Here is a 110,880-nt window from a genome sequence, read left to right as displayed (position 1 = left end):
GTCCGGCTGACGGGCGCTACCGCCCCAGGAACGCCGCGACCGCGTGGGTCACGCCGTCACCTCCTGCGGCGCGACGGTGGCGTCGGCGGCGCGGCGGCGCACCGGCCGCCCGCGGTCCCGGTCGAGCAGGCGCGCGAACGCCCACCATACGAGCGCGGCGAATGCCGCCCCGCCCAGCACCCCGGCCACCGTGTCGGTGAGCCAGTGCGCGTTGACGAGCGTGCGCTGCCAGATCATGCCGACGCTCAGGAGCGCCGCGACGCCCCACCACCAGCGCCGGTACGCGAGCGGCAGGAGCGCGGCGACCGCGACCACGAACGCGCCCATGGTGACCGAGTGGCCCGAGGGGAACGAGCCGTGATCCGTGTGGAACAGCGGGCCGTAGAGCCCGGCGGCCTCGTCCGCCGCGGGGCGCTCGCGATCGACCAGGTGCTTGACTACCTGGGAGACCAGGATGTTCGCCCCCATCATCACGGCGAGCCAGAACAGCGCGCTGCGCCAGCGCCGGACCACCAGCAGCGCGACGGGGACCAGCACCAGGTGGACCAGGAAGCCCGGGCCCTCGCCGAAGTGCTGGAAGAACATGGGCAGCGGACCCTGGACGTCGGCGACGTCGGAGGCGCCGACCAGGGCGCGCCACGCATCGTCCACCCCCTGGGAGAAGGCGGCGGGCACGGTCGCGGCCATCGCCGCGACCACGAGGGCGAAGAGTCCGAGGCCTCCCGCACCGAGCAGCAGCGCGAGGCGGGGACGGGTGGGTGTCGTCATTGACATTCCTTCGGTGGGGAGCGAACGGCGGGACGATGCGCGGCTTGCGGCGCGCATCGTCCCGCCGAGGGGTTGCGGTTAGGAGGCGTCCATCGCCGTGGACCTGGCGACGGTGGCGAGGATGGTGCGGACACGGTCGCGGAGATCCGCGCCCAGGCCCACCGGGTCGGCGTCCACGGCCTTCTTGAGCGTGCCCTCGCTCGCGGTCGGCAGCACGGCGAGCATCCAGTCGTTGCCCGCGCGGGCGGCGTCCTCGGGGTTCATCCAGCCGCCGAGCACGGCGTCGGTGGTGACGAAGCCGTCGAAGCCCCACTCGTCACGGAGCACGCCCTGAAGCAGATCGGCGTTGCCGCCCGCCCAGCTGCCGCCGATGTTGATGAACGAGCTCATCGCACCGGACGGGTCCGCGTCCTTGGCGGCGATCTCGAAGGGCTCGAGGTAGAGCTCGCGCAGCGCCTGCTCGGACGCGAACACGTTGATGCCGGTGCGCGCGTTGACCTCCTGGTCGTTGAGCACGAAGTGCTTGATGGTGGTCAGCACGCCGTTGTCCTCGGAGCCGGAGACCATCGCGGCGGCCATCTTGCCCGTGAGCAGCGGGTCCTCCGAGAAGTACTCGAAGTCGCGGCCGCCCATGGCGGTGCGGTGGAGGTTCATGCCCGGCGCGTACCAGACGTCGACGCCGTAGGCCTTGGCCTCGGCCGCGACGGACTCGCCGAGCGCGTACGCGAGCGCGTCGTTCCACGTCGCGCCCACGACCGCCTCGTTCGGGTACGCCGCGGAGTCGAGCGGCGAGAACAGCGAGTTGAGGCCCGCGGGGCTGTCGAGCAGCGTGATCGACGGGATGCCCAGGCGGTCGATCGCGAGGGATGAGTAGGCACCCTGCGAGAACAGCGCGATCTGCTCGTCGAGCGTGAGCTGGTCGAGGAACGCGTCCCACTGCGGGTCGTCGAGGTCGATGCCCACCATGTCGGACAGCTGCAGGCCGTTGTCGGCGCCGTAGGTCGGCGCCTCGCCCTCGGCCGGCTCGTACGTCGGGTCCATGAGCGCGAGGACCTCGTCCGACGCGGTCTCGGTGCCGTCGGGAGCGGTCGGATACGTGCCCTCCCAGTCGGCGCGCGACAGGAACGTGAGGTCGCCCTCGACGTAGTCGAATCGGCTCTCGTAGGCGGTGCCCGTGTCGGGGTCGGCGTCGATCACGACGTCGTCGGCGACGCTGACCGTGGACGAGGCGACGGCCGTGTGCACGTCCGTGCGCGCCGAGATCGCGTAGTCGCCCGCCTCGAGGAGGTAGCGGCCGCCCGCCGTGTCCCACGAGGCCATGTCCTCGATCGCGAACTCGACGGTGACGGTCTCGGACGCGCCGGGCGCGAGCTCCGAGGTCTTGGCGTAGCCCGCGAGCTCGATCGAGGACTTCTCGATGGCACCCGTGTACGGCGCCGAGAAGTACACCTCGACCACGTCCTTGCCCGCGACGTCGCCGTCGTTGGTGACGGTCACGTCGACGCTGATCGCGTTGTCGGAGACCACGGCCTCCGCGACGTCCCACGAGAAGTCCGTGTAGCTGAGGCCGTAGCCGAACGGGAACTGCACCGTGTCGAGGTAGCCGTCCTCATCGCCCTCGAAGCGCGTCTCGTAGTAGCGGTAGCCGACGTAGATGCCCTCCTCGTAGTCGAGGAACGATCGCTTCACGTTCGTGTAGTCGTGGTCGCCGAGGTTCTCGGCGCCCGGCGCCGTGCTCACGTCGTAGGCGTACGTGTCGACGAGGCGGCCCGAGGGGTTCACCTCACCGGTCAGCACCTTCGCGAGCGACGTCGCGCCCTGGGGTCCGGGGGTCCCGATCCACAGCGCCGCGTCGATCTCCGGGTACTCGTCCAGGAAGCCGAGCTCCATCTGGTTGCCCGAGTTCACCACCACGATGACGTGGTCCTGCACCGCGGTGACCTTGTCCAGCAGCGCGCGCTGCTCGGCGGACAGCTGCAGGTCCTCCTGCGTGAGGTCGGAGGCTTCGGTGCCCGAGGCGCCCACGACCACGATGGCCGTGTCGGAGAAGGCCTGCGCCTGCGCCAGGACGTCGTCCGTGAGGTAGTCGGGGGCGGGCTCGCCCTCGTCCCCACCCAGGAACGTGCTCGCCATCTGCGCCACGAAGTTGCCCGAGGCCGCCTCGTGCTTGGCGCCGGCGTCGCGCGTCGCCGCGTCGAGGTCGGTGTTGTAGTCGACGCCCTGGGCTTCGAGCGCCTCGAACAGGGTGGGCGTCTCGGAGCCGCTCGCGCCGCCGGAGCCGCTGCCGCCGAGGATGAGGTTGTACGCGGCGAACGAGAAGACGTTGACGCCGCCGTCCAGCGGCAGCAGGTCCGCATCGTTCTTCAGCAGGACGATGCCCTCGTCGGAGATGCTCTCCGCGACGCCGGCCGCCGCCTCGCGCGCGGCGACCGCCTCGGGGGTCTCGTCCGTGAACGTCAGGGACGCGATGGTGGAGATGTCGCCCACGTACGGCGCAGCGAGCGCGCCGAGGCCGATGACCGCCGCACCCGTGACGCCCCAGCCGATCGCGCGCCGGGGACGGTGCTTGACCTTGCGGTAGACGCGCTCGCGACGCTTGAGCTCGCGACGCTGCGCGCGGTTGAGCGTGGGGCGGACCTCGGCGCGCTCGGCCTTCGCCGCGGCCTGGGCCGCGCGCGCCGCCGTCTTGTCGGCGGCCTTGGCGGCGGTGCGCTCGTCGGGCGTCATCGCCTCGAGCTCGGCCTTGCGCGCCTGGCGTGCCGCACGCTCGTCCTTGACGCGCGCGACGGCCTCCTGCTTGATCTCTTTACGAGTAGCCATGTCTTCCTCAGTTCTTCCTTGCGACACGCTCGCTCCTTCGCCGAGCGCGCCAGGCGCCTCCCACGCGGCCGAGGCCACGCCAGAAGCGACGGTTGACCATGAGCAGCAGGCCGTCGAGCATCGCGTCGTCGACCCTCCCGCCGCTCATCCGCGCGACCGACCGGAACGGCAGGTCGAGCGCAAATCTCGTGTTGTTCGCCGCGAGCGGCTTGCCGAGCGCCATGAGGACGGCACCCGTGGCGTCGATGAGCCGGTAGAGGAGCCCGCCGAAGCCGCCCCGTCCCTGGCACTGCGCGATGATGTCGGCGCGCGTGAGCGCGCGGTCGCGGTCCCACGCGGCGGGCGGCAGCGGCCGGCCGAGCAGGGCCTCGAACTCCGCCGGGCCCACCTCGGCGACGCGGCCGCTCGCGTACGTGGGCAGGTGTGCCGCCAGCGTCACGGCGGACGGCTCCGCGTCGACCGTGACGGCGCCTCGCAGCCGGATGTCGCGGGACGATGCGCCCACGAGGACGCCGTACGCGCCGCCGACGGTGCGCCACCGGTGCGCGGCCGCGTCGTAGACGTCGAACGCGTGCTCGGCGTAGGGGATCTCGAGCGTGGCGCTCTCCCCCGGCGCGAGCGCGACCTTGGCGAATCCGCGCAGCTCGCGAGGCGCGCGGAACTCGCCCTCCGCGGCGCCCGGCGCCTCGACGTAGAGCTGGACCGTCTCGACCCCGGCGCGCATGCCGGTGTTGGTCACGGTGACACGGGCCGACGTGGCGCCGGCCTCGAGAGCCGTGTAGGCGAAGTCCGTGTACGCGAGGCCATGGCCGAACGGGAAGCGCACGGGCAGCCCGACCTTGTCGGCGTAGCGGTAGCCCAGGTAGATGCTCTCGCGGTGCTCCGAGCTCGCCTCGGTGCGCCCGAAGGACGCGTGCGAGGGCACGTCGGCGTACGTCACCGGGTAGGTCTCCGCGAGGCGTCCCGCGGGATTCGCGCGGCCCGTGAGGACGTCGGCGATCGCACGCCCTCCGCCCTGACCGGCGAGGTAGCCGTGCAGGATCGCGTCCACGTCCTCCGCGAACGGCAGCTCGACCGGCGCGCCGCCGGCGAGCACCACCACCACGGTCTTGCCCAGACGCGTCACCGCGCGGGCGAGCGCGAGCTGGTTCTCCGCAAGGCGCATGTGCGCGCGGTCGACGCCCTCGGCCTCCGCCGACTCGTCGAGGCCCAGGAACAGCAGCACCGTGTCGGCGCGCGCGGCGAGCGCGAGCGCGCGATCGTGGAGGCGGCGCGAGGGCCGGTCCCGCCGCGCGAAGCCGCGCTCGTAGCCGACGATGTCGAGGCCCGTCGCGCGGAGCGCCTCGAGCGGGACGTCCACGCGGGTGGGGTTGACCAGCGAGCTGCCCGCGCCCTGGAAGCGCGGGGTCGCCGCGAAGTCGCCGAGCACGGCGACGCGACCCGCATCGGGCCCGAGCGGGAGGGCCGCGTGCTCGTTGCGCAGCAGGACCAGCGACCGCGTCGCCGCCTCGACGGCGAGCTCGTGGTGGGCGTCGTGATCGGCCGCCGGCGCATCGTCCTCCCGCACCGCGGCGGTGCGCTCGACGAGAGCGAGCAGCTCGTCGACGCGGGAGTCGAGGACGGCCTCGTCGAGGACGCCGGACTCGACCGCGCGGACGATCTCGAGGTCGGTGACGCCGTCGGTCGACGGCATCTCGAGCGCGTTGCCGGCGATCAGGCCCGCGACCCGGTCGTTGTTGCCGCCCCAGTCGGTCACCACCAGGCCGTCGAAGCCCCAGTCGCGGCGCAGCGTGGCATCGAGCAGCTCGCGGTGCTCGTTCGCATAGGTCCCGTTGACCTTGTTGTAGGAGCTCATGACGGTCCACGGGCGGCCGTCGCGGAGGGCGATGCGGAAGCCCTCGAGGTAGAGCTCGTGGAGCGCGCGCTCGTCGACGACCTCGTCGATCGACATGCGGTGCGTCTCCTGGCTGTTGACCGCGAAGTGCTTGGCGCACGCCGCGACCCCGCGGGACTGGATGCCGCGGATGAGCGCGGCGGCGAGGGTGCCCGACAGCAGCGGGTCCTCGGAGAGGTACTCGAAGCTGCGGCCCGCGAGCGGGTTGCGCTTGATGTTGAGGCCCGGGCCCAGGAGGACGCTCACGCGCTCCGCCGCGGCCTCGGCGCCCAGCGCCTCCCCCACGCGCTCGAGCAGGGCGGGGTCCCAGCTGTTCGCGAGGGTCGCGGCGGGCGGGAAGCACGTCGCGGGGAGCGAGGCGTTGAGTCCGAGGTGGTCCGCCGCACCGCCCTGCTTGCGCAGGCCGTGCGGGCCGTCCGTGAGCATGATGCCGGGCACGCCGAGGCGCTCCAGCGGCTTCGTGTTCCAGAAGTTCGCGCCGGACATGAGCGACGCCTTCTCGGCGAGGGTCATCTCGCTCCGCAAGCGTCGTCGGTTGTCGGTAGTGGTCATGCGTCATTACCCTTGGTCAAGTTCCACCGAGTGGTGGATGTCCGAGGAGACGATAGCAAGTTCCACCACGTGGTGGAAATCTGCGCCGACGACCGGCCCGAGACGAGGAGGTTCGCGATGCCCGACGGCTACGCCACCGGCCGCGCGACCAAGCAGTCGATCGTGGAGAACGCCGCGGCGGCATTCGCCCAGAAGGGCTTCTACGGCACGTCGCTGCGCTCGATCGCGCGCGAGGCGGGCGTCGACCACTCGACGCTGCTCCACCACTTCGGCAACAAGACCGCGCTGCTGCTCGCCGTGATCGAATGGCACGACACCCAGGGCATGCCCGCGGACCTTCCCTCCGAGATCACGCCGGAGTACGTCGCCGAGGGCTTCCGCCGGACCGCCGAGCGCAACCGCGAGACGCCGGGCCTCATCCAGCTGCTCACGGTGCTCATGGCCGAGGCGGGCGCGGAGGACCACCCGGCCCGGGCGACGCTCCAGCAGCGGCACGCGATGGTCACCACGGTGATGGCGTGGATGATCCGTCAGCGGCGCGCGGCGGACGACGCGCTCGTCGACCACCTCGGCCCCGAGGATCGCGCGGCGGTCATCGTCGCCACGTGGGACGGGCTGCAGATGTACGACGCGCTCCACCCGGGTCAGCTCGACGTGCCCGACCTGGTCGGGCGCATGCTACGCGAGGCGTTCGGGGTGTCGGAGGGCTGACGAGCCCGGGCTCAGCTCGAGAGCTCGCGCACCACCTCGCCCATGCCCTCCAGCGCGGCGAGATGGTCGGGGTCCGTGGTCGCCACGAGGAACCCGTCGCCCTTGACGATCGCCGCGGTCGCATCCGCGGCCTCGACGTTGGCAAGGTCCGACTCGAGCGCGTCGCCCGACGAGTAGACCGACAGCGAGCTCTCCGGCAGGCCGTCGCCGTCGACGTCGCATGTGTACGCCCAGCCGGCGAGGACGCCCTCGCCGGCGACCTTGCCGCCCGCCCAGGTCTCGCAGCCGGTCGCGGTGCGGACCGAGTCGACGATGCCGGAGACGTCGGGCACCGACTCCTCCGTGGCGGCGGCCGCCGCGCCGGCGCTCGCCTCGTCATCGGGGTCCGAGCTGCACGCCGCGAGGAGCGTGCCGGCGACGGCGACGACCAGCGCCACCCGCGTTCCGTGGTTGATGCGCATCTCACGTCCTCCCGACGGGGCTCGACGGCGGCCCACCTCATCCATTGGACGCCCTGAGCGCGCGATGCGCGAGAGGAACCGGCCCCGGACGCGCCGCGGCAGCCGCTACTCGGCGGCGGGCAGCTCGCGGACCGTCTCGGCGCCCAGGTTCGCGACGCTCGCGAGGTGGCTCGCGTCCGTGGTGGTGACCAGGTAGCCCTCGCCGCGCAGGATCGCGGTGTCGGCGGTCGCCGCCTCGCGGTTGGCGAGGTCGCTCTCGAGCGCATCGGCGGTCTCGTAGATCGCGACGGTGGTCTCGACCACGCCGTCACCCTCGACGTCGCACGTGAACTCCCAGCCCGCGAGCACGCCTTCGCCCGCGACGCGACCGCCGGCCCACGAGCCGCCGAAGGTGTCGCACCCGGTCGCGGTGTTCACCTGCTCGGCGATGGCGGCGACGTCGGGCGCCGCCGAGGCGGCGCTCGCGCTGGGGCTCGCGTCGGTGTCCGCGTCCGAGCTGCACGCCGCGAGGAGCATCCCCGCGGTGGTGGCGAGGAGCGCGGCCTTGACGCCGTTGTTGATGCGCATGGGCATCCCTTCTGTCAGGGGGACCGAATGGGGAACCGCATCATCGTAGACCGCTTTACAACGTTGTATCGACCGCTTCGCCACCGTGGCCCGGCGCGCGCTCAGCTCGGCGAGGGCGGCATCGCGACCTCGCCCTCGGGACCGGCGTCGCGATGCACCGGTGCCGTGCGCACCGCTCCCACGCCGGCGAGCGTGACGAGCACGATGCCGAGCGCCACCGTCCACGTGAGCGCCTGCCCGAGCACCACGAGCCCCGTGAGCGCCGCCACCGCCGGCGCGAGCGCCATGAGCACCGCGAAGGTCTCCGCGCGCAGCCGGCGCAGCGCGGCGAGCTCGATCGCGTACGGGATCGCGGAGGACAGCACCGCGACCGCGAAGCCGAGCGCGAGCACACCCGGCGACAGCAGCACCGTCCCCACGGTCGCGAAGGCGAGCGGCACCGTGAGGACCGCACCCAGCGAGGTGGCGATCGCGATCCCTGTGAGCCCGGGCAGGGCGGCGCCCGCGGAGCGCGCCATGAGGATGTAGGCGGCCCACAGAGCGCCCGCGCCGGCCGCGAAGGCGACGCCGACCAGGTCGAGGCCGTGCGCCGTCCCGCCCAGCAGCACGACGCCCACGGCGGCCATGCCCGCCCAGAGGACGCCGCGCATCGTCCTGCTCTCGACCACGCTCAGCGTGAGCGGGCCCAGCACCTCGATGGTGACCGCGATGCCGAGCGGGATGCGCTCGAGCGCGAGGTAGAACAGCACGTTCATGACGCCGAGCGAGAGCCCGTATCCGAGCATGATCCGCCAATGGCGCAGCTCGACGTCCCGCAGGGCTCGCGCCGCGATCGCGAGCAGCACCGCCGCGGAGAAGAACAGCCGCAGCGCGACCATCCCGACCGGGCCCACGCGCGGGAACAACAGGACCGCGATCGAGGCGCCCACCTCCTGGCACGCGAGCCCGAGCAGCACGAGCAGCGGGGCCGCGGCGGCGGCCCGGGAGCGTGACGTCATGGGTCAAGCATGCCGTCGCGCGGGCCGGGGACGATGCACCGCCCCCGGCCCGCGCGCCGGGTCACACCGCGGGGCCGGAGGTGAGGGTGACCGTCGCGGTGTGCGTCGCGCCGGTCCCGTCGATCCAGGTGAGCGCGACGGCGTCGCCGGGCTCGTGGCCGGCGAGCGCCTCGGCGAGGTCGCTCGCGCCCGTGACCGCGGCGCCGTCGACGGCCGTCACCACGTCACCCGCCGCGAGCCCCGCCTCCGCCGCCGGGGTGCCGGAGTAGACCGCGCCGATGATCGCGCCCTCGGCGGACGCGGCGGTCCCGGTGCGCGTGCCGCGCAGGAGGCCCAGCTCGAGGCCGCTCGCGAGCGACACCCCCAGGAAGGCCGGGTAGCCGAGCACCACGCCGTCGGACTCGTCGCCCGCCTGGATCTGCGCGACGATCGCCAGCGCGTCCTCGATCGGGACCGCGTACGCGACGGTGTCGATGTAGCCGGTCGACCCCGCCGTGGTCATGCCGACCACCTCGCCGTCGCCGTCGAGGAGCGCGCCGCCGGAGTCGCCTGCGACCACGTCGGCGGAGAACTCGATCATGCCGTCGAGGGTCTCGCCCGCGACGCTGTACTCGGCCTGGGTGGTGACGGAGGACTCGAGCGACGTCACCGAGCCGTCCGCCGCCATGAGCACGCCCCCGCCGTCGGCGTTGCCCACCGCGGTGACCGCGTCGCCGGCCGCGACGCCGTCCTGGTCGAGCGCGACCGTGGTCAGGCCCGAGGCGCCGTCGAGCTGCAGCAGCGCCACGTCGTCCTCGGGATCGGTGCCCAGCACCGTCGCGGTGTACGTCTCCCCCGTCGCCGCGACCGTCACCGTGATCGCGGTGGAGCCCTCGACCACGTGGTTGTTCGTGAGGATGAGCCCGTCGCCCGTGAGCACCATCCCGGTGCCGGCCGCCTCGGCCCCCTGGTACGCGAGCTCGGTGTCGATGAGCACGATCCCGGTCGACTCGGCATCCGAGGCCTCGGCCGCCTCCTCCTGGGTCGAGGACGCACCGCCGGACGATGCGGCGGCGCCGTCGCCGGGCCAGGTCGCGCCGCCTCTCGGCAGCGCGGGGGCCGCGCCCGTGCCGGCGAGAGCGGGAGACGTGCCGGTCGCATCGTCCTGCACGGCGCTCACCGCGGTCACCGCCGGGTCGGCCGCGGTCACCGACGTCGCGGCGACGATGCCGCCGAGCGCGAGGACCGAGGCCCCGGCGACCAGCGCGGCGCGGCGGCCGGAGGGCCGCCACCGGTGACGCCCCCCGCCGGCCGTCACGGGGACCGCCTGCTCGGCGGGTACCAGGATCTCGTCGCTCATCGTCGTCTCCTCACGATCGTCCTTCGCCCCTCACTCCACTCCCCGGGTCGGGGAGCAGGCTGGGAGGAATCCGTGAGAATGCCGAGAGTCGCGCGGTTCAGCCGCCCGCGGAGGTCGAGGACGCCCGCACCACGAGCTCCGGCTCGTACACCACGTGCCGCGGGGCCGCATCCGCGGGCCGCGACGCCTCCTCGAGGAGCAGCTCGACGGCCGTGGCCCCGATGAGCTCGCGGGGCTGACGCACCGAGGTGATCGGCACCACCGCGGACGCCGCGAAGGAGATGTCGTCGTAGCCCACCAGCGCGACCTCGTCGGGCACGCGGACCGGGTCGGGACCGAAGAGCAGGGCCCGCTCGATGCCGATCGCCAGCAGGTCGTTCGCGGCCACGACCCCGTCGATGCCGGTCTCCCTGACCAGCACCCGCAGGGCCTCGCCGACGCGCCGGCCCTCGTCGAGCGACATCTCGTCGGTCCCGAACAGCTGGATCGTGGCGCCGCCGTGGTCGGCGACCGCCGCGGAGGCGCCCTGGAAGCGGTCCGCCACCTGGCCGATGCGGAGCGGGCCTCCCACGAACGCCAGCCTGCGCCGGCCCTGGTCGAGGAGGTGGCGCGCCGCGAGCGCACCTCCCGCGACATCGTCGACCGAGACGGACGCGAACCTCGCCTGGTCCGCACCACGGTCGACGAGCACCACCGGGATCCCGTGCTTGCGCAGCTCCTCGAGCCTCGAGTAGTCGCCGTCGACCGGCGAGATCAGCACTCCCCCGACGCGTTGCCGCTCGAACACGTCGAGATGGCTCGCCTGGCGCTCCGGCGATTCGTCCGAGTTGGCGAGGAGCACCGTGAGCCCCTCGTCGGCGGCCCGGGCCTCGGCGCCGCGGGCGACGTCGGTGAAGAACGGGTTGCCGACGTCGAGGACCAGCAGCGCGAGGCTCTGGCTGCGGCCCGCGCGCAGCTGGCGTGCGGCGGCGTTGGGGACGTAGCCGAGCGCCTCGATCGCCGCGCGCACGCGATCGACGGTCTCGGGCCGCACATGGTCGGGTCGGTTGAGCACGTTCGAGACGGTCCCCACGGAGACGCCGGCTCGCGCCGCCACCTCACGCACGCTCACCACCATGACCCGCCTCCTCCGCACCGTCGCTGGGGCCAGCATAGTGAAACCTTCCAGCCGCACCTGCGGGCGCGACGCGCATCGGCCGGAACCTGGCGTGCGGCGCGAGGGACCGAGGTCCTGACCACGGGATTCGTTACCGGTTCGTGACCTTCCCGCGTTGACGACCGCCGGGAGCCGACACTACCGTCGCAAGCGTGTGAATCGTTTCACGATGGCGTGAGGCGACACCCGAGCGAACAGGTCGACGATGACAGCTCCTCCAGCCGCCTCCCCCGCGGCACCCACGCTCGTCCTCGACGGCGTGGCCAAGTCCTTCGGTCCGGTGGTCGCGCTGCGGTCCGGCAGCCTCACCCTGGCGCCGGGCTCGGTGCACGCGTTGATCGGCGAGAACGGCGCCGGCAAGTCCACCCTGGTGAAGATCATCGCCGGGCTGTACCAGCGCGACGCGGGCTCCTTCGAGTACCTCGGCGAGCCCGTCGACTTCGCGACGACGGCCGAGTCGAAGGCCGCCGGGATCGCCGTGATCTACCAGGAGCCCACGCTCTTCCCCGATCTCAGCGTGACGGAGAACGTGTTCATGGGCCGGCAGCCGACGCTGTCGTTCGGGCGCATCGACAAGAAGGCGATGCGCGACGAGGTGGTCGCGCTGTTCGGCCAGCTGGGCGTGGACGTGGATCCGGACCGGCCCACGCGGGGCCTGTCGATCGCGGATCAGCAGCTGGTCGAGATCGCCAAGGCGATGTCCCTCGACGCGCGCGTGCTCGTCATGGACGAGCCCACCGCGGCGCTGTCGGGCGTCGAGGTCGAGCGGCTGTTCACCGTCGCACGCGCGCTGCGCGACGAGGGACGGGCCATCCTCTTCATCTCCCACCGCTTCGACGAGGTGTTCGACCTGTGCGACACCGTCACCGTGATGCGGGACGGCGAGTACATCGCGACGAGCGCGATCGCCGACACCACCGTCGACGCCCTCGTGCGCCAGATGGTCGGCCGCGACGTGACGGACCTGTTCCCCAAGGTCGTCGCGCCGGTGGGCGACGTGCTGCTCCGGGTCGAGGGCCTCACGCGCACCGGCGTATTCCACGACGTCAGCTTCGAGGTGCGCGCCGGGGAGATCGTCGCGCTCGCCGGGCTGGTGGGCGCCGGCCGCTCCGAGATCGCGCGGGCGGCGTTCGGCGTCGACCCCTACGACTCCGGGACCGTCGCCGTCGCCGGTCAGGTCCTCAAGGGCGGCGATCCGACGGCCGCGATGCGTCACGGGCTCGCGCTCATCCCGGAGGACCGCCGGCGCCAGGGCGCCGTGCTCGACTCGGGGATCGCGCGGAACATCACGCTCACCATCCGCGACCGCCTCGCGCGCCGGGGCCTCCTCACCAGCCGTGCGGAGAACGATGCGGCGCGCACCTGGGCCGCCCGCTTCGAGGTCCGCGCACCGTCGCTCGACACGCTCGCAGGCACGCTGTCAGGAGGCAACCAGCAGAAGGTGGTGCTCGCCAAGTGGCTCGCCACCGAACCGCGGGTGCTCATCGTCGACGAGCCGACGCGCGGGATCGACGTCGGCACCAAATCGGAGGTGCACCGCCTCCTGTCCGACCTCGCCGGCGAGGGCCTCGCGATCGTCATGATCTCGTCGGAGCTCCCCGAGGTGCTCGGCATGGCCGACCGCGTGCTCGTGGTCCACGAGGGCCGCATCACCGCGGAGCTCGCCCGCGACGAGGCCACGCCCGAGGCCGTCATGCACGCCGCGACCCACAGCCTGGAGGGTGCCCGATGATGCTCACGGACGCCCAGCCAGGCGGGGACCGCGCGACGGTCGGGAGCCGCGCGCTCGGCCTGCTCAAGCAGCGCGAGGTGGGCGTGCTCGCCGCCTTCGTGCTCGTCGTGGCGGCCACCACCATGAAGAACCCGAACTTCCTCTTCTCCAACGACGGCTTCCGCGACCTGCTCCTCACGCCGTCGCTGCTCATGCTGCTCGCCGTCGGGCAGGCGATGGTGATCATCACGCGCAACGTCGACCTGTCCGTCGGCTCGGTCATGGGCCTCACCGCCTACCTGATCGGCACGGTCTTCATCGACATGCCGTGGATCCCGTGGCCCCTGGTGTTCCTCATCGGCCTCGCGTTCGGAGGCCTCCTCGGGCTCGTCAACGGGCTCGTCGTCGCCTACGCGAAGGTGCCGAGCCTGGTGGTGACGCTCGGCACGCTCTACGCGTTCCGCGGCATCAACGTCATGTGGACGGGCTCCGACCGGATCAACGCCTCGGACATGCCGCGGGGCTTCCTCGACCTGGGCACCGAGGCCGTGTGGCGCATCCCCGTCATCACGATCATCGCGCTCGCGGTCCTCGCGGCCGCCGGCTGGTACATGACCACGCAACGCGGCGGACGCGAGTACTACGCCATGGGCTCCGACCCCGACGCGGCGACCCTGTACGGGCTTCAGGTGCGCAGGCGCCTCATCACCGCGTTCATCGTCTCGGGGGCGCTCGCGGGCCTCGCCGGGGTCCTGTACGCGGCGCGCTACGGCACGGTGAACTCGCAGGTGGGCGCGGGCTACGAGCTGCAGTCGGTGGGCGCCGCGGTCATCGGCGGTGTCGCGATCTTCGGCGGCAGCGGCACGGTGTTCGGCGCGGCGATCGGCGCCTTCCTGCTCATGACCATCAACCGCGCGCTCCCGGTGCTCGGGGTCCAGGACTTCTGGCAGCAGGCCGTCGTGGGCGCCCTCATCATCGGCGCGATCGTGCTCGACCGCTTCGCGGCGACGCGCCAGGAACGCAGGCTCGCGAGAGAGAGGGAGTCGGCCCGTGTCTAGCGCCACCCTGGCACCGCCCACCGAGCGGACCTACCGCGACTTCCAGCGCCCGTGGTGGAAGCGCGTCCTCCTGACGCGCGAGATGGCCGTGCTCGGCGCGCTCGTCGTGGTCATCGCGTATGCGAGCGCCACCGTCCGCAACTTCGGCGCACCCATCACCTACACGTATCTGTTCCTCGACATCGCGACGATCCTGCTCATCGCGCTTCCGATGACGCTCATCGTCATCACCGGCGAGATCGACCTCTCGGTGGCCTCCGTGGTCGGCCTGTCCTCGGTGCTCGCGGGCACCCTCCACCAGGCGGGGCTGCCGTTCGCCCTGGCCGCGCTGCTCGCGATCGTCGCGGGCGCGGTGGCCGGGGCCGTCAACGGCTTCCTCGTCACGGTGGTCGGCCTGCCCTCGCTCGCGGTCACCATCGGCACCCTCGCGCTGTTCCGCGGGCTCGCGGTTGGCATCCTCGGCACCACCGCGATCACCGACTTCCCCGAGTCCTGGCGCGACCTCGCCACCTCGAAGATCCCGGGCACCCCGCTCCCGAGCGTGGTGATCCTCATCGTGGTCCTGGCGCTCGTGTTCGCATGGCTGCTCCACCTCACGCCGTTCGGCCGTGGGATCTTCGCGATCGGGCAGTCCAAGGAGGCCGCGCACTTCTCGGGCGTGCGCGTCGAGCGGACCAAGCTCATCCTGTTCGTGCTCAGCGGGGCCGTCGCGGCCCTCGCCGGCATCTTCTACACGCTGCGCTACGGAAGCGCACGCGGCGACAACGCGACCGGCCTCGAGCTGAGCGTGGTCGCGGCCGTGCTGCTGGGCGGCGTGAGCATCTTCGGAGGCCGCGGAGCGATCCACGGACCCATCGCGGGCGCGCTGCTCATCGGCGTGATGGCGAGCGCGCTGCGGCTCGCGAGCGTGACCTCCGACGTCATCAACGTGATCACGGGCACCTTGCTGATCCTGTCCGTGGTCACGCCGAGCCTCCTCGCCTGGGGGCAGTCCCGACGGGCACGCAGGCGAGGCCGCATGAAGGGCGAGGCGTCCGCACCCGCGGACGCGGACCCACGGACAGCACCCTCGAGCTGACGCCCGAGGACCCACGACAAGGGGAGGTAGGACAATGAGGTTCTCTATCGACAAGGCGCGCGGCGGCGCGCTGGCCATGGTGGCCGCCGTCGCGCTGACGGTCGCGGGCTGCTCCTCGGACGGCTCGTCCGAGGGCTCCTCCGGCGGCTCGTCGACCGGCTCGGACGGGGGCGGGGGCGGCGACGCCAACCTCGCGATCACGTTCCTGCCCAAGAACCTGGGCAACGCCTACTTCGACACGTCGGACGCCGGCGGCGAGAAGGCGATCATGGAGTTCGGCGGCACCTACGAGGAGGTCGGCCCCGCGGAGGCGGGCCCCGACGCCCAGGTGAGCTACATCAACACCCTCACGCAGCAGGGCGTGGGCGGGATCGTGGTCTCGGCCAACGACCCGGCCGCGATCTGCGACGCGCTGAACGAGGCCCGCGACACCGGCGTCAAGGTGGTCACGTTCGACTCCGACACCAACCCGGAGTGCCGCGACCTGTTCATCAACCAGGCCACCGCCGACGGCATCGCCAAGGTCGAGGTCGACATGATCGCGGAGCAGATCGGGGACGAGGGCCAGATCGCGATCCTGTCCGCGACCGCCAACGCGACCAACCAGAACGCCTGGATCGAGATCATGAAGACGGAGCTCGCGGACTCCCACCCGAACATCGAGCTCGTCGACGTCGTGTACGGCGACGACGACGACCAGACGTCGTTCGACAAGACCGCGGCGCTGCTCCAGACCTACCCCGACCTCAAGGGGATCATCTCCCCCACGACCGTCGGCATCTCGGCCGCGGCCCGCTACCTGTCCACCTCCGACTACAAGGGCAAGGTCGCGCTGACCGGCCTGGGCACGCCCAACCAGATGCGCGAGTACGTCGAGGACGGCACCGTCACCGAGTTCGCGCTGTGGAACCCCGCCGACCTGGGCTACCTCGCCGCGTACGCCGCGAAGGCGCTCGTCGAGGGCGAGATCACCGGTGCGGAGGGCGACTCCTTCGAGGCGGGCGATCTCGGCTCGTACGACGTCGGCGCGGACGGCACGGTGCTCCTGGGCGACCCGTACCGGTTCAACGCGGACAACATCGGCGACTTCGACTTCTAGGAGCCGCCACCCCAGGGCCCGGTCCGATGCGTGCATGCACCGGGCCGGGCCCTGGGCCGTCGGCCGACTTGACCGCCGCATCGTCCACCCGCTACTTTTGAATCGTTTCAACACGCCCGCACGGCACGGTCGCCACCGACCGACGCACGCCGGGGACCGATCTCGAAGGAGAGACCCATGGCCTTCACCAGCCACGTCGCGAGCCGTCTCGAGGAGCAGGCCATCGAGCTGCCCTCGTGGGCCTTCGGCAACTCCGGCACCCGCTTCCGGGTGTTCGGCACACCGGGCACGCCGCGCGACCCGTTCGAGAAGATCGCGGACGCCGCGCAGGTGCACAAGCACACGGGCCTCTCCCCCTCGGTCGCGCTGCACATCCCGTGGGACAAGGTCGACGACTACGCGGAGCTGCGCCGCCACGCCGAGGAGCACGGCGTCGCGCTCGGCACCATCAACTCGAACACGTTCCAGGACGAGGACTACAAGCTGGGCTCGCTCGCCCACCGCGACAACCGCATCCGTCGCAAGGCGATCGACCACCACCTCGAGTGCATCGACATCATGGATGAGACCGGCTCGCGCGATCTCAAGATCTGGCTCGCGGACGGCACCAACTACGCCGGTCAGGACGACATGCGCGGCCGTCAGGACCGCATGGCCGAGTCGCTCCAGGAGATCTACGCGCGGATCGGCGAGCGCCAGCGCCTGGTCCTCGAGTACAAGATCTTCGAGCCCGCGTTCTATCACATGGACGTGCCGGACTGGGGCACCTCGTACGCCCAGGTGGCGGCGCTCGGCGAGCGCGCGACCGTGTGCCTCGACACCGGCCACCACGCCCCCAGCACCAACATCGAGTTCATCGTCATGCAGCTCCTGCGCCTGGGCAAGCTCGGCTCGTTCGACTTCAACTCGCGCAACTACGCGGACGACGACCTCATCGTGGGCGCGGCGGACCCGTTCCAGCTGTTCCGCATCATCGTCGAGGTGATCCGCGGAGGCGGCTACGGCAAGGACGGCGACACCGCGTTCATGCTCGACCAGTGCCACAACATCGAGGACAAGATCCCGGGCCAGATCCGCTCCGTGCTCAACGTCCAGGAGATGACGGCCCGCGCGCTGCTGCTCGATCGGGAGGCGCTCACCTCCGCGCAGATCGAGGGCGACGTGCTGACCGCGAACGGCATCCTCATGGACGCGTTCTACACGGACGTGCGCGCCGACCTCGCGGCGTACCGCGAGGAGCGCGGCCTGCCCGCCGACCCGATGGCCGCGTTCGCCGATTCCGGCTACCTCGCGACCATCGCCGAGGAGCGCGTGGGCGGCGTCCAGGCAGGCTGGGGCGCCTGAGCCATGCCGCGCGTGTGCTTCACGCTCCAGGTGGATCCCGCCCGCCTGGACGAGTACGTCGACGCGCATCGTGCCGTCTGGCCCGACATGCTCGAGGCCATCCGGGACGCAGGGCGGCGGGACTACTCGCTGTTCCTGCGCCCCGACGGCCTGCTCGTCGGGTACTACGAGACGGATGACGATGCGGCCTCGGCCGCGGCGCTCGCCGCGGACCCGCGCACCGAGCGCTGGGAGCGGACCATGGCGCCGTTCTTCGTCTCTCTGCCTGGCGCGCGCGCGGACCAGAGTGCTCCCCACCTGACCGAGGTCTTCAACCTCGCGGACCAGCTCGCCGCCCAGGGCCTCCCCACCTGACCTCCCCCGGCCCCGCGCCGGCACCCCTTCTTCCCCGGAAAGGACCTCTCCCTCATGACGAACCCCACCGCCGCGGACCTGATCGCGCGCTCCAACCGACTCGGCTCCGACCCGAGGAACACCAACTACGCGGGCGGCAACACGTCCGCCAAGGGCACCGACCTCGACCCCGCGACGGGCGAGGCGGTCGAGCTCGTCTGGGTCAAGGGCTCCGGCGGCGACCTCGGCACGCTGGGCACGAACGGCCTCGCGGTGCTCCGCCTCGACCGCCTGCGCGGCCTGGTCGACACCTATCCCGGCGTCGAGCGCGAGGACGAGATGGTCGCCGCGTTCGACTACTGCCTCCACGGCCGCGGCGGCGCCGCGCCGTCGATCGACACCGCGATGCACGGCCTCGTGGACGCCGCGCATGTCGACCACCTCCACCCCGACGCGGGCATCGCGATCGCGACCGCGGTGGACGGCGAGGAGCTGACCGCGACCATCTTCGGCGACACCGTCGTGTGGGTGCCGTGGCGCCGCCCCGGCTTCCAGCTGGGCCTCGACATCGCGGAGATCAAGGAGGCCAACCCGCAGGCGATCGGCTGCATCCTCGGCGGTCACGGCATCACCGCATGGGGGGACACCTCGGACGAATGCGAGGCGCGCTCGCTCCAGATCATCGACACCGCCGCGCGTTACATCGCGGAGCACGGCAAGCCGCAGCCCTTCGGGCCCGCGCTCGACGGCTTCGGCGCGCTCGAGGACGATGCGCGTCGGGCCAAGGCGATCGCGCTCGCCCCGGCGATCCGCGGCCTCGCGTCGTTCGACCGCCCGATGGTGGGCCACTTCACCGACGCCGATGTGGTGCTCGACTTCCTGGCCGCGGAGTCGCACCCGCGCCTCGCCGCGCTGGGCACCTCGTGCCCCGACCACTTCCTGCGGACCAAGGTCAAGCCGATGGTGCTCGACCTCCCGGCCGACGCGTCCATCGAGGATTCCATCGCGCGCCTGCGCGAGCTTCACGACGAGTACCGCAAGGACTACCAGGCGTACTACGACGCCCACGCCACGGCGGACTCCCCCGCGATCCGCGGCGCGGACCCGGCCATCGTGCTGGTCCCCGGAGTGGGCATGTTCTCGTTCGGCCCGAACAAGCAGACCGCGCGCGTGGCCGGCGAGTTCTACATCAACGCGATCAACGTGATGCGCGGCGCCGAGTCGCTCTCGACGTACACCCCGATCTCCGACGCCGAGAAGTTCGCGATCGAGTACTGGGCGCTCGAGGAGGCCAAGCTCCAGCGCATGCCCAAGCCGAAGTCGCACGCCACCCGCGTCGCGCTCGTCACCGGCGCCGCGTCCGGCATCGGCAAGGCCATCGCCACCCGCCTCGCGGCTGAAGGCGCGTGCATCGTCATCGCGGACCTCGACCTCGAGAAGGCCCAGGCCGCAGCCGCCGAGCTCGGCAGCACGGATGTCGCCATCGGCGTCGCCGCCAACGTCGCGGACCCCGAGGCCATCGCCGCGGCGATGGGCGAGGCGGTCCTGGCGTTCGGCGGCGTCGACCTTGTGGTCAACAACGCGGGCCTGTCGCTGTCCAAGCCCCTGCTCGAGACCACCGAGAAGGACTGGGACCTGCAGCACGACGTCATGGCGAAGGGATCCTTCCTGGTCTCGCAGGCCGCGGCGCGCGTCATGATCGCACAGCAGATGGGTGGAGACATCGTCTACATCGCCTCCAAGAACTCGGTCTTCGCGGGTCCGAACAACATCGCCTACTCCGCCACCAAGGCCGACCAGGCCCACCAGGTGCGCCTGCTCGCGGTCGAGCTGGGCGAGCACGGCATCAAGGTCAACGGGATCAACCCCGACGGCGTGGTGCGCGGCTCCGGCATCTTCGCCGGCGGCTGGGGCGCGAACCGCGCGAAGACCTACGGGATCGAGGAGGACGACCTGGGCAAGTTCTACGCTCAGCGCACCATCCTGAAGCGCGAGGTGCTCCCCGAGCACGTCGCGAACGCCACGGCCATCATCACGGGCCCCGACATGTCGCACACCACCGGGCTGCACGTGCCCGTGGACGCAGGTGTCGCGGCGGCCTTCCTCCGATGAGCGCGGCGGTCGCCGCGATCGACCTCGGCGCGACCTCCGGTCGCGTGATGGTCGGGCAGGTCGGTCCCGACACGCTCGAGCTGCGCCAGATGGCCCGCTTCCCCAACGGGCCGGTGAAGACGCCGGACGGGCTGCACTGGAACCTCCAGCAGCTCTACGCCCACGTCCTCGACGGGCTGGGCGCAGCGGCGCGCTGGGACGAGCGGATCCAGTCGATCGGCATCGACTCCTGGGCCGTCGACTATGCCCTGCTCCGCGGCGACCGTATCCTGGGCGAGCCGTTCCACTACAGGGACGAGCGCACCGCGCACGGCGTCGAGCTGGTCCACGCGGACGAGCCGTTCTCGCTGCTGTACGCGCGCAACGGCCTGCAGTTCCTGCCGTTCAACACGCTCTACCAGCTCGCCGTCGAGCGCGAGGCGGGCATGCTCGGCGTCGCCGACCGCCTGCTGCTGGTCCCCGACCTCATGGCCTACTACCTCACCGGCGCCACCGTGGCGGAGGCGACCAACGCCTCCACCACGGGCCTGCTCGACGTGGCCACCAAGGAGTGGGACGGCGAGCTGATGGACCGTCTGCGCCTGCCGCGCGGGCTGTTCCCGCGCATCGTCCAGCCGGGCGAGCGCATCGGAGCGATCCTGCCGACCGTGGCGGAGACCACCGGCCTCCTCGCGGAGACACCCGTGGTCGCGGTCGGCTCGCACGACACGGCGTCCGCGATCGTCGCGACCCCCATGACCGAGCCCGGCGGCGCGTACATCTCGTGCGGCACGTGGGGCCTCGTCGGCGTCGAGACCGAGGCGCCCGTGCTCAGCCAGGCCGCGCGCGAGGCGAACTTCACCAACGAGGGCGGCGTGGACGGGCGCACCCGGTTCCTCCACAACGTCATGGGCCTGTGGATCCTGTCGGAGGCCATCCGCGCGTGGGAGCGCGACGGCGAGACCGTCGACCTGCAGCGGCTGCTGGCCGAGGCGGAGGCCGCGGACGCCCCCATCGACATCTTCGACGCGAACGATGCGGTCTTCAGCCCGCCCGGCGACATGCCCGCGCGCATCGCGACGTGGCTGGGCGAGCGCGGCCTCCGCACGCCGCGGTCGCGCGGCGAGTTCGCGCGCTGCATCATCGAGAGCCTCGCGCAGGCCTTCGCCGAGGCGGTCCACCAGGCCGGCTCCCTGTCGAGCCAGGAGATCCGCCGGATCCACATCACCGGCGGCGGCTCGCTCAACGAGCTGCTGTGCCAGCGCACCGCGGACCGCGCCGGCCTGCCGGTGATGGCAGGCCCCGTCGAGGCCACCGCGATCGGCAACGTCCTGATCCAGGGTCGCGCGCTCGGCGCGATCTCGGGCTCGCTCGAATCGCTGCGCGACCTTGTCGCGCGTACGTTCAACCCCAGAGTCTTCACTCCGAAGGGACAGTGACCTGATGAAGATGGAGCGCCGGATCCCCCGGCCGGCGGACCTCGCGCCGCTCATGCGCTTCAAGCCGCTCGAGCTCGACGGGCGCAAGCGCCGTCTCGCGAAGGCGCACACCATCGCGGACCTCCGCGCGATCGCCAAGCGACGCACCCCCAAGGGCGCGTTCGACTACACGGACGGCGCCGCCGAGGAGGAGCTGTCGCTCGCCCGCGCACGCCGCGCGTTCCGCGAGATCGAGTTCCACCCCGCGATCCTGCGCGACGTGTCCCAGGTGGACACGTCCGTCGAGATCTTCGGCGGCCGCTCGGCCATGCCCTTCGGCATCGCACCCACCGGCTTCACCCGGATGATGCAGGCCGAGGGCGAACGCGCCGGCTCCTCCGCCGCGGGCGCCGCGGGCATCCCCTTCTCGCTGTCGACGCTCGGCACCACCTCCCCGGAGGGCGTGCGCGAGGCGAACCCCGACGGCCGCAACTGGTTCCAGCTGTACATGCAGAAGGACCGCGACAAGTCGATGCAGCTGATGCAGCGTGCGGCCGACGCGGGATTCGACACACTGCTGGTGACCGTCGACGTGCCGGCCGCGGGCGCGCGGCTCCGGGACTCGTACAACGGGTTCACGATCCCGCCGCAGCTCACCCCCAGGACGGTGCTCAACGCCATCCCGCGTCCCGAGTGGTGGTGGAACTTCCTCACCACCGAGCCGCTCACCTTCGCCTCGCTCAGCGAGTGGAACGGCACCATCGGCGAGCTGCTCGACAGCCTGTTCGACCCCACCGTCGACTTCGACGACCTCGAGTGGATCCGCGACCAGTGGCCCGGCAAGGTCGCGGTCAAGGGCATCCAGACGCTCGACGATGCGAAGGCCGTGGTCGACCGGGGCGTCGACGGCATCGTGCTGTCGAATCACGGCGGCCGCCAGCTCGACCGCGCACCCATCCCGTTCCGCCTGCTGCCCTCGGTGGCCGCGGAGCTCGGCGGGAAGACCACCATCGTGGTCGACACGGGCATCATGGCCGGCGCCGACATCGTCGCGGCGCTGGCGTGCGGCGCGGACTTCACGCTCGTGGGCCGCGCCTACCTCTACGGCCTCATGGCCGGCGGGCGTGAGGGCGTGGACCGGACGATCGAGATCCTGTCGAAGGAGATCGTGCGGACCATGAAGCTGCTCGGTGTCTCGAGCGTGGCCGAGCTCAACCCCGACCACGTCACCCAGCTGCAGCGGATGGTGCCGGTCGCGCGTCCAGGTGCGGCCGTGGCTCCCCCGGCGGTTTCCACGCCGGCCCCGGCCCCGGCCAAGCGTGCGGCGGCGAAACCGCGCGCCAAAGCCGCGAGCAAGCCCGCCGAGGGCCTGGTCGCGAGCCCGAACCGCACCACGAGCTGACGCGCGTCCGCGCCATGCGCACGGTCCTTTCGCACCGGGACCTTGGACACATCCGGCACGCCCCGCACCATGATTGAATCGTTTCATTCCCGGAAGGGACGGCGCGCCGCAGGGGTCGCGTCACCGACACAGGAGGACACCGTGACCGCCACCGACCAGCCGAAGCCCACGCTCGACGAGATCATCGCCCAGATCGGAGAGGCGGGCGCCCGCATCTGCGACATCGAGGCCTCCGAGGCCGGCGCCGGCAACATCTCGGTCTACATGGGCTGGGACGTCGAGGTCCGCCGTCACTTCCCCCACGCCGAGGAGATCGAGCTTCCGGTCCCCGCCCCGGCGCTCGCCGGCGGCACCGTGCTCGCGACCGGCTCGGGCCGCCGCCTGCGCCAGATCGAGCAGGAGCCCCTCGCCGCGATCGGCGCGGTGAAGATCCACGCCGACGGCCACACCGGAACGCTCTACACCGCCAACGTCCGCAAGTTCGCGCGCCTCACCTCCGAGTTCAACTCGCACCTCGCCGTGCACCAGGACCAGGTCGAGCGTCGCGGCATCGACTTCCAGGCCGTCGTCCATGCGCAGCCGCCGCACCTCACGTACCTCTCCCACATTCCGGCCTACCGCGACACGGCCCGCATGAACGGCGCGATCCTGCGCTGGGAGCCGGAGAGCATCGTCTCGCTGTCGCAGGGCATCGCGGTCCTGCCGTTCTTCATCCCGGGCTCGGAGGAGATGGGCCGGGCGAACGTCGAGGGCCTGCGCGACTTCGAGATCACGCTGTGGTCCAAGCACGGCACCATGTCCCGTTCGGACATCTCCGTCTACCGCGCCGTGGACCGCGTCGAGTACGCCGAGACCGGCGCGAAGTACGAGTACATGGACATCGTGGCCGGCGGCCGCGCCGAGGGCCTCACCAAGCAGGAGATCTCCGACGTCGCGACCACCTTCGCCATCGACTCCCCCTGGCTCGCCTGACCCCCTCCGCACGCGCCGAAGGCTCGCGCTCCCTCGCCGGGGACGCGAGCCTTCGGCGCAAGCCGGACCCCGGCGATCCCTCGGCGAAAGTGGCATCGAATAGTGCTGGCGGAGGCGCTGCTGGACTCCAGTGGCAGCGCCAGGTGCGATCCCGGCACGGAGCCACGGCCGGAGCCCTGCCGGAGCCCTGCCGGAGCCCCGCCGGAGCCCTGCCCGAGCCCTGCCCGAGCCCTGAGTAGCGAACTGCCAGCCTGCGGGCGTCCCCGCGGCACAGCCGTGCCGGCATCGCACCAAGCAATGCCGAGACATCCGTTCCGCAGCTCACGTCGCACTATCCAATGCCACAGCCACAGTTGGGCGCAGGATCTGCGGACACGCCCGCTTGGACGGCCACGCACACGGGCCCCGGCGCCACCTCGCGAGAAGGCGGCATCGGGGCCCGTCTGCCAGGGCGGAAGGCGTCAGCCCACGGTCACACCGAGCAGGGAGCGATAGAGCGTTTCGAACTCCTCGACGGTGGTGTCGCGGGGGTTGCCACCCGCGCACACATCGTCGAAGGCCGCCTGCGCGAGCGCCGGGATGTCCTCGGACCGGGCGCCGATCTCGTCGATGCCGAGCGGGTTGCCCAGGTCGCGCGTGAGCGCCGCGACGGCGTCAACCGCGGCCTCGCGAGCCTCCTCGAGCGGCAGGGCGTACGCGTCGGCCACACCGAAGGCGGCCGCGATGTCACGGTACTTCTCCCCCGTCGCCGGCGCGTTGAACGCCATCACCGGCGCGAGCAGGATGCCGTTCGCGACGCCATGCGGAGCCGAGTAGAAGGCGCCGAGCGGGTGCGCCATCGCATGCACGATGCCCAGACCCACGTTGGAGTAGCCCATGCCCGCGATGTACTGCGCGAGCGCCATGCGCTCCATGGCCTCGGCGTCGCCGTCGGCGGCGGCACGCAGCGAGGCCGCGATGACCTGGATCGCCTTGAGGTGGAACAGGTCGGAGAGCTCCCAGGCCCCCTTGGTGGTGTAGCCCTCGATCGCGTGCGTCAGCGCGTCCAACCCCGTCGCGACCTTGAGCGCGCGCGGCGCTGTCGCCATCATGTCGGCATCCACCACCGCGAGGATCGGGATGTCGTGCGGGTCGACGCACACGAACTTGCGGCTGCGCTCCACGTCGGTGATGACGTAGTTGATGGTGGTCTCGGACGCCGTGCCGGCGGTCGTGGGCACCGCGATGATCGGAACCGCGGGGTTCCGGGTGGGCGCGACCCCTTCGAGCGAGCGCACATCGGCGAACTCGGGGTTGGCGACGATGATGCCGATCGCCTTGCACGTGTCCTGGGGCGAGCCGCCGCCCACGGCGATGAGCACATCCGCGCCGGAGTCCCGGAAGGCGGCCACTCCCGCCTGAACGTTCTCGATGGGCGGGTTGGGAAGCACGTCGCTGTAGACCTCGTACGGGAAGCCTGCCGCGTCGAGCAGTCCGGTGACCTTGGCGGTCACGCCGGTCGCGATGAGCACCGCATCCGAGACCACGAACGCCTTGGCGAAGCCGCGCGAGGCGAGCTCCCCCGGGATCACCTCGATGGACCCCGCCCCGAAGTACGCGGTCTGGTTCCAGATCATCCGATGTGCCACGTTGCACCTCCCGTGCGAGCCCGCGCGCGGCACATCGCCGCTGGAGACGCCGGCCCATCGCGTGAATCGTTTCACTGGGCGGAGGGTCGCGTGAGAGGCTTTGGTCCCGGGGAGCACGCAGCTATGCTCATTCAGTGGAAGTCACTTTCTCTTAGTGAGACGATCCCGCGAAGGAGCGCCATGCGCCTCACCCACCTCGGTCACGCCTGCTTCCTCGTGGAGACGCAAGCCGCGCGCCTGCTGATCGACCCCGGCGTGCTGTCCGCGTTCGAGGGCGTCCGAGAGCTCGACGCGGTCCTGGTGACGCATGAGCACGCGGATCACGTCGACATCGACAGGCTCGGCCCGCTGCTCGCGGCGAACCCGCGCGCCGCGCTCGTGGTGGACGCGGACACGGCACCCGCGGTGGCGACGCTGCCGATGGGCGCGGTAGCGGCCAGGCCCGGCGACCGCCTCTCATTCGGCGGCTCGACGGTCGACGTGCTGGGAGGCCTCCACGCCGCGGTCTACGGCCCCGTGCCGGGCTGCACCAACAACGCCTACCTGGTCGACCACGGCGCGTTCCTGCATCCCGGCGACTCATGGGTGCGCCCCGAGGTCCCGGTCGACATCCTCGCGGTGCCGATCGACGGCCCGTGGCTGAAGCTCGCGGACGCGATCGACTACGTGCGTGACATCGCGCCACGCGTCGCGGTGCCCATGCACGAAGGTGAGACCACCGACCCCGGCAAGTACGGCGGCATGCTCGCAGGACTGAGCCCCGAGGGCGTGGTCCAGCGGCTGGCCCCGGGCGAGGCGACCTCCTTCGACGGCTGACTGGCCCGCCCGACCCACCCCGAACCTGCCCGGCCCACCTGAACCCACCCGACGCCGCCACCGGCATGGGCATCGGCATCGGCATCGGCATCGGCATCGGATGGTGCGATCGCGACACGCCAATGGCGGCATCGGCATGGACTGGTGCGACGTTCTCCACAGAATCGCGATCCGGGCGGCGCGAGGAGTCGAGGACCGGCTACTCCTAAGCCCATGGCCCGCCCCGCTCGTCTCCCCGAAGAGGTGCATCGCGGCGCGCGCACGTACACCTGGCCGGAGCTGGTCGCCCTCGCGAGCGTCCACCAGGTCCGCGCCGCGGTGGCGTCGCAGGAGGTCTCAGCCGTCCTCCCGGGTCGCTACGTGTCGACGCCCCACCTGTGGTCGCTGCGCACGCGCGCGCACGCCGCCACCGCCGCGGGCGCGGGAGTCCTGACGGGCGCGGCCGCGCTCTTCGCGTGGGGCGGTCTCAAGCGCGCGCCGGACCGGGTGCTCGTCACCCGAGCGCGGGGCCACCGCCTTGCGACGCGACCGTGGCTCGAGTCCATCGAGACCCGCGCGACGATCGCGGTCGCAGGGAACTGGGGTCCCGTTCCCGTCGCCTCCCCCGCGGTCGCGTGCGTGCACGAGTGGATGCGCGGCGACCCCGACCGCCGCGCCGGCCGGGTCATCGAGGCGCTGCAGAGGCGCGCCACCACCACCGACGCCATCCGGGAGGTACTCGCCGACACCGCTCGCTTGCGCGACCGCGCGGGACTTATCGAGACGCTCGCTGCGTTCGACGGGGGCGCCCATAGCTTCCTCGAGCTCGAGGCGATGCTTCGGACCTTCTCGGGCGAGGAGTTCGCACGGTTCGTCCGCCAGCATGAGGTTCGCGCACGCGGCCGTCGGTACGTCATCGACATGTATGACGCCGCGACCCGGACGGCGGTCGAACTCGATGGGGACGAGCGTCACGCGTACGGCGAAGACCGCGAGCGCGACCTCGACCGCGACGCGGATCTCGCGACGCTCGGGATCCAGACCATCCGGCTCACGTATCGGCGTGTCATGGACACGCCCGACTGGTGCAGAAGGACCGTGACGGCGGTACTGCAGGCACGGTCGCACTACCGGATGCCATAGTGCCGAACTCGGTCCGCTGGCCACACGATCCGATGCCGGAGGGGGCTGCGGCGGGGGCCGGAGGGGGCCGGACAGCACGATGCCGGCGGGAGGTCCCGCCGGCATCGGCTCCCCCGGCCCCGCGCAGGCGCGGGACGCCCTCAGTCGAACATCGAGCCGCGCGCGCCGGTGATCCACCCGACAACATGGTCGGTATCGGTGTCCTCGGTCGCGACGTCGGCGACCTTGCGCCCCCTGTTGAGCACCACCATGCGGTCGCAGACCGCGGAGGCGAGCTGGAGGTTGTGCGTCACCAGCACGATCGCGATCCCCTGATCGGCCATCCGCCTGACGAGCGCCTGGACCACCTGGGTCTGCTCGTAACCAAGCGCGGCGGTCGGCTCGTCGAGAAGCAGCACGCCGTTGTGCCCACCCGACACGCGGGTCGCGCTGCGCGCGAGGGCGACCACCTGCCGCTGTCCGCCGGAGAGCATCTCGACCGGCCGGGTCATCGCCGCGGTGCGGACGCCGAGCTTGTCCAGCTCCGCCTCCGAGCGCTTGCGCTGCGCCTTGTGGTCCACGAAGCCCAGCAGCCCGAACAGGCCGGGCCGGAGGATCTCGCGCCCGATGTTGAGGTTGGTGGCGATGTCGAGCGCGTCGACCAGCGCGAGGTCCTGGTAGACCATCTGGATGCCCGCGTGGGTGGCGGCGCTCGGCGAGTGCAGCTCGACCTCCTTGCCGTGCACCCGCACGGTGCCGGACGAGGGCCGGTGCGCACCCGACATGATCTTGAGCAGCGTGGACTTGCCGGCGCCGTTGTCGCCGAGGAGCCCGACCACCTCGCCCTGGCCCACGTGGAAGTCGATCGAGTCGAGCGCCCGCACGTACCCGTAGTGCATGTCGATGCCCGCGAGCTCGAGCGCCGGCGCTGTCGTGGTCGTCGCCATCGCGATCACCTCGTTCCTGTGTGGACGGACGCCTGCGCGGTGGCCATGAGCCGCCGCGAGACGGAGGCGGTGACCCACCGCTCGAGCGCGAGCGAGCCGATGAGCAGCACGCCCGTGACGCCCGTGGCCCAGTACGGCTGCACGCCCTTGATGGTGAGGCCGTTCGCGATGGTCGCCAGCACCAGCGCTCCGACGAGCACGCGGGGCAGGCTCCCCCGCCCGCCCACGAGCGAGACGCCCGCGAGGGCGACGGCGGTGAGTGCCGTGAAGATCAGCGCCGGGCTCGCGCTGGGGTTGGCCTCGGTGACGGTCGCCGTGGTGACGAGCCCGCCCAGCGCCGCGCACGTGCTGCTGATGACGAAGGCGAGCACCTTGTAGCGATCGCTGTGGATCCCCGACCGGCGCACCGCCTCGGCGCTGCCCCCGACCGCCATGAGGCGGATGCCGTCGCGCGTCTTGGTGAGGAACACCGTGCCGACGAGGAACACGCCCGCCGTGATCCACACCGGCGCGGGGATCCCGAGGTAGCGCTGCGTGCCCATGAAGTCGAGCTGGGTGAGGCCCGGGAACGTGTACCCGCCCGCGATGATCGAGGCCGCCGCGGAGGTGATCGACAGCATCGCGATGGTCACGATGATCGGGTTGAACCCCCGCAGCGAGATCACGCCGTTGACGAACCCGACCAGCGCGCCCGTGACGATGCCCACCACCAATGCGAGCCACACGGGCAGGCCGGTGGTGATCATCCAGCCCGCGATGCAGCTCGACAACGCGGCGACGCCGGGGATCGACAGGTCGAGCGCGCCGCAGATGATCCCGACCGCGACGCCCGCGGCGAAGATCGCGCTGATGGCGGCCGCGTTGGCGACCAGGATCGCGTTGTTCAGCGTCGCGAAGTACGGGTTCGCCCACACCGCGAACACCGCGATGATGAGGATCCACAGCACGAAGATGCCGCGGTCGCGCAGGAAGATGAGACCGCGCACGCCGGCGCTGTCCTTGGCCGGGGACGCCGAGGCGGCTCCCGGGGGCGGAGCGGCCGGAGCGGCGGCTCCCGGGGTCCCGGGAGTCGCCGTGCCGCCCGCCTCAACAGGGCTGGTCATCGTCATGTCTTTCTGCCAGGCGCCGATCAGGAGGCCGCGTTGGTGACCTTGAGCGGCACGGTCAGCTCGGGACCGACCGCGGTCGGATCCATCTGCATCTCGGCCAGGGTGTCGAAGGACTGGATCATGTCCTCCTCGAACTGGAGGGCCACCGTCGCGTACATCGTGCCCGCCTCGACCAGCCCCAGCACCTCGTCGTTGCCGCCGAAGTCGGTGACGCACGGCAGGTCCTTGCCGGCCGCCTTGAAGGCGCCGATCGCACCCAGCGCGCCCTCGTCGTTGGCGGCCGCCACCACGTCGACCTCAGGGTGGGCCTGGAGGATCGAGCCGACATCGGTCTGCGAGGCCGCACGGTCGGTGATATCCCAGGTCTGCACCACCTCGACGCCGGGCGCGGTCGCCTCGAGGGCCTCGAGGAACGCCGCGTCGGACTCCTCCTTGCCCGCGGTGCCCGCGGGCGAGGCGCCGTAGATGATCGTGGCCTCGCCGCCCAGCTTCTCGTTGATGCACATGCCCGTCTGCTCGCCGAGCGCGGCGCCCCCGGCCTCGTAGTCGATCGTGTCGAACGTGATGCCGGCCTGCGGGCCGTCGAAGCCGTAGTCCGCCGGCACGCCGTTGATGAGAACGGGCACGCCCTTCTCCTGCGCCGCGTGGAGCACGTCGGTCATCGAGGCGGGTGCAATGGCGATGATCCACAGCGCGCCCGCGCGGCCGGACTCGAGGACCTCGGTCACCTGCTGCACCTGGGTCGCCGGGTCGAGCTTGGGGTCCTGGACGATGACCTCCCAGCCCTGGCTGCCGCCGTAGCCGGACACGCCGTCGGACAGGCCCTGCATCGCGGGGATCGACAGCGCGAGGGGCGCGAACACCAGGGTCTTCGGCAGGTCCGAGGCCGGAGCCTCCGACTCCATGGCCGCCGGCTCCGTCGCGCTCGGCTCGGCCGAGGTCGAGGCCTCGCCCGTGCCGTCGGACGAGCTGCACGCCGTGAGGATCACGAGCGTGGTCGCCGCGCCGACGGCGAGCAGCGACCTCTTGAGTGAATGACGAGTCATGCTCACGGGAATCTCCTTTGATGTCCGCGATGGGATGGTGACCTACCAGCTTTCACATTGTGAAAGCGACTTTCGCCAGCGAAACCCATGCTAGGTCCACGACGCGGGATTGTCTACAATCGTGGCGACCGTGACGAAGTCGTGACCTTGGCGGCTCCTGGCCGCACGGTCGGATATCCGGCGTACGCCGCGGCACGCTCCTCCACGAGCGCCGCCCGCGCGGCATGAGCGCCCGCCGTCTCGACGATCTCGCGGTAGTGGGCGGCGCGCTCCTCCAAGGAGATGACGGACGGCGACAGGTCGGTCCACGCGACGCCCGCGCCCTCGAGCCGGCCCCGGGCGCCGCACGTGGCGCACTCGACCTCGGCGCCGCGCAGCACCACCACGTCGAGGCGGCACAGGGGGCATGCCCCGGGCGGCCCGAGGTACTCCGCGTCATCGAGCCCGCGGCCGAGCTGGCTCGCGACGTTGCCCCCGAGCGTCGCCGCGCGCGCGACCGCTTCGGGATCGAGCACCACCGAGCGCGGGGTCCCGGCCCCCTCGACCACCATCTGGTCCACGACGGCGATGCTCATCGAGAAGGTGAGGGTGTGCATCACCGGCAGCGCCAGCGTCTTCCACTGCGTCGTGAGGGAGCCGCCGCACGCGATGAAGCCCGCGACGCGCGGGCGCAGCACACGCTCGTCGACGCGGAACGGCACGGCCGGGTCCTCGCCCCGCAGCCGGGCCGCGAGCAGCCCCTCGATGATCGCGGCGTCCGCGTTGGGTCCGAGCAGGCGGTCGCCGAGCACCTTGAGCCGGCCGGGCACCGTGCGGCTGATGATGGGCGCGCTGATGATCCAGGCGTCGCAGTCGATGAGGCGCTCCCAGAACCACCCCGCGTCGTCGTCCGGCCCGGGATCGAGGCCGAGGTCGTCGAGCCGCACCAGCTCCACGTCCGCGCCGTCCGCCTCGGCGGCGCGCAGCGCCTCGATGAGCAGGATCTCCGCGCTGCCGCCCGGGTTGCCGCACCCGAGCCCGAGCACCCTCGTCCCCATGTCGTTCCTCCCTGTCAGTGCCCGGAACCGCCGGACCAGCTCGACTCGAGCCCGTGCACGAGCGCCACCATCGCGGCGTGCAACGGCGTCGCGACGCCCCGCCGGGCGCCCTCGGCGGCGATCCCGCCGTTGAGCGCGTCGACCTCGGTGGGGCGGCGCGCGACCACGTCCTGGAGCATGGACGGACGATGCCCGTAGGCCTCCTCGATCGCCTCGGCCACCGCGTCGGCCGGGTCGCGAAGGAGCGCGATGCCGGCCGCCTCGCACACGGCGAGCGCCTCGGCGATGAGCGCGTCGACCTGCACCCGCAGCTCGGGGTGAGTGCCGACCTCGCCGACGCTCAGCCCCGTGAGCGCGGCGAGCGGGCTGGTCGCGGCGTTGAACACGACCTTGGTCCACTGCGGGCCGCGCGCATCGTCCATCGCGAACGTGCGCAGGCCGCCCGCGGTGAGCAGCGATGCGAGAGTCCCGATCTGCGCGGACGATGCGGGGCTCGGCTCGAACGGCCCGAGCCACGAGTCTCCCGGCGCGTCGTAGCGGACCACCCCGGGCGCGACGACCGCGCCGGCGGTGACGATGCTGCCGCGGATGACGCGCGGCACCACGGCGGCGATCCGCTCCTCGTTGCCGAGCCCGTTCTGGACGCTCGCGACCGCGGCCTCGCGCAGGGCATGCGCGGCCGCCTCGACGGCCGCCCGCGTGTGGGCGGCCTTGGTCGCGACGATGCCGAGGTCGCACGGCGGCAGCGCCGCGGCGTCGGCGACCGCGTGCACCGACGCGACGAAGTCGCCGGCCCCGGTCACGCGCAGGCCGTCGCGCGCGATCGCCTCCACGTGCTCGCGCCACGGGTCGACGGCCCACACCTCGACGCCCGGGACGCGCGCGAGGTGCGCGGCGTACAGGCTGCCGATGGCGCCGCAGCCGAGGACGGCGACGCGGGTGTCGACGCTCATCGGGCCGCCCCCGCGGCGATCGCGGCGCACGCCTCGGGCTGCGCTCCCCCGACGCCCAGGCCCCCGACCACGCGGCCGTCGACCACGAGTGGGACGCCGCCGGGAGCCGCGAGCACGTCCGTCGGGGCGAGCCCTCGGAGCGCCGCCGCCGCGGACCCGAACACGTCCGCGAGCTCGGCGCTCGGGAGCCCGAAGCGCGCCGCGGCGGCCGCGGTCGCCCGCGCGACCTCGACGCCGCCCACCACCGCATCGTCCATCCGGTCCTCGCGGACGGGGTCGCCGCCGGCGTCGACCACCGCGACGGAGACCCTCACGCCGCGCGCCGCCGCGGCCGCGATGACCGCGTCGCACAGCGCGCTCGCCCAGGCGAGCTCGCGCTGCGCGGTCGCGGCCGGGGCGGGCCGCATGCCGAGCGCCGCCTCGGGTGCGACGGCGAGGTCTCCGAAGCGTGCGGCCCAGCGCGCGCCGTCGTCGCCGTGCTGTCCTACGTAGGGGATGCCGAGCGCGTAGGCGACGAGCAGGTCCTCGGGGTTGGCGGGCTCGCCGTCGGCGCTCACCGCCTCGGGAGCGACGCCGGCCGGCAGGAACGGGCTGACCGTTGCGCCGGAGGCCGCGATCCCGGCGACCACCACACCGTCGACCACCACGGGCATGCCGCCGGCGCCCGGGAAGGCGGCCTCCGGCGAGGCGGCGACGAAGCCCGCGGCGATGGGCGCCGGGAGCGTCGTCATGCGCCGGAGGTGCTCGGCGGTCGGGACCTGCTGGGTGGCCGCGATCCAGGCCTTGGACCGGGCGCGCGCCATCCCGCCGGCGCCGCCCCGGTCGAGCCGCGCGGCGGTCACCAGGCCGCCGCTCGCCCCAACCACCGCGATCCCGCCGCGCAGCCCGAGCTGCTCGGCCTTGTCGACGGCGCGCGCCACCAGCGCGCGCGCCTCGCCGAGCGACAGGTCGCGACGGTGGCCGTTCATACGAGCGTCCGGCCGCCGTCGACGTAGAGGCATTGGCCGGTGATGAAGCGCGCGCGGTCGGAGAGCAGGAAGGTGACGGCGTCCGCCACCTCCGCCGGGTCGCCGAGCCTGCGCGCCGGCACGAGCGCCTCGAGCTCCTCGCGGTGCCCGTCGCGATCGAGATACGCCCGCGTGAGGTCGGTCTCGACGTAGCCGGGCCCGACCGCGTTGACGGTGACGCCGTGCGACGCCCACTCGCGCGCCATCACCCTCATCATCTGGTTGATGCCACCCTTGGTCGCCGCGTACGGCGCGTGGTGCGCGTGGGCGAGGTGCGCGGAGACCGAGGAGACGAAGACCATGCGGCCGCACCCCTCGGCCACCATGCGGCGGCCGACCTCCTGCCCCAGCCACCACGCGGTCGACAGGTTGAGGGTGACGATCGACTCCCAGTCGGCGTCGCCGAGCTCGAGCACGGGCCTCCGGTCGTTGCGCCCCACGGCATGGACGAAGGCACGCGGCGCTCCGACGCGCGCGACGGACTCGGCGACCACCGCGCGGCACGCCTCGGGCGTCGAGATGTCCGCCACGAGCGTCACCAGGGCGTGCCCCGCATCGGCGGCCGCGGTCGCCACGCGATCCAACGCGGCCGTGTCGCGGTCGACCACCACGGTCGCCATGCCCTGCCGCGCGAGGCTCAGCGCGCTGGCGCCTCCCAGCCCGCCCGCGCCGACCACCAGGGCGCCCTTGCCCGTCAAGTCCAGCCAACCCGTCATGCGCCCACTCTTCCTTGAGTTCTCACATCGTGAAAGTCACTTTCACACACGCTAGGGCACGCGCAGGCCGATTGTCCAGGCGGACCCGCCTGGGCCCAGAGGAGGTGGATTCCGCCCGCGGCAGGCGCTAGCATCCGTGTGAAAGTGACTTTCATGAATCGAAAGTCGCCCCCCGAACCGGGGAACGCCACGCACAAAGGAGTGCCGCCGTGACCGCTCGCCACGCCCTGCTCACCCGGGGTCCCGCATCGTGACCGGCAGGCTCTCCGGCAAGGTCGCGCTCGTCACCGGGACGGGCGGCGGCATCGGCCGCGCCACGGCCCTCGCCTTCGCCAGGGAAGGTGCGCACGTCATCGGCTGCGACCTCCATCCGGGCCCGTCCGAGGAGACCGTCGCGCTGGCGCGCGAGGCCGGCGGCCGCATGGACGCGATCGCCCCGGTCGACCTCGCGACGCCCGAGGGCGCCTCCACGTGGGTGGAGGCCGCGGCCGCGCTCGGCGGCGGCGTCGACGTGCTGGTCAACAACGCGTCGGCGATCCGCTTCGGCGCGATCGACGCCCTGTCCTACGAGGACTGGTCCTTCACCATGCGGAACGAGCTGGACATCGTGTTCCTGGTGACCCGCGCGGCCTGGCCGCACCTCGTGGCGCGCGGAGGAGGCTCGATCGTCAACATCGGCTCGATCTCGGCGTCGCGCGGCGCGTGGTTCATGCCGCAGAACGCGCACGGCGCCGCCAAGGGTGGCGTGCTGGCGCTCACCTCGCACCTGGTGGTCGAGGGCGGCCCCCACGGCATCCGGGTCAACGCGGTCTCCCCCGCCATGACCCAGACCCCGCACACCACCCCGATGCTCATGGACCCGGACGGGCCCGCCGAGCAGATCCTCTCCCGCGTCCCGCTGCGTCGGTGGGGGCAGCCCGAGGACGTCGCTCACGCGATCCTGTTCCTCGCGAGCGACGAGTCGCGGCACGTGTCGGGGGCGAACATCCCGGTCGACGGCGGCGCGGCGGTGGTGGGATGAGCGCCCCGGCAGTCCGCGGGCGCCTGACGATGCGCGGCGCGCCCGGCTACGAGGAGGCGCGGGTCGGGCGCGTGTTCAACGCCCGCAAGCCCGAGCGCTACCCCGCCGCGGTGCTCGAGGCCGTCGACGCCGAGGACGTGGCCGCAGGAGTCCGACTCGCGATCGAGAACGGCTGGAACGTGTCGGTCCGTTCCGGCGGCCACTCCTGGGCCGCGTGGAGCGTGCGCGACGACGCGCTGCTCATCGACCTCGGGGCGCTGCGCTCGCTCGACTACGACGAGGAGACGGGCATCGTGGCCGCGGGGCCGGCGACCCGGGGCGGCGAGGATCTCGCGCCCTACCTCGCCGAGCGCGGCCGCGCCTTCCCCGGTGGCCACTGCCCGAGCGTCGGCATCGGCGGCTTCCTGCTCCAGGGCGGGCAGGGCTGGAACGGGCGGCTCAAGGGCTGGGCGTGCGAGAGCGTCGTCGCCGTCGATGTGGTGACAGCGGACGGCGAGCACGTGCGCGCGGACCCCACCCAGCACTCCGACCTCTACTGGGCGGCGCGCGGCGCGGGGCCGGGCTTCCCGGGCATCGTCACCCGCTTCCACCTCCGGACCTACCCGAGGCCGGCAGCGATGTGGCACGACACCTGGACGTTCCACCTCGACGACGCGGAGGCGGTCATCCGCTGGCTGCACACCGTCCTGCCCACGCTCGACCGCCGCGTCGAGCCGGTCATGGCGGCGACGCGGCTGACCGACGTGCCGCTCCACGAGGGCGTCGCGCACCCCGGCGGCACCGTGCTGCTCCTCCATGCGACCTGCATGGCCGGCTCGGACCAGGAGGCCCGCGCGCTGCTCGCGGGCCTCGGCGACTGCCCCGTCGCGGGCCGCGAGCTCGGGCACGTCACGGCGCCCACCTCGATCGCCGAGGAGAGCGCGGCGCAGGCCGGGCAGAACCCCGAGGGCTACCGGTACGCGGTCGACTGCGCCTGGACCGACGCCCCTGCGGACACGCTCGCGCCGCTGCTGCTCGACATCTGGCGCGGCCTCGACACCGAGCACTCGTTCTCGATCTGGTACGGCTGGGCCCCCGAGCGTGCGCTGCCCGACATGGCGTTCTCGGTCGAGGGCAACGTCTACGTGGCGACGTACCTGATCTACGACGACGCGGCGGACGATGCCCGCTACCGGCAGCGCGTCCATGCGCAGACGGCGGCGATCGCCCGGGACGGCGGGGTCGGCGTCTACCTCGGCGACACCGACTTCACCGCGCGCAACGACCGCTTCCTCTCCCCCGCGCACCACGCGCGGCTCGAGGAGATCCGTGCGGCTCGCGACCCGCACGGACGGATCGCGTCGTACCTGACGTCCGACCCGGCGGGGCTGAACGTCCATGCCTGAGCGCGCGCGGCTCGACCACGTGGGCCTCACCGTCGCCGACCTGGTCGCCGCATCGTCCTGGTACCGCGACGCGTTCGGCCTCGACGTGGACTTCACCGGTCGCGTCGACGCGATCGGCCTCGACTTCGTCATGCTGATCGACGGGGACGGGCGACGGTTGGAGCTGCTTCACCGGGAGGGATCGACGCGCGGTCCGCGCGCCGCGGACCCGGCCGAGGCGGCGTTGCGCGAGGGCTTCGGCCACATGGCGTTCGACGTGCGCGGGCTCGACGAGGTGTTCGCGCGTCTGGTCGGCATGGGCGCGCGCGAGGTGATGACGCCCCGGCCGTCGCCTGAGCCGGGCATCCGGATGGCGTTCGTCGCCGATCCCGAGGGCAACCTGATCGAGCTGCTCGAGCGGCGGGCCGACGGGCTCAGCGCGTCCGACGGGCGGTGAACGCGAGCGTCGCCGCCGCGACCACGGCGCATGCGACCATGACGAGCGCCAACGGCGCCGCCGTCGCGCCGCCGCCGATGCTCACGAGCGGCGACACCAGCGCCGCGAGCCCGAACTGCGCCGCACCGAGCACGGCCGACGCGGCGCCCGCGGCCGCGGGGACGGCACCGAGCGCAAGAGCCGTCGCGTTGCCGAGGACGAGGCCCAGGCTCGACACTGCGACGAACAGGGGGATCGCGAGCCAACCGGCGCCCACCCCTGAACCGACCAGCGCGGCGAGCACGAGCGTCGACGCGAGCAACGTCGCGATGCCGACCGTGAGCGGGCCCCGCACGTCGCGGGTCGCCGCCAGCCGCGCGGAGGCGCCGCTCACGACGACCAGGCCGAGCGCGTTGACCCCGAAGGCGAGGCCGTAGCCCGTCGCACCGAGCCCCATCATGTCCTGGTAGACGAAGGGCGAGGCCGAGATGTACGCCATCATCGCGCCGAAGGCGAAGGTGAACGTCACCGTGTAGCCGATGAAGGCGCGCGAACGCAGCGCGCGCAGCGGGGAGCCTGTGGCGGCGCGCTCCGCGCGGTGGACGAGGCGCCGCTCGGCGGGGTAGGTCTCGCGCACCACGACGAGCACGGCGATCAGCATGACGACCGACAACGCGAGCACGACGGCGAGGATGCCGCGCCAGCCGATCGGGTCCACCAGGAGGCCGCCCGCGACGGGCGCGACCACCGGGGCGACGCCGCCGACGATCATCATGAGGCTGAAGGCGCGCGCCGCGGCCCTCCCGGTCGCGAGGTCGGAGATGACCGCGCGACCGATCACCATGCCCGCCGCGCCGCCGAGCCCCTGCGCGAGGCGCGCCGCGATCAGCACCCCGGCGCTCGGCGCGACCACGGTCGCGACCCCCGCCACCACCATGAGCACCGAGCCTGCGATGAGCGGGGGCCTGCGGCCGAACCGGTCGGAGATCGGGCCGAACACCAGCTGCCCGACGGTGACGCCCACCAGGAACGCCGTGAGCGTGAGCTGCACCGCCGTCGCGCCCGTGCCGAAGTCCTGCGCCATGCGCGGGAAGGCCGGCAGGTACAGGTCCGTGGCGAACGGGGCGATGGCGGACAGGAGGCCGAGCACGGAGAGCAGGACGGCGGAGATGCCGGCCGATGCGGGGACGGCGGCATGCGCGCGCGTGGGCGCGGAGGTGGTGGTCACGGGGACTCCTCACAATGGAATGATTATGAAATCATAACTTAATCGTCGATCCGCGGGTACCCTGTCCCCCATGGCCGAGGAACGCCCCTCCGACCGCGACCTCGCGGAGCTGGCCGAGTCCATCCTGCGGATCGCGCGCGAGCTCGACCCGCACGCGGCGGGCATAGGTGTGGTGCCGATCACCGGCACCGAGACCGCCGTCCTCCGCTGGATCCACCACCACCCGGGCGCGACGCCGAGCGCGGTGGCCGCGGCGACCGGGCTGAAGCGGCCGAACCTCTCCGCGGCGCTCCGGGGCCTCGAGGGCAAGGGCTTGGTGCGGCGCACCCCCGACCCCGCCGACCACCGTCAGTCGCGGCTCGAGGCCACGGAGGCGGCCGACGAGGGCGTCGCGCTGCTGCACGCCTACTGGTCGGGGCGGGTGCGAACCGCGCTCGGCGACCAGCTGTCCGACGTGTCGGCGATGGCCGGCGCGCTCGACCGCCTCGAGGCCGGGCTGCGCCCCGACCCGGACGCGTAACCGCCGGGATCAGTCGGCGACGAACTCGGCGGGCCGGCCCGCGGCCTCGGCCTCCGGCAGCGCGCAGGTGAACACGTGACGGCCCGGCCCGACCTCGACCGGCTGCGACCCGTCGGGCAGCTCGATCTCGGCCGCCGTCGACGGCGGGACCGTCACGGCCAGCACGATCGCGGCGCCGTCACGGTCCCACCGCACGCTCGCGGTGCCGTACGGGGTCTCATGCGACGCCTCGGCCCAGTCGAGCTCACGGCTGGGCAGCGGCGCGACGCGGATCCGGCGGTAGCCCGGCGCGGCGGGCGCGAGACCCGCGACACGGCGGTGGAGGAAGTCGGCGACGGAGCCGAACGCGTAGTGGTTGAAGGACGTCATCCCGCCGGGGTTGATGGACCCGTCCGAGAGCATCGAGTTCCACCGCTCCCAGATGGTGGTCGCGCCCATCGAGACGGGGTACAGCCACGACGGGCAGGCCTTCTGGAGCAGCAGGTGCCATGCGGTTGCGCCGTGGCCCGTGTCCGCGAGCGCGTCGCACACCAGCGGCGTGCCCAGGAACCCGCTGCCGATGTGGAAGCCGTCGACCGCGACCTGCTCCGCGAGGAGCGCACCCGCGTGCTCGCGCTGCTCCGGCAGCAGCAGGTCGAACCGGAGGGCGAGCGCGTAGGCGGTCTGGGCCGGGTACGCCGCGCGGCCGGTCGCCGTGAGGTACTCGGCGCGGAAGCGCGCCGCCGTGCGGTCGGAGAGGTCGGCGTACCGGGCGGCCGACGCATCGTCCCCCAGGACCTCCGCGGCCCGCGCGACCACGCGCGCGGACCGGGCGAGGTAGGCGGTCGACACGAGCTGCCACGGCACGCGCGCCTTCCACGGCTGGTCGTCGGGCGCCGAGGCGTCGAGCCAGTCGCCGAACGAGAAGCCGCCCGAGGAGAAGTCGAGCTCCTCCCCCGCCCGCGCGGCGAACGCGTCGACCCACGCGGTCATCGAGGACCACTGCGTGCTCAGGATCCCGGCGTCGCCGGAACGCTCGTAGAGGGTCCACGGCACGAGGGTCGCGGCGTCTCCCCAGCCGGCCTCGGCGCCGAGCGGCGGCATGTGGGGGTCGGTCCCCATGAACGGGACATAGGGCGGGACGTTGCCGTCGGCGGCCTGGTCGGCCGCGAGGTCGGCGAGCCAGCCCGTGAGCATGCCGGCGGTGTCGAACAGGAACGATGCGGTGGGCGCGAAGACCTGGAGGTCGCCGGTCCAGCCGAGCCGCTCGTCGCGCTGCGGGCAGTCGGTGGGCACGTCGACGAAGTTGCCGCGCGTGCTCCACACGACGTTCTCGTGGAGGCGGTCGAGCAGCGGGTCCGAGCATGCGAAGGTGCCCATGCGGCGCATGTCGGTGTGGATCGCCACGGCCTCGAGGTCATCGACGGCGAGCGTCCCGGGCCATCCCGTCACCTCGACGTAGCGGAAGCCGTGCACCGTGAACTGCGGCTCCCACGTGCGCGGGCCCCGGCCGTCCAGGACGATCTCGTCGGCCTGGGCCGCGGCGCGCAGCGGCCGCGTGCCGAGCTCGCCGTGCTCGAGGACCTCGGCGTGACGCAGGCCCACCGTGGTGCCGACAGGCGCGTCCGGGAGGCGGAGCCGCATGCGGCCGACGAGGTTCTGCCCCAGGTCCACGATCGTCTTGCCGGAGGGCGTGGTGAGGATCTCGACGGGGCGCACGGTTCCCGTGCGTCGCACCGCAGGACCGGTCGGCGCCACGAGGCGGGCCATGTCGCACGGGATCGGATCGACGGCCTCCCAGGCGGAGGCGTCGAAGCCCGGGGCGTCCCAGCCGTCGAGCTCGCGGCGGGAGTCGTGCGACTCCCCCTTGTAGAGGTCGGCGCGGGTCACGGGACCGAGGGTCCAGCGCCACGTCTCGTCGGTGCCGACGACCGTTCGGGCGCCGTCGGCGTGGTCGACCTCGAGCTGGAGCAGCACGCCCGTGCGGTCGCCGTAGACGTCGCGCTGCCCCCAGAACCCCAGGTAGCCGCGGTACCAGCCGTCCGCGAGGTGGGCGCCGAGGACGTTCTCCCCCGCCCGCACCAGCTCGGTGACGTCGTAGGTGGCGTAGCGGAGCCGCTTGTCGTAGGTGGTCCAGCCGGGGGTGAGCACGTCCTCGCCGACCACGCGGCCGTTGAGGTGCAGGGTGACGATGCCGTGGGCGGTCGCGCGCAGGCGCGCCCGGACGACGTCGCCCGAGATCGCGACGGACCCGCGCAAGAGCGCGGCCGGCTCGCCCTCGGCGCCGGGCTCAGGCAGGCGAGGGCCGACCATGACGGTCTCCCACTCGCCCGCGTCCAGCAGCCCGGCCTCGAGCGTGGTCGGCTCGCTCCAGTCCGAGGGCTCCTCGCCGTCGGGCCCCCACACCCGCACGCTCACCTCGCGGCGTTCGCGCGATGCGAGCGGGGCGGCGGGCCATGCGACCAGCACCTGGTCGACGGACTCGATGCGGCCCGTGGCGAACGGCCCCGCGACGCCGTCCGGGTCGGTGATGCGCAGCTCGTAGGCGCGCTGACGCCAGCCGGCCTCGGCGGTGCGCGCGACCCACGAGAGGCGAGGTACGGCCTCGCCGATGCCGAGCGGCTCGCGGTGGTGCTCGATGGTGACGGGGTCGAGGTGGAGCGTGGTCATGCGAGCGGATTCCTTGCGGTCGAAGGGGGAAAGGTCAGCGGTGAGCGGCATGGCGGCGGAAGAGCGCCGCCATGTCGCCGAGGACGAGCCCGGTGTCGGGCGCGGTGCAGACGAGCGTGTGCTCCCCCGCCTCCCAGGTGCTCGACTCCGCCCCCAGAGCGGTGCCGAGCAGCGGGGCGCTGTCGCCGAGCGGCCAGACGGCGTCGACCGCGAATCCCGGAGGAAGCGGCAGCTCGTCGAAGCGTCGCCAGAGCCAGGCGCCGAGCGCGCCGCACGAGCCGAGAAGCTCCTCGATCTGCGCGACGCTCCACGCGAACCTCCGGTAGCTCTCGAGCGGGAACTGGCGCACCTCGAGCTCGGGGATGCCCAGCACGAAGGCCGCGGCCTCGGCGTCGGTGTCGCGGTTGTACTCGTCGGCATCCGCCAGCGAGCCCCCGACCCACGCGAGCGTCAGGCGCCCCGCGATGTCGGGTGCAGCCGCGAGGGCCTCCGCGACGTTGGTGAGCGGACCTCCGCACACGAGCGTGAGGGGCAGCGCATCGTCCCTCCGCGCGTGCGCGATGATCGTCCGCGCCGCGGCGGACACCTCCGACCCCGCCGCGACCGCCGCGAGGTCGACGGCTGCGTCCCCGCCGGCGGCGATCTCGGGGCGCGTCGCGCCCCCGATGAGCTCGACCAGCTCGGCCGCGTACGCCGCACCTGTGGCCGCGCCGCCCTCGGGCGGCCCGAACACCGGCGACAGCCGCGAGCTGGTGACCGCGTCGACGCGATGGCCGGGCGACAGCAGGTGATGCGCGAGCGCGACGAGGCCGTCGGGGTCCCCGGCGAAGTCGTTGTCGATGACGACGCGGCAGCGCGTCGCGATGGTGAGCGGCACTGCTGCCTCAGCCCACCGACGCGGACCGGTGCTCGCGCACGATGCCGCCGAGCACGCGGGCGGACGGCTTGACGGTCCGGTCGAACGTCTCACGATCCACGGCGACGAGTCCGAGCTTGGGCCTGTAGCCGAAGATCCACTCGAAGTTGTCGAGCAGCGTCCAGTGGCAGTAGCCCAGCACGGGCGTGCCGGCGGCGATCTGCGCGGCGAGCGCGGCGAGCGCCGCGGGGATGAAGGCCGCGCGCTGCGCGTCGTCGTCGGTCTGCATGCCGTGCTCCGTCACCAGGACGGGCACGCCCGAGACGCGGTGCGCGTACTCCGCGGCGCGCGCGAGCGACGCCGGCTCGATCAGGGTGCCCATGCCGTTGCGCGGGCCCTCGGGCACCACCTCGCCGTCGGGGCCGTGGAAGATCGACTCGTAGTTCTGCACGCCGATGAAATCGTCGTCGCGCGCGACCTCGAGCCAGTGGTCGTAGACCGCCGCGCGCTTGGCGTCGCGGCGCTCCTCGCCTCCCTCGAGCGCGACCTCGTCGATGATCGCGATGGAGACGCCGGTCGGGAGGTCGGGCCGGCGGCCCTTGATGGCGGCGACGGCGGCACGATGCGCGCGCGTGAGCGCGTCGGTGAACTCACCCTCGAGCGCGGCGGGGATGACGTTGGACGCGAAGTAGCGCTCGGTGCCCGCGTCGCGGGCGGCGGCGGCGAGCATCTCGAGCTTGATCTGCTCGGCGATCGGGGGCAGCTTGCCGCTCGCGTGCAGCAGTTGCTCGAGGTTGGGCTCGTTGATGGTGACGGCGACGGCGATCCTGTCGCCGAACCGGGCCATCACCCGGTCGCACTGCGCCGCGAACAGGTCGGCCGCATCGTCCGCGAGCCACGAGCCGGCGGCGGAGAACCAGTGCGGCGACGCGAAGTGGTTGAAGGTGACCACGGGCGCGAGACCGCGCGCGAGGCAGCCGTCGACCACCTGCTCGTAGTGGTCGAGCGCGGCCTCGTCGATCACGCCGCGCTCCGGCTCCACGCGCGCCCACTCGACGGAGAAGCGGAAGGCGGTGAGGCCCAGCTCGGCGGCGATGTCGAGGTCCTCCGTCCAGCGCTCGTACGAGCGGCATGCGGGTCCGCTCGGCTCCGAGAAGAGCGACGGCGTCGTGTGCTCGAGAGTCCAGATGTCGCTGTGGACGTTGTCGCCCTCGCCCTGGTGGCCGGCGGTGGCGACGCCCCAGAGGAAGTCGGAGGGGAACGGGCTGGTCATGGTGGTGGCCTCGAATCTGTGGTGGAGAACGGCGGACGGGGTCGGGCCCGACCCCGGGGTGAGGGCTAGCGGACGCCCTTGATGAGCGGCATGAGAGCGGCACCGGCGACGCAGAGCACCGCGGCGCCGATCCAGAGCAGCGCGTAGTTGTGGCCGGCGCCGATCGCGAGCACCGCGGGGCCGACGGCCGGCACCACGATGTTCGGGATGTTGAGCGCGAGCCCGAAGACGGCCATGTCCTTGCCGGCGTCCTTCGCGTCGGGCAGGACGGACGCGCACAGCGCGAGGTCGACGGTGAGGTACATCGACTGACCGACGGCGAACACGCACCACGCGACCACGAAGCCGCCGAACGTGTGCGACGTCGCGCCGATGACGAGCGCTGCGCCCATGAGGATCGCGGCGACGGCGACGAACGGCTTGCGCCGGCCGATCTTGTCGGAGAGCCAGCCGGAACCGGTGAAGAACACGATCGAGATGGGCGCCGAGATGAGCGTGAGCAGGCCCGCCTTCGCCCCGACCTCGGGCAGCGGCACCTCGAGCACGTCGATCATGAAGTACACGAAGTACGTGAAGAGCGCGGCCATCGCGACGCCCGCGAGCAGGCGCGCCAGCCAGGTCCAACCGAAGCTCGGGTGCTTGCGCGGGTTGACGAACAGCCCTCCGACCAGCGCCTTCACATCGAGCGCCGGGACCTCGGCGCGGCTCTTCACCGGGTCGCGGTAGAGCATCAGCAGCGGCAGCGTCGTGGCGATCGCGAGGGCGACCGGTACGGACAGGATGAGCAGCGGCTGCCCGACCAGGGCGCCTGCGAGGTAGGAGCCGCCCGAGAACGCGAGTGCGCCGAACAGACCCATGATGCCCATGACGCGGGCGCGCATGGTGTCGGGGACGGCCTCGACGGGAATCACCGCGTACGCGTTGAAGGCCGACTGCATCGCGACCACGAGGATCACATAGGCTGCGCCGATGATCGCGACGTTGCTGGTCGCGCCGGCGATCACGCCGGCGACGAGCGCGACGGCGAGTCCGCCCACGATCCACGGGCGGCGACGGCCGAACCTGCTGGTGGTGCGGTCCGAGAGCGCGCCGGCCAGCGGGATGACGACGAGCATGAGCAGGGTGCCGATGGCGACCGTGCGGCTGTAGACGACGTCCTTGGTCTCGGGCGCGACGGCGGCGATGCGCAGCGACAGCGCGGTCGACATGCTCATCGCCATGACGTACATGCCAAGCGCGGCGAGGAGAACGAGTCCGATGGTCCTGCGGGGGGAACCGAACTCGGCGGCGATCTGCGAGGAGTCGTCCATCGACTCCGGCGCACGGACCGCTTCATCTGAGAGGGTCATGAGGCTTCCTTGCCTGAGGGCCGCGAGGGGCGGCCGTCATGGTGTTCTACGCGATGGTCCCGGGGGTGCGATGACTATAGCTGCGAAAATCTTAAGGTGTCAAGATTTTCGCGATCCGGGGTCTCCCGTCCGCGCCGATCAGCGCCGGGACCCGTGGTCGAAAGGTCGTGGCCATCGAGCGATGGCGAGCTCGAGGCAGGACGTATCCGACGTGGTCTCGTCACCGTCGGACCGATGGCCTGCGGCGACGACACCCCAGCGGAACGATGCGGGGTCGGAACAGTCATGAGGTCTCCTTCGGCGCCGCAACGTTGCGGCGGGTGACGCGGGTTCAGGCGGCGCCGGCCTGGAGGTCCTGCTGGGCCTGGATCTCCTTGAGCCGCAGCCGATCGGCACGACGCTGTTCCTGCGCCGCAGGGTCGGGCACGGGCGACGCGAGCAGCAGCCGCTGCGTGTAGGGATGCTCGGGCGCGGAGGTGACGGTGTCCCCGTCACCCCACTCGACGATCTCGCCGTGGTGGAGCACGGCGACCCGGTGCGACATCTCGCGGACCACCGCGAGGTCGTGAGAGATGAAGAGGTACGCGACACCCGTGCGCTCCTGGATCTCGAGGAAGAGCTCGAGCACGCGCGCCTGAGTGGAAAGGTCGAGCGCGGAGACCGGCTCATCGCACACGATGAGCGTCGGGTCCAGCGCGAGCGCGCGGGCGATCGCGACGCGCTGGCGCTGACCTCCGGAGAACTCGCGCGGGTAGCGGTCGGCGGCGTCCGCAGGGAGCGCCACCATGTCGAGCAGCTCCCGCACGCGGGCGCCCGCCTCCTTGGTGGAGATCTTGCGCACGATCATCGGCTCGGTGAGCGAGTCGCCGATGGTGAGCGACGGGTTGAGCGACGAGTAGGGGTCCTGGTAGACCACCTGGATGTCGCGGGTGAGCTCGCGTCGACGCTGCTTGGTCGGGTGCGAGATGTCCTCGCCCCTGAAGGTGAGCGTCCCCGCCGACACGGGCGCGAGGCCCAGCAGCGCGCGCCCGATGGTGGTCTTGCCCGAGCCGGACTCCCCCACCAGGCCCACGGTCTCGCCGGGCCTGATGTCGAAGCTCACACCCTTGACCGCGCGGAACGGCAGAGCGCGGAACCCCCGGCCCGGGTACTCGACCTCGAGTGCATCGACGGTGAGAAGCGGCTCGTGCATGGTTTCCTCCTTCATCGCAGCGCACCCGCGCCGAGGGAGCCGGCGCTCGACACACCCGGCAGCGGCGCGCGCGGCGCGCCTTGCGGGATCGCGGCAAAAAGCGCGCGGGTGTACTCGTGGCGCGGACTCTCGAAGACCGCGCGCGTGGCGCCCGTCTCGACCATCACGCCCTTCTGCATGACCGTCACCCGGTCGCAGATGTCGGCGACCACGCCGAAGTTGTGGGTGACGATGAGGACCGCCATCCCGAGCTCCTCCTGGATGTCCCGCAGCAGGTCGAGCACCTCGGCCTGAACGGTGACGTCGAGCGCCGTGGTGGGTTCGTCGGCGATGAGCAGGTCCGGGTGCGACGCGACCGCGCCGGCGATGAGCACGCGCTGCGCCATCCCGCCGGACAGCTGATGCGGGTAGGAGTCGAACGCGCGCTGCGGCTCCGGGATCCCGACACGTGCGAGCAACGACAGCGCCCTCTCACGCGCCTCGGCCTTCTTCATCCCGAGCACCTTGACGAGCGGCTCCGTGAGCTGGTGGCCCACCGTGAAGGACGGGTCGAGGTTGGACATGGGCTCCTGCGGCACGTAGGCGATGCGCGACCCCCGCAGCGCGTTGAGCTGTGCGTCGGTCCGGCCCACCAGCTCCTCACCGTCGAAGACGATCGAGCCGGCCATCACCTTGCCACCCTTCGGTAGCAGGCCGAGGATCGAGAACGCCGTCTGGGTCTTGCCCGAGCCCGACTCGCCGATGAGGCCGTGAGTCTCCCCGCGACGCACGGACAGGCGTCCACCCTTGACCACCGTGGCATAGCCCGTGCCCGCGGGGTACGCCACGGCAAGATCGCGGACGGTCAGCAGCGCTTCGCCTGCGGGCTCGTCGCCGTGGTCCATCACGGCCGGCACGTCCTCCTCGAGCACCCACGGCTGCGCGGCGCTGTGGCGCTTGTCGGTGGTGCCCTCGAGCTCGTCGCGCAGCGCGGTGCCGAGCAGGGTGAGCGCCACGGTGGTGATGCCGAGCGCGAGCGCCGGCCAGAGGACCAGGTTCGAGGAGCGGTTGATGTTGTAGAAGCCCTCGTTGAGCATCTGGCCCCACGTCGGTGTGGTGGGGTCGCCCAGGCCGAGGAAGTCGAAGCCCGCCTGCATACCGATGCCCGCGGCGATCACGCCCGCCATCAGGAGGATGACGGGGGCGCGCACGGCGAGCAGGACATGGCGGCCGATGATCCGTACGTCGCCCAGACCCGAGGTGCGAGCCGCGTCGACATAGAGCTCGTTCCGCACGGCACGCACCGACGTGTAGACCACGCGGTAGTACACGGGCGAGATGAAGAGCCCGAAGATCGCCATGGTCCACCACATGGACGGACCCATCACGGAGCGCGCGGCGATGAGGACGATGATCGACGGGAGGGACATCGTCAGGGCGGTGAACCAGGCGCCCGTCGCGTCGATGACGCCACCGTAGTAGCCGGCGACGAGGCCGGCCGAGACGCCCACCGCGACCGCGATGGCCATGACGAGCAGGCCGCCGGCGAGCGAGAACGCCGTCGCGACGAGGAGGCGCGACAGGATGTCACGCCCGGCCGAGTCGCCACCCAGCAGATGATCGCCGCCCGGCTCGGCGAAGATCGTCTGCAGGCTGGTCTCGGTCGGGTCGAACGGGGCGATGAACGGACCCAGCGCTCCGACGAGGACCACGACCGCGAGCACCACCATCGAGACGCCGCCCAGCGGGTGACGGAGCAGGCGACGGAGCAGTCCGGGACGGCCCTTGCGGGCGCCAGCGCGGGTCGCGGAGGAACGTGTGGTGGTCATGACAGGCGCACCTTCGGGTTGACCCAGGCCTGGACCACGTCCACCAGGGTGTTGACGAGGACGACGACGACGCCCGTGACGATCACGATGCCCATGACGACGGGGATGTCGCCCTGAGAGGTGCTCGTCAGCGCGAGCGGGCCGAGCCCGGGGATGGAGAAGAGGGTCTCGACGATGACGGCGCCGCCGAGCAGGATGACGAACTGCAGGCCCAGCACGGTCAGCGCCGGACCCGCGGCGTTGCGGAGCACGTGCTGGAGCACCACCGAGCGGCGCGGGAGTCCGCGGCTGCGGAGGGTGCGCACGTAGTCGCGCTCGAACGCGTCGATCATCGAGCCGCGCACCTGCTGCGCGACGCCGCCGATCGATCCGATGGTCAGCGCGACGACAGGAAGCGTGATGGAAAGCAGCCACCCGGGCACGGACTCCGAGGGTCGCGTGTAGCCGGTCGCAGGGAACCAGTCGAGGTTGATCGCGAAGACGAGCACCAGCGCCATGGCCATGAGGAACCCGGGGATCGCCTGGCCGAGCACCGCGAGGAACTGCACGCCACGATCGGACCACCCGCGACGGGTGGCGGCCAAGGCACCCAGCGTGATGCCGAGCAGAGCGGTGAGCACCACGGAGCCCACCGCGAGACTGACGGTGACCGCCATGCGGCTCATCACCGCCTCGGTCACCTCCTGGCCCGAGAACCAGGAGCGGCCCAGGTCACCCGTGAGCGCGGATCCGGCCCAGTCCGCGAACTGGACCTGGACCGGGCGGTCGACGCCGATCCTCTCCTCCACGACCGCGACCGCGTCGGGGCCTGCCTGCTGGCCGGCGATGCGCTGCGCGACATCGCTCACGCCGAACTGGAGGAAGAAGAACGTGAGCACCGCCAGGGTGGCGATGAGGCCCACGCCGGTCGCGAGGCGCCTGCTGACGAAGCTGAGCATGATGTCTCCAGATCGAACCGGTGGGGACGGCCGGGCCGCCCCCACCGGTGAGGGTCAAGCGGTGGCGGTGATGTCCCAGAGGTTGGACACGGCCTGGCCGGACTTCATGGTGATCGCGAAGCCGTCGGCGGTGACGATGGCGCCGATGACGCGGTAGAACGGCGCGAACCACGCCTGGTCGACCACGTACTCGTTGAGCTCCTTCGCGGCGGCCGCACCATCCTCGCCGCCGAGGCGGATGCGGGCAGCGAGCGCCTCGACGGTCTCGTCGGCCTGGTGGTAGACGTTCCATGCCGCTCCGGGCGCGATCGCCTGGTTGTACGTCTGCCACGCGAGCGGCTCCTGGTTGAGGCCGAACGCGAACGCCGACCACGCGCCGCCCAGGAGGTCACCGAAGAAGGACTCGCCCGCCTGCTCGTAGTCGATGAAGATGTTCGACTCGGCGAGCACGCCCTTGATCAGCTCGGGCTCCGAGGCCGGGACGAACGAGGTCTGCGGCATGGTGATGTGGATGCCATCGGGGTAGCCCGCCTCGGCCAGGAGCGCCTTGGCCTTCTCCGGGTCGTAGGGGTAGGCGTCCTCGAGCTCGGCCTCGTAGGCGTCGCCCTCGACGTTGAAGATCTGCGTGGTCGGCTCGCCGTAGCCCGACTCGAGTCCCTGCAGCAGGCCCTCACGGTCGATCGCGTAGTTGATCGCCTGGCGCACCTTGACGTCGGCGAGCGCCTCGTTGTTCGCGCCCCACCGGTCGGCGAGGATGAGACCCTTCCAGTTCACCGGGATCGAGTTGGTGGTGTAGCCCGCCGCCTCGGCGTCGGGGATCTGGGTGAGGGAGTTGAGGTTGGAGATGTCGACCTGGCCGTCGCGCAGGGCGTTCAGAAGCGCCGATGCGTCGGCGTAGTAGTTGATGGTGATCGAGTCGAAGTGCTGGTCCTCGGGGGCCCAGTAGTCCTCGTTCGCCGTGAACGTGTAGGTGGCGCCGATGGTCGAGGAGGCTGCGTCGAGCTCGTACGGGCCCGTGCCGACGGGCGTCGTCTGGGCGTCGGGTGCGTCGAACGTCGACGGCGACGCGATGAGCCCCGCCTGCATGCTGAGGTTGATCTCGAGGGCCGGGTCGGGCGCGGAGAGCGTGATGACCACGGTGTCGTCGTCCGCGGCGGCGACGTCGGTCACGGCGTCGAGCAGTCCCCGGTCGGGCGAGGCACCCTCGCGGAAGCGGTTGAGGTTGTCGACCACGACCTGCGCGTCGAGCGGGGTGCCGTCGGTGAAGGTGACGCCGTCGCGGATGTCGAGCGTGAGCTCGGTGAGGTCGTCGTTGTACTCCCACGCCTCGGCGAGGCCCGGCTGGACCTCGTTCGTCGCGGACGTGCGAAGCAGGCTGTCGTAGACAGCCATGTAGTAGGTGGCCTCGTTGCCCCAGGCGGCGTCGGCGGCCACCCAGGTCGAGATGTCGACGACGGCGCCGATCCGAAGCTCGGGCGCGCGGCCCTCGATCGCGGTGCCCTCCGACCCGCCGGCGGCGGGCGAAGCGGCGTCGTCGGCGCCGGACGATGAGCATGCGGCCAACGCGAGCGTGGCCATGCCCGCCGCGGCGGCGAGCTTGGTGTGTCGAAGCATCGTTGCTTTCCTCCTTGGGGTCACGTCATCGGTGACGTGTCGGCGACGCTAGCACGCAAATTCTTAAGGGTGCAAGATTTTGAAAATGGAGACCTGGTAATCTCGCGCCATGGCAACGCAAAGGGGCGCCTACAAGAAGACGGCGAAGCGACGCGAGGAGATCCTCGACGCGGCCTTCGACGTGTTCTCGCGGCAGGGGTACACGGCGGCATCCGTCAACGAGATCGCCAGGACCGTCGGCATGACGCAGCCCGGCCTCCTCCACCACTTCGGGAGCAAGCTCGCACTCCTCGAGGCCGTCCTCGAGCGCCGCGACCAGCTCGCGCTCGACATCCTGTCAGGCCGGCACGACGTGGAATTCCTCTACGGGCTCCTCGAGATCGCGCGCCGCAACAAGGCTGTACCTGGCCTGTTGCGCCTCTACTCGATCCTCGCAGCGGAATCCTCCACCCCCGACCACCCCGCGCACGCGTTCATCGCCCGACGCCTCGGCAACGTGGTCGGCGGCACCACGCGAGCCTTCGAGGAGATGCAGGCGCGCGGGCTCCTCCGGGACGGCGTCGACCCCCGGACCGCAGCCATCGAGATCACCTCGATGGCGGAGGGCCTGCAGCTGCTGTGGCTGCAGGGCATCGACGTGGACATGGAGCAGATCATCCGCAGCCACTTCGACAGCTACCTGACCGCGCCGCTCGACGCATCCTTCGGAAGGCTCGGCGCGGACGCCTGAATCCCATCAACCTTTCACCCATAAGTCTTTTAAGGGGCATCAGGCGGACACCGTGGCGGCTCGGACCGCCTGCGACCGGACCGGAGGCACCACGCGCCCCGGCGCTGGCCCCCGCACCACCTCGCGGATAGGCTGACCCTCACGATCGGGGCAACGCCGCCCCGGCGCGGAGGGAAGACATGGACGTCTCGGTGCCCACGCTGCGCTACTTCTGCGTGCTCGCCGAGGAGCTGCACTTCGCCCACGCGGCCGCCCGCCTCACCATCACCTCGCCCTCGCTCAGCCAGCAGATCGCCGGCCTGGAGCGCAGCGTCGGCGGCCGCCTCTTCGAGCGCACGTCGCGCTCCGTCACCCTCACCCCGCTCGGCACCGCCCTGCTCCCGCGCGCCCGCCAGGTGGTCGAGGCGCACGACGAGCTCACCGCGTGGATCGCGGAACGGCGCGCGCCGGGCGAGGCCACGCTGCGCCTCGGCGTGGTCGCGGCGGGCGCGGGACCCCTCACCGCGGCGATCATGACCGCGGTCTCCCAGATCCCGAACCTGCGCCTCGAGATGCGCCGCGTGGGCTTCTTCGAGGTCGAGCGGGAGCTGGTCGCACGCCGGGTCGACGCGGTCCTCGCGCCCGCCCCTCTCCCCCATGACCAGGAGGTTCTCTCCACCGCACCCCTGTGGACCGAGCCGCGGGTCCTCATCTTGCGCGCCACCCACCCGCTCGCCGGTCGCCCGTCGATCTCCATCGACGAGGTGCGTGACGAGACGTTCGTGGCGGTCTCCGGCGATCAGTCCGAGGCGATCGCGTGGTGGACGGTCGACCCGCGCCCGGACGGTTCGCACCCGCAGCTGGGGCCGCGCGCGGACGACATCGAGGGCCTCCTCGAGCTGGTCTCCGCGGGCATGGGCGTCAACATCGCGGCCGCCTCGGCCGCCGCCCACTACCCCCGCGCCGACCTCGCCTTCGTGCCCATCGGCGACATCGAGCCCGCGACCATCCTGCTGTGCACGCGCCGCCGGCGCGAGCCCGTGGTCGCCGCCTTCGAGGTGATCGCCCAGGCCGAGGCGCGGCGCGCGCGGGGCGAGGATGCGCACGCCGCCGAGCCCGCGCCTCGCCCATAGGCGTGACCTAACGATCTGTAGGGATCTCGAACTTCCCCCGCGGGACCTTGGTCCCGGATGCTGGTGGCCAGCGGCCCGACGACGAGGTCGGCCGCGGACCAACAAGGAGGTTGGCTCGATGTCTCCGAACGACGCCCCCGCTCTGTCCCCCACCCACGCGGGCATCCTGCCCGGCTCCCCCAAGCCGTTCTACCTCGACAACGGCGAGGGCGAGAAGTCCGTCGTGTTCGACACCCTGTTCACCATCCTGCTCACCGGCGACGAGACCGACGGACAGTACGACGTCTTCAGCTGCGAGGGCAACGCCGGCGACATCATCCCCGCCCACATCCACCCGTTCACGCACGAGATCTTCTTCATCGTCGACGGCGCGGTGCACCTGTGGATGGACGACGAGGACGGCTTCAAGGACGACCGCGTCCTCACCCAGGGCGGCTTCGGGTTCGTCCCCCAGGGCACCATCCACGCGTTCCGCATGGAGGCGCAGTCCAAGATCATGGGAGTGAGCTCGGCCGGGTTCGCGCGCTTCTTCCACGCGATGGGCACCCCGACCGACAAGCCGGGCATCCCCGCACCGAGCGAGTTCTACATCCCCAAGTTCGAGCAGATGAAGGCCGCCGGCGACCTCTACGGCACCGTCTTCCGCCCCGACTACAACTTCCTTGACGACTGAGACGGCGGCGCCCGTGCGCCCGGCCGTGCTCCGCGACCTGGTGTTCGCGGAGCCGGTCGGGTTCCGGCCGCTCAGCCTGGACCTGCACCTGCCCGCGACCACGGGCGCACCCGTCGTGGTGTTCCTCCACGGCGGCGGCTGGCGCGTGGGCAGCCGCCGCACCATGGCGCCCACCATGCCCGGCGACGCGCCCTTCGCGCGCATCACCGCGGCGGGCCTCGCGGTCGCGTCGATCGACTACCGACTGAGCGGCGAGGCGTGCTTCCCCGCGCAGGTGGACGATGCGGCGGTCGCCCTGGACTGGCTGCGCGCCCACGCCGCGGGGCTGGGGGTGGACGCGTCACGCATCGTGCTCTGGGGCGAGTCGGCTGGCGCGACGCTCGCGGCGCTCGTCGCGCTGGGACCCGAGGACGCGCGCACCGGGGTGCGCGGCGTCGTGGACTGGTACGGACCCGCGGACCTGGTGGCGCTGGCCGAGGAGCAGCACGGGCTCGACGATCCGGGGCTGCGGGAGGCGGGCTGGCTGGGCCACGCGGTGGGCGCGGACGTGGAGCGCGCGCACCTCGCAAGCCCTGTGTGGCGGGTCGGCCCCGGAGCGCCGCCGTTCCACATCGCGCACGGCACCTCGGACACCGCGGTGCCGGCCTCGCAGAGCGTCGCGCTCGCGCACGCGCTCCTCGCCGCCGGGGTCGACACCGAGCTCACGCTCGTGCCGGGTGCGGGCCACCTGTGGCAGGGCGACGTCGATCGCGACGCGCTCCTCGACGCCGCGATCGCGTTCGCGTGCCGCGTCACGGCGTGACGGACGCGCCGTGGACCCGTCAGAGCGCGCGCAGCCGCACCGAGATGTCCTCGGCGGTCGCACGCAGCGCGTCGAGCAGCTGACCGCGCAGGTCCTCCACGGGATGCCTGTTGGCGGCGACCGCGATGTTGATGGCCGCGGCCGGCCGCCGGTCGCGTCCCAGCACGGGGACGGAGACGGAGCGCAGCCCCGCCGCCACCTCCTCGTCCTGCAGCGCGTAGCCGTCCGCGCGGATCGCCGTCAGCGCGGGCTCGAGGTCCGCGGCCGAGCGCGCCGCGTTGGGACCGACCGCCCGCGAGAAGTCGTACGCGGCGAGAAGGTCGCGGCGCTCCTGCTCCGGCACGTACGCCAGGAGCAGCTTGCCCATCGACGTGACCGGCGCCGGGAGGGTCGAGCCCACCTGAACGTTCGCGGTCACCAGGTCGGAGTTGCGCAGACGCACCAGGTAGAGCACCTCGTCGCCCAGGAGCACGCCCATGTTGACCGTCTCGCCCGTCGACTCGGCCAGCCTCCTCAGCGGCTGCTCGCTCACCTGGACCAGGCTCGAGCCGCGCAGCGCGGCGGACCCGAGCGTGAGCACAGCCACGCCGGGACGGATGGTGCCGTCCTCGGCACGCTCGAGGAAGCCCGCCTCCTCGAGGGTCGCGACCACGCGGAAGGCGGTCGGCATGGGGATGCCGGTGCGGTCGCTGATCTCCCGCAGCTTCAGCTCGGTGACGGACTCGTCGAACAGGCTCAGGACGTCGAGGCCCTTCGCGAGCGCCTCGATCCTGTAGCGGTTGCCCGCCTTGGTGTCGACATCGGCTTTCATGGTGTGAAACCTAATCCCTTCGTCCGCCCGCTGCCAGCATCACTCGCCCACCCGGAACACCCTCAGCTGGAGCGCGAGCGTCGCGTAGTAGCCCACGAGCGTCGCGAGCTCGAACACGCGCGCGCGCCCAAGCGTGGATGCGGCCGCCGCCCAGCCCTCGTCGTCGAGGTCCCCGTCCAGCAGCGCGAGGGTGCACCGCACGACCGCGGCCTCCTCTCCCGCGAACACGGAGGGGTCCTCGCGCCGCGCCGCGGCGAGCTCCGCATCGGACAGCCCCGACGCGCGCCCGACCGCCTCGTGAGCCTCGCGCTCGAACGCGCTGTCCCAGCGCGCGGCGACCAGCAGGATCGCGATCTCGCGGCACCTGTCGGTGAGCGTTCCGCGGTAGCGGATCGCGGCGCCGAGGTCCTGGAGTGCCCCGCCCAGGCCGGGCTCGAGCAGCATGGCGTTGAAGGGCCCGCGCAGCGAGCCGTCGGCGCGGGTCAGCGCGAAGTGCTGCGGCCCGGACGCGCGCGGCCCGCCCGCGATCGCCTGATACAGCTGCGCCTGCGCGGCATCGAGGGACTCGGGCCTCAGGCCTGGCAACCGGGACATCCCCGCCTCCTCGTGCAGGTCGCGCCGGCGGCGCCGGCCGGGGCCTGCGCGTCGCGGTTGACGCCATCCTTGCCCCGCCGTAGATTCAACCATTGAAACCGCCTTTTGGCTAATGAAAGCGAGATCGACGATGATCACGATCGCGACCGAGGACCTCACGCTCCACGCGGGGGGCCACGAGTTCGGCATCCGGGTCTACCCCGCCCCCCGCCCCGACGGCACGGTGCTCGTGTGGCTGCACGGCGGCGCCTTCATCTTCGGCGACCTCGACGTGCCGGAGGCGGACGCCACGTCGCGCCACCTCGCCGAGCACGGCACGTCCGTGGTCTCGGTCGACTACACGCTCGCCCCGATCGACGCGCTCGACTCGATCCCGCTCCCGCCGCCGCAGGAGGGCATGCCCAGCCCCGAGGAGCTGGTCAAGGCCCTCGACAGCGGCCGCTCGCGCGCGGCGTTCCCGGTCGCGTCGGTGCAGTCCGTCGCCGCGTTCGACTGGGCCGCGGAGCACGCGACCGACCTCGGCGGCCTCGCGCACGCCGTCGCGATCGGAGGCGCGAGTGCGGGAGGTAACCTCGCCGCCAGCGCCACCGCGCGCCTGCGCGACCGCGGCGCGAACGTGCCGAGCGCATCGTGCCTCATCTATCCGGTGCTGCACGCGGACCTGCCCGCGCCTGACGACGCTCTCGCCGCGCGGCTCGCCGCCCTGCCGACGGGCTTCGACTTCACGCCCGAGGCCACCGCCGCGATCAACGCGAACTACCTCGGCGGCGCCTCGCCCCGGGAGGCGTACGCGTTCCCCGGCGGCCACGACCCTCGCGGCCTGGCACCCACGCTCATCGTCAACGCGGACACCGACCGCCTCCGCATGTCCGGGCAGGCCTATGCGGCCGAGCTCGCCGCCGCGGGCGTGGATGTCGAGGTGGCCCTCGTCCACGGCTCCGAGCACGGCTTCCTCAACGGCCTCGAGGACCCGCACCGCGTGGCCGTCCTCGCGCGCATGTCCCGCTTCATCCACGAGCGCGCCGCCGCGGCGCGCCCCTGACCCCACCCGCAGACGCCTCGAAGGAGAGAGCCATGACCCAGATCTTCCCCCGCTTCGCCGGCAAGACCGTGCTGGTGACGGGCGCCGGCACCGGCTTCGGAGCCGAGGTCGCCGTGCGCGCCGCCCAGGAGGGCGCGCGCGTCGCCGTCCACTACCGGTCCTCCAAGGCAGGCGCCGAGCGCACGCTCGAGCGCATCCGCGAGGCCGGCTCCGACGGCATCCTGGTCCAGGCCGACATCATCAGCTGGGACCAGATCAGGCGGATGGCCGACGAGGTGTGGGAGGCGTTCGGCGGCCTCGATGTGCTGGTCAACAACGTCGGCGACGTCTCGAGCGAGCAGATGTCCTGGAAGGAGCTCACCCAGGAGGCGCTCGACGCCGTGGTCGACATCGACGTCAAGGGCACGCTGCTCATGACGCACGAGTTCGGCGCACGCATGCTCGAGCAGGGCCACGGCGCGATCGTCAACGTCGGCTCCACCGTGGTGGTCAAGGGATCGCCGCGGGCGCCCCAGTACGCGGCCGCGAAGTACGCGATCCTCGGCATCACCAAGTCCTACGCGAAGGCCTTCGCCCCCGCCGTGCGCGTCAACACGTTCGCGCCCGGCTTCATGGAGACCGAGCGCCTGCTCGAGCGCGAGGACTGGAAGAACGGCCGCCGCGAGGTGCTCATCTCCCAGACCCCCATGGGCCACATCCCGCCGCCCGAGTTCGTCGCGGGCGCGTGCCTGTGGCTTGCGACCGAGGAGTCGGCGCACCTGACCGGCGGCTACATGCTCGCCGACGGCGGCTTCAACATGGTCGGCGCCTGAGCGTCGGCCGCACCCCCGAACCCCGAGAGACCTAGGAGAAGCAATGAAGCTCATCACCTTCGACGAGGGCCGCGTCGGCCGCCTCGAGCTCGAGGAGGGCGTGGTCATCGAGCTCGACGTGCCGTCCACGCGCGAGTACTTCGAGCGCGGCGGCCAGGTGGGCGAGACCGGCGAGCGGCTCCGCTACGAGGACGTGACGCTACGCGCCCCCATCCGCCCCAAGAAGTTCTTCCACACCGCCGGCAACTTCATCGACCACCACAACGAGCTCACCGCCGTCGACTGGTCGCACCCGGTCCACAAGGGCATCGTGTTCTTCCAGAACCTCGACGCGATCATCGGGCCCGAGGACCCGATCGTGTACCCCGAGGGCCTCACCCGCGAGCTCGACTACGAGCTCGAGCTGGCCATCGTCATCGGCAAGGGCGGCAAGTTCTTCGGCCCCGACGAGGCCGAGGACTACATCGCCGGCTTCACCGTCTTCAACGACATCACCGCGCGCGACATCCAGCGCAAGGAGATGGAGTCCGGCGTGTTCTCGTTCTCCAAGGGCATCGACACGTTCTGCCCCATCGGCCCGTGGATCGTCACCAAGGACGAGGTCCCCGACATGCACAACCTCGCGATGGAGCTGCGCGTCAACGGCGAGGTGCGCCAGAGCGGCAGCACCAGCAAGACGCGCATCACGTGGCCGCACCTGGTGGCGTACCACTCGCCGCAGGTCTACTCACCGGGCGACCTCATCACCACGGGCACCATCTCCGGGGTCGCCGCGGTCCAGAAGAACCCCTTCGACTTCTACCTCAAGCCCGGCGACGTGGTCGAGGCCGAGATCGAGGGCATCGGCACCCTGCGCAACCCGATCATCTCGTGGCAGGACGCGTACGGCGAGCCCGCGCCGCAGCGGGTGGACTGGTGAGGATCGCCACGCTCGGCGGCCGCCTCGTCCTCGTCACCGAGGACGAGCGGGCCGTCGACGTCGCCGAGGCGTCGGGCGGCCGCTTCGGCCCCGACCCCATGACCGCCTTCGCGGACTGGCCGGGCTTCCGCGTCTGGGCGGCCGAGCGGCTGGCGGACGATGCGCCGGGAGCCCGGGCGCTGCCGCTCGACCCGGCGCGGCTCGGCCCGCCCGTGCCGCGTCCTGCGCAGATCTTCGCCATCGGCGTGAACTACCGCGAGCACGCGGACGAGGCGGGCTACCCGCCGGACAGCCTCCCCGTGACGTTCACCAAGTTCGCCTCGAGCCTCGCGGGGAACGAGGCGACCGTCGCCCTGCCGCCCGGGAACGTCGACTGGGAGGTCGAGCTGGTGGTGGCGATCGGCGTCGGGGGGCACGGGATCGCCCGCGAGGACGCGTGGTCGCATGTCGCCGGCGTGACCGTGGGTCAGGACCTGTCCGAGCGCGTCGCGCAGCTCGCGGGCACGATGCCGCAGTTCAGCCTCGCGAAGTCCCACCCGGGCTTCTCCCCCACGGGTCCCTGGCTGGTCACGTCGGACGCGCTACCCGACCGGGACGACCTCGCTCTCGCGTGCGCGATCGACGGCGAGACCATGCAGGACTCGCGCACGTCGCGCATGATCTACGACATCCCCGAGCTGGTCGCGCGACTGTCCGCGGTGGTGACGCTGCTGCCGGGCGACCTGATCTTCACCGGCACGCCATCCGGAATCGGCAACCGTCGCACCCCTCCGCGCTTCCTCCGCGCGGGCGAGGTGCTCACCAGCTCCGTCGAAGGCGTCGGGGAGCTGACCACGCGATTCGCGTGACACCGGCGCCCGCCGCACGCGCGTGAGACCTCGTGCGGCGGGCGCCGTCAGCGCGAGTCAGGGCACGCGAAGGTGTGCGCGCCGCCCCGTACCGCGTGGACGGCACCGTCCGGCAGCCGGATCTCGGCCTCCGTCCCAGCAGGGAGGTCGACGGCGAGCTCGAAGCGCCCGTCCGCGATCCGCCACTCGACCTCGATCGTGCCCCGACGGGTGAGCTGGCGGCTGCGCGCCCACGTGAGCGCCCCGGGCACGGGCTCGATGACGACGCGGTTGTACGCCTCCTCGCCGGGCGCGGGCTCGGCGGGCAGGCGCAGCCCGGCCACGTGCGTGTGAAGGAAGGCGACCACGGCGCCCTTGGAGTAGTGGTTGAGCGAGCCGTGCACGGCGCCGTCCTCCGTGACCGCATCCCACCGCTCCCACATCGCGGTGGCGCCGGCGTCGAGCATCCCGAGCCACGACGGGTGTCCCGTCGACAGCAGGAGCCGATGCGCGAGCGCGGCCTGGCCGTGGTCGGCGAGCGCGGGCAGCAGCTGTCCCGTCGCGAGGAAGCCGGTGCCGAGGTGCCCGCCCGCGCGCTCGATCAGCTCCGCGAGCCGGGCCGCTGAGGCCGCGCGCAACCCCTCCGGCACCAGCCCGAACGCGAGCCCGCGCACGTAGTGCGCCTGCCGTTCCTCGGTGAGCGTCCCGTCGGGCCGCAGGTACTCGGCGCGCCACGCCTCGAGCGCACCGTCCGCGACGGCGCGGCACTCGACGGCCGCATCGTGCTCCCCTACGATTCCCGCGATGAGGGCCGTCAGGTGGGCCGAGCGATGCAGGAACGCGGTGGCGACGATGCCGTGGTCGACGGCCGGGTCGGGGCGCGGCGGGACGTCGGGCTCGAGCCACTCGCCGAAGTGGAAGCCGGTGTCCCACAGGTACCGCTCGTGCGGCGCGGCCTCGGGCCGGGCGGCGGCGCGGTCGGGGTGGCGGCCCGCGGCGGCACGGGCGGCGGCGTACCGCACCCACGCGAGCGCGGCCGGCAGCGCCTCGCGCAGCCCGTCCACGGAGCCGTACGCGCGCCACAGCTCCCACGGCACGATCGCGGCGGCGTCGCCCCAGCCGGCCGAGCCAGCGGACATGTCCTCGAACGCGTCGCCCGAGGGCCGGTCGCCGGGAGGGTTGGGCACCACGGTGGGGATGCGGCCGTCGGCCCACTGGTCGGCCGCGAGGTCGCGCAGCCAGCGCCGCGAGAAGTCCTCGACATCCGCGAGCAGCGCACCGGCGGCCACGAAGATCTGCCAGTCCCCGGTGAAACCCGACCGCTCGCGCTGGGGACAGTCCGTCGGGACGGCGCACGCGTTGCCGCGCAGGCTCCACCGCACCGCCTCGTGGAGGCGCTCGAGGCGCGGGTCGGAGCACGCGAACTCGCCCGTGCGCTCGAGGTCGCTCTCGACCATCACCCCGAGCGCGCCGTCGAGCGACAGCCCGTCGGGAACGCCGTCGACCTGGACGTAGCGGAAGCCGTGCGTGGTGTGCCGCGGCTCGAACACGTCGCCGGGACGGCCCGCCGAGGTCACCTCGTCGACCTGGCCCGCCGGAAGCAGCGCGCGCGTCGCGAAGTTGAAGGCGCGCAGGTGCTCGAGCGTGACGAGCCCGTCCGCGTCGAGCGCTTCTCCGTGCGTGAGCGTCAGGCGTGTGCCCGCGGCGCCCAGCTCCGTCAGGCGCATCCAGCCGTTGATCTCCTGGCCGAGATCGATCACGGCGGTGCCGGGTCGCGGGATGGCGATCGCGACGGGCGCGATCTCCTCGGTGCGGCGCACGCGGGGCCCCTCGGCGGGGACCAGGCGCGCACGGTCGGCGAGCAGCGCATCGTCGGGCTCCACCACGGGCGCCCAACCCTCGCCGCCGCCCGTGAACCACGCATCGTCCCGCAGGCGCAGGTCCACGGCCTGGCCGTCCATGAGGTCGGCGCGCGTGACGTGGCTCGGGCGCGATTCCCAGCCGGCGCCGGTCGCGGCGAGCACCGCATCGTCCCCGACGACGGCCGCGACCAGCGCGGTGGCGCCCCCGAACCCGTCGGCGCGCCGCTGGAAGCCGTGGCGGCCGCGGAACCACCCGTCTGACAGCAGGAACACCAGGGTGTTCTCGCCCTCGCGGACCAGCGACGCGACGTCGTACGTCCGCACCTCGAGACGCTTGCGGTAGGCCGTGAAGCCGGGCTCGAGCTCCTCGTCGCCGACGCGCACACCGTTGAGGAAGGCCTCGTAGACGCCGTGCGCCGTCGCGACCAGGCGCAGCCCGCCGCCGCCAGGCGCGACGGTGAACGATGCGCGCAGCAGGTGGGCGGGGCGCTCGCCCGCCGGTGCGATCACGGGCTCGTGCGGGGCGATCCAGGCGGCGCCCGCGAGCGCGGTCACGCCCTCGCGGCGCGACACGGACGTGCTGACGGTCATCGCGGGTCCTCCTCGACGTGGGCGACGGTCCAGTTCTACCACATGGAACGTGTTGACTTTACAAGTGGTCGGTCGCGTTGTTACGGTCCCCCTCACCGGGCTCGACGGAGAGCCCCTCGATCAGCAAAGGTGCATGACGATGACCCTGCAGCACACCGACGCGGACACCGCGGAGCCCTCCGGCGCCGCCGCGGTCCCCGCGTTCCGCAATCCCGGCTCCGGCTTCCTCATCTCCCTCGGTCTCGCAGCGATCCTCCTGATGGCGTCGCTCCTGTCCGTCGGGATCCTCACGATGCCGCTGCAGGCCAACGCGATCGACGCCGACAACGCGACCACGATCGTCTCCGTCGCGAGCCTGGGCGCCGGCATCGCCGCGCTCATCGCCTTCCCGATCGCGGGCCGCCTGAGCGACCGCACCACGTCGCGGCTCGGCCGCCGCCGTCCGTACCTCATCGCGGGCGCCGTGCTCATGCTCGCCGGTGCGACGCTCGTCCTGATCGCCACCTCGACCCCCGTGCTCACCGCCGGCTGGGTCACCATGAACCTGGGCCAGATCGCGGCGTTCACCGCGCTCGGCGCGTCCGTGCCCGACCAGTTCGCCCCGGAGCGTCGCGGTCCCGCCTCGGCGCTCTTCGGGGTCGCCGGCGCGGCCGGCGTCGTGGTCGGCCTGTGGATCGGTTCCCTGTTCTCGCCCAACCTCGCGCTCATGATCATGGTGCCCGCAGCACTGTGCGCGATCGCGCTGCTCGCCTTCGCCGCCGTTCTGCGCGACCAGCCGATCGACGCGAGCCAGCGCCACCCGCTCGACGCCCGCGAGATCGTCAGCACGTTCTGGGTCAGCCCGCGCCGTCACCCGAGCTATGCGCTCGCCTTCGCGAGCCGCTTCGCGGTGTTCTGCGCGATCGCCGCGGTCAACGCCTACATGGCGCTCTACCTGATCCTCAGCCTGCACATCGACCCCATCGACGTCGCGGGCAAGATGTTCCTCGCGAACCTGCTCTCCGGCGGCCTCGCCTTCATCATCGCGAACATCGCCGGCCGCCTCTCCGACAAGGTCGGGCGCCGCAAGCCGTTCGTCGTGGCCTCGGCGCTCATCTTCACGGTGGGCCTCGGGCTCATCGTCGCCGCGCACTCGTTCGAGAGCTTCCTGTGGGCGCTCGTCGTCATGGGCATCGGCCAGGGCATCTACCTCGCGGTGGACTTCGCGCTCATCACGCAGGTGCTGCCGGACCCCGAGACCGCGGCGAAGGACCTGGGCATCATGAACCTCGCCAACTCGCTGCCGAACATCCTGGTCCCGGCCGTGGCGCCGACGCTCCTGGCGATCGGCGCGAGCGCCGAGAACCCGCAGAACTTCACGGTGTTCTTCCTCGCCGCCGCCGTCGCCGGCGCGATCGGCGCGCTGCTCATCATCCCCATCCGCGGGGTCCGCTGAACCAGGCACGATGCCCGGCAGGCCGCCAGCACGGCGCGTGCCGGGCATCGTCCCCGGGGGCTAATGTGAACGCGAGGAGGTCCCAGATGCCGCTGACCGATGATGTCGAGGTGCGACGCCGCGAGAACCGCCAGGCGACCGCATCCGCGGAGCGTCGCGAGGCGATCCTCGACGCCGCCGTGGAGGCCTTCGGCGACAAGGGGTTCAACGGCACCTCGGTACGCGAGATCGCCGGCCGCGCCGGGTTGTCCCACACAGGCGTGCTGCACCACTTCCCCGACAAGACGGCCCTGCTCGAGGCGGTGCTCGACCGATCGGTGGGACGCGCGGGCGCCGAGTTCAACCTCGACGACCGTGACGGCATGCACTTCATGCTCGGCTTCATCGCGCTCGCCGAGCGCGACGTCGCGCGCGGCGTGGACCACTCCGAGACCCGCATGTTCCGGATGATCACGGCAGAGTCGCTCTCGCCTGCGCACCCGGCGCACGGCTACATGCGCCGCTGGTTCGGCGAGGTGCGTCGCCACGCGATCGCGGCGCTCGAGGACCTCGCCTCGCAGGGTCGGCTGCGGATCCCCCGGGAGCAGATCCCCCACGCGGCGCAGCAGATCGCGGGCCTGCGCGAGGGGCTGGACCCGCAGTGGCTGCTCGACCCCGACGCCGTCGACCTCGTGGGCTCGGTGCGCCTCGAGCTCACCCGCGTCGCCGACCTCGACCTCTAGGCGGCACCGCCCCGGCGCGCCCGCGCCCGCCTCACGCATACGCACGACATCACCCCGCGCTGGCCCGACCGCGCCCTCGGCCGCCGCCCGCCCTACGGACCGGAGGAGACTTATGACCACCACCCACCGCCTCGGCGACATCCCCATGCGCGATCCGTTCATCGTCGAGCCCTCCCCCGGCTCGTACGTGCTCTACGGCACCACGGACGCGAACATCTGGCGCGGCCCGGCGACCGGCTTCGACTGCTACACCAGCGACGACCTCGAGACCTGGCACGGCCCCGTCGCGGCGTTCCGCCCACGCGCCGGCTTCTGGTCGACGTCCCAGTTCTGGGCGCCCGAGGTCCACCGGCATGGCGGCCGCTGGTACCTCATCGCCACCTTCCTGCACGCGATCACGGGCGTGCGCGGCGTCGGCATCCTCGCCGCGGACGCCCCCACGGGACCGTTCGAACCGTGGAGCGACGGGCCCGTCACGCCCCGGGACACCCCGAGCCTCGACGGCACGCTGCACGTCGACGACGCCGGCCTGCCATGGCTGGTCTACAGCCGGGGCGCGGAGACCAACGGCGCCTGCGACGACGACGCGGCCGACGGCGCGATGCACGCGATGCGGCTCACACAGGACCTGCGTGGCCCGGCCGACGCACCGCAGGTGCTGTTCCACGCCTCCGACGCGGCATGGACCCGTCCGGTGCGGTTCGCCGCGGACGGGCCGTCCGCGGCGGAGCTCGGCCTCGCCGAGGATCCCCTCCTCACCGACGGGCCGTTCGTGGTCCGCACCGACGGCATCCTCACGATGCTCTGGTCCAGCTTCGGCGACGACGGCTACTCGCTCGGCCAGGCGACCTCGTCGGGAGGGATCCTCGGACCCTGGGAACAGAGCACCGCGCTCGTGTGGTCGCGCGACGGCGGCCACGGGATGCTGCTCCGTACCTCCGCAGGAGCGGATTACCTGGTGATCCACTCCCCCAACGACACTCCCCAGGAGCGCCCGATCCTCGTGCCGGTCGAGCTGGGCGGCGGCGCGGTCAGGCCGGCCGACGGCGGAGGCGACGGCGCCGCGTAGCCGCTCGACGCGCGGCGGCGGCCGCGCCCGGTCACAGCGCCTCGACCACCACGGCCGAGCCCTGCCCCCCGCCCCCGCAGATCGCGGCGACGCCGAGCGCGCCGGGACCCGACAGCGCCGCGCTGCGCGCCACGGTTCCCACCAGGCGCGTGCCCGAGGCACCGATGGGGTGGCCGAGCGCGATCGCGCCGCCGTGGCGGTTGACGAGGGCGGGATCCACGCCGAGCGCCCTGGTCGACGCGAGCGAGACGGCCGCGAACGCCTCCGACAGCTCGAACGCGGCGACCTCCTCCACCCGCCGTCCCGCCCGCACGAGCGCCGCGCGCGCGGCGTTGGCCGGCTGGGTGTGCAGCGACACGTCCGGGCCTGCGACGAGCGCCCACGACAGCACCCGCGCGAGCGGCGCGGCGACCAGGCCCTCGCGCGCGAGCACGATCGCGGCCGCGCCGTCGGAGATCTGCGACGCGTTGCCCGCGGTGATGGTGCCGCGGCCGCCGAAGGCCGGGCGCAGCGTCGCGAGCGACGCCACGGTCGTGCCGGGCCGGACGCCATCGTCGGCCGCCACCGCATCGTCCGCCCGCGGCGGCGTGAGGGGCGCGATCTCCTCGGCTTGGAACGCGGCGGCTTCGACCAGGCGCCGGTGGGACTCCGCGGCCCACGCGTCCTGCTCCTCCCGCGTGAGCGCATACCGCTCGGAGTGCTCCTCCGTGGAGGCGCCCATCGCACGATGCTCGAACGCGTCCGTGAGGCCGTCGTGCGCCATGGTGTCGAGCATCTCGATCGCGCCGTAGCGCGCGCCCTGGCGTGAGCCGACGTACGCGTGGGGTGCGAGCGACATCGACTCCTGCCCGATCGCGAGCACCACCTCCGCCTCGCCCGCCGCGATGAGGCGCGCGCCCTGCGCCACGGCCTCGGTGCCCGACAGGCAGACGGCGTTGAGCGTGGACGCCGGCACCGTCATCGGCACGCCCGCCGCGACGGCGGTCTGGCGAGCGGGGTTCTGCCCCGCACCCGCCTGGAGCACCTGGCCGGCGACCACCATGTCGACGCGGTCGGCGGCGATCCCGGCGCGCGCGAGCGCCGCCGCCGCGGCGTGGGCGCCCAGCGCGGTCGCGGGGATGCGGGCGAACGCGCCGCAGTACCTCACGAAAGGCGTGCGGGCGTAGCCCGCGATCACGACGCTCATGCCGCCTCCCCGTCCTCGATGCGCACCGGCGCCCCGGTCGCGGCGGCCACCTCGGCGAGCGTGACGCCCGGCGCGAGGCGTCGCAGCACCAGTCCTGCCGCGTCGATGTCGAGCACGCACAGGTCGGTGACGATGCGGTCGACCACCCCGACGCCGGTGAGGGGCAGGCTGCACTCCTCGACGATCTTGGGGGTCCCGTCCTTCGCCACGTGATCGGTGATGACCACCACCCGACGCGTGCCGGCGACCAGGTCCATCGCGCCGCCCATGCCCTTGACCAGCTTGCCCGGCACGGTCCAGTTCGCCAGGTCCCCGTGCTGCGAGACCTGGAGCGCGCCCAGGATGGCGGCGTCGACGTGCCCGCCGCGGATCATCGCAAAGGACGTCGCAGAGTCGAAGAAGCTGCCGCCGGGCATGACGGTCACCGTCTGCTTGCCGGCGTTGATGAGGTCGGCGTCCTCGTCGCCGGCGAGCGGGAACGGCCCCATGCCCAGCATCCCGTTCTCGCTCTGCAGCGTCACGGTGACGCCCGGCGGCAGGTGGTTGGCGACGAGCGTCGGGATCCCGATGCCCAGGTTCACGTACTGCCCGTCCCGCAGCTCCTCGGCGGCCACCGCCGCCATCTCCTCCCGGGTCCACGCCATGTCAGGCCTCCCTCACGGTGCGCTGCTCGATGTCCTTCACCCGCGGCGCGGCGCGCACGATGCGCTGCACGAAGATCCCGGGCGTCTCGACCGTGTCGGGGTCGAGAGGATGCGGGTCCACATGCTCGGCCTCGACCAGCGTGATGCGGCCGCTCATCGCGGCCAGCGGGTTGAAGTTGCGCGCCGTGAACCGGTAGCGCAAGTTCCCGGCGGTGTCCGCGCGGTGCGCCTTCACCAGGGCGACGTCCGCGACGATGCCGCGCTCGAGCACGTAATCGACGCCCTCGAACGTCGCGGTGGGCTTGCCCTCCGCCACCGGCGTCCCCACGCCGGTGCGCGTGTAGAAGCCGGCGATGCCGGCGCCGCCGGCACGCATCCGCTCGGCGAGCGTGCCCTGCGGCGCGAACTCCACCTCGAGCGACCCCGCGAGGTACTGCTCGGCGAACAGCCGGTTCTCCCCGACATAGCTGGCGACCACCTTGCGCACCTGGCCCGCCTCGAGGAGCACGCCCAGCCCCTTGCCGTCCACGCCCATGTTGTTGCTCACGATCGTGAGGTCGCGGGCGCCGGAGTCGCGCACCGCCTCGATCAGACCCGTGGGGTTGCCGCTCAGCCCGAAGCCGCCCACCGCGATGATCTGCCCGTCGCGCACCACGTCCCTCACCGCGTCCGCCGCGCTGGGGTACAGCTTCCCCATGGCTCCTCCGACCTCGTTGTCCGCCCACATCGTGGATATCCGGGACGCTAACGGCACGCGGGAATCACGGTCAACCGACGCGCACGATGTGGCCGTCCGCGGCTAAGGTGTCCACCAAGTGGACGTCAGCGAGGTGATCGTGGCCGAGCAGGGAGCGCAGGTGGTGGCGCGCGTGGGCGCCGTGCTGCGCACCCTGAGCGCCCGCGCAGGCGAGCCCGCGACAACCGCCCGCGTCGCCGAGGCGACCGGCCTCACCCGCCCCACCGCGCATCGTCTGCTCTCCGCCCTCGCCGCCGAGGGCCTTGTCGATCGCGCCGGGGCCGAGGGGTGGGTGCTCGGACCCGAGGCCTACATCCTCGGTGCGGTCGCTGCGGACCGCTACGACATCACGGAGCTCGCGCGCGATGCCGTGCGGGAGGTGGCGCGAGTGACAGGCGAGAGCGCGTTCCTGTCCGCGCGGCGCGGCGACGAGTCGGTGTGCCTGCTGCGCGAGGAGGGCGCCTTCCCGCTGCGCTCGCACGTGCTGTACGAGGGCATCCGCTTCCCGCTCGGGGTCGCCTCCGCCGGGCTGGCGATGCTCGCGATGCTCCCCGACCGCGACCGCGAGGCCTATCTCACGCGCACCGACCTCGCGCCTTCCTGGGGGGCGTCGCACGCCGTCGAGCCGTTGCGCGCGCGCCTGGCCGCGGCGCGCACGGCCGGCTACGTGGTCAACCCCGGGCTGATCGTCGAGGGGTCCTGGGGGATGGCCGCCGCGATCTTCGACGCGGCGGGCCGTCCCGCGTGGGCCCTGTCCGCGACCGGCGTCGAGTCGCGCTTCTCCCCCGCACGCCAGCCCGCGATCGGCCGCGTGCTGCTCGACCAGGCGCACGCCGTCACTCTGCGCGTGCGCGAGCGCTCGCCCGGCCGCGACCGCGCCTGACCTCACCGGGCGACTACCCCTCCGCGATCGCGAGCTCGCAGATCGTGGAGAAGAACCAGTCCTCGTCGAAGAAGTCGTCGAATGCCGCGTCGACATACCGCGTGGTGACGCCGTCCTGGGTGACGTGCCCGGTGAAGGTCGTGTCACCGCCGTACGGCGTCACCATCCTGCCGACCACCATGTAGACGGGCGCGCCGGTCGCCCCCTGGATCTTCCAGTGGACCCCGTCGGCCACGTACGACAGGGTCGAGTCGTCCCCCGGAACGGTGAACTCCTCGGTCCAACGGACGTTGGTGCGGATCGACACGCCCCCAGGACCGGTGGAGGAGGTGCTGTACTCGTCGACGTCGTTCGTGCGGAACCGCCGGTGGTACTCGAGGTTGTCCAGGCCGTAGTAGCGGGTCTGGTAGCGGTCCTCGGTGCGACGGTTGTACACGGGCACGTCGCAACCGGGCTCGTCGTCGAGCGTCCAGTCGCCGTGCAGGTGCCGCTCGCCCTTGCACACGGGACCGCTCGAGGTGAGGTGACATGCCCACGGCACGAACGAGCCGCTGAGGGCGGGGACCAGGGTGGACTCGTCCACCTCGTCGGGCTTGGCGGCCGACGGGGACGCGAGGGCGAGAGGGATGAGGACGGCGATGCCGACCGTGGCGAGCACGCGCATGATGAGCTCCTTCCGCTGGCGGTGCTGGTCCGGCGACCATGCGCGCCCGCGGTATGCATGCGGTATGCGCCGTCGGGCTACCCGAGCCCCTCCGCCGCGAGCGCGTCCACGAGCAGCGCGACCAGCGCGTCGAGCTGCACGTCGGTGGACGAGCCGCCCTCCTCGACCTCGGCGCCGTCGAGCGCCGCCGCGGCGAGCCCCGCCTTGCTGTCGATGAGCTCGGCGATCTTCGCGTCGATGGTCTGCGCCGCGATGATGCGCCACGCGGTCACCGGCTCGGACTGGCCGATGCGGTGGATGCGGTCGATCGCCTGGGTCTGCTCCGCGTCGGTCCACGACAGCTCGGCGAGCACCAGGTTCGACGCGACCTGCAGGTTGAGCCCCACGCCGGCGGCCATGAGCGAGCACACCGCGACCTGGACCTCGGGGTCCTCCTGGAACGCCGTGACGTTGCGGTCGCGCGCGGCACGCGTCTGGTCACCGCGGATCGAGGCGTACCTGATGCCACGGTCGGCGAAGATCTGCTCCGCCTGGTCCATGACGTCGACGTGCTTGGCGAAGAACACCACCTTGCCGACGTTGCGCGCGAGCTGCGCGGTGTAGTCCGCGGCGAGCGACGCCTTCGCCTGACCGATGCGCCGCACCATGGTGAACACGTTGTCGCCGGTCGACTTCTCGCTCGCGTCCTTGAGCTCGGTCGCGGCGATGCGCCGCGCGAGCTCGAGGTCGATGCCCTCGGCGTCCGCCGCATCGTCCTTGCGCGCGGCGATCGCGCGCCGGTAGCTCTCGACCATGCGCGTCGCGAGCGCCGCCTCGGCGGCGCGGATGCTGCGCCCGAGCGGTCCGTCGAGCTCGACGGGGAGGTCCGCGACACGGCGGGCGGGGATGTCCTTGGCGACGTCGGCCTTGCGGCGGCGGACGATGCCCATGTCGATGACCGCCGCCCGCGCCGAGGCGTAGAAGCCGCGATCCGTCGGGATCAACCCCGCGTCCTCGAGCGACTCCATGAGCGCGCCGAGCGGCTTGTCGCCGTCGATCCAGCCCAGCAGCTCCCAGATCGCCCGGAAGTCCTCGATGTCATTGATCAGGGGGGTGCCGGTGAGCGCCATGAGCAACGGCCGCGCGTGGCGGCGTCGGATGCGCTCCGACAGGCTCAGCACGTGCTGCGAGCGCTGCGAGCCCTTGTTCTTGATGAAGTGCGCCTCGTCGACCACCATGCCGCGGAAGCCCAGGTCCCCGAACCAGCCGACGTGGCGGTCGAGGATCTCGTAGTTGACGATCACCACGTCGGCGAACGCGTCGACCTCGTCTCCGTCGCCGTGCACCACCGAGGCCCGACGATGCGGGATCCAGAGGTCGACCTCATGCGCCCAGTTGGTCTTCACCACGTTGGGCGCGACCACGAGCAGGGGGTAGGCCTCGGCGGCCTCGGCCGCGAGCAGCGCCTGGGCGGTCTTGCCCAGGCCCGGCTCGTCGGCGAGGAGGAACGTGCGGTGGCCGCGCGCGGCGGCGGCGACCAGCTGGGCCTGGTGCGGCATGAGCTCGCGGCCGAGCGGGGGCCGGACCCGCGCGGACGCCAGGGCGCCGGGCTCGGGGAGGTCCATGCACGCGCGCACGCCGGTCGTGTCGTGCTCGAAGGACCGGAAGAGCGGCTCGAGCAGCTCCCACCCCGCGAGCCTGCGAGGCCGCACGACGGCGCTGTCGGCCGCGGACGCGAAGTTGGGCGCGAGGAAGGGGTTCGCGAGCTGGTACGAGACCGCGGACTGCGGCACCACCTGCTTCTCCGCACCGGGCGCGGGAGCGGTGGGAGCAGGCGTCTCGGGCTCGTCGGGCACGTCGCGGCCGGCGGCGCCGAGCACCGTCGCCTTGTAGTTCCGTGCGGCGTCGGAGACCCGCGCATCCTCCGCGAGCAGCGCGAGGAGCGACGTGTCGCGCGCGGCGATCTTCGCGAGGATCGTCGCGAGGCCATCGAGGCGCTTGAGCTCCTCGTCGCGCTTCGCGACGGTGAGCTCGGGATCGGCCTTGACGCGGGCGCGCTCCTCGCGCACCAGCAGGCCCACCACCTGGAACTTGGTGCGGGTGGTGCCGCGCGTCGGCGGCTTCTGCACGGCCCGGTCCACCTCGCGAGCGATCCCTGCCAGCAGCGGGATGAGGCCCTGCTCGGTCGGGCGCGACGTGCGGCGACGCTGCGTGGTGCCACCGGTCCGTGCGCGACCGGAACGCTTCTGCCCTGCTCCTGACACTGCGGCTCCTACTCGACTCCGCGCCGCGCAAGCGGCACGCTCCCCTGACAGGGACGCTGACTCCTCGCGCGCCGGGACTCGAGCTCTACACGCGGGTGGCGGACCGTGCTCGCTCGATCGGCGGCAACGCGGTCCGTCGGCGTGGACGGCGGCGGGCACCCGCGACGGCCCTGCATGGTCCCGGGTACGCGTGCATTCTACGGCCCGAGGTCCCGATCGGACGACAGCGACGCACGCGGGTCGCCGTGCGCGCCCTGGACCTCGCCCGAGACCCCCGCCACCTCGCCGACCGCCACCCGGACGCGAGGTTGTCACCCCTGTCGACTTGGCGCATGGGATCTTGAGATCCTGGGCGTCGATCCCGGCCTGGCGCATGGGTTCTTGAGGTCGAGCCTCGACCGGCGGCCCCACCCGGACCGCGCATGTCGCTTCAGCCGCACCAGTTCCTCTTCGGCCTGCCCGCCCCGCCCGCGGGGCGAAATCTCAAGATTCCCTGCACGAGGCCCTGATCTGGACCCACGACCTCAAGATTCCCTGACCTAGGCTCCCCGGGCGCGCGACAGCACGCGGCCCGCGCCCCCGACGAGGGAGGCGCGGGCCGGCGCGAGCGAGGCGCGGCTACGCCGCGACGACGGGCTCCGCCTCGGCTGCGGAGACGCGCCGCGCGCGCAGACCGGACAGCCCGAGCAGCAGCGCGCCGAGCGCCGCCCACCCCGCCAGCACCAGCACCGGCTGCGCGATCGCCGCGCCGTCGAAGAACGCGACGTTGCGCAGGAGCGTGCCCGTCGCGCCCGGCGGCAGCAGCTGGCCGATCACGCCCCACGGCTGCGGGAGCATCTCGGGCGCGGAGGTCAGCCCCGACAGCGGGTTGCCCAGGAACACCACCAGCAGCGCGCCCACCCCGATGCCAGGCCTGCCCAGCAGGCTCTCGAGCCCCAGGACGGTCAGCCCGGTCGCGAGGATGCCGAGCGTCGCCGCGGCGGCCGTGGCCCAGAAGCTTCCCGCGAGAGTGCCGAACCAGAAGTGCAGGATCGAGGTCATGGCGAGACCGCCGACCACGGCGAAGCCGCCGATCGCCGCGAGGCGCCGTCCCGTGCCGCTGATGAGCAGCGTGGTCGCGACGCCCGCGATGAACCCGCCGAGCGCGATCGGCAGCGCGCCCGCGGACAGGCCGATGCCGCGAGGGTCGTCCTCGGTGGTCGGGACCACGTCGCTCACGGTCGCGACGCTCCCCTGCTGTGCGGCAGCCGCCTGTCCGACCTGCGTGAGGAGGGCCGAGACCGTCGGGCTCGCGGCCGAGGCGACGTCGACCTCGAGGCCGTCGGCGCCCAGGATGAAGGCCCCGTAGACCTCGCGCTCGCGGATCATCGCCTCGGCCTCCTCCTGCGACGCCGCGACTGCCACGTCGAAGGCACCCGGCTGGGCTGCCTCGAGCGCGCCGATCATCTGGTCGGCGGTCCCGGCGGGCGCGACCACGGCGATCGGCAGGTCCCGCGGCGCGGAGTTCACGGCGGGCAGCCCGAACGCGACGAGCATCGTGCTGACGAGCAGCGCGAGGCCGAGCGCGAGGCCCACCACGGGCCTCCAGCTCTGGCCGGTATCGGATGTGGCGGACATGTGCGGCCTCCAGGCTCGTCTCGAATTAGATACGATACGTACCGTACCTTATCGCCGCGATAGGGTGCATCGGACGCACCGGCGGCAGAGGGAGGCACGATGACCGGCACCCCCGCTCGCCGCCGCCGCGCCGGCGAGCTCGAGTCCGCCATCCGCGTCGCCGTGCTGGACGAGCTCCACGAGCGCGGCTACCCCGGCCTCACCTTCGAAGGCGTCGCGCGCCGCGCCGGCACCTCCAAGCCGGTCCTCTACCGTCGCTACCCCACGCGCGCCGCGATGGCGATCGACGCCTTCGTCTCGAGCCGCGTCGCCACGCCCCCCGCGGACTTCGCGGGCCCGCTCCGCGAGGACCTCGTCGCGCTGATCTCCGGCATGCTCATGCGTGTCGGCGCCGACGGCGTCGCCACCTTCCGCGGCGTCATCGGCGAGGTGGACGATGCGACGGTCGCCCGGGTGGGCGCGCTCGTCATGTCTCAGGTCGAGGGCTGGCTGGGCGGGATCCTCGACCGGGCGCGCGAGGCCGGCGAGCTGGGGCCGACGCCGGCGCCCGCACGGGTGGTCAGGGCGATCGTCGCCCTCATGCGCAACGAGGTGCTCTTCGTCTTCGGAGCGGGTCAAGCTCCCGACGTCGAGGGCATCGTCGACGACGTGATCGTGCCGCTGCTGCGCGCCACGACGGCCTCGCCGCGCTGACGGACCGTCAGCGCACGACGTCGTACACGAGCTTCTGCACGCCGTTCGCGTACACCTCGTGCTCGACCACGGACAGCTTCACCGCATCGCCGGCGGACTCCCCGAACAGCCGCTTCCCCGCGCCGAGCACGATCGGGAAGACGAGCAGGTGGTACCGGTCGACCAGGCCGGCGTCGGCGAGCGCCTGGGCGAGCTCGAGGCTGCCGTGCACGATGATCGGACCCCCTTCGCCAGCCTTGAGCGCGGCGACCTCGTCGAGCGAGGCGAGCATGGTCGCCGGCCACCGGTCGTCATCGCCGCCGCGAGTGGTCGAGACGACGTAGCGCGGCATCGCGTTGTACCCGGCGAACTCCTCCATCGACGGCCAGACGGGGGCGAACATCTCGTAGGAGCGACGGCCGAGCAGCAGGGCCGCCGCCTCGTCCTGCTCGCGCCCCTTGAGCTCGTAGATCGCGGGATCGAAGTCGACCGCGGTCATCGTCCATCCGGACTTGTCAAAGGTGGGCTCGGGGCCCGGACCCTCGGCGACCCCGTCGGCCGAGGTGAATGCGGTGACGATGAGCTGGCGCATGGTTCTTCCTCCCACAGGACGAGGCGGCGGCCACTCCGTCGACCCCTGTATTAAACCTTACGGTTTAAAACCAAAAGGTGCAATAGGGGCGAGGCCGAGACGCTCACCCGAGGATCTCGGCGATGACGTCGATGAAGGTCTGCCAGCCCGCCAGCACACCCTCGCGCTGCTCCGTGGTGAACCCCGGCGTCTCCTGCGTCATCCGCATCCGCGTGCCCGCCGCGGACGGCTCGAGGGTGATCACCAGGCGCGCCCGCGCCGCCTCCTCGGGGCGATCCGTGAGCGTCATGACCAACCGCGTCGGCCGTTCGACCTCGAGGAACTCCCCCGCCCATGCGATCGCATGGCCGTTCGGCAGCACCATGAGCGCGGACCACGCACGCCCAGCCTCGGCGCGATAGTCGAGCTCATCCAGAGGGACGTCGACCTCCTTGCCGCCGAACCACCGCGCGAACGACTCGCGGGTCACCCACGCGTCGAACACGGCCTCGGGCGGCGCCGCGAAGTCGCGATCGATCTCGATGCCCTCGTCCGTGATGCCGGTCATCGCGCACCCCCGTCGCGCTCGGCAGCGGCCGGCCGCCGGCCGGACACGGCGTGGGCGAGGAAGTCGTCGAGCGCGTCGAAGCTGTCGCCCCAGAAGCGGCTGTAGTCCGAGATCCACGCCGAGGCGGCCTCGAGCGGACGGGCGTCCAGCGTGGCCGGGCGGTACTGCGCGTCACGGCCGCGCGTGACGAGCCCGGCACCCTCGAGCACGCGCAGGTGCTTCGAGACCGCCGCGAAGCTCATGTCGAAGGGCTCCGCGAGGTCGCCGACGTTGGCCGAGCCATCGGCGAGCCGCGCGAGGATCGCGCGCCGGGTCGGATCGGCGAGCGCCGCGAACGTCCTGCTCAGCGCATCGTCCAGCGTCGCGACCATGTCTCCTCCGCCCCGCGCGGCGCCGCCGCGCTCCGTGGTGAACCATCTGGTTCCATACCACGGTAGCAGGGTGGATGGACGATGCGAGGGGTGCGACGGGCGCTACGCCCCGTCGGCGGGCGCCATGGGTCGGTTCTCGTAGAAGGTCTGGAGGACCACCGTGGTGCGGGTGTTCACCGGCACCGCCTGCCGGATCTCACGGATGAGGGCCTCGAGGTCGGGCGGGCTCGGGACGCGGACGAAGAGCATGTAGCTCGCGTCGCCGGCGATCGAATGGCACGCCTCGACGGCGGTAAGGTGCTCGAGCAGCTGCGGAACGTCGTCCGCCTGCGCGGGATCAAGCGGCGTGATCTCGATGAAGGCGGAGAACGGGCGACCCAACGCCTCCGGGCTCACCAACGCCCGGTACCCCGCGATGACGCCGCCGGCCTCGAGCCGCTTCAGCCGCGCCTGGACCGCGGAGGTCGACAGCCCGACGTGGGAGGCGAGCTGAGCGAGGGTGGCGCGCGCGTCGCGGGAGACCTCCGCCACGAGCCTCGAATCGACTGGATCCTGCATGACACGGAACGTACCGCATCGTGCCGGCGCGTGCCGGGACCACGAGCGCCGGGCACAGGCGGAATCATTGCCACACGTCCCTGTGGATGGAATGATTCCCGTATCGGATGCTTCAGAAGGTAAGAATTCCTGCTCGATGATGAGGGAGGTCCCCATGTCCGTCTCCGTCGACCCGCCGCGGCCCGTGGCGCCGGACGCGACGCACCCGTCCGACGTCCGGACCGTCGAGTCGAGCGCCGCGTGGCTCCGGCTCAAGGAGGCCGCGACTGCCCTCCAGCCGCTGCAGGCCAAGGATGGATCCGTGCCGGACCACGAGGACCACGCGGCGGCGCACGGCCTGGTCCAGCGCATCGTCGCCTCGATCGAGGAGCTCGCGCCGCTGTTCCCGCACGACGCGGCCTACCTCCAGGCGCTCCCGCGCGACTTCGCGCGCTGGGCCGACGGCGGCTTCGGCGTGCCCGACTTCTTCGACTCGCTGCTCGAGTTCCAGCCGCAGCAGCACCGGGTCGACGGCATCCGCCACCTCATCGTGTTCCCGATGTACACGCAGAACGGCTCGCCCGATCGCCACGTCGAGGCGCTGCTGGCCGAGGTGATCTGGCCGGACTTCGTCGCAGCGCTCGAGGCCGGGGACTACGGCAACGCGCTCTTCGTCTCGCTGCGCCTCATCGACTTCACGCCGGGCTACGACACCAACGCGGCGGTCCTGTTCCCCGAGACCGTCGCCATGCGCGAGATCCCGCGCTTCACGTGGGGCGCGATCTTCCAGGACCGCGAGGCCGCGCGCTACCGGCGCGTGGTCGCGGCCGCGGCGGACATCACCCATCTGACGATGCCCGCGGAGGCCGCGGCGATGCTCGAGGACCAGGCGCTCGCGGAGCGGACCTTCGTGATGTGGGACCTCATCCACGACCGCACCCACATGCGCGGCGACCTGCCCTTCGACCCGTTCATGATCAAGCAGCGGATGCCGTTCTTCCTCTACACGCTTGAGGAGCTGCGGTGCGACCTCACCGCGTTCCGCGAGGCCGTGGCGATCCAGCGGACGCTCGACGCACGCGTGTCCGCAGGTGAGGAGCTGACGCCGCTCGAGGCCGACACGCGTCGCCACGCCGGGCTGGTGCAGCACGCGATCCTCTTCGACCGCATCTTCCGCTTCCCGATCACAGGGTCCCGTGTGCGCAACTACGACGGCCTGGGCGGCCAGCTGCTGTTCGCCTGGCTCCACCGCAAGCACGTTCTCGAGTGGCGCGACGTCGAGCTCAGCGTGCGCTGGGACCAGGTGGCCGATGCGGTGGTCGAGCTGAGCGATGCGATCAACGCGCTGTACTGGGAGTCGATCGACCGGCCCAAGACGGTCCATTGGCTCAAGGCGTACGAGTTGATCTCCTCCGTGATCGCCCCGCACCCCGCGTCGACGTGGGCGGCCGGGCTCCCGCGCGAGGTGCTCGCCGGCCCACCGAAGGGTTACACCGACCTGGTGATGGACGACGAGTTCCCGCTGTCCATGTTCTTCGAGGCGCTGAACAGGAAGATGGGTCCCGTGATCGCGTCCACCACCGGCATCCGCGCGTCCGCGGCCTGACGATGCCGGACCTCACGCGCCGGACGGTGCTGATCGCGGGCGCGACCAGCGCCGTCGGCGCGGCGGCGACGCGTGCGCTGATCGCCGCGGGCGCGCGGGTGATCGCCACGGGACGCGACGCCGGCCGGCTGGCGCCGCTCGCCGCGCTCGGCGCGAGGACGGAGGTTCTCAACCTCGCGGACGAGGCCCAGGTGGTGCGTCTCGCCGAACGGCTGCACGATGCGGGCGTCGCGCTCGACGGCGTGCTGCACCTGGTGGGCGGCTGGCGCGGCGGCGGCGGGTTGGCAGGTCAGACCGAGGCGGACTTCCGGGCGCTGGAGGCCTCGTTCACGGCGCTGCGCCACGTCTCCCGCGCCTTCGACGCGAACCTGCGTCGCTCCCCCGCCGCCAGACTCGCGATCGTCTCCTCGACGGCGGTCGAGCGCCCCCTCGCGGGCGGCGCCAACTACGTGGCGGTCAAGGCGGCGAGCGAGGCGTGGGTCCGCGCGGTGGCGCAGGGCTACGCCAAGGACGCGCGCGACGCGGGTGAACCGCCGCGCGCGGCCGCGGTCATCGTCCGGGTCGCGAGCCTCGCCGGGCTCGAGGACGCCGTGGCGCGCGCGTACGTCGGGCTGTGGGACGCGAGCGCCGAGGATGCGAACGGCTCGGTCATCGAGGTCGGTGCGGGCCCCGGGCGCTGAGGCCGGGGCCCGCACCGTCGCATCGTCCCGTCCGGGACACGCGTCAGCGGGTGGGGTCGACCATCACCTTGAGCGCCTTGCGGCGGTCCATGGCCTGGTATCCGGCGGGGACGCCATCGAGCCCGACCGTACGGTCGAACACCCGGCCCGGGTCGATCTCGCCGTCCAGGACCTCCCGGATGGCATCCTCGAGGTAAGCGCGCACCGGCGCCGGACCGCCGGCCAGGCGGATGTTCCTGCCGAACAGCGACTCGAATCCGATCGGCGCCTCCTCGTACTGCGGCACTCCGACGCGGGAGATGATCCCGCCCGGCCGGACCGCTCCCACGGCCTGCTCATACGCCGGCATGTGCCCCACCGCCTCGAGGACCGCGTGCGAGCCGAGGCCGCCCGTGAGCTCGAGCACCTTCGCGATGCCCTCCAGTCCGCGCTCTGGGACCACGTCTGTGGCGCCCCACTCGCGGCCCAGGTCGGTGCGGGCCTGGTGGCGGCCCATGAGGATGATCTGGTCCGCGCCCATGCGCTTCGCGGCGAGCACGGCCGAGAGCCCGACCGCGCCGTCGCCGATCACGGTGACCGATTGTCCCTGCTGGATGCCTGCCATGAACGCGGCGTGATACCCCGTGAGGTAGACGTCGGACAGCGCGAGCAGGGACGCGAGGAGCTCCTCCGACGCGGTGTCGGGGTCGACGCCGGGGACCGCGACCAGCGAGCCGTCCGCCTGCGGGATCAGCGCGTGCTCCGCCTGGAGCGCTCCGCGGGCGCCAGGGCCACCGTAGAAGCCGCCATGCGGGCACGCGGTCTGGAACCCGGCCGCGCAGATCTCGCAGGTGTTGTCCGAGTAGGCGAACGGGACCACGACGAAGTCGCCGGGTGCGATGCGGGTGACGGCGGAGCCGACCTCCTCGACCACGCCGATGGCCTCGTGACCCATCGGGCAGCCCCCGGGGATCTCGGGGAGGCCGTGATAGGGGTGCAGGTCGGACCCGCAGATGCAGAACCGGACGGTCCTGATGATCGCATCGGTGGGCTGCTCGATGGTCGGCTTGGGGCGGTCCTCGATGCGGACGTCTCCGACCTGGTGCATGACTGTGGCGCGCATGGTGATGGGTGAGTTCCTTCGGTGAGGTGAGAGCGGGGTGTCGGGGGTCGCGGCGGCCGTCACCGGCCGTGCTCCTCGTCGGTGACGTGAGCGCCGCAGACGGTGGCGGTCGACGGGTCGGCGCCCTCGACGAGGGCGAGGTGCTCCATGAAAGAGTCGGGCGAGGCGGCATGCCAGTGCTCCTCGCCCGGAGGCGTGTAGACGGTCTGCCCGGCCTTGGCCTCGACGATGGTGCCGTCACGGGTGCCGAACAGCGCGGTGCCGTCGGTCACGTGGCAGTACTGGCCATGCGCGTGAGAGTGCCATGCGGTCCGCGCACCGGGCGCGAAGCGCACCTTGGCGAGCACGGCGCGCTGCTCGGGGCCGTGCGGGATCGCGATCAGGTCGACCCAGACGTCGCCGGCGAACTGCTCCGGCGGGTTCTTCATGGTGGGGATGGTGGGCTCGATGTTCATGTCATGCCTCCGTGGAGAAGAGCTTCTGGGCGAGGGTGAGCGCGGAGACGGCGCGGGGCCAGCCGGCGTAGAACGCGACGTGCGTGATCGCCTCCGTGATCTCGTCCTCGGTGAGGCCGTTGGCAAGGCCCATAGGGATGTGCGCGTTCAGCTGCTCGATATTGCCTGCGGTGACGAGGCTCGTGATGGTCACGAGGCTGCGGTCGCGGCTCGACAGCTCGTCCGTGCGAGCCCACACCGTGCCGAAGAGCACGTCGTCGGTGAGCTCCACGAACGTGGGCGCGAAGTCGCCCATCATCCGCTGCATCGGAGTCTGGTCGTGTGGCATGTCCGCCTCCTTGTTCCGGTTACCGGTCCAGGAGAACGCCTCCCGGGGCCGCGCGGGAGGTTCTGCGAGAGGTACCTCTGCCAGAACCCCCCTCGCACGGGCCGCCGCGCCTACCGTGGTGGCATGACCACACGTGACGAGGTGCGCGAGTTCCTGGTCACCCGCCGCGCCCGGGTGACGCCCGACATGGTCGGGCTGCCGCAAGGTGGCAGCCGACGCGTTCCCGGGCTCCGCAGGGGCGAGGTCGCGGTGCTCGCGGGCGTGAGCGTCGAGTACTACACCAAGCTCGAGCGCGGCGACCTCCGTGGGGTCTCCGACGAGGTGCTCGAGGCGATCGCGTCGGCCCTGCGCTTCGACGAGGCCGAGCGCTCCCACCTGTTCGACCTGGCACGCACGGCGAACGTCGGCACGCGCCCCCGTCGCCGGGCCACGTCGCGCATCGGGGTGCGGCCCAGCCTGCTGCACCTGGTCGACGCGATCACCGAGGGCGCGGCGGTGCTGGGCACCCCGCGCGGGGACATCGTCGCCACGAACGCGCTGGGCCGGGCGCTGTATGACCCGGTGTACCGCTCGCAGCCCGAAGCCGTCGGCTATCCGCGCTTCATCTTCCTCGACCCCGCATCGAGGATCTTCTACCCCGACTGGGACGAGATCGCCGACGCCTCCGTCGCATCGATGCGCACCGTCGCGGGCCGCAACCCGTTCGACAGGTCCGTCACCGACCTGGTCGGCGAGCTCTCGACCCGGTCCGAGGAGTTCCGCACCCGCTGGGCGCGGCACGATGTCCGCCACCACATCGAGGGCATCAAGCACGTCGACCACCCGGTGGTGGGGCTGCTCGAGCTCGAGTACAACGTGATGGCGCTTCCCGCCGATGACGGACTCGGGCTGACGGTGTACACGGCCGTGCCGGGATCGGACTCCGCCGAGAAGCTCGCGCTGCTGGCGAGCTGGTGGGCGTCGGAGCAGGCGTCCGAGGCGCGCGAGGCTGCGCTCCCTCGAGAAGGCGGATGAGCTGGCCGATACGCCGGGTTGGCTGCCTGCGCTGCTGGCAGGCAATGAAGAGTAGCGGAATATGCCTACTGCCAGTCACTTTACTAGCGCTTTGTCATATGAGATGTGGCTGCTCGTAGTTGAGTTGCGACCCATGTGCGTCCCGTTGGCTCCGCACCGGTGCATGCGCGGCCCCGGTGACCCTCGCCGCGTCAGGGGGGTCCGCGGGCGCTCTCGCAATACGTTGCGGGCACGCGTGAAGGGTCCCGCGACCCTCTGCCTTCGCCGCCCCGAGGTTTCGCCCGCGACCGACCAACGCCTCGGAGCGTTAGCGATTTGGAGGACCCAACCTGGGCGGCCCGCCTCGTGCTCGACGGGCGGGCCGATTGCAAATTCTCAGGTTCCCTGCGCCAAACCGTTCTAAAAGGTGCAGACTTCACTTGGCGCGGACTTCCCGCACCAATCCGGGAGGGGCAACCATCATGAGGACAACTCGTTTCAGGCTCGCCGCCGCTGTCGTCGGCGCGCTCGCGGCCCTATTCGCATTCACCGCACCCGCCAGCGCAGACGGCAAGCCCGTCCCGCTCCAGCCGGTCCCGTCGGCGGAGAACGTCTATTCGGCCAGCGTGACGCTCACAGGCGGCGTGCCCGTCTCCGCGAACATGGCGTGCCGCACCGGGCCGTCTGACGCCTTTTTTCGCGTGCAGACCTTCGTTCCGAGCGGCGTTACCTCCCTCGTGGTGAAGTTCAAGGCACGCAATGTCCAGGTCACCGCGAACTATGTTTTCGACGAGCCGACAGGCATCACTGTGTCTCGGCTCCTCGGCACGTCCAGCGTCGAGGCAGGTCACTTGTGGGTCTCCATGACGTACGCGGACGGCACGGTCGTCGAGCAGCACTTCAGGACCCCCGCGCTCGATTGCGCATGAGCCCTTGGTCGCCGCCGACCGAATGGCCGCGCTGACAGGACGGTCCCATAGGTCGACATCGACGCGCCCCCGCTCGCCCCCCGGCCAAGCGGGGGCGCTGTCACGTGCTCGCACCTACAGCCCATATGCATCGCGGCACCGTCTGGCCCGCAGCATCCCGCCCGGCAAGCGTTCAAGCCATGGGACCATAAGCGCCGTCGCTGCCTCGATCATCGCGGTCGCGCAAGCCCGCTCGGGCGAGTTGCGGCCTCTGTGCGGCCTGTTGAAGAGCCGGCCACTTGTGAATGACCTGAACATGCAGATAAGACGGCATAGAGGCCAAGCCAAGCGGATGAGCTGGCCGATACGCCGGGTTCTGTCTCTCGCACCCGTTGCCGGGGACGAGGGGCGACCATCCATCTAGGCCCTGGATTGCTCCAGGGCTCAAGCAACCTACCCGCATGCTCGGGCGAGCAGCCCTCGAACGCATGCTGTCTGGTCTTGCTCCGGGTGGGGTTTACCTTGCCGCTCCTGTCGCCAGTCGCGCGGTGAGCTCTTACCTCACCCTTTCACCCTTACCCCCGCGAGCCCGAAGGCCCGCGACGGCGGTCTGCTCTCTGTGGCACTGTCCCGCGGGTCACCCCGGGTGGCCGTTAGCCATCACCCTGCTCTACGGAGCCCGGACGTTCCTCGGGATCCCGAAGGACCACGCGGTCGCCTGGCCAGCTCATCCGCCCACCTAGGGTACCGGTCCGGACCCGACCGGCGCATCGTCCCCACCCGCCCACCGCGCACAGGTCACGGATCCTGGGATGCTCGGCGCCGGATCCCCGTTCAGCGGCGAACCGAGCCTCTCCGAATCCGTGACCTCTGCGGGCGGGACCGAGGCGGCGCACCGCCTACCCTGGTGCCCGTGCTGATCCTGCTCCCGCCCTCCGAGGGCAAGACCGCTCCCCCATCCGGCGACCCCGTCGACCTCACCGCGCTGTCGCACCCGAACCTGGCGGCCGCCCGACAGAAGGTCGGCGACGCCCTCGCGAAGGTGAGCGGCCAGCGCAACGCGATGGACGTGCTCGGCGTCGGCGCCTCCCTCCACCAGGAGGTCGAGCGCAACCGCACCGTATGGGAGAACGCGAGCGCCCGCGCCGCACAGATCTACACCGGCGTCCTCTACGACGCCGCCGGCATGGCCGACTGGGACGCCGCGACGCTCGACAAGGCGGACGCGAGCGTGCGCATCGTCTCCGCGCTGTGGGGCGCCGTCTCCCCCGCCGACCGGATCCCCGCCTACCGCCTCAGCATGGGCACCACGCTGGGACGCCTCGGCGGGCTCGGCACCTACTGGAAGAAGCACCTGCCCGCAGAGCTCGACGCGCTCGCCGCGGGCGGCCTGGTCATCGACTGCCGGAGCGCCTCCTACGTCGCCGCATACAAGCCGACCGACGCCCCCTGGGTCAGCGTGAGCGTCCAGCGCGAGCTGAACGGCAAGCGCGCCGTGGTCAGCCACATGGCCAAGCACACGCGCGGCCTCCTCGCGGCGCACCTGGTGAGGGACGATGCACGGCTGGAGTCCGCACAGGACCTCGCCGACGCGGCGGCCGGGATGATCGGCGACGCCCTCGTCGACGTCACGCTCACCCCCAAGCCCAAGGGGCCGGACGAGCTCACGCTCGTCATCGCGGGATAGCCTCCCCTGCAGGAGGAACCACCATGCAGCTCTCCCAGCGCGCCCGCGAGGTCGAGCCCTTCCACGCGATGGCGTTCGGCGACGTCGCCGCCGCGATCGAGCGCGCGGGCCACCCCGTGGTCCGCCTCAACCTGGGCGAGCCCGACTACGGCGCGCCGGCCGCGGTGCGCCGCGCCATGGCCGAGGAGATGGACGGACGCCCGCTCGCGTACACCTCCGCGCTCGGCACGCCCGCGCTCCGCGAGCGCCTGGCCTGGTTCTACCGCGAGCGCCACGGCGTCGAGGTGGACCCGGCTCGGATCGCCGTGACGATGGGCGGCTCGGCGGCGCTCGACCTCGCGATCGCGGCGACCGTCGACCCGGGCACCGACGTGCTCATGGCGGATCCCTCGTACCCGTGCAACCGGCAGATCGTCGCCACCTTCGGCGGCCGGGCCGTGACCATCCCGACCTCCCCCGCCTCGCGCTTCCAGCTCACCGCGGACCTGGTGCGCGCGTCTTGGACGCCCACCACCCGTGCCGTCATGGTCGCCTCGCCATCGAACCCCACGGGCACCTCGATCCCTGCCGGCGAGCTTGCCGCGATCTGCGCCGTCGCGCGCGAGCGCGGCGCGTGGCGCATCGTCGACGAGATCTACCTCGACCTCGCGGATCCCGATGCGGCCGGCCGCCGCCCGCGCAGCGTCCTCGCGCACGATCGGGACGCGATCGTGGTCAACAGCTTCTCCAAGGCGTTCGGCATGACGGGCTGGCGGCTCGGCTGGTGCGTGCTGCCGGAATCGCTGGTCGCGCCCGTCGAGCGGCTCGCGACCAACCTGTTCCTCAGCCCGTCGGCACCGGTGCAGCACGCCGCGCTCGCGTGCTTCACCCCCAAGTCCCTCGCCGAGGCGGAGGAGCGCCGCCTCGAGCTGCTCGAGCGCCGCGCGCTCATGCTCGACGGCCTCGCGCGCATCGGCCTGCCCCTCGACTGCGTGCCCGACGGCGCGTTCTACGCGTTCGCCGACATCTCCGGCACGGGCCTCGACGCATGGACGCTCGCCGACCGCGCGCTCCGGGAGGCCCACGTGGCCATCACGCCGGGCCGCGACTTCGGCGTCACCCAGGGCGACACCCACGTGCGCCTGTCCTACGCCGCGTCGCGCGAGGCGATCACCGAGGGCATCGTGCGCCTCGGGCGGTTCCTCGACTCGCTCACGTGAGCGAGTAGCCGCCGTCGACAGCGATGGTCTGGCCGGTGATGAAGCCGCTGGTCATGAGGAACAGGTAGGCGCGCGCGACCTCGCGGATGTCCGCGGTGCGCCCGAGCGGGATGCGGGCCTCCATCTCCGCGCGCATCGCGACCACCTCGGCGTCCGAGCGGTGACGCCACAGCGGCGTCTGCGTCCAGGTGGGAGCGACGGCGTTGACCCGTAGCCGCGGCGCGAGCAGCACGGCCTTCTCGCGCGCGAGCTCCCGGATCTCCTCGTTGCCGGCGACCGCGGCCACGCCGTCGTGCTCCCCGGGGCGCCGCGTCGAGCCCGCCGTCAGCACGAAGGACCCGCCGTCGCGCACGCTCCCGGCGAGCGCCTCCATGAGCAGGCGGTTGTCCTCGACCTTGCTGCGCGCGGTCGCCCGCAGGGACTCGTCGTCCTCCGGGGCGCCGTCCGCGAGGCGCCCGCCGAGCGTCGACACCACATGGTCGACCACGCCCACCGCGTCGACCAGGCTCGCGCGGCCTCGCTCGTCCGTGACGTCGATGGCGAGGGCGCTCGCCTTCCCGCGCGCCAGCGCGCCGGCCTCCTGCGAGGTCGCGTGCGCCTTGGCGCTGTCACGGCCGACGACGATGAGGTCGGCGCCCGCGAGCGCGGCGTCGAGCGCGACCTGCCGCCCGAAGCCCGAGGAGCCGCCCACGACCAGCACGCGCTTCCCGTCGAGGGAGTGGCGGGCCACGATCGGGTCCTCGTAGGTGGACGGCGGCTTCAGCGCGGCGGTCATCATCGCTCCTTCGAGTGGGGGTCCTCAGAGGCAACGAATCAGCCGCCGAGGACGATTCCGACCGCCCTCGTGCGGTGCACGAGGGCGGCCGGGACGGTGGCGCCGGCGCGAGCGGAACGCCGGCGCCACCTGCGCGTCAGGAGGCCTGACCGGAGGCGACCTCCTCGGCCGTCCAGTAGCCCGAGTCGACCAGGACCGACTCGAGGTTGTCCGCCGTGACCACCTCGGACTCGAGCAGGAAGGACGGGATGACCTTCACGCCGTTGTCGTACGTCTCGGTGTCGTTCGGCTCGGGGGTCTCGCCCGCGAGGAACGCCTCAGCGGCCTCGATCGCCTTCTCCGCGAGGTTGCGGGTGTCCTTGAAGATGGTCGAGTACTGGACGCCGTCGGCGATGAGCTTCACCGAGCCGATCTCGGCGTCCTGACCGGTGACGATCGGGAAGCCGTCCGCGATGGTCTCCGGGTAGCCGTTGTTGCGGAGGGCCGTGATGATGCCGCGCGCGAGGCCGTCGTTCGGCGCGAGCACACCCTGCACCTTGAGGTCCGTGCCCACGTACGAGCCGGTGAGCAGGTCCTCCATGCGGGTCTGCGCGGTCTCCTGCTGCCAGCCCGGCGTCGCCACCGTGTTGAACTCGGTCTGCTCGGAGGGGATCACCAGGACGCCGGAGTCGACGTACGGCTGAAGCACCGACATCGCGCCGTTGAAGAAGAACCCGGCGTTGTTGTCGTCCGGCGAGCCCGCGAAGAGCTCGACGTTGAACGGGCCCTTCTCGCCGGTCTCCGCCCCCGACTCGTCGAGGATGCCGAGCCCGGTGAGCAGCGACGTGGCCTGCCCGACGCCCACCTTGAAGTTGTCGAAGGTGACGTAGAAGTCGACGTTGTCCGAGTCGCGGATGAGGCGGTCGTACGAGATCACGGGGATGCCCGCGTCCGCCGCCGCCTGAAGCTGGCCGCTCAGCGCGGTGCCGTCGATCGCGGCGATGATGAGCGCCTCGGCGCCGTTCTGCACCATGTTCTCGATCTGCTGCTGCTGCGTCGGGATGTCGTCGTTGGCGAACTGGAGATCCACCTCGAAGCCGGCCTCCTCGAGCCCGGCCTTCACGCCCTCGCCGTCCTGGGTCCAGCGCTCGACGGTCTGGGTCGGCATCGCGACGCCGATGAGGCCGCCGGCGTCCGCCGCGGGCTCGCCGCCCGACGTCGCATCGGCGCTCGATCCGCCCTCGCTGCCCGCACCGCCGCCGGCACAGGCCGCCAGCCCCAGCATCAGCGCCGCGCCCGCACCGGTCGCGACGATCGTCCTGATCCGCATATCTCCTCCTCGAGATGGTCGCCCGCATCGTCGCGAGCCGCGCCCCCATATTGTTGCCTGAGCCAACTAATTGCAATCGCTGCCGGTCACGATTTGATTACAGCCACAACAAACACGAATGCGGCACCTGTCAGCGACGACGCGGCGGCCGCCCTGGACCTCAAGCGCACCTACGATTCGTAGGCGCATACCTACACCCTGTACCCTCGGGGGATGCCGAACGCCCCCCTCTCCCCCGCGGCGGTCGTCGCCGCGGCCGCACGGCTCGCCGATGCCGCGGGCTACGACGCCGTCACCGTCTCGGCGGTCGCGCGCGAGCTCGGCGTGCGGCCGGCCAGCATGTACTCCCACGTCCGGGACCGCGACGCGCTGCTCGCCGGCGTGCACCGCCTCGCCCTCGGCGAGCTCGCGGAGCGCATCGCGGACCAGGTGGCCGGCCGGTCCGGGCACGATGCGCTGGCCGGGCTCGCCCTCGCCCACCGCCGCTACGCGGCGGACCGGCCCGGAGCGTGGACCGCGCTCCAGCGCCCCGCCGCCGACGAGACCGCGGCCTCTCCCGAGGCCGCGCGCGTCGCCTCGCTCCTCGCCGCGGTGATCCGCGGCTACGCGGTGCCGGACGGCGCGACCGTGGACGCGGTCCGCCTGGTCGGCGCGACCATCGCCGGCTTCGTCGCGCTCACCGACGCCCAGGCCTTCGCGCATCGTCCCGACGCGGTGGACGGCTCCTGGGCCGCCGCCGTCGACGCGCTCGACCGCGCCCTCGCCTCATGGCCCCAGGAAGGACCCGCCGCGTGATCTCCGTCCCCCTCGATCCTGCGCTCGTCCGGGGCGTCGCCGAGCTCGAGCCGACCGCCGCCGGCCTGGTGCCACACCGGCTGCCCGCGTGGGCGCGCCACCGGTTCCCCGACCCGCAGCTCATGGCGATGGAGGCCCAGCCCGCGGGCGCTCGCCTCGCCTTCCGCACGACGGCCACGCGCATCGAGCTGGCGACCCGCGCGAGCCGCACGGTGTACCTCGGCGCCGAGCGTCCGCGCGGCCGCATCGACACGTTCGTCGACGGCGCTCGCGTCGCGAGCGACGAGCTCACGGGCGGCGACCGCCTCGAGATCGACCTCGCGACCGGCGCCGCCACCCCCCGACCGGGCGAGGTTCACACCACCGTGCTCGCGGGCCTTCCCGCGCGCGACAAGCTGGTCGAGCTGTGGCTTCCGCACAACGAGGCCACGGCGCTCGTCGGGCTTCGCGCGGACGCGCCCCTCGCGCCCGACGCCGCGGCGCGCCGGGTCTGGGTGCACCACGGCAGTTCGATCAGCCAGGGCTCCTCGGCCGTCGTGCCCGGCGAGACGTGGCCAGCGATCGCGGCTCGCGCCGCGGGGGTCGACCTGAACAACCTCGGTTTCGGCGGCAGCGCGGTGGTCGACCCCTTCGTCGCGCGCGTCATCCGCGACGCTCCCGCGGACGCGATCAGCATCAAGCTCGGCATCAACGTGGTCAACCTCGACGCCATGCGGATGCGCGCCTTCGTGCCCGCGGTCCACGGATTCCTCGACACCATCCGCGACGGGCACCCGGACACGCCGCTCCTCCTCGTCTCGCCGCTCTGGTGCCCGATCCACGAGCGCACGCCCGGCCCGGGTGCCTTCGACCCCGCATCGTTCGGCACCGCGCAGGTGCGCTTCCTCGCGACGGGCGATCCCGCCGACGTCGCGCAGGGGCGGCTCACGCTCGCGACCATCCGTGACGCGCTACGCGACGTGGTCGCCGCACGCGCGGACGATGCGAACCTGACCTACCTCGACGGCACGGCGCTGTTCGGCGAGGCCGACGAGGCGGCCGATCCGCTCCCCGACGCCCTCCATCCCGGCGCGGACGCGCATCGGCTCATCGGCGCGCGGTTCGCGGAGCGGGCGTTCGGCACCGACGGCGCGCTCCGGGGCTGACGCGGGCGGGTCCCGGGTGGGATCCGCCCGGGCGTGGCAGGCTGGGCGCATGAGCGATCAGAGCACGCTGTTCCCTGGTAAGCACTTCATCTCGACGGTGCTCGATGCGCTCGAGACCAAGACCGCGATGAGCGGCGGGCTCGCACGCGTCTACCTCATGCGGGCGGCGATGGCCGGCGTGATCATCGGCCTCATGTACCTCACCAACTTCGCGGTGGTCGCCGCGTTCGCGGGATTCGGGGACGGCAGCCTCGTGGGCATCGGCAAGATCCTCGGCGCTCTCATCTTCGGCTTCGCGCTCGTGTTCATCTACTACTCGAAGTCCGAGCTGCTGACGTCGAACATGATGGTCGTGACCGTGGGCTGGTACCACCGTCGGGTGAACGCGATGCGCGGGCTGCGCATCCTCGCGATGTGCTACCTGGGCAACTTCATCGGCGGGCTCGCGATCGCGCTGCTGGTGCACTTCTCGACCATCCTGGACGGCGCGGCGGGCGAGCAGTTCGACGCGACCATCGAGCACAAGCTCGCCTACCTGTCCGAGGGCGCCGCGGGCTGGGGCGACCTGTTCGTCCGCGCGATCCTGTGCAACTTCATGATCAACCTCGCGATGATCCTGGTTTACAACGGCATGATCAAGGAGGACCTCACCAAGGCGGTCGCCATGATCATGAGCGTGTTCGTGTTCGCGTTCGTGGGCTTCGAGCACTCGGTCGCCAACACCGTCGCGTTCACGGTCGCGGCGCTCCAGGGCGGCCTCGACTGGGCCCCGGCCCTGGGCAACCTGGCCATCGCGCTGGTGGGCAACTTCGTCGGCGGCGGCCTGCTCATCGGCTGGTACTACGCGTACGCGAACGACGACCGCCGCTACCTGCGCAAGCAGCTCGCGCGCGACGCGTGACGCGCCTCAGCGCGTGCGTCGTCGCGGCGCCCTGACGAGCAGCTCGGCCGGGAGGACGGCGGCGCTGAAGCGGTCGACGCTGCCCTCGAGGTCGCCGTCGATCTCGTAGGGCACCTCGCGGTCGAGCTCGACCTCCACGCGGGTGCCCTGGAAGCGGCGCAGGGGCGACTCGCGGCTCTCCCTGCCCAGCGCGCCCAGCAGCCGCACCATCCCCGTCACGCCCCTGCCGGTGGCGACGAGCACATGCAGGAGCCCGTCCGCCGCATCGGCCGCGGGCAGGAGCGCGATGCCGCCCTGCAGGCGCCCGACGTTGCCGACGAGCGTCATCGCCGCCTCACCCTCGTACACCAGCTCGCCGTCGACCTTGACCCGCGCGTGGAAGGGCTCGGCGCCCAGCTGGCGCGCCCCCGCGACCACATAGGCCCCGCCCTTGACCAGGCGCTTGAGGCGCGGATCGGTGTCGCGCATGATCTGCGCGTCGAGCCCGACTCCCGCCATGACGACGAACGATGCGTCGGTGCCGCCCACCGTCCATCGCACCACGTCGACGGGCCGGGTGGACCCGTGCAGCGCCACCTCGAGCGCCTCCGCCTCGTCGAGCGGGATGCCCAGGTTGCGCCCGAGCAGGTTGCCCGTGCCCGCCGGGATGATCGCCGCGGGCACGCCGCTGCCGGCGAGCTCCGCGCACACGGTCCGCACCGTCCCGTCCCCGCCGGCGACCAGCACCAGGTCGACGCCCTTGGCGAGGGCGTCGCGCGCCATCGCGCGGCCCGGATCGTCTCGCTCGGTCTCGATCCACAGCGGGGAGTCCCACCCCGCGCCCACCATCGCCACCGTGACGCGCCGGCGGAACGCGTCGAGCTCGAGCACCTTGGTCGGGTTGTAGATGACAGCCGCGCGTCGACCCGTCGGCTCGGGGATGCGGCGCTGGCGCCACGGACGGGTGATCGAGTCGAGGCCGATCACCCACAGGACGGCGGTGGCGACCACCATCCCGAAGAGCCAGCCGCCGACGAGGTCGGACGGCCGCGACACCCCCAGCACCCACTGGTCGAACGCGGTGAAGACGACGAGGAGGCCGGCCAGCGTGCGCCGGCGCATGCTCGTGCCGAGCCCGCGCCGCTGGGAGTTCGCGATCGCGACCACGATCCACAGCAGGATGGTCACGCCGGACAGGTGGCCCGACGGATACGAGGGGCCCACCGCCGCCAACGAGTCGGCGAACGCGGACTCGGGCCGCGGGCGGTCGATGAGCTGCTGATTCACCGAGCACAGCGGCAGGCCCGCCGCCGCGATGAGAAGCGCCAGCGCGAGCCGTCGCTGCCGTTGCTGGAAGGCGGCGACCACGAGCGACAGCGCCACCACGAGCACGAAGAACGGGGACGTGAAGACGGAGAACGCCTCCGCAAGCTGCCCGAGGTACGAGCGGGGCGAGATCTCCGGGGTGGGAACCCGCGCATCGAGGTTCTCGCCCAGCCACCCGGACATCACGCCCCAGGTCCACAGGCCGTACGAGGCGAGCGCGACACCGAGCACGATGGGCTCGAACACCCGCCGCCGCGATCCCGTCATGCACGCCTCACGCGCCCCAGGCTACGGGAAACCACCTCGTACCGGCGCTCCCGCGGCAACGGGCTACTCGACGGGTACTCCCACGGCGAGCACATGCGTCTCGGCGATCGAGCCGTCGTAGCGCGCTCGCACCTGGAGCACCGTCGTCGACGCCGGGGACGGCCAGATCGCTCCCCACCGGGACGGGTCCATGCCGAGCACCGTGCCGACGATCGACTTGATCGCCACCGCGTGGGACACGAGCGCGATGCCGCGCGGAAGGTCGCGTCCGGCCATGCACGCCGCGGCGTGCTCCTGGGCGAGGCGCCGGACCACGGCGTAGCCGCGCTCGCCGACCTGGTCGATCGACTCACCCTCGGGTGCCGCGAGCTCCGCCTGGCGCCACCGATGGATCGCCTCGCCGTCGCGCTCGACGATCTCGGCGACGGTGAGCCCCTCCCATGCGCCGAAGTCGACCTCCTTGAGGCCCTCCTCCGTCTCGACATGGGCGCCGATGCGCCGGCCGACCGCCGCGGCGGTCTCCTGCGTGCGCACCATCGGCGAGGCGAGCACGCGGGTCACATGCGGCAGCTGCGTCCACGCGCGGCGGCCCATGCCGTAGACCAGGTCGGCTGCGCGAGCGGCCTGCACGCGCCCGGGCGCGCTGAGCGCAGGCCCGGGCACGCCCGAGCCCGACATGCGCCGCGACGTGGTCATCTCGGTGACGCCGTGGCGCACCAGCACGAGCGTGAGGGGCGAGACCAGGTCCTCCTCGTTCGGGGAGAACGGCGACTGGACCCGGGTCTGCAGCGTCGGCGGCTCGGCGGGGGCCTCGGGCTCCGGGTCGGTGCCCTCGGGCAGGCGATGCGGGCGGTGCGGGACCGTCGGCTCGACCTGCGCGTCGCTCACCTCGTCGCGCCCCGCACCAGGATCCGGCCGCACTCCTCGCAGCGCACGATCGCGTCCGCGGGCCGGCCCTCGATCGCGCGCAGGTCTCCCGGGTTGAGCTGCGTGCGGCAGCCGAGGCACTGCCCCTGGGCGAGCGCGGCCGCCCCGATGCCGCCCTGCGCGTCGCGCAGCTTCTCGTAGAGAGCGACGAGGCCCGCGTCGAGGCCCGCCACGGCGGCGTCGCGGTCGTTCGCGATGCCGACCAGCTCCGCGTCGATCTCGTTCCACACCACGTCCCGCTCGCCGTTGAGGTCGGCGACCTGCGCGGAGATCGCGTCGACCTGCTCCTTCGCGGACGCGAGCTCCTTCTCGGCGGTCTCGAGCGCCTCCATCGCCTCGAGCTCGACCTCCTCGAGCGCCTCCTGGCGACGCGCGAGGACCTCGAGCTCGCCCTGGAGCGCCTGCAGGTCCTTGGGGCTGCCCTGACCGGAGGCGAGGCGGGCGTTGTCGCGCGCGGAGCGCTCGCGCACCACCTGGACGTCGTCCTCCGCCTTCTGCACCGCGCGGCGCAGGTCGGTGACCTTGGTGTTGCTCGCGATCCGCGCCTCGTCGAGGTCCGTGAGCCGCGCGGTGAGCTCCGCGATCTGGCTCAGCACCGGGAGGTGGTTGCGGCGGTGTCGCGCCTGCTGCGCGCGCAGGTCGAGGTCCTGCACGTCGAGGAGGCGGATCTGGTCGGCTGCGGGTGCGTCGGGCACGGGTTCTCCTTCGCGCTAGAAGCGCGCGGTCCAGGGGTCGGTGGTGAGGGTCGAGACGAGGGTGTCGATGCCGGTCGCATCCCCGAGGTACTCGGCGGCGGCCTCGAGCCACGTCCACTCGGATGCGTAGTGTGCCACGTCGACGAGGTACGGGCGGCCGTCCCCGAGCAGCGCGGCCTCGCGGGCGTCGGAGGCGGGGTGATGGCGCAGGTCGGCCGTCAGGTAGACGTCGGCCCCGGCCTCGCGCGCGGCGCTCAGGAACGAGTCGCCCGCACCGCCGACCACCGCGACGGTCTGGACCACGCCGTCGAGGTCGCCCGCGACGCGCACGCCGTGCTCGGTGCGCGGCAGCACCGCGGCGGCACGCTCCGCGAAGTCGCGCAACGTGAGCGGGGCGTCGAGGCGGCCGATGCGGCCGGTGCCCTGCTCCGCATCGTCCTTGAGCGGGACCAGCGGGAGCGCGCCCGACACCCCCAGCACCCTCGCGAGCGCCTCGGCGACGCCGGTGCCGGCGTGGTCGGCGTTGGTGTGCGCGTTGTACAGCGCGATGCCGTTCTCGATGAGCGCGTGGATGACGGCGCCCTTGGGGGTGCCGGCGTTGACGGTGGTGACGCCGCGCAGCAGCAGCGGGTGATGGGTGACGATGAGGTCGCACCCGGCCTCGATGGCCTCCTGCACCACCGCCATGGTCGGGTCGACCGCGAACAGCGCACGGGAGACCGACGCGTCCGGACGTCCCACGGTGAGCCCGTTGACATCCCAGTCCTCCGCGAGGTCCGGGGGGAAGCGCCTCTCGAGGGCGTCCATCACATCGGCCACGGAGGTCATGGGGACCAGGCTACTCGGTGCGCCGCTCCCGGGCGCCGGCGTCTCGGGGCGGCTTCGGCGTGAGGTGGGGCAGCCCGGAGGCACCCGGACCGTCGCGGCCGGCGATCTCGTCGATCTTCGCCTCGAGCTGGCCGATGCGGTCGAGCAGCTGGGCGCGCGTGACCTCCTCGCGCGCCTGCTCCCTGGCCTCCTCGCGGGCCTCCTCGGCGCCCTGCGTGAGGCTCACGAACCAGGCGGCGACGGTCGCGGTGACGATACCGATGAGGGCGATGCCGATGAGCATGAGCAGCGTCGCGATCACCCGTCCCTCGACCGTCACGGGCGCGTAGTCGCCGTAGCCCACCGTGGTGACGGTGACGAGCGACCACCAGATCGCGTCGCCGAAGTTCACGATCTGCGCGCCGTCGTGCCCCCGCTCCGCGTCGAGCATCGCGACGGCGGAGATCCACAGCAGCAGGACCACCGCGATGAGCACGGCCTGCGTCGACTTCACCACGCCCTTGCGGCTCGCGAGCATCGTGCCCGACGCGAACACCGAGAGGATCTTGAGCGGACGCGCCGCCGGGATGATGACCGCGACCACGTCGAGCGGGTGGGACAGCAGGAAGCGCCAGCGCTGCTCGTGGAGCGCGACACGGATGAGCAGATCCACCAGGAACACGATCCAGATCACGCTCTGGATGGTGAGCAACGTCGCCCGGACGCTGCCGGGAAGGTCCTCGCGGAACGCGATGCGCGCCGACCACACCACCAGGAAGACGAGCGCCAGCGCCGCCATCAGACCGTCGGCGCGCTTGGCGAAGGCCTCGTACCTCTCGCCCTTCTTCAGCCCGCCCTCGTGCTCGTCGAGCTCGAACGACACTCCCGGCTCCCCTCGTCAGGCCTCCTGCGTGGTTCGAGGCTAGCGCGCCCGGCCTCGCGACCGCGGGGGGACTACGCCGCGGCGACGTGGCCGGGGATCTCCTCGAGGGCGAAGTACACCGGGATGCCGCGCTCGCGCGCGATCGCGACGTCCTGATCGGCGCCCTTCGACTCGCCCGGCAGCCGCAGGACCGCATCGCAGTGCGCGAGCAGTCGCGCGGCGGTCGGGTACATGACGTCGGCCGCGAGCGGATCCGTCGGGCCGCTCGCTCCCGCGCTGCGGAGCACGGGCAGCGCGACCCACTCCCCGATCATCGGGACGTGGCCGGCCGCGAAGACGGGCCACGCCGCCTGCTCGAGGCGCTCGAGGTTGCGCGCCATGAGCGCGGGATCGCCTCCGGTTCCGGAGGCGTAGGGACCGGCGATGAGGATGAGCATCGGTGTGTTCATGGCGGCAGAGTAAGCATAAACATGCAAGAATGGGAAGAACTCGGAAGGAATCGGAATGCTGGCAGCCGCACGGAAGCACCTCCTGCTCGATCGTCTCGCCCGCGACGGGCGCATCGTCGCCAAGGACGTCGCTGCGGAGCTGGGCACGTCCGAGGACACCATCCGCCGCGATCTGCGCGAGCTCGACGCGGAGGGTCTCGCGGTGCGCGTGTACGGCGGGGCGCTCCCCGCGTCGCCGGCGGTGGTCGACTACGCCGCGCGCGCGAGCGTCGCGCCCGACAGCAAGCATCGCGTCGCGGCGACGGCGGCCCGGCTGGTCACGCCCGGCTCGACCGTGATCCTCGACGGCGGGACCACGGCGCTCGCGGTGACCGCGGCGCTCCCCCGCGACCTCGACTGCACGGTCGTCACGCACTCGGTCACGGTCGCCGCGGCGCTGCTCGAGCATCGTGCGGAGGTCATCGTGATCGGCGGACGGCTCTTCAAGCACTCCGCGGTCGCGTGCGGCGCGGGGGCGGCCGAGGCGGCGCTCGGGGTCAGCGCGGACCTCTTCCTCCTGGGGGTCACGGGCGTGCACGCCGAGGCCGGCCTCACCACCGGCGATGCGGACGAGGCGGCCATGAAGCGCACGCTCGCGTCGCGGGCCGCGGACACCTATGTGCTCGCGAGCGAGGAGAAGATCGGCGCCGCCTCGCGGTTCGCGGTGCTGCCGCTCGAGGGAGTCACGGGGATCATCACGGATGCCGCTGCAGGCTCGGCGCCGATGCGCGCGCTCGAGGCCGCGGGCGCGCCGATCGTGCGCGCCTCCTGAGCTAGCGGCCGAGCAGCCCGTCGGGGTCCTCGACCGTGGCGCCGTAGGCCAGCTGCTGCTCGCCGCCGTCCCACGAGATCTCGAGCGTGACCTGAGCCGCCAGCTCGAGCACGTCGGAGAGCCCCGCCGCCGACGGGTCGAGGTGCCGCGTGTCCTCGAAGTCGATCCCCAGCGCGCCGTCCGGCGGCACGTCCGCGCGCGCCGAGCTCTGCGGGTAGATGCCGTCGACGGCCGCGAGCGGGACCGCCACGGCGCCCGTGACGAGGTACGGCATCGTCGCCTCGTCGAGGACCACCGTCACCTGGACGCCGTCGAGCACCTCGTCCGAGGTGTTGACCACCGTGGCGGCGAGGCGCAGTGCCGTGCCGTCGTCCGTGGCGACGATCGTCGACGAGGCGTCCGTGACGTCGAACACGTCCTCGCCCGCATGCGCGTCGCCCGAGCACCCCGCGAGGCCACCGGCGCCCAGCGCGGCCGCCACGACGAGCGGTCCCAAGCGTCCCATCCGTCCGATCATCGCCCCTGCTCCCCCCGCAGATCCGCCGACGCGAACGCGGCCACCAGCGGGCCGGTGACCTCACTGTAGCGACGGCCTGCGGACGCGTCCACGGCGGATCGATGGTGGGCCCTGCCGGACTCGAACCGACGACACCTGCGGTGTAAACGCAGTGCTCTAACCAACTGAGCTAAGGGCCCGCGGACCATTGTGACAGGACGATGCGGCGGTCCGGTCCAGGCGGCGCCGTCGCGTCCCCGTCAGCGCAGCACGGCGAGCATGAGCGCCCCCGCGCCGGCGAGGGCCCAGCTCACGAGCGATCCCACCAGGAACTCCTCCGCGGCGGAACCCCGCCCACGGTCCCCGGAGATCTCCGGGAAGCGGCCGATGCCCTTGGCGGCCATGAGCCCGACCACGACCCCTTCGGCGCCCACGAGGGCCAACGCGACGATGAGCCACCGCTCGAGCGGGCCGATGATGCGCCCGCCGCGCAGGTGCGAGGCCGAGGGCGCCTGCTCGGGTGCGGGCGCATCGTCCTCCGGCAGAGATCGGGCGCGGTCGAGCACGGCGCGGCACACCTCGTTCGCGGTGCGCGACAGCAGCACCGCGATCCCGAGCCCCGCGATGATCGCGGCGGAGCGATCCGGTCCGCCGTCGGCGAGCAGGAGCAGCCCGGCCACGATCACCAGGGCGCCCATCGCGATGTCCGCGCCCGCACGCCAGCGCAGCACCAGCCACCCCGCCGAGCCCGCGCCGAGCGCGACCGCTCCCCATGCCCCCACGTCGCCGGACACGCCCGCGGCGACGAGCGCCATGAGCAGCCACGCACCGGTCGCCGCGACGAGCGTCCGTCCTCGCAGCCACCAGCGCAGCGCCTCGGCGCCCGCGACCATCGCGACCAGGACCGCCGCGGTCATCGGGCGACCCCGTCGAGCGTCACGAGAGCCTCGCGCAGGGCCACCGCTCCGGATCGGTGCGCGGCCTGCGACACCGCGGCCTGGCTGATCGACTCGCGCGCGGCGATGTCGGACTGCCGGTCGCCGCGGATGACGCCGGCGGCGATGCGGCGCTCGCGCGCCTTCATGCGGCCGAGGACATGGTCGCGAAGCAGCAGGACGGAGGACGTCATGCCCGCATCGTCCCCCAGGCCTCCGACACACCACGCGCGCACCGCCGTCTGACCGGCATCCTCGCGCCGATGCGCCTCGTCGATCGCGTCGCGCGCGCGCCACCACGCGCTGCCGTCGGAGATGTCCCCCTCGACCTCGACCACCTCGCCCAGGCCGATGCCCGCGCGGACCTCGACCCCCTCCGGGAGCGTGAGCGCCGCGAGGGTGGTGACCCGCACCGCGTCGGCCAGCCGCGCGTAGACGCCCTGGAACTCGTCGCCCACGGTCGCGCCCAGCGGTCGGACAGGGGTCAGCCCGCGCTCGGCGACGGCGAACGCCTCGAGCACGGCGGCCTGGCCCGCGGCGCGGTCGGCGAGCTCGCGCGAGCGCACGATGTCGACGATGACGGCCGCAACGGTGTCCATGCGCTCCACGCTAACACTTATACGCCGTTGATATAAGTGTTTTGGTGGAGTCGAGGAGCGGAGGGCTCCCGCACTCCCGCCTATACGCGATGGATAGAAGCGATTCTGCGGCGGCGGATCAGCCGAGCAGGTCCTCGATCGCGCCGCGGTACTCCGCGACGTCGCGCGCCTCCCCCTCGGGGTTGACGATCGCCCAGCGCACCACGCCCGCGGCGTCCACGAGGAACGAGCCGCGCCCGGCGAGCCCCTTGTGCGGGTTGAACACGCCGTACTGCCGCGACACCTCGCCATGCGGCCAGAAGTCGGACAGCAGGTCCGCCTTGTACGAATGCGTGTCCGCCCATGCCTTGAGCGTGTAGATCGAGTCGCAGCTCACCACGATCACGCGCAGCCCGTCGCGCGCGAGAAGATCGTCCGCCGCGCGCAGGTCGATGAGCTCGTTGGTGCACGTGTCCGAGAACGCGAAGGGCACGAACACGAGCAGGTACGCGGTGCCGGCGAGATCCTCGGAGGACACGACGCGACCGTGCGTGTCGGTCATGCGGAAGTCGGGGGCCGGCTGGCCCACGAGGGGATGGCTCACTTGGAGCGGCCCTTCTCCACCAGGTAGGTCGCGGTCCATCGGGTGCCGATCACGAACGTCGACGTCGCGTGCAGGCCCGCGACCGAGGCCGCCTCCTGCACCTCGCGCGGCTGGACGTGTCCCGACTGCCCCGACTTGGGCGTGCACAGGCACACCGCCGCACCGTCGTCGAGCAGGGTCTGGGCATCCATGAGCAGATCGGCCAGGTCGTCGTCCCCGTCGCGGAACCACACGACGACGCCGTCGGTGACGTCCCCGTAGTCCTCGTCGACCAGGTCCTCGCCTGTCGCCGCCTCGACCGCGTCGCGGAAGTCCGCATCCGTGTCGTCGTCGTAGCCGTATTCCTGGATGATCTGGCCGGCCTTGAGCGCGAGCCGCGCGACGACGGCGTCGACCGCCTTCGCATCCTCCTGTGTCGCCACGGTGGCGGGACCCCCTTCGTCGGATTCTCGTACGCTGGAGCGCACGCCTGGCGTCCACAGTAGAGGCACCGCGCGCCGGGGTGCAATCGTCCGCGCCGCTGCCCCGCCAGCGGAACGGGCGCACGCCGTGCGCAGCACGTTCCGCGTGACAGTAACCTGGTGGGTGGTATCAATGTGGGGCGCGACTGCGTACACGCGTGTCGCGAGCTCCATCCATTCGGCGCGCCACCGCGCGCCCGACAGGAAGGTCACCTGTGGCACATCACGGCGAGGTTGACAAGGACCCGGGCGAGACCCAGGAGTGGCTCGAGTCCCTGGACGGCCTGATCCAGGACGGCGGCGAGAGCCGCGCCGAGTACATCGTCGACCAGCTGGTCGAGCACGCGGCCAAGAAGCAGCTGAGCGTCCCGCTCAGCCTCAACACGCCGTACGTCAACACCATCCACGCGGACGACGAGCCCGAGTTCCCCGGCGACGAGGAGCTCGAGCGTCGCTACCGCGGCTGGATCCGCTGGAACGCGGCGGTCATGGTGACCCGCGCGCAGGCGGGCGGCAAGGGCATCGGCGGCCACATCTCGTCCTACGCCTCCGTGGCGACCCTGTACGAGGTGGGCCTCAACCACTTCTTCCGAGGCAAGGACCACGCCGGCGGCGGCGACCAGGTCTACTTCCAGGGCCACGCGGCGCCCGGCGTCTACGCGCGCGGCTTCGTCGAGGGCCGCTTCGGCGAGGAGGACCTCGACTCCTTCCGTCAGGAGAAGTCCGGCGAGGGCCGCGGCCTGTCCTCGTACCCGCACCCGCGCCTCATGGAGGACGTCTGGGAGTTCCCGACCGTCTCGATGGGACTCGGTCCCGCATCGGCCATCTACCAGGCATGGACCAACCGCTACCTGCACCTGCGCGGGATGAAGGACACCTCGCAGCAGCACGTGTGGGCGTTCCTGGGCGACGGCGAGATGGACGAGCCGGAGAGCCGCGGCATGCTGCAGCTCGCGGCCAACCAGAACCTCGACAACCTCACCTTCGTGGTCAACTGCAACCTGCAGCGCCTCGACGGCCCGGTGCGCGGCAACGGCAAGATCATCCAGGAGCTCGAGGCGTTCTTCCGCGGTGCGGGCTGGAACGTCATCAAGGTCGTGTGGGGCCGCAACTGGGACCCGCTGCTCGAGCGGGATGAGGACGGCGCGCTCGTCAACCTCATGAACACCGTCCCGGACGGCGACTTCCAGACATTCCGCGCCGAGTCCGGCGCGTTCATCCGCGACCAGTTCTTCGGCGGCGACCCGCGCGCCAAGGAGCTCGTCAAGGACATGACGGACGACGAGATCTGGGCGCTCAAGCGCGGCGGTCACGACTACCGCAAGCTCTACGCGGCCTACGCCAAGGCGACCACCGAGAAGAACGGCAAGCCCACGGTCATCCTCGCGAAGACCATCAAGGGCTACGGCCTGGGCTCGAACTTCGCGGCGCGCAACTCGACGCACCAGATGAAGAAGCTCGCGGCCGCGGACCTCAAGGTCCTGCGCGACACCTTCGACATCCCGTTCACGGACGAGCAGCTCGAGGCCGACCCGTACCACCCGCCGTACTACCACCCCGGTTTCGACGACCCGGCGATCCGGTACATGCTGTCGCGTCGCCAGGAGCTCGGCGGGTTCGTGCCTGAGCGCCGCGGCGACCGCAAGGACATCGCGCTCCCGGACCCCAAGGCCTACGACCTGCTCGCCAAGGGCTCCGGCAAGCAGGAGGTCGCCACGACCATGGCGCTCGTGCGCCTGTTCAAGGACCTGGTGCGCGACAAGGAGTTCGGCCACCGCCTGGTCCCGATCATCCCCGACGAGGCCCGCACCTTCGGCCTCGACTCGATCTTCCCCTCGGCGAAGATCTTCAACACCGCCGGGCAGAACTACCTGCCGGTCGACCGCGAGCTCATGCTCTCCTACAAGGAGTCCGAGTCCGGCCAGATCATGCACACGGGCATCAACGAGGCCGGCTCCGCCGCCGCGTTCCAGGCCGTGGGCACGTCGTACGCGACGCATGGCGAGCCGCTGATCCCGTTCTACATCTTCTACTCGATGTTCGGATTCCAGCGCACGGGCGACCAGTTCTGGGCGGCGGGCGACCAGCTCACGCGCGGCTTCATCGTCGGCGCCACGGCGGGCCGCACCACGCTCGCGGGCGAGGGCCTCCAGCACGGCGACGGCCACTCCCCGATCCTCGCGGCCACCAACACCGCGATCGTCCAGTACGACCCGGCGTACGGCTACGAGATCCGCCACATCGTCAAGGACGCCATCGAGCGCTGGTACGGCCCGGAGGCCGGCCGCGACCGCGACGTCATGTACTACCTCACGGTCTACAACGAGCCGATCGTCCAGCCGGCCGAGCCGGAGGACGTGGACGTCGAGGGCATCCTCAAGGGCATCCACCGTGTGTCGGCCGCGCCCGAGGGCCACGGCCCGGAGGCGCAGATCCTCGCCTCCGGCGTGGGCGTGCCGTGGGCGTTCGAGGCGCAGGAGATGCTGCTGCGCGACTACGGCGTGCGCGCCGCGGTGTGGTCCGTCACCTCGTGGAACGAGCTCCGCCGCGACGCCCTCGAGGCCGAGCGCCAGGAGTTCCTGCACCCCGAGCAGGGCGTCCGCGTGCCGTACGTGACGCAGAAGCTCCAGGGCGCCGCGGGTCCGTTCGTCGCGACCTCGGACTACGACCACCTCATCCCCGACCAGATCCGCGCATGGGTCCCGGGCGAGTACGCGACGCTCGGTGCGGACGGCTTCGGCTTCTCCGACACGCGCGCCGCCGCGCGCCGCTTCTTCAACATCGACGGCGCCTCCACCGCGGTGCGCGTGCTGCAGATGCTCGAGAAGCGCGGCGACGTGCCGGCCGGCACCTACGCGCAGGCCATCCAGCGCTACGAGCTGCTCGACCCCCGCAAGGGTACGTCGGGCGGCGGTGGCGGCGAAGGCTAGACCGAGCTCACCGGCTTCGGGCCGGAGCCCTCGTCCTCGGACGCGGGCTCCGGCCCTTCGTCGTCTCCGGCCTCGTCGTCTCCGGCCTCGTCGTCGCCAGCACGGTCCTCGACCGCCTCCGCGTCCTCGGGGACGATGCGGCCCTCGCCGTCGTCGTCCACCTCGCCTTCCGCGTCGGCCGGCTCGTCGAGCGGCTCGTCAGCCTCCTCGGCGGGCTCCTGCTCCGACTCGTCCTCCTGCGCGGCGTCCGCATCGTCCTCCGGTTCGGCATCGAGCTCCTGCTCGCCCATCCCGGCCTCCTCGTCGCCCGCGAGGTCCTCGTCGAGCAGCGGCTCCGCCTCGGGCTCGGCCTCGCCCGCCGTCTCAGGCGCCGCCTCCTCCGCCGGGCCATCCGCCGCATCGTCCCCGCCGGAGGCGGCCATCGCGGCGGGGGCCGCTCCCCCGGCGCGCGCGCCCCGCACCGTGTCGTCCGAGCCGGCGGGCGCCGCATCGTCCCCGCCCGGGTCCTTCGCGCGGGCACGGCCCGCGGGGGGCGCGGCGATCTCCTCGGCGGGGACCACGGGCTGGCCCTCGCTCGGCGTCCATGCCGGGGCCGGCGCGACGTGCTCGACCGGGCCGCGCTCGGGCGTCTCGAGGGCGGCGAGCTCGGACGCGCTGAGCGCCGTGCCCGTGCCCACCTCGGCCGCGCGGGCCTCGTCGTCGCGCGCGCGGCGCGCCGTCGCGAACGAGCGTCCCACCGCGATCGCGGCCCACAGCACCAGGAGCAGCAGGATCGCGAGCGACACCCACAGGATCACCAGGGTGTTCGTCGCGAACGCGCTCGCCGGTGCGACGGCGATGTACCCCTCGACCATGCATGTCACCGAGCCGCCGGACATGGTGCCGTAGGCGTGATAGACGCCGCTCGGCTCGAGCCAGGTGCGGTCGGCGATCCAGCTCACGCCGGCCGCGACGTCGACCTCACCCGAGACGTCCTGGGCCTCCGGCGCGCCCTGGCTGGTGACGGTGCGCACGGGGATCGCGAAGCCGCCGATCATCACCCCGGCGACGCGCTCGTCGATGGAGACCGGGGTTTCCGACGTCGCGGACCACTCGACCACGGAGTCCGGCGGGACGTCGAGCGGGGTGAGCGCCGCTGTCGACGCCGGCGTGTACGTGGTGCCGTCCACCGTGGCCTCGAGCGTGCAGCCGTCGGAGATCGATCCCGGGCTCACCAGCTCGGGGATCCCGGTGAGCGCGACGCCGCCGAGCATCCCGGCGACCACCGCGACCGCGGTGAAGCGCCCGCGCGCCGCTGCGGCGTCGCGCGTGAGCAGCCATGCCACGAGCATCGTGACGATCGCGACCGTCCCGAACAGGACCGTGCGCCCCGGATCGATGATCGCGAGCTGCCACAGCAGCCCCACCACGACCAGCCCGAGCAGCAACCCAAGCGTCATCCCCAGCAGCGGTCGAGGGCGCGGTGCCATGTCTCCTCCTGACGGTTCACCTGGTGCCGACGCTACCGGGCACATCTGGGACAAGCGCGACGACTCTCGGAACCCGCCCAATTCCGACACTGCCAACGGAGTCGGTCCCGGTTCGCCGGCGCGTCGCGCCGCCGGCACCGCCCACGCCGGCGTGTCGCGGCGAACTCCGTTGCTGCTGTCAGGAGGGCGGGTTGTGCGGAGTCCACAATCGGATTGTCCGGATGCGACAAGCGCGCACTACGCTGACCTCCATGGCCAGCCCCGACATGCGTGCCGAGACGCTGCGCCGCCTCCGCGGCGGCACCGGCAGGCTCGCGACGATCGCGCTCAAGACGCTCGATGCCGACTACGCCTGGTTCCGCGAGCTCCCGGCGCAGGAGCGCTCGTGGGTGGGCTCGGTGGCGCAGGCCGGCATCGCGTCGTTCGTCGCCTACTTCGCGGATCCGCAGGCCGGCCACCGCGGCACCGTCGAGATGTTCGCCTCGGCGCCGCCCGAGCTCACGCGGTCGATCTCGCTCCAGCACACGCTCACGATCGTGCGGACGTTCGTCGCGATCGTCGAGCACCACTCCGATGAGTTCGCGGCCCCCGGCTCCGAGGCCGTGCTGCGCGAGTCGATCCTGCGCTACTCACGCGAGATCGCGTTCTCCGCGGCCGAGGTCTACGCGCGCGCCGCGGAGTCGCGCGGCGCCTGGGACGCCCGCCTCGAAGCGCTCGTGGTCGACGCCCTGGTGCGCGGCGAGGTGGATGACGACCTCCCCTCGCGCGCCGCCGCGCTGGGCTGGAAGCCGGGCCCGACGCTCGTCATGGTCGGGCGCACCGACGGCCCGCTCGGCGAGGTGCAGTCCGCGGAGCTGCGTCGCACCATCCGACGCGCCGCGCACGGCGCGCTCGTGGGGATCCACGGGGAGGACCTGGTGATCATCGCGCGCGCCGACGGCGGCCTCGATGAGCTCGCGGACACCCTGCTGCCGACCTTCGGGCCCGGGCCGGTGGTGGTCGGGCCTCCCGCCATCACGCTCGTCGAGGTGGCTCGTGGCACCCGCGCCTCGATGCACGGCGCCACGGCCGCGCCCGCATGGGCGCTCGCACCCCGGCCCGTCAACGCCGACGACCTCCTGCCCGAGCGGGTGCTCGTGGGCGACACCGCGGCGAGCGACCGCCTCATCGCGGTGGCGTACGACCCGATCGCGGCGGCCGGCGGCTCGCTCAAGGAGACCGTGGCGACGTTCCTCGACTGCGGCCGCTCGCTCGAGCTCGCGAGCAGGACGATGTTCGTGCACGCCAACACCGTCCGGTACCGCCTGCGCAAGGTGGCCGAGCTCACAGGCTGGGACGTGCTGTCCACCCGCGACGCGCACGTGCTGCAGATGGCCTTCGCGCTCGGCCGGCTCCGCGACGCGTCCGTCGCACCTTTGTAGGTTTCCCACAATAACCTGGGCCCGAATCGGTACCTCGATGCCGCTGAGGGCCCTCCGATGTGAGGCAGGCTATAACCCGTGATTGCCATTCTCTGTCCCGGCCAAGGCGCGCAGACCCCCGGGATGCTCACCCCGTGGCTCGAGCTCCCCGAGGTCGCCGCGTCCCTCGCGGCCCTCGCGGACGCCTCCGGCGTCGACGTGGTCCGCCACGGCACCGAGTCCGACGCGGACACCATCCGCGACACCGCGGTCGCGCAGCCGCTCCTGGTGGCGACCGCGATCGCCACCGGTCGCGCGCTCCTGGGAGGCACCACCCCGGCGATCGCCGCCGGCCACTCCGTGGGCGAGCTCGGCGCCGCCGCCCTCGCGGGCGTCCTCACCGACGCCGACGCGATGCGCCTGGTCGCTGTCCGCGGTGCCGCCATGGCCGCCGCGGCCGCCGCGTCCGAGCCCACCTCGATGGCGGCGGTCCTCGGCGGCGACGCCGCGGAGGTCGCCGCGGCCCTCGAGCTGCACGGCCTCACCCCCGCGAACGTCAACGGCGGCGGCCAGGTGGTCGCCGCGGGCGCGAAGGCTGCGATCGACGCGCTCGTCGCGGCGCCGCCCGCGCGCGCCCGCGTCATCGAGCTCCAGGTCGCCGGCGCGTTCCACACGACGTATATGGTCCCCGCGGTCGCGGAGCTCCACGCCGCCGCAGGCGAGGTCGCCCCCGCGAACCCGCGCGGCGTCCTTCTGTCGAACGCCGACGGCGCGCCGGTCGCCGACGGCGCCGACGCCCTCGCGCGCATCGTCCGTCAGGTCGCCAACCCCGTGCGCTGGGACCTGTGCATGGAGGCCATGCTGCAGCTGGGCGTCACGGGCCTCATCGAGGTCGCCCCCGGCGGCGTCCTCACGGGCCTCGCCAAGCGCGCGATGAAGGGGATCCCCGCCGTCGCCCTCAAGACCCCCGACGACCTGTCCGCCGCCCGCGAGCTTCTGGAGAACGCCGCATGACCACCCTCAACGTCCGCCGTGGCCCCGAGTTCACGCGCATCCTCGGCCTGGGCGTCGCCCGCGGCGAGAACGCGGTCCCGAACGATGCGCTGATCGAGCCGATCAACTCCTCCGACGAGTGGATCCGCAAGATGACGGGCATCGTCACGCGCGTCCGCGCGAACGAGGAGACCTCGGTCATCGACCTCTCGGAGCGCGCCGCGCGCGACGCGATCGCGCAGGCGGGCATCGAGGCGTCCGAGATCGACGCGGTGATCCTCTCCACCATCTCCTACCCCCGCATCACCCCGGGCGGCGCGCCCGTGCTGGCGGACCGCATCGGCGCCACGCCCGCGGCGGCGTTCGACATCTCGGCCGCGTGCGCGGGCTACTGCTACGGCATCGGCCAGGCCGATGCGCTGGTGCGCTCGGGCGCGGCCCGCCACGTCCTCGTGGTGGGGGCGGAGAAGCTCAGCGACTTCGTCGACCCCGCCGACCGCTCCATCTCCTACCTGCTCGGCGACGCGGCCGGCGCGGTCGTGATCGGCGGGTCCGACACCCCCGGCATCGGGCCGACCGTGTGGGGTTCCGACGGCTCCGCCTCCGAACTCATCAAGCAGGACCACACGTGGCTCGAGATCCGCGAGGACCGCGACCTGCCGTTCCCGACCCTGCGCCAGGAGGGCCCGAGCGTCTTCAAGTGGGCGTCGTTCAAGATGGCGCCCGTCGCCCTCCAGGCCATCGAGGCCGCGGGCGTCACGCCCGACGACATCGACGTCTTCATCCCGCACCAGGCCAACCTGCGCATCATCGACCAGATGACCAAGCAGATCGGCCTCCCGGAGCACGTGGTGGTCGCGAAGGACATCGTCGACTCCGGCAACACGTCGGCGGCGTCGATCCCGCTCGCCACCGAGCGCGTGCTGCGCGACGGCGTCGCCAAGAGCGGCGACCTCGCCCTGCAGATCGGCTTCGGCGCGGGCCTGGTCTACGCCGCCCAGGTGGTGGTCCTCCCGTAGGGAAGGGCCCCGCGTAGAGTTCACAAGCGTTCACCACGAACACGGCGCGCCACGCGCCTCACATCCCCAACGAAGGAGCAGCAATGGCACTGTCCAAGGATGAGGTCCTCGCCGGTCTGGCCGAGATCGTCAACGAGGAGACCGACATCGACGTCGCCGAGGTGACCGTCGAGAAGTCGTTCACCGACGACCTCGACATCGACTCGCTGTCGATGATGACCATCGTCACCCTCGCGGAGGAGAAGTTCGACGTCCGCATCCCCGACGAGAAGGTCAAGGACCTCGTCACCGTCGGCGACGCCGTCGACTTCATCGCGAACGCGTAACTCCTCCTCGCATTCGTCCACATTCCATCTCACCTCGGGAGAACAGCCCATGAACGTCGTGGTCACCGGACTCGGCACCACCTCGCCGCTCGGCGGGGACGTCGCCAGCACGTGGGAGGGCGCCCTCGCGGGCCGCTCCGGCGTGCGCACCCTGGAGAACGACTGGGCCGAGAAGTACGGCGTGCCCGTGACCTTCGCCGGTCAGCTCGTCGTGCGACCCGAGGAGGTGCTCTCGCGTCCTGAGACCAAGCGCATGGACCCGTCCGCGCAGATGGCCATCGTGGCCGCGCGCGAGGCATGGGCCGATGCGGGTCTCAGCGAGGACGCGGTGGACCCCGAGCGCCTGGGCAGCATCGTCTCCTCCGGCATCGGCGGCGTGTGGACCCTGCTGACGGCATGGGACACGGTGAAGGAGCGGGGCGCCTCGCGCGTCCTGCCCCTCACCGTGCCCATGCTGATGCCCAACTCCCCCACCGCGTACGTCTCGCTCGAGTTCAAGGCGCGTGCGGGCGCCCACGCCCCCGTCTCCGCGTGCGCCTCCGGCGCCGAGGCGATCGGCATGGGCTTCGAGATGATCCAGTCCGGCCGGGCCGACGTGGTCATCTGCGGCGGCACCGAGGCGGCGATCCACCCGCTGCCCATCTCCGCCTTCGCGTCGATGCAGGCGCTGTCCAAGCGCAACGACGACCCGCAGGGCGCGAGCCGCCCCTACGACGTCAGCCGCGACGGCTTCGTGCTCGGCGAGGGCGCGGGCGTGGTCATCCTCGAGTCCGAGGAGCACGCCAAGGCGCGCGGCGCGCGCGTCTACGCGAGCGTCCTGGGCCTCGGCATGACGGCCGATGCGCACCACATCGCGGCGCCCGAGCCCAACGGCGCGGGTCAGACCCGGGCCATGGAACTCGCGCTCGAGCGCGCGGGCCTCACCGCCGCCGACGTCGCGCACGTCAACGCGCACGCCACGTCCACCCCCGTGGGCGACATGATCGAGGCGCGCGGCATCCGCGGCCTGCTCGGCTCGCACGCCGACCAGGTGCTGCTGTCCGCGACCAAGTCGATGACCGGCCACCTGCTGGGCGGCGCCGGCGCGCTCGAGTCCGTCTTCACCATCAAGGCGCTCGAGACCCGCACCGCTCCCCCGACCATCAACGTCACCGAGCCCGACCCCGAGCTCCAGGTCGACCTGGTCCGCGACACCCCGCGCGCGCTGCCCGAGGGGCAGATCGCGGCGATCAACAACTCGTTCGGCTTCGGCGGCCACAACGTCGCGCTGGTCTTCGGCGCCTGAGCCCCGCTCCCGCCTCTGCGCGGGTCCGTGACACGTTCGCGTGGCGGACCCGCGCGCGGGCGGGTTGAATCGGGTCATGCGACTCTCGGCGCGCGCGGCCCTCGCCGCTGTGGCGCTGCCCGTGCTCGCCGCCTGCGCCTCGGGTGAGCAGGCCTCCCCTGCCGAGCTGCTCGCGCCGTACGCCCTCGAGCTCGAGGTGGTCGACGAGGAGAAGGCCGCGGAGCTCGCGGACCTCGACGCGTCGATCTACATCGCGGCGCCCATGCTCACGTCGGGCACCCAGGCGGTCATCGAGCTCTCTCCCGATCTGCGCCCGCTGACGGTCGTCGACGTGTCGGGCGCGCATGTGGGCTCGCTCGCGCCGCGGGGCGAGGGACTCGCCTTCCTCGACCGCTCGTGCATCTCGGACAACGGCGGCTACACGTTCTGCAGCCGCGCCGGCACGGTCACCACGGATGGCGCCATGGTCGACGAGTCCACGGGCGGGCTCGACCTCGACTCGCACGCGCTCGTGTACGACGCGGACGGGGCCGGGTTCTGGGCGGTGCGCTACGCCTCGACGCCGTGCGACGCCTCGGTGCATGCGTGCACCCTCGCGCCCGAGGACGAGCCGCTCGACTTCGTCTACGACTGCCAGGTGGTCCACGTTCGCGACGGCGAGCCAGCCTGGGAGTGGTCCGCGCTCGCGCGCACCGACCCCGCGATGCTCGACACGGCGGCGGGCACGGCGATCTACGCCCCGGTCGACCCGTTCCACTGCAACTCGGTGCAGCCCGACGAGGAGGCGGGCCTGGTGTACGTCTCCATGCGGCATCCGAGCACGGTGCTCGCCGTCGACCTCGAGTCGGGCGAGGTGCGGTGGTCGCTCGGCCTCGCCGAGTCCTCCGCGGCGCTCACGGTTGACGATCCCGAGGGCCTGCTCGGCGACCGCCGGCTCCTCAGCGGGCAGCACGACTTCCGTTGGCTCGGCGGCGCACGGTTCTCGGTGTTCGACAACGGCTCCGGCGACGTCGGCCCCGCGCGCGCGATCGTGCTCGCGGTGGAGGGCCGCACGGCGACGGTCGAGTCCGTCATCGAGGATCCGTCCGGCGTGAGCTCACGATGCACGGGCTCGGCCCGCCCGCTGGGCGAGGACGAGGCCTACTGGGTGATCGACTGGGGCTGCAGCAGCTCGGGCATGTCGGTGATGACCGCGGCGGGCGCCCCGGTCGCGCACCTCACCCTCGACTACGAGCGCGCCCTCGAGATGGACCTGCTCATGGACACCGCGGCGGAGCAGCCCGACGTGGGCAGCACGGTGACGTATCACGCCGTGGTCGGGCCTTCGGGCCTGCTGTCGCCCTGACGGGCCTGACTACGCGATGCCCTCCTGCAGGCGCGCGAGCGCGCGATCGAGCACGTCCGGCAGCGGCTCGTCGGAGTTCTGGGCCCACCACACCGAGGCCGCCAGCACGCAGCCCGAGATCGCCTGCCCGGCGGCGCGCGCCTCGACGCCGCCCTCCTCGAGCAGCCCGTCCCGCGCGACCTGCCGCGCGAGCCCCGCCGTCATCTCGCCGAGGCCGCGCACGCCGGCCGCGAACACCTCGGCGGACTCGCCGATGATGCGCAGGCGGACGCGGTCGACGTCCTCGTCGCTCGGCCGCTCCGCGAGCGTGGTGCGCAGCGCGGCACGCAGGCCCGCCATGCCGGGCGCGGACTCGTCGCGGGCCAGCACCTCCTCGAGGTGGTGGTACGTCGCGAAGAAGTCGTGCCAGATCAGGTCGGCCTTGTTGGCGAAGTGGCGGAACAGCGTGCGGCGCGAGACGCCGCTGCGCGCCGCCACATCGTCCATCGACACGGCGGCGTAGCCGTGCTCGGCGAACAGGGCCATGGCCTCGAGGCCGATCTTCTCCGGGTCGGCGATCTGGGGGCGCCCGGGACGTCGATGCTCACTCACATCGCCCACCCTAGCGTGCGTTGTTATGCGTGCTCAGATGGCGGTCGGTGTCGCCTGGTGGAAGCAGAGGCGCCAGCGATCCGTGCGGATCCAGATGGACGAGCGCAGCGCCGCCCCGTGCGACCCGTGAAGCGGCTCGGACGTGTAGGTCACGTGCGCGACGTCGGGGGCCAGCTCGGTGACGGTGAAGCGACCGAGCGGCAGCGACACGTCGATGGTGACGGGCGCGAGCCCGACCTCGTCCTCGCGGGACCACACGCGACCCGACTGCCCGATCTCGACGTAGCCCGGCGCGAGGATCGCGTCCATGTACGCGCGGTCGAAGCGGGTCTCCGGGCGCCACATCGACTCCTCCAGCGCCTGGAGGGTGAGCTCGTCCGTGTGGTCGAGCGTCACGTCAACCCACGCGGTGCAGCCAGCGCACGGGCGCGCCGTGGCCCGCGTACCGGAACGGCTCGAGCTCCTCGTCCCACGCGGTGCCGAGCGCGAGGTCCATGGTGCGACGCACGTCCGCGAGGGTGTCCGCGTTGTCGAGCGCCGCGCGGATCCGGTCCTCGGGCACCACCGTGTTGCCGTGCGAGTCGATGACGGCGTGGAAGATGCCGAGCGACGGCGTGTGCGACCACCGGCCACCGTCCGAGCCGAAGGACGGCTCCTCGGTGACCTCGTAGCGGACGTGCTCCCAGCCGCGCAGCGCAGACGCGAGGCGCGCGCCGGTGCCCTGCTGGCCCTGCCACGAGAGCTCGGCGCGCAGCAGGCCGGAGCCGGCGGGCTGGTCCGTCCAGTCGAAGGAGGCACGCGAACCGAGCACTCCCTGCGCCGCCCATTCGATGTGCGGAGTCATCGCTCGGGTCGCGGAGTGCACGAAAAGAACACCACGGGTGATTGCGGCCATGTCCTTTCCTTCCTGTGAGGTGCGTCTTCCCCTACGACCTCGATGGAACCGTCCATGGCACCGGGTGTGGCACGATTCTGCCTCACCCGCGCGAACTTCGCCAGCGCCGCGCCCCGCATGTCGCGCGTCGGCGCGAGGGCGGGGCGCTACGGCACCAGCCAGAACATCGTCACCTCCGGCGCCGGCGCGCCGGAGGCCCTACCGGGACGACTCGAGGGACTCGCGCAGCTCCCGCATCGCCTTGCGCCGCACGTCCTTGCGCAGGCGGTCGAGATAGAGCTTGCCGTCGAGGTGGTCGACCTCGTGGTTGATGAGGCGCGCCCAGATCTCCTCGCCGTCGATCTCGACCTTGTCGCCGTTGAGGTCGGTGCCGACCGCACGCGCGTACGCGGGTCGCTCGCACTCGTACCAGAGGCCGGGCACCGAGAGGCAGCCCTCCTCGCCCAGCTCCTG

General features: G+C 72.3%; 107 protein-coding genes, 1 tRNA gene and 1 other RNA gene (2 of these 109 running past the window's edge). 48 read left to right on the top strand and 61 right to left on the bottom strand.

Annotated elements, in window-relative coordinates; translation table 11 throughout:
- Positions 1-10: the final stretch of a GTP pyrophosphokinase gene (locus AOM09_RS06005; RefSeq protein ID WP_082098886.1), read on the top strand. 680 nt of this gene lie to the left of the window's left edge; 10 of the gene's 690 nt are visible here — the last part of the coding sequence; the start codon falls outside the window, past its left edge; the stop codon is at positions 8-10.
- Positions 11-48: 38 nt separating this feature from the next.
- Here the strand turns inward: AOM09_RS06005 and AOM09_RS06000 are convergent, their stop codons facing one another.
- From AOM09_RS06000 to AOM09_RS05990, 3 genes are all read right to left on the bottom strand, one after another.
- Positions 49-768 (bottom strand): phosphatase PAP2 family protein, encoded by a 720-nt coding sequence (locus tag AOM09_RS06000; protein ID WP_062385619.1) that lies wholly within the window; start codon positions 766-768, stop codon positions 49-51.
- 78 nt (positions 769-846) lie between these two features.
- Positions 847-3,588, bottom strand: coding sequence for a glycoside hydrolase family 3 protein (locus tag AOM09_RS05995; RefSeq protein ID WP_062385617.1), 2,742 nt, complete (start codon positions 3,586-3,588; stop codon positions 847-849).
- A 7-nt stretch (positions 3,589-3,595) separates the two neighbouring features.
- Positions 3,596-6,034, bottom strand: a complete 2,439-nt coding sequence (locus AOM09_RS05990; protein WP_062385615.1) for a glycoside hydrolase family 3 C-terminal domain-containing protein — start codon at positions 6,032-6,034, stop codon at positions 3,596-3,598.
- A 117-nt stretch (positions 6,035-6,151) separates the two neighbouring features.
- Here AOM09_RS05990 and AOM09_RS05985 point away from each other — a divergent pair, with 117 nt between their 5' ends.
- Positions 6,152-6,745, top strand: a complete 594-nt coding sequence (locus AOM09_RS05985; RefSeq protein ID WP_062385613.1) for a TetR/AcrR family transcriptional regulator — start codon at positions 6,152-6,154, stop codon at positions 6,743-6,745.
- Positions 6,746-6,756: 11 nt separating this feature from the next.
- Here the strand turns inward: AOM09_RS05985 and AOM09_RS05980 are convergent, their stop codons facing one another.
- The 5 genes from AOM09_RS05980 to AOM09_RS05960 form a co-directional block, all read right to left on the bottom strand.
- On the bottom strand, positions 6,757-7,206 hold the full coding sequence (locus tag AOM09_RS05980) for a hypothetical protein (RefSeq protein WP_062385612.1): 450 nt from the start codon (positions 7,204-7,206) through the stop codon (positions 6,757-6,759).
- 105 nt (positions 7,207-7,311) lie between these two features.
- Positions 7,312-7,773 (bottom strand): hypothetical protein, encoded by a 462-nt coding sequence (locus AOM09_RS05975; RefSeq protein ID WP_062385609.1) that lies wholly within the window; start codon positions 7,771-7,773, stop codon positions 7,312-7,314.
- A 101-nt stretch (positions 7,774-7,874) separates the two neighbouring features.
- On the bottom strand, positions 7,875-8,771 hold the full coding sequence (locus AOM09_RS05970; RefSeq protein ID WP_062385607.1) for an EamA family transporter: 897 nt from the start codon (positions 8,769-8,771) through the stop codon (positions 7,875-7,877).
- Positions 8,772-8,832: 61 nt separating this feature from the next.
- A complete protein-coding gene (locus tag AOM09_RS05965; RefSeq protein ID WP_062385604.1) occupies positions 8,833-10,110 on the bottom strand; it encodes a S1C family serine protease in 1,278 nt (425 codons plus the stop codon).
- Positions 10,111-10,207: 97 nt separating this feature from the next.
- The gene (locus AOM09_RS05960) at positions 10,208-11,227 is read right to left on the bottom strand and encodes a LacI family DNA-binding transcriptional regulator (RefSeq protein WP_062385601.1); all 1,020 of its coding nucleotides are present in this window, start codon (positions 11,225-11,227) and stop codon (positions 10,208-10,210) included.
- 244 nt (positions 11,228-11,471) lie between these two features.
- Here AOM09_RS05960 and AOM09_RS05955 point away from each other — a divergent pair, with 244 nt between their 5' ends.
- The 10 genes from AOM09_RS05955 (at position 11,472) to AOM09_RS05910 (ending at position 23,772) form a co-directional block, all read left to right on the top strand.
- A complete protein-coding gene (locus tag AOM09_RS05955) occupies positions 11,472-12,998 on the top strand; it encodes a sugar ABC transporter ATP-binding protein (protein WP_062385599.1) in 1,527 nt (508 codons plus the stop codon).
- Positions 12,998-14,035 (top strand): ABC transporter permease, encoded by a 1,038-nt coding sequence (locus tag AOM09_RS05950; protein WP_156162278.1) that lies wholly within the window; start codon positions 12,998-13,000, stop codon positions 14,033-14,035. Before AOM09_RS05955 ends, AOM09_RS05950 begins: the two co-directional genes overlap by 1 nt.
- Complete coding sequence (locus tag AOM09_RS05945; RefSeq protein WP_062385595.1) at positions 14,028-15,113, top strand: ABC transporter permease; 1,086 nt, start codon at positions 14,028-14,030, stop codon at positions 15,111-15,113. The genes AOM09_RS05950 and AOM09_RS05945 overlap by 8 nt, the downstream gene beginning before the upstream one ends.
- 34 nt (positions 15,114-15,147) lie before the next feature.
- Positions 15,148-16,212 carry a rhamnose ABC transporter substrate-binding protein gene (rhaS, locus tag AOM09_RS05940; RefSeq protein WP_062385592.1) on the top strand — a complete coding sequence of 355 codons (1,065 nt, stop codon included), beginning with the start codon at positions 15,148-15,150 and terminating at the stop codon, positions 16,210-16,212.
- A 177-nt stretch (positions 16,213-16,389) separates the two neighbouring features.
- Positions 16,390-17,556, top strand: a complete 1,167-nt coding sequence (gene rhaI / locus AOM09_RS05935) for an L-rhamnose isomerase (protein ID WP_062385590.1) — start codon at positions 16,390-16,392, stop codon at positions 17,554-17,556.
- Positions 17,557-17,559: 3 nt separating this feature from the next.
- Entirely contained in the window at positions 17,560-17,910 is a 351-nt protein-coding gene (locus AOM09_RS05930; RefSeq protein WP_062385588.1) for an L-rhamnose mutarotase, read from the top strand.
- A gap of 54 nt (positions 17,911-17,964) precedes the next feature.
- Positions 17,965-20,001, top strand: coding sequence for a bifunctional rhamnulose-1-phosphate aldolase/short-chain dehydrogenase (locus tag AOM09_RS05925; protein WP_062385585.1), 2,037 nt, complete (start codon positions 17,965-17,967; stop codon positions 19,999-20,001).
- Positions 19,998-21,419, top strand: a complete 1,422-nt coding sequence (locus tag AOM09_RS05920) for a rhamnulokinase (RefSeq protein ID WP_062385583.1) — start codon at positions 19,998-20,000, stop codon at positions 21,417-21,419. Before AOM09_RS05925 ends, AOM09_RS05920 begins: the two co-directional genes overlap by 4 nt.
- A 10-nt stretch (positions 21,420-21,429) precedes the next feature.
- A complete protein-coding gene (locus tag AOM09_RS05915; protein ID WP_082098915.1) occupies positions 21,430-22,800 on the top strand; it encodes an alpha-hydroxy acid oxidase in 1,371 nt (456 codons plus the stop codon).
- Positions 22,801-22,941: 141 nt separating this feature from the next.
- The gene (locus AOM09_RS05910) at positions 22,942-23,772 is read left to right on the top strand and encodes a class II aldolase/adducin family protein (RefSeq protein ID WP_062385581.1); all 831 of its coding nucleotides are present in this window, start codon (positions 22,942-22,944) and stop codon (positions 23,770-23,772) included.
- A 461-nt stretch (positions 23,773-24,233) separates the two neighbouring features.
- Here AOM09_RS05910 and fucO read toward each other — a convergent pair whose 3' ends face one another.
- Complete coding sequence (fucO, locus tag AOM09_RS05905; protein WP_062385578.1) at positions 24,234-25,400, bottom strand: lactaldehyde reductase; 1,167 nt, start codon at positions 25,398-25,400, stop codon at positions 24,234-24,236.
- A gap of 180 nt (positions 25,401-25,580) precedes the next feature.
- On the opposite strand from fucO, the gene AOM09_RS05900 reads away from it, so the two are divergent.
- Positions 25,581-26,216, top strand: a complete 636-nt coding sequence (locus tag AOM09_RS05900; protein ID WP_062385576.1) for an MBL fold metallo-hydrolase — start codon at positions 25,581-25,583, stop codon at positions 26,214-26,216.
- 213 nt (positions 26,217-26,429) lie between these two features.
- Positions 26,430-27,338, top strand: coding sequence for an endonuclease domain-containing protein (locus AOM09_RS05895; protein WP_062385574.1), 909 nt, complete (start codon positions 26,430-26,432; stop codon positions 27,336-27,338).
- A 140-nt stretch (positions 27,339-27,478) separates the two neighbouring features.
- Here the strand turns inward: AOM09_RS05895 and AOM09_RS05890 are convergent, their stop codons facing one another.
- From AOM09_RS05890 to AOM09_RS05860, 7 genes are all read right to left on the bottom strand, one after another.
- Positions 27,479-28,264, bottom strand: coding sequence for an ATP-binding cassette domain-containing protein (locus tag AOM09_RS05890; protein WP_062385947.1), 786 nt, complete (start codon positions 28,262-28,264; stop codon positions 27,479-27,481).
- Between the two features lie 5 nt (positions 28,265-28,269).
- Positions 28,270-29,367: an ABC transporter permease gene (locus tag AOM09_RS05885; protein ID WP_169747623.1), complete on the bottom strand. Its 1,098-nt coding sequence runs from the start codon at positions 29,365-29,367 to the stop codon at positions 28,270-28,272.
- 26 nt (positions 29,368-29,393) lie between these two features.
- A complete protein-coding gene (locus AOM09_RS05880; RefSeq protein WP_228375078.1) occupies positions 29,394-30,419 on the bottom strand; it encodes a sugar ABC transporter substrate-binding protein in 1,026 nt (341 codons plus the stop codon).
- 113 nt (positions 30,420-30,532) lie between these two features.
- Entirely contained in the window at positions 30,533-31,456 is a 924-nt protein-coding gene (locus AOM09_RS05875) for a flavodoxin family protein (RefSeq protein WP_062385571.1), read from the bottom strand.
- A 14-nt stretch (positions 31,457-31,470) separates the two neighbouring features.
- Positions 31,471-32,409, bottom strand: a complete 939-nt coding sequence (locus tag AOM09_RS05870) for a ketopantoate reductase family protein (protein ID WP_156162256.1) — start codon at positions 32,407-32,409, stop codon at positions 31,471-31,473.
- A complete protein-coding gene (locus AOM09_RS05865; RefSeq protein ID WP_062385567.1) occupies positions 32,406-33,377 on the bottom strand; it encodes a heme-binding protein in 972 nt (323 codons plus the stop codon). The genes AOM09_RS05870 and AOM09_RS05865 overlap by 4 nt, the downstream gene beginning before the upstream one ends.
- Positions 33,374-34,132, bottom strand: a complete 759-nt coding sequence (locus tag AOM09_RS05860) for an SDR family NAD(P)-dependent oxidoreductase (protein WP_174452915.1) — start codon at positions 34,130-34,132, stop codon at positions 33,374-33,376. The genes AOM09_RS05865 and AOM09_RS05860 overlap by 4 nt, the downstream gene beginning before the upstream one ends.
- Before the next feature lie 250 nt (positions 34,133-34,382).
- On the opposite strand from AOM09_RS05860, the gene AOM09_RS05855 reads away from it, so the two are divergent.
- The 3 genes from AOM09_RS05855 to AOM09_RS05845 are packed head-to-tail and all read left to right on the top strand — an operon-like array spanning position 34,383 to position 36,974.
- The gene (locus tag AOM09_RS05855; RefSeq protein WP_062385565.1) at positions 34,383-35,153 is read left to right on the top strand and encodes an SDR family NAD(P)-dependent oxidoreductase; all 771 of its coding nucleotides are present in this window, start codon (positions 34,383-34,385) and stop codon (positions 35,151-35,153) included.
- Entirely contained in the window at positions 35,150-36,538 is a 1,389-nt protein-coding gene (locus tag AOM09_RS05850; protein ID WP_062385563.1) for an FAD-binding oxidoreductase, read from the top strand. The genes AOM09_RS05855 and AOM09_RS05850 overlap by 4 nt, the downstream gene beginning before the upstream one ends.
- A complete protein-coding gene (locus AOM09_RS05845) occupies positions 36,531-36,974 on the top strand; it encodes a VOC family protein (protein WP_062385561.1) in 444 nt (147 codons plus the stop codon). Before AOM09_RS05850 ends, AOM09_RS05845 begins: the two co-directional genes overlap by 8 nt.
- Here AOM09_RS05845 and AOM09_RS05840 read toward each other — a convergent pair.
- On the bottom strand, positions 36,952-38,181 hold the full coding sequence (locus tag AOM09_RS05840) for a multidrug effflux MFS transporter (protein WP_062385559.1): 1,230 nt from the start codon (positions 38,179-38,181) through the stop codon (positions 36,952-36,954). The two genes, AOM09_RS05845 and AOM09_RS05840, sit on opposite strands and share 23 nt — an antisense overlap.
- Positions 38,182-38,251: 70 nt before the next feature.
- On the opposite strand from AOM09_RS05840, the gene AOM09_RS05835 reads away from it, so the two are divergent.
- Positions 38,252-38,701, top strand: coding sequence for a MarR family winged helix-turn-helix transcriptional regulator (locus tag AOM09_RS05835; protein ID WP_062385557.1), 450 nt, complete (start codon positions 38,252-38,254; stop codon positions 38,699-38,701).
- Between the two features lie 9 nt (positions 38,702-38,710).
- Here AOM09_RS05835 and AOM09_RS05830 read toward each other — a convergent pair whose 3' ends face one another.
- The 8 genes from AOM09_RS05830 to AOM09_RS05795 form a co-directional block, all read right to left on the bottom strand.
- Complete coding sequence (locus AOM09_RS05830; RefSeq protein ID WP_062385555.1) at positions 38,711-41,350, bottom strand: alpha-L-rhamnosidase; 2,640 nt, start codon at positions 41,348-41,350, stop codon at positions 38,711-38,713.
- A 34-nt stretch (positions 41,351-41,384) separates the two neighbouring features.
- On the bottom strand, positions 41,385-42,227 hold the full coding sequence (locus AOM09_RS05825) for a nucleoside hydrolase (RefSeq protein ID WP_062385553.1): 843 nt from the start codon (positions 42,225-42,227) through the stop codon (positions 41,385-41,387).
- A 7-nt stretch (positions 42,228-42,234) separates the two neighbouring features.
- Positions 42,235-43,479, bottom strand: a complete 1,245-nt coding sequence (locus AOM09_RS05820) for a family 1 glycosylhydrolase (protein ID WP_062385552.1) — start codon at positions 43,477-43,479, stop codon at positions 42,235-42,237.
- A gap of 65 nt (positions 43,480-43,544) precedes the next feature.
- Entirely contained in the window at positions 43,545-44,828 is a 1,284-nt protein-coding gene (locus AOM09_RS05815; protein ID WP_062385550.1) for an MFS transporter, read from the bottom strand.
- A gap of 331 nt (positions 44,829-45,159) precedes the next feature.
- Positions 45,160-46,020 (bottom strand): ATP-binding cassette domain-containing protein, encoded by an 861-nt coding sequence (locus AOM09_RS05810; protein WP_062385548.1) that lies wholly within the window; start codon positions 46,018-46,020, stop codon positions 45,160-45,162.
- An 11-nt stretch (positions 46,021-46,031) separates the two neighbouring features.
- Positions 46,032-47,828, bottom strand: coding sequence for a dipeptide/oligopeptide/nickel ABC transporter permease/ATP-binding protein (locus AOM09_RS05805; RefSeq protein ID WP_062385545.1), 1,797 nt, complete (start codon positions 47,826-47,828; stop codon positions 46,032-46,034).
- The gene (locus AOM09_RS05800) at positions 47,825-48,766 is read right to left on the bottom strand and encodes an ABC transporter permease (RefSeq protein WP_062385544.1); all 942 of its coding nucleotides are present in this window, start codon (positions 48,764-48,766) and stop codon (positions 47,825-47,827) included. Before AOM09_RS05800 ends, AOM09_RS05805 begins: the two co-directional genes overlap by 4 nt.
- 54 nt (positions 48,767-48,820) lie before the next feature.
- Complete coding sequence (locus AOM09_RS05795; protein WP_062385542.1) at positions 48,821-50,380, bottom strand: ABC transporter substrate-binding protein; 1,560 nt, start codon at positions 50,378-50,380, stop codon at positions 48,821-48,823.
- A 109-nt stretch (positions 50,381-50,489) separates the two neighbouring features.
- Between AOM09_RS05795 and AOM09_RS05790 the strand changes: the two genes are divergently transcribed.
- The 4 genes from AOM09_RS05790 (at position 50,490) to AOM09_RS05775 (ending at position 53,697) form a co-directional block, all read left to right on the top strand.
- Entirely contained in the window at positions 50,490-51,110 is a 621-nt protein-coding gene (locus tag AOM09_RS05790) for a TetR/AcrR family transcriptional regulator (protein WP_062385540.1), read from the top strand.
- Positions 51,111-51,289: 179 nt separating this feature from the next.
- A complete protein-coding gene (locus AOM09_RS05785) occupies positions 51,290-52,222 on the top strand; it encodes a LysR family transcriptional regulator (RefSeq protein ID WP_062385538.1) in 933 nt (310 codons plus the stop codon).
- A 118-nt stretch (positions 52,223-52,340) separates the two neighbouring features.
- Positions 52,341-52,895, top strand: coding sequence for a quercetin 2,3-dioxygenase (locus tag AOM09_RS05780; RefSeq protein ID WP_062385536.1), 555 nt, complete (start codon positions 52,341-52,343; stop codon positions 52,893-52,895).
- Complete coding sequence (locus AOM09_RS05775; RefSeq protein WP_228375073.1) at positions 52,885-53,697, top strand: alpha/beta hydrolase; 813 nt, start codon at positions 52,885-52,887, stop codon at positions 53,695-53,697. The genes AOM09_RS05780 and AOM09_RS05775 overlap by 11 nt, the downstream gene beginning before the upstream one ends.
- Before the next feature lie 19 nt (positions 53,698-53,716).
- Here AOM09_RS05775 and AOM09_RS05770 read toward each other — a convergent pair whose 3' ends face one another.
- Positions 53,717-54,508 carry an IclR family transcriptional regulator gene (locus tag AOM09_RS05770; RefSeq protein WP_062385532.1) on the bottom strand — a complete coding sequence of 264 codons (792 nt, stop codon included), beginning with the start codon at positions 54,506-54,508 and terminating at the stop codon, positions 53,717-53,719.
- 39 nt (positions 54,509-54,547) lie between these two features.
- Positions 54,548-55,102: a carboxymuconolactone decarboxylase family protein gene (locus AOM09_RS05765; RefSeq protein ID WP_062385531.1), complete on the bottom strand. Its 555-nt coding sequence runs from the start codon at positions 55,100-55,102 to the stop codon at positions 54,548-54,550.
- A gap of 130 nt (positions 55,103-55,232) precedes the next feature.
- Here AOM09_RS05765 and AOM09_RS05760 point away from each other — a divergent pair, with 130 nt between their 5' ends.
- From AOM09_RS05760 to AOM09_RS05745, 4 genes are read left to right on the top strand one after another with little or no spacing between them, the layout of a single operon-like run.
- A complete protein-coding gene (locus AOM09_RS05760) occupies positions 55,233-56,144 on the top strand; it encodes an alpha/beta hydrolase fold domain-containing protein (RefSeq protein WP_062385530.1) in 912 nt (303 codons plus the stop codon).
- Between the two features lie 32 nt (positions 56,145-56,176).
- Positions 56,177-56,956 (top strand): SDR family NAD(P)-dependent oxidoreductase, encoded by a 780-nt coding sequence (locus AOM09_RS05755; RefSeq protein WP_062385529.1) that lies wholly within the window; start codon positions 56,177-56,179, stop codon positions 56,954-56,956.
- A gap of 43 nt (positions 56,957-56,999) precedes the next feature.
- Positions 57,000-57,875, top strand: a complete 876-nt coding sequence (locus AOM09_RS05750) for a fumarylacetoacetate hydrolase family protein (protein WP_062385528.1) — start codon at positions 57,000-57,002, stop codon at positions 57,873-57,875.
- The gene (locus tag AOM09_RS05745) at positions 57,872-58,723 is read left to right on the top strand and encodes a fumarylacetoacetate hydrolase family protein (protein ID WP_062385526.1); all 852 of its coding nucleotides are present in this window, start codon (positions 57,872-57,874) and stop codon (positions 58,721-58,723) included. Before AOM09_RS05750 ends, AOM09_RS05745 begins: the two co-directional genes overlap by 4 nt.
- A gap of 47 nt (positions 58,724-58,770) precedes the next feature.
- Here AOM09_RS05745 and AOM09_RS05740 read toward each other — a convergent pair whose 3' ends face one another.
- The gene (locus AOM09_RS05740) at positions 58,771-61,155 is read right to left on the bottom strand and encodes an alpha-L-rhamnosidase (RefSeq protein ID WP_062385524.1); all 2,385 of its coding nucleotides are present in this window, start codon (positions 61,153-61,155) and stop codon (positions 58,771-58,773) included.
- Between the two features lie 139 nt (positions 61,156-61,294).
- Here AOM09_RS05740 and AOM09_RS05735 point away from each other — a divergent pair, with 139 nt between their 5' ends.
- From AOM09_RS05735 to AOM09_RS05725, 3 genes are all read left to right on the top strand, one after another.
- Entirely contained in the window at positions 61,295-62,590 is a 1,296-nt protein-coding gene (locus AOM09_RS05735) for an MFS transporter (protein ID WP_169747622.1), read from the top strand.
- A gap of 86 nt (positions 62,591-62,676) precedes the next feature.
- Entirely contained in the window at positions 62,677-63,312 is a 636-nt protein-coding gene (locus AOM09_RS05730; protein WP_062385519.1) for a TetR/AcrR family transcriptional regulator, read from the top strand.
- A gap of 112 nt (positions 63,313-63,424) precedes the next feature.
- Positions 63,425-64,381 (top strand): glycoside hydrolase family 43 protein, encoded by a 957-nt coding sequence (locus AOM09_RS05725; RefSeq protein ID WP_228375072.1) that lies wholly within the window; start codon positions 63,425-63,427, stop codon positions 64,379-64,381.
- A 31-nt stretch (positions 64,382-64,412) separates the two neighbouring features.
- Here AOM09_RS05725 and AOM09_RS05720 read toward each other — a convergent pair whose 3' ends face one another.
- From AOM09_RS05720 to AOM09_RS05710, 3 genes are read right to left on the bottom strand one after another with little or no spacing between them, the layout of a single operon-like run.
- Entirely contained in the window at positions 64,413-65,567 is a 1,155-nt protein-coding gene (locus AOM09_RS05720) for an acetyl-CoA C-acyltransferase (RefSeq protein WP_062385517.1), read from the bottom strand.
- Positions 65,564-66,211 (bottom strand): 3-oxoacid CoA-transferase subunit B, encoded by a 648-nt coding sequence (locus AOM09_RS05715; protein WP_062385515.1) that lies wholly within the window; start codon positions 66,209-66,211, stop codon positions 65,564-65,566. Before AOM09_RS05715 ends, AOM09_RS05720 begins: the two co-directional genes overlap by 4 nt.
- Before the next feature lies 1 nt (position 66,212).
- The gene (locus tag AOM09_RS05710; RefSeq protein ID WP_062385513.1) at positions 66,213-66,908 is read right to left on the bottom strand and encodes a CoA transferase subunit A; all 696 of its coding nucleotides are present in this window, start codon (positions 66,906-66,908) and stop codon (positions 66,213-66,215) included.
- A gap of 118 nt (positions 66,909-67,026) precedes the next feature.
- Here AOM09_RS05710 and AOM09_RS05705 point away from each other — a divergent pair, with 118 nt between their 5' ends.
- Positions 67,027-67,830, top strand: coding sequence for an IclR family transcriptional regulator (locus AOM09_RS05705; protein ID WP_228375071.1), 804 nt, complete (start codon positions 67,027-67,029; stop codon positions 67,828-67,830).
- A gap of 13 nt (positions 67,831-67,843) precedes the next feature.
- Here AOM09_RS05705 and AOM09_RS05700 read toward each other — a convergent pair whose 3' ends face one another.
- From AOM09_RS05700 to AOM09_RS05690, 3 genes are all read right to left on the bottom strand, one after another.
- Complete coding sequence (locus AOM09_RS05700) at positions 67,844-68,494, bottom strand: hypothetical protein (protein WP_062385511.1); 651 nt, start codon at positions 68,492-68,494, stop codon at positions 67,844-67,846.
- 77 nt (positions 68,495-68,571) lie between these two features.
- Positions 68,572-70,737, bottom strand: a complete 2,166-nt coding sequence (locus AOM09_RS05695) for a DEAD/DEAH box helicase (RefSeq protein ID WP_062385509.1) — start codon at positions 70,735-70,737, stop codon at positions 68,572-68,574.
- A 618-nt stretch (positions 70,738-71,355) separates the two neighbouring features.
- Entirely contained in the window at positions 71,356-72,354 is a 999-nt protein-coding gene (locus tag AOM09_RS05690; protein WP_156162255.1) for an ABC transporter permease, read from the bottom strand.
- Between the two features lie 99 nt (positions 72,355-72,453).
- On the opposite strand from AOM09_RS05690, the gene AOM09_RS05685 reads away from it, so the two are divergent.
- Positions 72,454-73,047 carry a TetR/AcrR family transcriptional regulator gene (locus AOM09_RS05685; protein ID WP_062385505.1) on the top strand — a complete coding sequence of 198 codons (594 nt, stop codon included), beginning with the start codon at positions 72,454-72,456 and terminating at the stop codon, positions 73,045-73,047.
- Between the two features lie 7 nt (positions 73,048-73,054).
- Here the strand turns inward: AOM09_RS05685 and AOM09_RS05680 are convergent, their stop codons facing one another.
- The 4 genes from AOM09_RS05680 to AOM09_RS05665 all read right to left on the bottom strand — a co-directional run bounded on the left by AOM09_RS05680 (position 73,055) and on the right by AOM09_RS05665 (position 75,094).
- A complete protein-coding gene (locus tag AOM09_RS05680; protein ID WP_062385503.1) occupies positions 73,055-73,618 on the bottom strand; it encodes a dihydrofolate reductase family protein in 564 nt (187 codons plus the stop codon).
- A gap of 103 nt (positions 73,619-73,721) precedes the next feature.
- Positions 73,722-74,165: an SRPBCC family protein gene (locus tag AOM09_RS05675; RefSeq protein ID WP_062385501.1), complete on the bottom strand. Its 444-nt coding sequence runs from the start codon at positions 74,163-74,165 to the stop codon at positions 73,722-73,724.
- Positions 74,162-74,536 carry an ArsR/SmtB family transcription factor gene (locus AOM09_RS05670; protein WP_062385500.1) on the bottom strand — a complete coding sequence of 125 codons (375 nt, stop codon included), beginning with the start codon at positions 74,534-74,536 and terminating at the stop codon, positions 74,162-74,164. Before AOM09_RS05670 ends, AOM09_RS05675 begins: the two co-directional genes overlap by 4 nt.
- Before the next feature lie 102 nt (positions 74,537-74,638).
- Positions 74,639-75,094, bottom strand: a complete 456-nt coding sequence (locus tag AOM09_RS05665) for an Lrp/AsnC family transcriptional regulator (protein ID WP_062385498.1) — start codon at positions 75,092-75,094, stop codon at positions 74,639-74,641.
- Between the two features lie 154 nt (positions 75,095-75,248).
- On the opposite strand from AOM09_RS05665, the gene AOM09_RS05660 reads away from it, so the two are divergent.
- Entirely contained in the window at positions 75,249-76,679 is a 1,431-nt protein-coding gene (locus tag AOM09_RS05660; protein ID WP_062385496.1) for a DUF6421 family protein, read from the top strand.
- A gap of 2 nt (positions 76,680-76,681) precedes the next feature.
- Positions 76,682-77,359, top strand: a complete 678-nt coding sequence (locus AOM09_RS05655; RefSeq protein WP_062385494.1) for an SDR family NAD(P)-dependent oxidoreductase — start codon at positions 76,682-76,684, stop codon at positions 77,357-77,359.
- A 43-nt stretch (positions 77,360-77,402) separates the two neighbouring features.
- Here the strand turns inward: AOM09_RS05655 and AOM09_RS05650 are convergent, their stop codons facing one another.
- From AOM09_RS05650 to AOM09_RS05640, 3 genes are read right to left on the bottom strand one after another with little or no spacing between them, the layout of a single operon-like run.
- Entirely contained in the window at positions 77,403-78,461 is a 1,059-nt protein-coding gene (locus tag AOM09_RS05650) for a zinc-binding dehydrogenase (protein WP_082098879.1), read from the bottom strand.
- A gap of 59 nt (positions 78,462-78,520) precedes the next feature.
- Positions 78,521-78,916 carry a cupin domain-containing protein gene (locus AOM09_RS05645; protein ID WP_062385490.1) on the bottom strand — a complete coding sequence of 132 codons (396 nt, stop codon included), beginning with the start codon at positions 78,914-78,916 and terminating at the stop codon, positions 78,521-78,523.
- A 1-nt stretch (position 78,917) separates the two neighbouring features.
- Positions 78,918-79,244, bottom strand: coding sequence for a carboxymuconolactone decarboxylase family protein (locus AOM09_RS05640; RefSeq protein ID WP_062385488.1), 327 nt, complete (start codon positions 79,242-79,244; stop codon positions 78,918-78,920).
- A 123-nt stretch (positions 79,245-79,367) separates the two neighbouring features.
- Here AOM09_RS05640 and AOM09_RS05635 point away from each other — a divergent pair, with 123 nt between their 5' ends.
- Positions 79,368-80,258: a helix-turn-helix transcriptional regulator gene (locus tag AOM09_RS05635; RefSeq protein WP_062385486.1), complete on the top strand. Its 891-nt coding sequence runs from the start codon at positions 79,368-79,370 to the stop codon at positions 80,256-80,258.
- Positions 80,259-80,719: 461 nt separating this feature from the next.
- Complete coding sequence (locus tag AOM09_RS05630; protein ID WP_062385483.1) at positions 80,720-81,166, top strand: hypothetical protein; 447 nt, start codon at positions 80,720-80,722, stop codon at positions 81,164-81,166.
- 328 nt (positions 81,167-81,494) lie between these two features.
- Here AOM09_RS05630 and rnpB read toward each other — a convergent pair.
- An RNA gene (rnpB, locus tag AOM09_RS05625) (RNase P RNA component class A) lies at positions 81,495-81,875 on the bottom strand.
- 183 nt (positions 81,876-82,058) lie between these two features.
- On the opposite strand from rnpB, the gene AOM09_RS05620 reads away from it, so the two are divergent.
- Together AOM09_RS05620 and AOM09_RS05615 are read left to right on the top strand one after the other, a co-directional pair.
- Positions 82,059-82,832, top strand: coding sequence for a YaaA family protein (locus AOM09_RS05620; RefSeq protein WP_062385480.1), 774 nt, complete (start codon positions 82,059-82,061; stop codon positions 82,830-82,832).
- Positions 82,833-82,855: 23 nt separating this feature from the next.
- Positions 82,856-84,031, top strand: a complete 1,176-nt coding sequence (locus AOM09_RS05615) for an aminotransferase class I/II-fold pyridoxal phosphate-dependent enzyme (RefSeq protein ID WP_062385477.1) — start codon at positions 82,856-82,858, stop codon at positions 84,029-84,031.
- Here the strand turns inward: AOM09_RS05615 and AOM09_RS05610 are convergent.
- Positions 84,024-84,806, bottom strand: a complete 783-nt coding sequence (locus AOM09_RS05610; RefSeq protein ID WP_169747621.1) for an SDR family NAD(P)-dependent oxidoreductase — start codon at positions 84,804-84,806, stop codon at positions 84,024-84,026. The two genes, AOM09_RS05615 and AOM09_RS05610, sit on opposite strands and share 8 nt — an antisense overlap.
- Positions 84,807-84,942: 136 nt before the next feature.
- Entirely contained in the window at positions 84,943-86,115 is a 1,173-nt protein-coding gene (gene chvE / locus AOM09_RS05605) for a multiple monosaccharide ABC transporter substrate-binding protein (RefSeq protein WP_062385471.1), read from the bottom strand.
- A gap of 213 nt (positions 86,116-86,328) precedes the next feature.
- Here chvE and AOM09_RS05600 point away from each other — a divergent pair, with 213 nt between their 5' ends.
- Genes AOM09_RS05600 through AOM09_RS05590 form a run of 3 tightly spaced genes read left to right on the top strand, consistent with a single transcriptional unit; the run spans position 86,329 to position 88,956 of the window.
- Positions 86,329-86,910 carry a TetR/AcrR family transcriptional regulator gene (locus tag AOM09_RS05600; RefSeq protein WP_062385469.1) on the top strand — a complete coding sequence of 194 codons (582 nt, stop codon included), beginning with the start codon at positions 86,329-86,331 and terminating at the stop codon, positions 86,908-86,910.
- Positions 86,907-88,055 (top strand): SGNH/GDSL hydrolase family protein, encoded by a 1,149-nt coding sequence (locus AOM09_RS05595; protein ID WP_228375070.1) that lies wholly within the window; start codon positions 86,907-86,909, stop codon positions 88,053-88,055. Before AOM09_RS05600 ends, AOM09_RS05595 begins: the two co-directional genes overlap by 4 nt.
- A 49-nt stretch (positions 88,056-88,104) precedes the next feature.
- Positions 88,105-88,956, top strand: a complete 852-nt coding sequence (locus AOM09_RS05590; RefSeq protein WP_062385465.1) for a formate/nitrite transporter family protein — start codon at positions 88,105-88,107, stop codon at positions 88,954-88,956.
- A gap of 6 nt (positions 88,957-88,962) precedes the next feature.
- On the opposite strand, the gene AOM09_RS05585 is transcribed toward AOM09_RS05590, so the two are convergent.
- The 6 genes from AOM09_RS05585 to AOM09_RS05560 all read right to left on the bottom strand — a co-directional run bounded on the left by AOM09_RS05585 (position 88,963) and on the right by AOM09_RS05560 (position 94,289).
- Positions 88,963-90,528, bottom strand: coding sequence for a bifunctional phosphatase PAP2/diacylglycerol kinase family protein (locus AOM09_RS05585; RefSeq protein WP_062385463.1), 1,566 nt, complete (start codon positions 90,526-90,528; stop codon positions 88,963-88,965).
- 63 nt (positions 90,529-90,591) lie between these two features.
- Positions 90,592-91,416, bottom strand: coding sequence for a histidine phosphatase family protein (locus AOM09_RS05580; RefSeq protein ID WP_062385461.1), 825 nt, complete (start codon positions 91,414-91,416; stop codon positions 90,592-90,594).
- Entirely contained in the window at positions 91,413-92,150 is a 738-nt protein-coding gene (locus tag AOM09_RS05575) for a zinc ribbon domain-containing protein (protein WP_062385459.1), read from the bottom strand. Before AOM09_RS05575 ends, AOM09_RS05580 begins: the two co-directional genes overlap by 4 nt.
- Before the next feature lie 15 nt (positions 92,151-92,165).
- The gene (locus AOM09_RS05570) at positions 92,166-92,978 is read right to left on the bottom strand and encodes a Nif3-like dinuclear metal center hexameric protein (RefSeq protein WP_062385456.1); all 813 of its coding nucleotides are present in this window, start codon (positions 92,976-92,978) and stop codon (positions 92,166-92,168) included.
- Between the two features lie 10 nt (positions 92,979-92,988).
- Entirely contained in the window at positions 92,989-93,840 is an 852-nt protein-coding gene (locus tag AOM09_RS05565) for a potassium channel family protein (protein WP_062385454.1), read from the bottom strand.
- Between the two features lie 71 nt (positions 93,841-93,911).
- Positions 93,912-94,289 (bottom strand): DUF4406 domain-containing protein, encoded by a 378-nt coding sequence (locus AOM09_RS05560; RefSeq protein WP_169747620.1) that lies wholly within the window; start codon positions 94,287-94,289, stop codon positions 93,912-93,914.
- A 55-nt stretch (positions 94,290-94,344) separates the two neighbouring features.
- Between AOM09_RS05560 and AOM09_RS05555 the strand changes: the two genes are divergently transcribed.
- Positions 94,345-95,100, top strand: a complete 756-nt coding sequence (locus tag AOM09_RS05555) for a DeoR/GlpR family DNA-binding transcription regulator (protein ID WP_062385449.1) — start codon at positions 94,345-94,347, stop codon at positions 95,098-95,100.
- Position 95,101: 1 nt separating this feature from the next.
- Here AOM09_RS05555 and AOM09_RS05550 read toward each other — a convergent pair whose 3' ends face one another.
- From AOM09_RS05550 to AOM09_RS05525, 6 genes are all read right to left on the bottom strand, one after another.
- Entirely contained in the window at positions 95,102-95,605 is a 504-nt protein-coding gene (locus tag AOM09_RS05550) for a hypothetical protein (RefSeq protein WP_156162254.1), read from the bottom strand.
- 114 nt (positions 95,606-95,719) lie between these two features.
- Positions 95,720-95,796, bottom strand: a tRNA-Val gene (locus AOM09_RS05545).
- A gap of 60 nt (positions 95,797-95,856) precedes the next feature.
- Positions 95,857-96,513, bottom strand: a complete 657-nt coding sequence (locus AOM09_RS05540; RefSeq protein ID WP_062385445.1) for a hypothetical protein — start codon at positions 96,511-96,513, stop codon at positions 95,857-95,859.
- Positions 96,510-97,130, bottom strand: a complete 621-nt coding sequence (locus AOM09_RS05535) for a SatD family protein (protein ID WP_062385443.1) — start codon at positions 97,128-97,130, stop codon at positions 96,510-96,512. Before AOM09_RS05535 ends, AOM09_RS05540 begins: the two co-directional genes overlap by 4 nt.
- Positions 97,131-97,248: 118 nt before the next feature.
- Positions 97,249-97,713, bottom strand: a complete 465-nt coding sequence (locus AOM09_RS05530) for a redoxin domain-containing protein (RefSeq protein WP_228375069.1) — start codon at positions 97,711-97,713, stop codon at positions 97,249-97,251.
- Positions 97,710-98,135 (bottom strand): DUF3052 family protein, encoded by a 426-nt coding sequence (locus AOM09_RS05525; protein ID WP_062385438.1) that lies wholly within the window; start codon positions 98,133-98,135, stop codon positions 97,710-97,712. The genes AOM09_RS05530 and AOM09_RS05525 overlap by 4 nt, the downstream gene beginning before the upstream one ends.
- 254 nt (positions 98,136-98,389) lie before the next feature.
- On the opposite strand from AOM09_RS05525, the gene aceE reads away from it, so the two are divergent.
- Positions 98,390-101,104 (top strand): pyruvate dehydrogenase (acetyl-transferring), homodimeric type, encoded by a 2,715-nt coding sequence (aceE, locus tag AOM09_RS05520; RefSeq protein WP_062385435.1) that lies wholly within the window; start codon positions 98,390-98,392, stop codon positions 101,102-101,104.
- Here the strand turns inward: aceE and AOM09_RS05515 are convergent.
- On the bottom strand, positions 101,101-102,573 hold the full coding sequence (locus tag AOM09_RS05515) for a hypothetical protein (RefSeq protein WP_156162253.1): 1,473 nt from the start codon (positions 102,571-102,573) through the stop codon (positions 101,101-101,103). The two genes, aceE and AOM09_RS05515, sit on opposite strands and share 4 nt — an antisense overlap.
- Positions 102,574-102,824: 251 nt before the next feature.
- Between AOM09_RS05515 and AOM09_RS05510 the strand changes: the two genes are divergently transcribed.
- From AOM09_RS05510 to AOM09_RS05485, 6 genes are all read left to right on the top strand, one after another.
- Entirely contained in the window at positions 102,825-103,994 is a 1,170-nt protein-coding gene (locus tag AOM09_RS05510) for a PucR family transcriptional regulator (protein WP_082098878.1), read from the top strand.
- 78 nt (positions 103,995-104,072) lie between these two features.
- Positions 104,073-104,987 (top strand): ACP S-malonyltransferase, encoded by a 915-nt coding sequence (locus AOM09_RS05505; RefSeq protein ID WP_062385428.1) that lies wholly within the window; start codon positions 104,073-104,075, stop codon positions 104,985-104,987.
- On the top strand, positions 104,984-105,985 hold the full coding sequence (locus AOM09_RS05500; RefSeq protein ID WP_062385426.1) for a beta-ketoacyl-ACP synthase III: 1,002 nt from the start codon (positions 104,984-104,986) through the stop codon (positions 105,983-105,985). The genes AOM09_RS05505 and AOM09_RS05500 overlap by 4 nt, the downstream gene beginning before the upstream one ends.
- Positions 105,986-106,068: 83 nt before the next feature.
- A complete protein-coding gene (locus tag AOM09_RS05495) occupies positions 106,069-106,311 on the top strand; it encodes an acyl carrier protein (protein ID WP_062385424.1) in 243 nt (80 codons plus the stop codon).
- A 49-nt stretch (positions 106,312-106,360) separates the two neighbouring features.
- Complete coding sequence (gene fabF / locus AOM09_RS05490; protein WP_062385422.1) at positions 106,361-107,596, top strand: beta-ketoacyl-ACP synthase II; 1,236 nt, start codon at positions 106,361-106,363, stop codon at positions 107,594-107,596.
- 76 nt (positions 107,597-107,672) lie between these two features.
- Complete coding sequence (locus AOM09_RS05485; RefSeq protein ID WP_062385420.1) at positions 107,673-108,941, top strand: aryl-sulfate sulfotransferase; 1,269 nt, start codon at positions 107,673-107,675, stop codon at positions 108,939-108,941.
- Between the two features lie 9 nt (positions 108,942-108,950).
- Here the strand turns inward: AOM09_RS05485 and AOM09_RS05480 are convergent, their stop codons facing one another.
- From AOM09_RS05480 to def, 4 genes are all read right to left on the bottom strand, one after another.
- A complete protein-coding gene (locus AOM09_RS05480; RefSeq protein ID WP_062385418.1) occupies positions 108,951-109,532 on the bottom strand; it encodes a TetR family transcriptional regulator in 582 nt (193 codons plus the stop codon).
- A 33-nt stretch (positions 109,533-109,565) separates the two neighbouring features.
- Positions 109,566-109,928, bottom strand: a complete 363-nt coding sequence (locus AOM09_RS05475) for a nuclear transport factor 2 family protein (RefSeq protein ID WP_062385416.1) — start codon at positions 109,926-109,928, stop codon at positions 109,566-109,568.
- Between the two features lies 1 nt (position 109,929).
- Positions 109,930-110,427 carry a DUF3145 domain-containing protein gene (locus AOM09_RS05470; protein WP_062385414.1) on the bottom strand — a complete coding sequence of 166 codons (498 nt, stop codon included), beginning with the start codon at positions 110,425-110,427 and terminating at the stop codon, positions 109,930-109,932.
- A 198-nt stretch (positions 110,428-110,625) separates the two neighbouring features.
- Positions 110,626-110,880, bottom strand: the 3' portion of a protein-coding gene (gene def / locus AOM09_RS05465; protein WP_062385412.1) for a peptide deformylase. The gene runs 246 nt beyond the window's last position; only the last 255 of its 501 coding nucleotides appear in the window; its start codon lies beyond the right edge, outside the window; it ends in the stop codon at positions 110,626-110,628.

This window comes from Demequina iriomotensis (genome assembly GCF_000971395.1).
GTDB lineage: Bacteria > Actinomycetota > Actinomycetes > Actinomycetales > Demequinaceae > Demequina > Demequina iriomotensis.
This window is presented reverse-complemented; position numbering and strand designations above follow the sequence as displayed.

Excerpts from the sequence above, each read along its gene's own strand:
- AOM09_RS05990 (WP_062385615.1), bottom strand. The coding sequence starts at position 6,034 with ATGACCACTACCGACAACCGACGACGCTTGCGGAGCGAGATGACCCTC.
- AOM09_RS05735 (WP_169747622.1), top strand. The coding sequence starts at position 61,295 with ATGACCCTGCAGCACACCGACGCGGACACCGCGGAGCCCTCCGGCGCC.
- AOM09_RS05680 (WP_062385503.1), bottom strand. The coding sequence starts at position 73,618 with ATGCGCCAGCTCATCGTCACCGCATTCACCTCGGCCGACGGGGTCGCC.
- AOM09_RS05815 (WP_062385550.1), bottom strand. The coding sequence starts at position 44,828 with ATGACCCTCTCAGATGAAGCGGTCCGTGCGCCGGAGTCGATGGACGAC.
- AOM09_RS05615 (WP_062385477.1), top strand. The coding sequence starts at position 82,856 with ATGCAGCTCTCCCAGCGCGCCCGCGAGGTCGAGCCCTTCCACGCGATG.
- AOM09_RS05710 (WP_062385513.1), bottom strand. The coding sequence starts at position 66,908 with ATGGGGAAGCTGTACCCCAGCGCGGCGGACGCGGTGAGGGACGTGGTG.
- chvE (WP_062385471.1), bottom strand. The coding sequence starts at position 86,115 with ATGCGGATCAGGACGATCGTCGCGACCGGTGCGGGCGCGGCGCTGATG.
- AOM09_RS05550 (WP_156162254.1), bottom strand. The coding sequence starts at position 95,605 with ATGGGACGCTTGGGACCGCTCGTCGTGGCGGCCGCGCTGGGCGCCGGT.
- AOM09_RS05820 (WP_062385552.1), bottom strand. The coding sequence starts at position 43,479 with ATGACCAGCCCGTTCCCCTCCGACTTCCTCTGGGGCGTCGCCACCGCC.
- AOM09_RS05655 (WP_062385494.1), top strand. The coding sequence starts at position 76,682 with ATGCCGGACCTCACGCGCCGGACGGTGCTGATCGCGGGCGCGACCAGC.
- AOM09_RS05730 (WP_062385519.1), top strand. The coding sequence starts at position 62,677 with ATGCCGCTGACCGATGATGTCGAGGTGCGACGCCGCGAGAACCGCCAG.
- AOM09_RS05660 (WP_062385496.1), top strand. The coding sequence starts at position 75,249 with ATGTCCGTCTCCGTCGACCCGCCGCGGCCCGTGGCGCCGGACGCGACG.
- AOM09_RS05600 (WP_062385469.1), top strand. The coding sequence starts at position 86,329 with ATGCCGAACGCCCCCCTCTCCCCCGCGGCGGTCGTCGCCGCGGCCGCA.
- AOM09_RS05535 (WP_062385443.1), bottom strand. The coding sequence starts at position 97,130 with ATGGACACCGTTGCGGCCGTCATCGTCGACATCGTGCGCTCGCGCGAG.
- AOM09_RS05725 (WP_228375072.1), top strand. The coding sequence starts at position 63,425 with ATGACCACCACCCACCGCCTCGGCGACATCCCCATGCGCGATCCGTTC.
- AOM09_RS05975 (WP_062385609.1), bottom strand. The coding sequence starts at position 7,773 with ATGCGCATCAACAACGGCGTCAAGGCCGCGCTCCTCGCCACCACCGCG.
- AOM09_RS05685 (WP_062385505.1), top strand. The coding sequence starts at position 72,454 with ATGACCGGCACCCCCGCTCGCCGCCGCCGCGCCGGCGAGCTCGAGTCC.
- AOM09_RS05590 (WP_062385465.1), top strand. The coding sequence starts at position 88,105 with ATGAGCGATCAGAGCACGCTGTTCCCTGGTAAGCACTTCATCTCGACG.
- AOM09_RS05795 (WP_062385542.1), bottom strand. The coding sequence starts at position 50,380 with ATGCTTCGACACACCAAGCTCGCCGCCGCGGCGGGCATGGCCACGCTC.
- AOM09_RS05965 (WP_062385604.1), bottom strand. The coding sequence starts at position 10,110 with ATGAGCGACGAGATCCTGGTACCCGCCGAGCAGGCGGTCCCCGTGACG.
- rhaS (WP_062385592.1), top strand. The coding sequence starts at position 15,148 with ATGAGGTTCTCTATCGACAAGGCGCGCGGCGGCGCGCTGGCCATGGTG.
- AOM09_RS05985 (WP_062385613.1), top strand. The coding sequence starts at position 6,152 with ATGCCCGACGGCTACGCCACCGGCCGCGCGACCAAGCAGTCGATCGTG.
- AOM09_RS05765 (WP_062385531.1), bottom strand. The coding sequence starts at position 55,102 with ATGTCCCGGTTGCCAGGCCTGAGGCCCGAGTCCCTCGATGCCGCGCAG.
- AOM09_RS05740 (WP_062385524.1), bottom strand. The coding sequence starts at position 61,155 with ATGACCGTCAGCACGTCCGTGTCGCGCCGCGAGGGCGTGACCGCGCTC.
- AOM09_RS05500 (WP_062385426.1), top strand. The coding sequence starts at position 104,984 with ATGACCACCCTCAACGTCCGCCGTGGCCCCGAGTTCACGCGCATCCTC.
- AOM09_RS05750 (WP_062385528.1), top strand. The coding sequence starts at position 57,000 with ATGAAGCTCATCACCTTCGACGAGGGCCGCGTCGGCCGCCTCGAGCTC.
- AOM09_RS05665 (WP_062385498.1), bottom strand. The coding sequence starts at position 75,094 with ATGCAGGATCCAGTCGATTCGAGGCTCGTGGCGGAGGTCTCCCGCGAC.
- AOM09_RS05810 (WP_062385548.1), bottom strand. The coding sequence starts at position 46,020 with ATGCACGAGCCGCTTCTCACCGTCGATGCACTCGAGGTCGAGTACCCG.
- rhaI (WP_062385590.1), top strand. The coding sequence starts at position 16,390 with ATGGCCTTCACCAGCCACGTCGCGAGCCGTCTCGAGGAGCAGGCCATC.
- AOM09_RS05770 (WP_062385532.1), bottom strand. The coding sequence starts at position 54,508 with ATGAAAGCCGATGTCGACACCAAGGCGGGCAACCGCTACAGGATCGAG.
- AOM09_RS05700 (WP_062385511.1), bottom strand. The coding sequence starts at position 68,494 with ATGCGCGTGCTCGCCACGGTCGGCATCGCCGTCCTCATCCCTCTCGCC.
- AOM09_RS05880 (WP_228375078.1), bottom strand. The coding sequence starts at position 30,419 with ATGACTCGTCATTCACTCAAGAGGTCGCTGCTCGCCGTCGGCGCGGCG.
- AOM09_RS05970 (WP_062385607.1), bottom strand. The coding sequence starts at position 8,771 with ATGACGTCACGCTCCCGGGCCGCCGCCGCGGCCCCGCTGCTCGTGCTG.
- AOM09_RS05470 (WP_062385414.1), bottom strand. The coding sequence starts at position 110,427 with ATGGCCGCAATCACCCGTGGTGTTCTTTTCGTGCACTCCGCGACCCGA.
- AOM09_RS05785 (WP_062385538.1), top strand. The coding sequence starts at position 51,290 with ATGGACGTCTCGGTGCCCACGCTGCGCTACTTCTGCGTGCTCGCCGAG.
- AOM09_RS05780 (WP_062385536.1), top strand. The coding sequence starts at position 52,341 with ATGTCTCCGAACGACGCCCCCGCTCTGTCCCCCACCCACGCGGGCATC.
- AOM09_RS05630 (WP_062385483.1), top strand. The coding sequence starts at position 80,720 with ATGAGGACAACTCGTTTCAGGCTCGCCGCCGCTGTCGTCGGCGCGCTC.
- AOM09_RS05800 (WP_062385544.1), bottom strand. The coding sequence starts at position 48,766 with ATGCTCAGCTTCGTCAGCAGGCGCCTCGCGACCGGCGTGGGCCTCATC.
- AOM09_RS05925 (WP_062385585.1), top strand. The coding sequence starts at position 17,965 with ATGACGAACCCCACCGCCGCGGACCTGATCGCGCGCTCCAACCGACTC.
- AOM09_RS05980 (WP_062385612.1), bottom strand. The coding sequence starts at position 7,206 with ATGCGCATCAACCACGGAACGCGGGTGGCGCTGGTCGTCGCCGTCGCC.
- AOM09_RS05845 (WP_062385561.1), top strand. The coding sequence starts at position 36,531 with ATGCCTGAGCGCGCGCGGCTCGACCACGTGGGCCTCACCGTCGCCGAC.
- AOM09_RS05950 (WP_156162278.1), top strand. The coding sequence starts at position 12,998 with ATGCTCACGGACGCCCAGCCAGGCGGGGACCGCGCGACGGTCGGGAGC.
- AOM09_RS05995 (WP_062385617.1), bottom strand. The coding sequence starts at position 3,588 with ATGGCTACTCGTAAAGAGATCAAGCAGGAGGCCGTCGCGCGCGTCAAG.
- AOM09_RS05930 (WP_062385588.1), top strand. The coding sequence starts at position 17,560 with ATGCCGCGCGTGTGCTTCACGCTCCAGGTGGATCCCGCCCGCCTGGAC.
- AOM09_RS05555 (WP_062385449.1), top strand. The coding sequence starts at position 94,345 with ATGCTGGCAGCCGCACGGAAGCACCTCCTGCTCGATCGTCTCGCCCGC.
- AOM09_RS05900 (WP_062385576.1), top strand. The coding sequence starts at position 25,581 with ATGCGCCTCACCCACCTCGGTCACGCCTGCTTCCTCGTGGAGACGCAA.
- AOM09_RS05915 (WP_082098915.1), top strand. The coding sequence starts at position 21,430 with ATGGAGCGCCGGATCCCCCGGCCGGCGGACCTCGCGCCGCTCATGCGC.
- AOM09_RS05790 (WP_062385540.1), top strand. The coding sequence starts at position 50,490 with ATGGCAACGCAAAGGGGCGCCTACAAGAAGACGGCGAAGCGACGCGAG.
- AOM09_RS05495 (WP_062385424.1), top strand. The coding sequence starts at position 106,069 with ATGGCACTGTCCAAGGATGAGGTCCTCGCCGGTCTGGCCGAGATCGTC.
- AOM09_RS05850 (WP_062385563.1), top strand. The coding sequence starts at position 35,150 with ATGAGCGCCCCGGCAGTCCGCGGGCGCCTGACGATGCGCGGCGCGCCC.
- AOM09_RS05485 (WP_062385420.1), top strand. The coding sequence starts at position 107,673 with ATGCGACTCTCGGCGCGCGCGGCCCTCGCCGCTGTGGCGCTGCCCGTG.
- AOM09_RS05510 (WP_082098878.1), top strand. The coding sequence starts at position 102,825 with ATGGCCAGCCCCGACATGCGTGCCGAGACGCTGCGCCGCCTCCGCGGC.
- AOM09_RS05870 (WP_156162256.1), bottom strand. The coding sequence starts at position 32,409 with ATGAGCGTCGACACCCGCGTCGCCGTCCTCGGCTGCGGCGCCATCGGC.
- AOM09_RS05760 (WP_062385530.1), top strand. The coding sequence starts at position 55,233 with ATGATCACGATCGCGACCGAGGACCTCACGCTCCACGCGGGGGGCCAC.
- AOM09_RS05720 (WP_062385517.1), bottom strand. The coding sequence starts at position 65,567 with ATGAGCGTCGTGATCGCGGGCTACGCCCGCACGCCTTTCGTGAGGTAC.
- fabF (WP_062385422.1), top strand. The coding sequence starts at position 106,361 with ATGAACGTCGTGGTCACCGGACTCGGCACCACCTCGCCGCTCGGCGGG.
- AOM09_RS05955 (WP_062385599.1), top strand. The coding sequence starts at position 11,472 with ATGACAGCTCCTCCAGCCGCCTCCCCCGCGGCACCCACGCTCGTCCTC.
- AOM09_RS05920 (WP_062385583.1), top strand. The coding sequence starts at position 19,998 with ATGAGCGCGGCGGTCGCCGCGATCGACCTCGGCGCGACCTCCGGTCGC.
- AOM09_RS05860 (WP_174452915.1), bottom strand. The coding sequence starts at position 34,132 with ATGACGGGTTGGCTGGACTTGACGGGCAAGGGCGCCCTGGTGGTCGGC.
- AOM09_RS05875 (WP_062385571.1), bottom strand. The coding sequence starts at position 31,456 with ATGGGGACGAGGGTGCTCGGGCTCGGGTGCGGCAACCCGGGCGGCAGC.
- AOM09_RS05515 (WP_156162253.1), bottom strand. The coding sequence starts at position 102,573 with ATGGCACCGCGCCCTCGACCGCTGCTGGGGATGACGCTTGGGTTGCTG.
- AOM09_RS05540 (WP_062385445.1), bottom strand. The coding sequence starts at position 96,513 with ATGACCGCGGCGGTCCTGGTCGCGATGGTCGCGGGCGCCGAGGCGCTG.
- AOM09_RS05635 (WP_062385486.1), top strand. The coding sequence starts at position 79,368 with ATGACCACACGTGACGAGGTGCGCGAGTTCCTGGTCACCCGCCGCGCC.
- AOM09_RS05715 (WP_062385515.1), bottom strand. The coding sequence starts at position 66,211 with ATGGCGTGGACCCGGGAGGAGATGGCGGCGGTGGCCGCCGAGGAGCTG.
- AOM09_RS05675 (WP_062385501.1), bottom strand. The coding sequence starts at position 74,165 with ATGACCGGCATCACGGACGAGGGCATCGAGATCGATCGCGACTTCGCG.
- AOM09_RS05755 (WP_062385529.1), top strand. The coding sequence starts at position 56,177 with ATGACCCAGATCTTCCCCCGCTTCGCCGGCAAGACCGTGCTGGTGACG.
- AOM09_RS05560 (WP_169747620.1), bottom strand. The coding sequence starts at position 94,289 with ATGAACACACCGATGCTCATCCTCATCGCCGGTCCCTACGCCTCCGGA.
- AOM09_RS05585 (WP_062385463.1), bottom strand. The coding sequence starts at position 90,528 with ATGACGGGATCGCGGCGGCGGGTGTTCGAGCCCATCGTGCTCGGTGTC.
- AOM09_RS05610 (WP_169747621.1), bottom strand. The coding sequence starts at position 84,806 with ATGACCGCCGCGCTGAAGCCGCCGTCCACCTACGAGGACCCGATCGTG.
- AOM09_RS05650 (WP_082098879.1), bottom strand. The coding sequence starts at position 78,461 with ATGCGCGCCACAGTCATGCACCAGGTCGGAGACGTCCGCATCGAGGAC.
- AOM09_RS05865 (WP_062385567.1), bottom strand. The coding sequence starts at position 33,377 with ATGAACGGCCACCGTCGCGACCTGTCGCTCGGCGAGGCGCGCGCGCTG.
- AOM09_RS05830 (WP_062385555.1), bottom strand. The coding sequence starts at position 41,350 with ATGACCACGCTCCACCTCGACCCCGTCACCATCGAGCACCACCGCGAG.
- AOM09_RS05640 (WP_062385488.1), bottom strand. The coding sequence starts at position 79,244 with ATGCCACACGACCAGACTCCGATGCAGCGGATGATGGGCGACTTCGCG.
- AOM09_RS05895 (WP_062385574.1), top strand. The coding sequence starts at position 26,430 with ATGGCCCGCCCCGCTCGTCTCCCCGAAGAGGTGCATCGCGGCGCGCGC.
- AOM09_RS05690 (WP_156162255.1), bottom strand. The coding sequence starts at position 72,354 with ATGTCCGCCACATCCGATACCGGCCAGAGCTGGAGGCCCGTGGTGGGC.
- AOM09_RS05885 (WP_169747623.1), bottom strand. The coding sequence starts at position 29,367 with ATGACCAGCCCTGTTGAGGCGGGCGGCACGGCGACTCCCGGGACCCCG.
- AOM09_RS05835 (WP_062385557.1), top strand. The coding sequence starts at position 38,252 with ATGGCCGAGGAACGCCCCTCCGACCGCGACCTCGCGGAGCTGGCCGAG.
- AOM09_RS05805 (WP_062385545.1), bottom strand. The coding sequence starts at position 47,828 with ATGACCACCACACGTTCCTCCGCGACCCGCGCTGGCGCCCGCAAGGGC.
- AOM09_RS06000 (WP_062385619.1), bottom strand. The coding sequence starts at position 768 with ATGACGACACCCACCCGTCCCCGCCTCGCGCTGCTGCTCGGTGCGGGA.
- AOM09_RS05670 (WP_062385500.1), bottom strand. The coding sequence starts at position 74,536 with ATGGTCGCGACGCTGGACGATGCGCTGAGCAGGACGTTCGCGGCGCTC.
- AOM09_RS05645 (WP_062385490.1), bottom strand. The coding sequence starts at position 78,916 with ATGAACATCGAGCCCACCATCCCCACCATGAAGAACCCGCCGGAGCAG.
- AOM09_RS05960 (WP_062385601.1), bottom strand. The coding sequence starts at position 11,227 with ATGGTGGTGAGCGTGCGTGAGGTGGCGGCGCGAGCCGGCGTCTCCGTG.
- AOM09_RS05570 (WP_062385456.1), bottom strand. The coding sequence starts at position 92,978 with ATGACCTCCGTGGCCGATGTGATGGACGCCCTCGAGAGGCGCTTCCCC.
- AOM09_RS05890 (WP_062385947.1), bottom strand. The coding sequence starts at position 28,264 with ATGGCGACGACCACGACAGCGCCGGCGCTCGAGCTCGCGGGCATCGAC.